Source organism: Amycolatopsis sp. NPDC005961 (assembly GCF_040629235.1).
GTDB lineage: Bacteria > Actinomycetota > Actinomycetes > Mycobacteriales > Pseudonocardiaceae > Amycolatopsis > Amycolatopsis camponoti.
Map to the genome: position 1 here is coordinate 1 of NZ_JBEXVF010000034.1, position 96,451 is coordinate 96,451.

92 protein-coding genes, 4 tRNA genes and 2 pseudogenes are annotated in these 96,451 nt (G+C 69.5%); 52 read left to right on the top strand and 46 right to left on the bottom strand.

All coding sequences use genetic code 11. From position 1 onward, the window contains the following. The 14 genes and pseudogenes from ABZ342_RS27210 to ABZ342_RS27275 all read left to right on the top strand — a co-directional run. Positions 1-84: pseudogene (locus ABZ342_RS27210) on the top strand (flavodoxin-dependent (E)-4-hydroxy-3-methylbut-2-enyl-diphosphate synthase); the annotation flags it as partial. 62 nt (positions 85-146) lie between these two features. Further along, positions 147-476, top strand: a complete 330-nt coding sequence (locus ABZ342_RS27215) for a hypothetical protein (RefSeq protein ID WP_360478506.1) — start codon at positions 147-149, stop codon at positions 474-476. A gap of 132 nt (positions 477-608) precedes the next feature. Next, positions 609-1,793: a hypothetical protein gene (locus ABZ342_RS27220; RefSeq protein WP_360478509.1), complete on the top strand. Its 1,185-nt coding sequence runs from the start codon at positions 609-611 to the stop codon at positions 1,791-1,793. A gap of 140 nt (positions 1,794-1,933) precedes the next feature. Beyond that, complete coding sequence (locus tag ABZ342_RS27225) at positions 1,934-4,324, top strand: FtsK/SpoIIIE domain-containing protein (protein WP_360478512.1); 2,391 nt, start codon at positions 1,934-1,936, stop codon at positions 4,322-4,324. A 659-nt stretch (positions 4,325-4,983) separates the two neighbouring features. Then, a complete protein-coding gene (locus ABZ342_RS27230) occupies positions 4,984-5,625 on the top strand; it encodes an HNH endonuclease family protein (RefSeq protein ID WP_360478515.1) in 642 nt (213 codons plus the stop codon). A 23-nt stretch (positions 5,626-5,648) separates the two neighbouring features. Beyond that, positions 5,649-5,951: a hypothetical protein gene (locus ABZ342_RS27235; protein WP_360478518.1), complete on the top strand. Its 303-nt coding sequence runs from the start codon at positions 5,649-5,651 to the stop codon at positions 5,949-5,951. Then, positions 5,948-6,901 carry a bifunctional DNA primase/polymerase gene (locus tag ABZ342_RS27240; RefSeq protein WP_360478521.1) on the top strand — a complete coding sequence of 318 codons (954 nt, stop codon included), beginning with the start codon at positions 5,948-5,950 and terminating at the stop codon, positions 6,899-6,901. Before ABZ342_RS27235 ends, ABZ342_RS27240 begins: the two co-directional genes overlap by 4 nt. 22 nt (positions 6,902-6,923) lie before the next feature. Further along, the gene (locus ABZ342_RS27245; RefSeq protein WP_360478524.1) at positions 6,924-7,721 is read left to right on the top strand and encodes a hypothetical protein; all 798 of its coding nucleotides are present in this window, start codon (positions 6,924-6,926) and stop codon (positions 7,719-7,721) included. Positions 7,722-7,801: 80 nt separating this feature from the next. Next, positions 7,802-8,290 (top strand): RRQRL motif-containing zinc-binding protein, encoded by a 489-nt coding sequence (locus tag ABZ342_RS27250; RefSeq protein WP_360478527.1) that lies wholly within the window; start codon positions 7,802-7,804, stop codon positions 8,288-8,290. An 18-nt stretch (positions 8,291-8,308) separates the two neighbouring features. After that, positions 8,309-9,022, top strand: a complete 714-nt coding sequence (locus tag ABZ342_RS27255) for a DUF4417 domain-containing protein (RefSeq protein ID WP_360478530.1) — start codon at positions 8,309-8,311, stop codon at positions 9,020-9,022. After that, positions 9,022-10,107 (top strand): hypothetical protein, encoded by a 1,086-nt coding sequence (locus tag ABZ342_RS27260; protein ID WP_360478533.1) that lies wholly within the window; start codon positions 9,022-9,024, stop codon positions 10,105-10,107. Before ABZ342_RS27255 ends, ABZ342_RS27260 begins: the two co-directional genes overlap by 1 nt. Positions 10,108-10,308: 201 nt before the next feature. Continuing rightward, positions 10,309-11,898, top strand: a complete 1,590-nt coding sequence (locus ABZ342_RS27265; RefSeq protein WP_360478536.1) for a hypothetical protein — start codon at positions 10,309-10,311, stop codon at positions 11,896-11,898. Between the two features lie 346 nt (positions 11,899-12,244). Continuing rightward, complete coding sequence (locus ABZ342_RS27270) at positions 12,245-12,547, top strand: helix-turn-helix domain-containing protein (RefSeq protein WP_360478539.1); 303 nt, start codon at positions 12,245-12,247, stop codon at positions 12,545-12,547. A 12-nt stretch (positions 12,548-12,559) separates the two neighbouring features. Next, positions 12,560-13,882, top strand: coding sequence for a tyrosine-type recombinase/integrase (locus tag ABZ342_RS27275; RefSeq protein WP_360478542.1), 1,323 nt, complete (start codon positions 12,560-12,562; stop codon positions 13,880-13,882). 89 nt (positions 13,883-13,971) lie between these two features. On the opposite strand, the gene ABZ342_RS27280 is transcribed toward ABZ342_RS27275, so the two are convergent. The 5 genes from ABZ342_RS27280 to ABZ342_RS27300 all read right to left on the bottom strand — a co-directional run bounded on the left by ABZ342_RS27280 (position 13,972) and on the right by ABZ342_RS27300 (position 15,541). Further along, positions 13,972-14,045, bottom strand: a tRNA-Phe gene (locus ABZ342_RS27280). A gap of 31 nt (positions 14,046-14,076) precedes the next feature. Further along, positions 14,077-14,150, bottom strand: a tRNA-Asp gene (locus tag ABZ342_RS27285). 28 nt (positions 14,151-14,178) lie between these two features. Further along, positions 14,179-14,251 (bottom strand) — tRNA-Glu (locus tag ABZ342_RS27290). A gap of 99 nt (positions 14,252-14,350) precedes the next feature. Continuing rightward, entirely contained in the window at positions 14,351-15,130 is a 780-nt protein-coding gene (locus ABZ342_RS27295) for a hypothetical protein (protein ID WP_360478544.1), read from the bottom strand. A gap of 156 nt (positions 15,131-15,286) precedes the next feature. Then, positions 15,287-15,541 carry a hypothetical protein gene (locus tag ABZ342_RS27300; RefSeq protein WP_360478547.1) on the bottom strand — a complete coding sequence of 85 codons (255 nt, stop codon included), beginning with the start codon at positions 15,539-15,541 and terminating at the stop codon, positions 15,287-15,289. Positions 15,542-16,173: 632 nt separating this feature from the next. Between ABZ342_RS27300 and ABZ342_RS27305 the strand changes: the two genes are divergently transcribed. Further along, a complete protein-coding gene (locus ABZ342_RS27305) occupies positions 16,174-16,626 on the top strand; it encodes a hypothetical protein (protein WP_196425849.1) in 453 nt (150 codons plus the stop codon). Positions 16,627-16,807: 181 nt separating this feature from the next. Here the strand turns inward: ABZ342_RS27305 and ABZ342_RS27310 are convergent, their stop codons facing one another. Beyond that, the gene (locus ABZ342_RS27310; RefSeq protein WP_003097368.1) at positions 16,808-17,011 is read right to left on the bottom strand and encodes a cold-shock protein; all 204 of its coding nucleotides are present in this window, start codon (positions 17,009-17,011) and stop codon (positions 16,808-16,810) included. A 427-nt stretch (positions 17,012-17,438) separates the two neighbouring features. Here ABZ342_RS27310 and ABZ342_RS27315 point away from each other — a divergent pair, with 427 nt between their 5' ends. From ABZ342_RS27315 to ABZ342_RS27335, 5 genes are all read left to right on the top strand, one after another. Beyond that, entirely contained in the window at positions 17,439-18,680 is a 1,242-nt protein-coding gene (locus ABZ342_RS27315; RefSeq protein WP_196425848.1) for an Ig-like domain-containing protein, read from the top strand. Between the two features lie 156 nt (positions 18,681-18,836). Beyond that, a complete protein-coding gene (locus tag ABZ342_RS27320; RefSeq protein ID WP_360478551.1) occupies positions 18,837-19,133 on the top strand; it encodes a hypothetical protein in 297 nt (98 codons plus the stop codon). Positions 19,134-19,137: 4 nt separating this feature from the next. Next, positions 19,138-19,689, top strand: a complete 552-nt coding sequence (locus ABZ342_RS27325; RefSeq protein ID WP_155548643.1) for a SigE family RNA polymerase sigma factor — start codon at positions 19,138-19,140, stop codon at positions 19,687-19,689. A 5-nt stretch (positions 19,690-19,694) separates the two neighbouring features. Then, the gene (locus ABZ342_RS27330; protein ID WP_360478555.1) at positions 19,695-20,156 is read left to right on the top strand and encodes a hypothetical protein; all 462 of its coding nucleotides are present in this window, start codon (positions 19,695-19,697) and stop codon (positions 20,154-20,156) included. A gap of 21 nt (positions 20,157-20,177) precedes the next feature. Further along, a complete protein-coding gene (locus ABZ342_RS27335; RefSeq protein ID WP_360478558.1) occupies positions 20,178-20,432 on the top strand; it encodes a hypothetical protein in 255 nt (84 codons plus the stop codon). A gap of 67 nt (positions 20,433-20,499) precedes the next feature. On the opposite strand, the gene ABZ342_RS27340 is transcribed toward ABZ342_RS27335, so the two are convergent. Further along, positions 20,500-21,870, bottom strand: a complete 1,371-nt coding sequence (locus ABZ342_RS27340; RefSeq protein ID WP_360478715.1) for an MFS transporter — start codon at positions 21,868-21,870, stop codon at positions 20,500-20,502. A 201-nt stretch (positions 21,871-22,071) separates the two neighbouring features. Between ABZ342_RS27340 and ABZ342_RS27345 the strand changes: the two genes are divergently transcribed. Next, complete coding sequence (locus ABZ342_RS27345; protein WP_196425846.1) at positions 22,072-22,668, top strand: PaaI family thioesterase; 597 nt, start codon at positions 22,072-22,074, stop codon at positions 22,666-22,668. Between the two features lie 10 nt (positions 22,669-22,678). Here ABZ342_RS27345 and ABZ342_RS27350 read toward each other — a convergent pair whose 3' ends face one another. The 14 genes from ABZ342_RS27350 to ABZ342_RS27415 all read right to left on the bottom strand — a co-directional run bounded on the left by ABZ342_RS27350 (position 22,679) and on the right by ABZ342_RS27415 (position 36,705). Then, on the bottom strand, positions 22,679-25,330 hold the full coding sequence (locus tag ABZ342_RS27350) for a tetratricopeptide repeat protein (RefSeq protein WP_360478561.1): 2,652 nt from the start codon (positions 25,328-25,330) through the stop codon (positions 22,679-22,681). A gap of 55 nt (positions 25,331-25,385) precedes the next feature. Further along, positions 25,386-26,357 carry a glutamate ABC transporter substrate-binding protein gene (locus tag ABZ342_RS27355; protein WP_196425845.1) on the bottom strand — a complete coding sequence of 324 codons (972 nt, stop codon included), beginning with the start codon at positions 26,355-26,357 and terminating at the stop codon, positions 25,386-25,388. Beyond that, positions 26,354-27,772, bottom strand: coding sequence for a hypothetical protein (locus ABZ342_RS27360; RefSeq protein WP_155548639.1), 1,419 nt, complete (start codon positions 27,770-27,772; stop codon positions 26,354-26,356). Before ABZ342_RS27360 ends, ABZ342_RS27355 begins: the two co-directional genes overlap by 4 nt. 170 nt (positions 27,773-27,942) lie before the next feature. Continuing rightward, positions 27,943-28,128: a hypothetical protein gene (locus ABZ342_RS27365; protein ID WP_360478566.1), complete on the bottom strand. Its 186-nt coding sequence runs from the start codon at positions 28,126-28,128 to the stop codon at positions 27,943-27,945. Positions 28,129-28,153: 25 nt separating this feature from the next. Further along, the gene (locus ABZ342_RS27370; protein WP_360478718.1) at positions 28,154-28,483 is read right to left on the bottom strand and encodes a histidine kinase; all 330 of its coding nucleotides are present in this window, start codon (positions 28,481-28,483) and stop codon (positions 28,154-28,156) included. Between the two features lie 333 nt (positions 28,484-28,816). Further along, entirely contained in the window at positions 28,817-30,079 is a 1,263-nt protein-coding gene (locus ABZ342_RS27375; RefSeq protein ID WP_155548637.1) for a helix-turn-helix domain-containing protein, read from the bottom strand. 159 nt (positions 30,080-30,238) lie between these two features. After that, positions 30,239-30,388 carry a hypothetical protein gene (locus ABZ342_RS27380; protein ID WP_360478569.1) on the bottom strand — a complete coding sequence of 50 codons (150 nt, stop codon included), beginning with the start codon at positions 30,386-30,388 and terminating at the stop codon, positions 30,239-30,241. Then, positions 30,385-31,371, bottom strand: coding sequence for an alpha-ketoacid dehydrogenase subunit beta (locus ABZ342_RS27385; protein WP_360478572.1), 987 nt, complete (start codon positions 31,369-31,371; stop codon positions 30,385-30,387). The genes ABZ342_RS27380 and ABZ342_RS27385 overlap by 4 nt, the downstream gene beginning before the upstream one ends. A 12-nt stretch (positions 31,372-31,383) precedes the next feature. Further along, positions 31,384-32,340, bottom strand: coding sequence for a thiamine pyrophosphate-dependent dehydrogenase E1 component subunit alpha (locus ABZ342_RS27390; protein WP_360478575.1), 957 nt, complete (start codon positions 32,338-32,340; stop codon positions 31,384-31,386). Beyond that, positions 32,337-33,371, bottom strand: a complete 1,035-nt coding sequence (locus ABZ342_RS27395; RefSeq protein WP_155548633.1) for an NAD(+)/NADH kinase — start codon at positions 33,369-33,371, stop codon at positions 32,337-32,339. The genes ABZ342_RS27390 and ABZ342_RS27395 overlap by 4 nt, the downstream gene beginning before the upstream one ends. Positions 33,372-33,961: 590 nt before the next feature. Further along, complete coding sequence (locus tag ABZ342_RS27400) at positions 33,962-34,186, bottom strand: heavy-metal-associated domain-containing protein (RefSeq protein ID WP_360478580.1); 225 nt, start codon at positions 34,184-34,186, stop codon at positions 33,962-33,964. 64 nt (positions 34,187-34,250) lie between these two features. Continuing rightward, complete coding sequence (locus ABZ342_RS27405; RefSeq protein ID WP_013222289.1) at positions 34,251-34,454, bottom strand: cold-shock protein; 204 nt, start codon at positions 34,452-34,454, stop codon at positions 34,251-34,253. 206 nt (positions 34,455-34,660) lie between these two features. Further along, positions 34,661-34,834 carry a hypothetical protein gene (locus ABZ342_RS27410; protein ID WP_196425844.1) on the bottom strand — a complete coding sequence of 58 codons (174 nt, stop codon included), beginning with the start codon at positions 34,832-34,834 and terminating at the stop codon, positions 34,661-34,663. Positions 34,835-35,046: 212 nt separating this feature from the next. Then, positions 35,047-36,705 carry a thiamine pyrophosphate-dependent enzyme gene (locus ABZ342_RS27415; protein ID WP_155548631.1) on the bottom strand — a complete coding sequence of 553 codons (1,659 nt, stop codon included), beginning with the start codon at positions 36,703-36,705 and terminating at the stop codon, positions 35,047-35,049. Positions 36,706-36,840: 135 nt separating this feature from the next. Between ABZ342_RS27415 and ABZ342_RS27420 the strand changes: the two genes are divergently transcribed. After that, on the top strand, positions 36,841-38,121 hold the full coding sequence (locus ABZ342_RS27420) for a hydroxyacid-oxoacid transhydrogenase (protein ID WP_360478583.1): 1,281 nt from the start codon (positions 36,841-36,843) through the stop codon (positions 38,119-38,121). After that, on the top strand, positions 38,115-38,528 hold the full coding sequence (locus ABZ342_RS27425; RefSeq protein WP_360478586.1) for a thioesterase family protein: 414 nt from the start codon (positions 38,115-38,117) through the stop codon (positions 38,526-38,528). Before ABZ342_RS27420 ends, ABZ342_RS27425 begins: the two co-directional genes overlap by 7 nt. A gap of 233 nt (positions 38,529-38,761) precedes the next feature. On the opposite strand, the gene ABZ342_RS27430 is transcribed toward ABZ342_RS27425, so the two are convergent. The 4 genes from ABZ342_RS27430 to lanKC form a co-directional block, all read right to left on the bottom strand. Beyond that, a complete protein-coding gene (locus ABZ342_RS27430; protein WP_360478589.1) occupies positions 38,762-40,810 on the bottom strand; it encodes an ATP-binding cassette domain-containing protein in 2,049 nt (682 codons plus the stop codon). Then, positions 40,807-42,474, bottom strand: coding sequence for an ABC transporter ATP-binding protein (locus tag ABZ342_RS27435; RefSeq protein WP_360478592.1), 1,668 nt, complete (start codon positions 42,472-42,474; stop codon positions 40,807-40,809). Before ABZ342_RS27435 ends, ABZ342_RS27430 begins: the two co-directional genes overlap by 4 nt. Before the next feature lie 129 nt (positions 42,475-42,603). Continuing rightward, positions 42,604-42,747 (bottom strand): SapB/AmfS family lanthipeptide, encoded by a 144-nt coding sequence (locus ABZ342_RS27440; RefSeq protein ID WP_155548626.1) that lies wholly within the window; start codon positions 42,745-42,747, stop codon positions 42,604-42,606. Positions 42,748-42,785: 38 nt separating this feature from the next. Next, complete coding sequence (gene lanKC / locus ABZ342_RS27445) at positions 42,786-45,350, bottom strand: class III lanthionine synthetase LanKC (RefSeq protein ID WP_360478596.1); 2,565 nt, start codon at positions 45,348-45,350, stop codon at positions 42,786-42,788. Positions 45,351-45,798: 448 nt separating this feature from the next. Between lanKC and ABZ342_RS27450 the strand changes: the two genes are divergently transcribed. Together ABZ342_RS27450 and ABZ342_RS27455 are read left to right on the top strand one after the other, a co-directional pair. After that, on the top strand, positions 45,799-46,164 hold the full coding sequence (locus ABZ342_RS27450) for a hypothetical protein (protein WP_360478599.1): 366 nt from the start codon (positions 45,799-45,801) through the stop codon (positions 46,162-46,164). Positions 46,165-46,186: 22 nt separating this feature from the next. After that, positions 46,187-46,558, top strand: coding sequence for a hypothetical protein (locus ABZ342_RS27455; protein ID WP_155549437.1), 372 nt, complete (start codon positions 46,187-46,189; stop codon positions 46,556-46,558). Here the strand turns inward: ABZ342_RS27455 and ABZ342_RS27460 are convergent. After that, on the bottom strand, positions 46,548-48,419 hold the full coding sequence (locus ABZ342_RS27460; protein WP_360478602.1) for a glycosyltransferase family 39 protein: 1,872 nt from the start codon (positions 48,417-48,419) through the stop codon (positions 46,548-46,550). The genes ABZ342_RS27455 and ABZ342_RS27460 overlap by 11 nt on opposite strands. A gap of 257 nt (positions 48,420-48,676) precedes the next feature. Between ABZ342_RS27460 and ABZ342_RS27465 the strand changes: the two genes are divergently transcribed. Beyond that, positions 48,677-49,393, top strand: a complete 717-nt coding sequence (locus ABZ342_RS27465; protein WP_360478605.1) for a trypsin-like serine protease — start codon at positions 48,677-48,679, stop codon at positions 49,391-49,393. A 41-nt stretch (positions 49,394-49,434) separates the two neighbouring features. On the opposite strand, the gene ABZ342_RS27470 is transcribed toward ABZ342_RS27465, so the two are convergent. From ABZ342_RS27470 to ABZ342_RS27480, 3 genes are all read right to left on the bottom strand, one after another. Then, the gene (locus ABZ342_RS27470; RefSeq protein WP_360478608.1) at positions 49,435-50,730 is read right to left on the bottom strand and encodes an alginate lyase family protein; all 1,296 of its coding nucleotides are present in this window, start codon (positions 50,728-50,730) and stop codon (positions 49,435-49,437) included. Positions 50,731-50,818: 88 nt separating this feature from the next. Further along, on the bottom strand, positions 50,819-51,319 hold the full coding sequence (locus ABZ342_RS27475) for a histidine phosphatase family protein (protein WP_360478611.1): 501 nt from the start codon (positions 51,317-51,319) through the stop codon (positions 50,819-50,821). A 383-nt stretch (positions 51,320-51,702) separates the two neighbouring features. Continuing rightward, positions 51,703-54,651 carry a tetratricopeptide repeat protein gene (locus ABZ342_RS27480; protein ID WP_360478614.1) on the bottom strand — a complete coding sequence of 983 codons (2,949 nt, stop codon included), beginning with the start codon at positions 54,649-54,651 and terminating at the stop codon, positions 51,703-51,705. A gap of 279 nt (positions 54,652-54,930) precedes the next feature. Between ABZ342_RS27480 and ABZ342_RS27485 the strand changes: the two genes are divergently transcribed. Next, positions 54,931-56,145, top strand: coding sequence for a hypothetical protein (locus ABZ342_RS27485; RefSeq protein WP_360478617.1), 1,215 nt, complete (start codon positions 54,931-54,933; stop codon positions 56,143-56,145). Between the two features lie 194 nt (positions 56,146-56,339). Here the strand turns inward: ABZ342_RS27485 and ABZ342_RS27490 are convergent, their stop codons facing one another. Further along, positions 56,340-58,385, bottom strand: coding sequence for an NB-ARC domain-containing protein (locus ABZ342_RS27490; protein ID WP_360478620.1), 2,046 nt, complete (start codon positions 58,383-58,385; stop codon positions 56,340-56,342). 170 nt (positions 58,386-58,555) lie between these two features. After that, on the bottom strand, positions 58,556-58,918 hold the full coding sequence (locus ABZ342_RS27495) for a helix-turn-helix domain-containing protein (RefSeq protein ID WP_360478623.1): 363 nt from the start codon (positions 58,916-58,918) through the stop codon (positions 58,556-58,558). A 696-nt stretch (positions 58,919-59,614) separates the two neighbouring features. Here ABZ342_RS27495 and ABZ342_RS27500 point away from each other — a divergent pair. Continuing rightward, a pseudogene (locus tag ABZ342_RS27500) lies at positions 59,615-60,374 on the top strand (DUF2637 domain-containing protein). Here the strand turns inward: ABZ342_RS27500 and ABZ342_RS27505 are convergent. Together ABZ342_RS27505 and ABZ342_RS27510 are read right to left on the bottom strand one after the other, a co-directional pair. After that, positions 60,287-60,997: a PaeR7I family type II restriction endonuclease gene (locus ABZ342_RS27505; protein WP_360478626.1), complete on the bottom strand. Its 711-nt coding sequence runs from the start codon at positions 60,995-60,997 to the stop codon at positions 60,287-60,289. The pseudogene ABZ342_RS27500 and the gene ABZ342_RS27505 sit on opposite strands and share 88 nt — an antisense overlap. Continuing rightward, positions 60,994-62,655: an Eco57I restriction-modification methylase domain-containing protein gene (locus ABZ342_RS27510; RefSeq protein ID WP_360478629.1), complete on the bottom strand. Its 1,662-nt coding sequence runs from the start codon at positions 62,653-62,655 to the stop codon at positions 60,994-60,996. Before ABZ342_RS27510 ends, ABZ342_RS27505 begins: the two co-directional genes overlap by 4 nt. Before the next feature lie 1,050 nt (positions 62,656-63,705). On the opposite strand from ABZ342_RS27510, the gene ABZ342_RS27515 reads away from it, so the two are divergent. The 4 genes from ABZ342_RS27515 to ABZ342_RS27530 all read left to right on the top strand — a co-directional run bounded on the left by ABZ342_RS27515 (position 63,706) and on the right by ABZ342_RS27530 (position 67,011). Continuing rightward, complete coding sequence (locus ABZ342_RS27515; RefSeq protein WP_360478632.1) at positions 63,706-64,326, top strand: DUF2625 family protein; 621 nt, start codon at positions 63,706-63,708, stop codon at positions 64,324-64,326. A gap of 519 nt (positions 64,327-64,845) precedes the next feature. Next, complete coding sequence (locus ABZ342_RS27520; RefSeq protein ID WP_360478635.1) at positions 64,846-65,652, top strand: TIGR04255 family protein; 807 nt, start codon at positions 64,846-64,848, stop codon at positions 65,650-65,652. After that, entirely contained in the window at positions 65,633-66,289 is a 657-nt protein-coding gene (locus tag ABZ342_RS27525) for a helix-turn-helix domain-containing protein (protein WP_360478638.1), read from the top strand. Before ABZ342_RS27520 ends, ABZ342_RS27525 begins: the two co-directional genes overlap by 20 nt. A gap of 2 nt (positions 66,290-66,291) precedes the next feature. Continuing rightward, positions 66,292-67,011, top strand: a complete 720-nt coding sequence (locus tag ABZ342_RS27530; RefSeq protein WP_360478641.1) for a hypothetical protein — start codon at positions 66,292-66,294, stop codon at positions 67,009-67,011. A 62-nt stretch (positions 67,012-67,073) separates the two neighbouring features. On the opposite strand, the gene ABZ342_RS27535 is transcribed toward ABZ342_RS27530, so the two are convergent. Next, positions 67,074-67,745: an HAD-IA family hydrolase gene (locus tag ABZ342_RS27535; protein ID WP_360478644.1), complete on the bottom strand. Its 672-nt coding sequence runs from the start codon at positions 67,743-67,745 to the stop codon at positions 67,074-67,076. Beyond that, positions 67,742-68,584 (bottom strand): GntR family transcriptional regulator, encoded by an 843-nt coding sequence (locus ABZ342_RS27540; protein WP_360478647.1) that lies wholly within the window; start codon positions 68,582-68,584, stop codon positions 67,742-67,744. Before ABZ342_RS27540 ends, ABZ342_RS27535 begins: the two co-directional genes overlap by 4 nt. Positions 68,585-68,775: 191 nt before the next feature. Between ABZ342_RS27540 and ABZ342_RS27545 the strand changes: the two genes are divergently transcribed. The 9 genes from ABZ342_RS27545 (at position 68,776) to ABZ342_RS27585 (ending at position 75,577) form a co-directional block, all read left to right on the top strand. Beyond that, positions 68,776-69,249, top strand: coding sequence for a hypothetical protein (locus ABZ342_RS27545; RefSeq protein WP_360478650.1), 474 nt, complete (start codon positions 68,776-68,778; stop codon positions 69,247-69,249). Then, positions 69,249-69,542 (top strand): hypothetical protein, encoded by a 294-nt coding sequence (locus tag ABZ342_RS27550; protein WP_360478652.1) that lies wholly within the window; start codon positions 69,249-69,251, stop codon positions 69,540-69,542. Before ABZ342_RS27545 ends, ABZ342_RS27550 begins: the two co-directional genes overlap by 1 nt. Before the next feature lie 219 nt (positions 69,543-69,761). Continuing rightward, complete coding sequence (locus ABZ342_RS27555) at positions 69,762-70,040, top strand: hypothetical protein (RefSeq protein ID WP_360478655.1); 279 nt, start codon at positions 69,762-69,764, stop codon at positions 70,038-70,040. After that, complete coding sequence (locus ABZ342_RS27560) at positions 70,024-70,272, top strand: AMED_5909 family protein (RefSeq protein WP_360478658.1); 249 nt, start codon at positions 70,024-70,026, stop codon at positions 70,270-70,272. Before ABZ342_RS27555 ends, ABZ342_RS27560 begins: the two co-directional genes overlap by 17 nt. Before the next feature lie 336 nt (positions 70,273-70,608). Then, the gene (locus ABZ342_RS27565) at positions 70,609-72,156 is read left to right on the top strand and encodes an FtsK/SpoIIIE domain-containing protein (protein ID WP_360478661.1); all 1,548 of its coding nucleotides are present in this window, start codon (positions 70,609-70,611) and stop codon (positions 72,154-72,156) included. Further along, positions 72,153-72,539 (top strand): hypothetical protein, encoded by a 387-nt coding sequence (locus ABZ342_RS27570; protein ID WP_360478664.1) that lies wholly within the window; start codon positions 72,153-72,155, stop codon positions 72,537-72,539. The genes ABZ342_RS27565 and ABZ342_RS27570 overlap by 4 nt, the downstream gene beginning before the upstream one ends. After that, positions 72,539-74,164 carry a replication initiator gene (locus ABZ342_RS27575; RefSeq protein ID WP_360478667.1) on the top strand — a complete coding sequence of 542 codons (1,626 nt, stop codon included), beginning with the start codon at positions 72,539-72,541 and terminating at the stop codon, positions 74,162-74,164. The genes ABZ342_RS27570 and ABZ342_RS27575 overlap by 1 nt, the downstream gene beginning before the upstream one ends. 16 nt (positions 74,165-74,180) lie before the next feature. Beyond that, positions 74,181-74,378 carry a helix-turn-helix domain-containing protein gene (locus ABZ342_RS27580; RefSeq protein WP_191312486.1) on the top strand — a complete coding sequence of 66 codons (198 nt, stop codon included), beginning with the start codon at positions 74,181-74,183 and terminating at the stop codon, positions 74,376-74,378. Beyond that, positions 74,378-75,577 (top strand): tyrosine-type recombinase/integrase, encoded by a 1,200-nt coding sequence (locus tag ABZ342_RS27585; RefSeq protein ID WP_360478671.1) that lies wholly within the window; start codon positions 74,378-74,380, stop codon positions 75,575-75,577. Before ABZ342_RS27580 ends, ABZ342_RS27585 begins: the two co-directional genes overlap by 1 nt. A 39-nt stretch (positions 75,578-75,616) precedes the next feature. On the opposite strand, the gene ABZ342_RS27590 is transcribed toward ABZ342_RS27585, so the two are convergent. Together ABZ342_RS27590 and ABZ342_RS27595 are read right to left on the bottom strand one after the other, a co-directional pair. Next, a tRNA-Lys gene (locus ABZ342_RS27590) sits at positions 75,617-75,689 on the bottom strand. A 182-nt stretch (positions 75,690-75,871) separates the two neighbouring features. Beyond that, the gene (locus tag ABZ342_RS27595) at positions 75,872-76,717 is read right to left on the bottom strand and encodes a DUF11 domain-containing protein (protein ID WP_196425839.1); all 846 of its coding nucleotides are present in this window, start codon (positions 76,715-76,717) and stop codon (positions 75,872-75,874) included. Between the two features lie 210 nt (positions 76,718-76,927). On the opposite strand from ABZ342_RS27595, the gene ABZ342_RS27600 reads away from it, so the two are divergent. Beyond that, on the top strand, positions 76,928-77,470 hold the full coding sequence (locus ABZ342_RS27600) for a DinB family protein (RefSeq protein WP_360478675.1): 543 nt from the start codon (positions 76,928-76,930) through the stop codon (positions 77,468-77,470). Positions 77,471-77,474: 4 nt separating this feature from the next. On the opposite strand, the gene ABZ342_RS27605 is transcribed toward ABZ342_RS27600, so the two are convergent. Then, a complete protein-coding gene (locus tag ABZ342_RS27605) occupies positions 77,475-78,110 on the bottom strand; it encodes a TMEM175 family protein (protein WP_360478678.1) in 636 nt (211 codons plus the stop codon). A gap of 69 nt (positions 78,111-78,179) precedes the next feature. Here ABZ342_RS27605 and ABZ342_RS27610 point away from each other — a divergent pair, with 69 nt between their 5' ends. Further along, on the top strand, positions 78,180-79,826 hold the full coding sequence (locus ABZ342_RS27610; RefSeq protein ID WP_360478681.1) for a lyase family protein: 1,647 nt from the start codon (positions 78,180-78,182) through the stop codon (positions 79,824-79,826). A 140-nt stretch (positions 79,827-79,966) separates the two neighbouring features. Next, positions 79,967-80,956, top strand: a complete 990-nt coding sequence (locus tag ABZ342_RS27615; protein WP_155548604.1) for an SCO0930 family lipoprotein — start codon at positions 79,967-79,969, stop codon at positions 80,954-80,956. 14 nt (positions 80,957-80,970) lie between these two features. Here ABZ342_RS27615 and ABZ342_RS27620 read toward each other — a convergent pair whose 3' ends face one another. Beyond that, positions 80,971-81,621 (bottom strand): DUF4383 domain-containing protein, encoded by a 651-nt coding sequence (locus ABZ342_RS27620; RefSeq protein ID WP_360478684.1) that lies wholly within the window; start codon positions 81,619-81,621, stop codon positions 80,971-80,973. 190 nt (positions 81,622-81,811) lie between these two features. On the opposite strand from ABZ342_RS27620, the gene ABZ342_RS27625 reads away from it, so the two are divergent. Then, on the top strand, positions 81,812-82,693 hold the full coding sequence (locus ABZ342_RS27625; protein WP_360478687.1) for a hypothetical protein: 882 nt from the start codon (positions 81,812-81,814) through the stop codon (positions 82,691-82,693). 428 nt (positions 82,694-83,121) lie between these two features. Here the strand turns inward: ABZ342_RS27625 and ABZ342_RS27630 are convergent, their stop codons facing one another. Together ABZ342_RS27630 and ABZ342_RS27635 are read right to left on the bottom strand one after the other, a co-directional pair. Further along, positions 83,122-84,327 (bottom strand): alpha/beta hydrolase-fold protein, encoded by a 1,206-nt coding sequence (locus ABZ342_RS27630; RefSeq protein ID WP_155548601.1) that lies wholly within the window; start codon positions 84,325-84,327, stop codon positions 83,122-83,124. Positions 84,328-84,474: 147 nt separating this feature from the next. Next, positions 84,475-85,437 (bottom strand): alpha/beta hydrolase, encoded by a 963-nt coding sequence (locus ABZ342_RS27635; RefSeq protein ID WP_360478691.1) that lies wholly within the window; start codon positions 85,435-85,437, stop codon positions 84,475-84,477. Between the two features lie 150 nt (positions 85,438-85,587). Between ABZ342_RS27635 and ABZ342_RS27640 the strand changes: the two genes are divergently transcribed. Both ABZ342_RS27640 and ABZ342_RS27645 read left to right on the top strand, forming a co-directional pair. Beyond that, positions 85,588-86,037 carry a MarR family transcriptional regulator gene (locus ABZ342_RS27640; protein ID WP_155548599.1) on the top strand — a complete coding sequence of 150 codons (450 nt, stop codon included), beginning with the start codon at positions 85,588-85,590 and terminating at the stop codon, positions 86,035-86,037. Beyond that, positions 86,034-86,876: an SAM-dependent methyltransferase gene (locus tag ABZ342_RS27645; protein WP_360478695.1), complete on the top strand. Its 843-nt coding sequence runs from the start codon at positions 86,034-86,036 to the stop codon at positions 86,874-86,876. The genes ABZ342_RS27640 and ABZ342_RS27645 overlap by 4 nt, the downstream gene beginning before the upstream one ends. 82 nt (positions 86,877-86,958) lie before the next feature. Here ABZ342_RS27645 and ABZ342_RS27650 read toward each other — a convergent pair whose 3' ends face one another. Continuing rightward, positions 86,959-87,897 (bottom strand): patatin family protein, encoded by a 939-nt coding sequence (locus tag ABZ342_RS27650; protein ID WP_230863055.1) that lies wholly within the window; start codon positions 87,895-87,897, stop codon positions 86,959-86,961. 103 nt (positions 87,898-88,000) lie between these two features. Here ABZ342_RS27650 and ABZ342_RS27655 point away from each other — a divergent pair, with 103 nt between their 5' ends. Genes ABZ342_RS27655 through ABZ342_RS27665 form a run of 3 tightly spaced genes read left to right on the top strand, consistent with a single transcriptional unit; the run spans position 88,001 to position 91,559 of the window. Then, positions 88,001-88,543 carry a PadR family transcriptional regulator gene (locus tag ABZ342_RS27655; protein ID WP_360478698.1) on the top strand — a complete coding sequence of 181 codons (543 nt, stop codon included), beginning with the start codon at positions 88,001-88,003 and terminating at the stop codon, positions 88,541-88,543. Next, a complete protein-coding gene (locus ABZ342_RS27660; RefSeq protein ID WP_360478701.1) occupies positions 88,543-90,555 on the top strand; it encodes an NADPH-dependent 2,4-dienoyl-CoA reductase in 2,013 nt (670 codons plus the stop codon). Before ABZ342_RS27655 ends, ABZ342_RS27660 begins: the two co-directional genes overlap by 1 nt. A 50-nt stretch (positions 90,556-90,605) precedes the next feature. Beyond that, positions 90,606-91,559 carry a prephenate dehydrogenase gene (locus tag ABZ342_RS27665; protein WP_360478722.1) on the top strand — a complete coding sequence of 318 codons (954 nt, stop codon included), beginning with the start codon at positions 90,606-90,608 and terminating at the stop codon, positions 91,557-91,559. Here the strand turns inward: ABZ342_RS27665 and ABZ342_RS27670 are convergent, their stop codons facing one another. Together ABZ342_RS27670 and ABZ342_RS27675 are read right to left on the bottom strand one after the other, a co-directional pair. Further along, positions 91,560-91,769, bottom strand: a complete 210-nt coding sequence (locus ABZ342_RS27670) for an antitoxin (RefSeq protein WP_360478704.1) — start codon at positions 91,767-91,769, stop codon at positions 91,560-91,562. A 23-nt stretch (positions 91,770-91,792) separates the two neighbouring features. Further along, positions 91,793-93,760 carry an FUSC family protein gene (locus ABZ342_RS27675; protein WP_360478707.1) on the bottom strand — a complete coding sequence of 656 codons (1,968 nt, stop codon included), beginning with the start codon at positions 93,758-93,760 and terminating at the stop codon, positions 91,793-91,795. A gap of 68 nt (positions 93,761-93,828) precedes the next feature. Between ABZ342_RS27675 and ABZ342_RS27680 the strand changes: the two genes are divergently transcribed. Both ABZ342_RS27680 and ABZ342_RS27685 read left to right on the top strand, forming a co-directional pair. Further along, positions 93,829-94,266: an SRPBCC family protein gene (locus tag ABZ342_RS27680; protein WP_360478710.1), complete on the top strand. Its 438-nt coding sequence runs from the start codon at positions 93,829-93,831 to the stop codon at positions 94,264-94,266. 121 nt (positions 94,267-94,387) lie between these two features. Further along, positions 94,388-95,143 carry a polysaccharide deacetylase family protein gene (locus tag ABZ342_RS27685; protein ID WP_155549433.1) on the top strand — a complete coding sequence of 252 codons (756 nt, stop codon included), beginning with the start codon at positions 94,388-94,390 and terminating at the stop codon, positions 95,141-95,143. Here ABZ342_RS27685 and ABZ342_RS27690 read toward each other — a convergent pair. Together ABZ342_RS27690 and ABZ342_RS27695 are read right to left on the bottom strand one after the other, a co-directional pair. After that, positions 95,140-95,613 (bottom strand): carboxypeptidase regulatory-like domain-containing protein, encoded by a 474-nt coding sequence (locus ABZ342_RS27690; RefSeq protein ID WP_155548591.1) that lies wholly within the window; start codon positions 95,611-95,613, stop codon positions 95,140-95,142. The two genes, ABZ342_RS27685 and ABZ342_RS27690, sit on opposite strands and share 4 nt — an antisense overlap. After that, positions 95,610-96,215: a sigma-70 family RNA polymerase sigma factor gene (locus ABZ342_RS27695; RefSeq protein ID WP_155548590.1), complete on the bottom strand. Its 606-nt coding sequence runs from the start codon at positions 96,213-96,215 to the stop codon at positions 95,610-95,612. Before ABZ342_RS27695 ends, ABZ342_RS27690 begins: the two co-directional genes overlap by 4 nt. Between the last annotated feature and the right edge of the window lie 236 nt (positions 96,216-96,451).

Genomic DNA, 96,451 nt, shown 5'->3' on the forward strand with positions numbered 1-96,451 from the left:
TACGAGCTGCTCGCCGAGCAGTGCACCTACCCGCTGCACCTCGGCGTCACCGAGGCGGGCCCGGCGTTCCAGGGCACGATCAAGCCCGGCCCGCACCCGCCACCGCGCCGCCGACGACGACCGGCAGCAGCAACCCGGCCGGCTGGTTGCGGGACGCGCTGGCCGACGCGGCGCGCTCCCAGATCCGGGACTGGAACCACCACCACCGGCAGTGGCGCGACGAGATCGCCCGCAACGCCGCCGCGCTCAACCGGGCGGCGGCGCTGCTGTCCGGGCCCGACCGCGCGGCGCTGAACCACATCGCCGGCACCGCCGCGGCCATCACCGACGACCAGATCAGCCGCGCCGCCGAAGCGGACACGCGGGCCAAGCGACCCAGTAGCACCGCCGCCCGCCTCCTGGCCCTCGGTGACCGCCTGACCGCGCTCACCACGAAGTACGAGCGCGCGGGCGTCATCCGCGTGACCCGCTCCTAGCAACGCCGCATCGAACCTGCTCGGTTGGCGGCCCCGCACCGCGGCTTCACTGCCGCCCCCGATGACTGACCACTGTGGATACCCCGCGCCCGGACGTGGCGCGGGGTGTCCCTCTTACCGGAAGAGGTTGACATGAGCTGGCAGGAGGAACGTCGCGCGACCTTGGCGGCGAAGGCCGAACAGGCCCGGCTGGATCAGGCCGCGGCCACCGGCGACGACATCGCGCGGATGAAGGCGGCGAGCGACGTGGCCCGCGCCGACCGCGAGCAGGCCGCCGAACTCGCGCGCCAGGCGAAGGAGGCCGCCGCCGCCAAGCGCAAGTTGCGCCGCGCCGACCGCGCCCAGCGCTGGGCAACGATCGCCGCGTTCGCGCGGGGCCACGTCGTGGACGGGCTGATCTACAGCATCGCGGTGGTGTCGTTCGTGATGGCCGCGTCCGCGATGGCCGGCTACGGCGCCGACGTCTACGCCTCCGGCGTGGGCCGGCTGCTGCCGCTGATCACCGAACTGGGCATGTGGGCCTTCGCCGTCTCGGTCCAGATCGTCCGCCGCAAGGACCGAACCCGGTCGGTGTGGGGCCTCAAGGTCGGGGTGTGGGTGTTCGGGGCGCTCGCGTTCGGCACCAACGCCGTGCACGGCCTGGCCCGCGGCTGGGACGCGATGGTGATCATGGGCGTGGTGTCGGTGGCCGGCGTCATCGCCCACCAGTTGGCGATCGCCGACCCGCCCCGCTCCCGCGCCCAGCGGGCGGCGGACAAGCTCGCCGCTGCCCAGGTGGCCAAGACGAACGCGGCGGCGCGCGCGGCGCTGAAGATGGCCACCGCCCAGATCGACGCGGACGGCAACGCCCGCCTCACCTTCGCTCCCGGCACGTACAAGGTGAAGCGGGGCCGCCTGATCCCGGTGACGCCGGACCCGGACGTCCCCGGCCCGCCGGACGCCCTGGACGCGGCGATCGCGAACCTGCTCGATTCAAGCGGCCCGGCCACCGGCCCGGACCGCCACGGCGACGCGAAGCCCGACACCGAGACCGGGAGTGGGGTCGCCACCGCCGACAAGCCCGGGCACCCGGACGGCACCAACCCGGACCGGTCCGCGTCGCGTCCGGCGCCGCGCACCAGCGGCCGGGTCGACCGGTCCCGCCCGACTGGGGACGCGCACATGGCGATGCTGCGCAAGCGGCTGGACGACGCCGTCGCCGCGGGCGAGCTGGACCCGGCCACGGCCACCCCGTACCGGATCGCGAAGACGATCCGCTGCGGCAAGCCCGCCGCGAAGAAGCTGCGCGCCGAACTCGACAACCCCGCCCAGCCCTGACCGCACCGACCCGGCATCTCGCCGGTCTGGTCCGGCCCGGCCCGAACACCCGCACCCGGGGTGTTCGGGCCGGGTCCGGTCCGCACCGGACCCGCCGCACGAACCCCGGCCGCGGAACCGAAGAAAGGACCACCCCAGCCATGACGCAGGACACCACGACACCCCCCGGGACCGGGGACAACACCACGCCCGACCCGCACACGACCGGCCCGGACCACACCGCCGACACTGGTCCCCGGACCGGTCCGGAGAACAATTCCGACGGCGGTCCCGACGGGTCCGGCACCGTCGTCCCGTTCCGCCGCCCGGACCCCGGAACCGGCCAGCAGACGATCGAGGGAGAGGTACTCGAACCCGGCACCGAGATGACCGTCGGGACGGTCCGCCAGACCTGGGGAACCCGGGTCGTGCGCGGCACCGGCCGGGTGCTCGCCGGGCCCTCGGATGAGACCCGAGCGCGACTGGCGGAGGCCACCGTGGAGTTCTCGCACACCGCCGGGCACCGGATCGGGACCGGCACCCGGACCGGCGCCCGGGCGGCCGGCCGCGGGTGGCGCTTCACCCGCCGCCACGCCTCGATCATCGGCAAGGGCATGGAGGCCGCCCGGCAGCGCAAGCGCGCGGACCGGGACAACACCGACCTCAAGGCCGCCCGCGCCGAAGCCCGCGTGTCCGGTGACCACTCCGCAGTGGAAGCCCTGACCCGGCAGTACAACGAGGGCCGGCACGTCACCGTCGACACGATGCGCAAGTGGGCCGAACTGCTCTGGGGCGTCGCCTGGCGCACCGCCGCCGCGCTCGGGGTGCTGTTCGTCGTCTCGGTCGTCGTCGGCCTGGTCAACGGGCTGGGCCGCTGGCTGGGCGAGTTCAACGCCACCGACGTGCTCGCCGTCTGGCGCGGCGGCCTGGCGTTCGCGTGGGCCGCCGGCGTGTTCGTGGTGACCTGGTGGTGGGCCATCCCCACCGCCGCGGCGCTGGTCAAGCTCTCGCGCTGGTGGCGCGACGGCAACCGGCTCGGAGACCAGGTTCTGCCTGTCCACCTGCGGAAAGAGGCCACCCGCAACCTGCGCGTGGAGCTCTCGGAGTCCGCGGTGGTGGCCGCGCTGGCCAACATCAACAACGGCAAGCTGAATACGTCCATTAAGGACGGGTGGCCCAACCGCGACACCGACAACGCCTGGGTGCAACCGCCGATGATCGACGGAAAGGGCTGGTCAACGAAGATCCGGCTGCCCCAGGGCGCGCCGGTGAAGGCGATCGACAAGGCCAAGGAGATGCTGTCCCACAACCTCGGGTGCCGGCCCATGGAGCTGTTCATCCGCGCCGACGAAGACGACCCGACGGTGCTGGACCTGTTCCGCCTCAACCCGGGCGCCCTGCGGGACCCGGTCGATGCGTATCCGCTGGTCAACGAGGGTGCCACCGACTACTGGACCGGGTTCCCCGTCGGGGCGAACCTGCGCGGCGAACCGATCGTCGCGGACATGCCCGAACGCAACTTCGTGATGGCCGGCGCGCCCGGGTCGGGCAAGTCCACCCTGATGATCACCCTGGCGACCGGAGCGATCCTGGACCCGCTGGTGGACGTGGACGTGTTCGTCTTCGCCGAGAACAACGACTACGAGGCCCTGAAACCGTGCCTGAAGACCTACTCGCCGGGCGCGGGGGAGGACAACGTCAACGCCGCCCTGGACCACCTGCAAGCCCTCTACGACGACCTGACCGAACGGGGCCGGCTGCTGCAGAAGCACAACGTGTCCAGCGTGCTGGAGGCCGGACGGGAGATCGTGGCGAAGGAGCCGGGGTTGCGGCCGCGGATCGTGGTGCTGGAGGAGTGCCAGCGGCTGTTCCGCCAGGACAAGGCCGAAGAGCGCAAGCGGATCGTGAACCTGGTGATCAACCTGTTCATGGCGAGCCGCAAATACGCCGTCCACCTGGCGTTTCTCACCCCCAGCCCGTCGGATCAGAGCCTGCCGCGGGACCTGGTGGCGATGTCGACCAACCGGGCGTGCGGGGCGGTCAACGGCAACAAGGCCCGCAACAACGCCGTGCTGGGCGAGAAGGCGCACGAGGAAGGGATTTCGGCGCTGGACCTGCGGCCCAAGACGAAATCCGCGCTGAACGACTGCGGGACGCTGGTCACCGTCGGGTTCATGGACGAACCCGGCGCGCTGCGCAGCTACTTCCTGTCCGAGCCCCAGAAGGCCGCCATCGTCGCCCGGGCGCTGGAGGCCCGCGGCGGCAACACCGCCACGGCGGAGGTGGAAGTGGTGCGGGACCCGCTCGCCGACATGCTCGCGGTGCTCACCGAGATGACCCCGCGCGAGGGCGAGGCCCACCCCCGCGCGGCGGCCGTCGCCGCGGCGCTGGCGGCCCGCTGGAACCACTACAGCGGGTGGCAGATCAAGCAGGTCACCGACCTGCTCGCCACCTACGGCTACAAAGTCCCGACTACTGACCGTCAGTACCCGGTCGACCCGACCCGGGTCGCGGACGTCCTCTCCGCCCGGGACGCCGTCGGCGCGGAATGAGCCCGCGCGGGTCCGCTCGCACCCACCGAATCCGGGGGTGCGGGCGGCCCCGGCTGGCCCGACTCATCCGGCTCATTCGCCTCATTCCGGCGCATTCGCGCTGATCAAGCCTCTGAACAGGCAACTCATCCGCAAAATGAGCCAGCTCATTTGCTTTTGCGAAACTCATCCGTCGGCTCATTGGCGGCTCATCCGCCGCCCGGCTGCCGCCCCGACCTCGCGACGCCGCACACGCCGCACCCGATTGCTACGCAAGGTAGTCGCCGAGCGGCATGCGTGACGTCCGCCCGGCACCGTCGCCGGGCGCCCTCGCCGGTCACTGATTGTGAAAGGACGGCCCTGATCGTGACGACTTCGCGCGCTCTGCGTCTGCCCGCCCATGCCCACCACGGGGCGCCACCGCCGCGGACGCGGTGGGGCTGCCGCTCCTGCAGCGCCCGCAACCGGATGCGCCAGCGGGTCTGCCACCGCTGCTGCCAGACCCGCCCCCGCCACTAACCCGACTGTCAGGAAAGGACACCCATGGACACCACCAGCCCCCGGGGCCGCAACCGCAACAACCCCGACCTGGCCCGCCCCGGCGGGCTCCACGACGCCATCACCCGGGCCCAGGCACCCGGGCCCGCGCCGGCACCCAACGCCCCACGGAGGCACCGACGATGATCCGCACCCTGACCGCACTCACCCTCACCGCCGCCATGGCCACCGCGGCGACCGGATGCCAGCACACCGGCGACACAGACGCGGCGGCCGCCGCCGACGGCCGCACCGCCGACCGGATCGACCTCGACGCCGCGCGCGCCGATCTCGCGGCGCTGCAGGTGGCCACCGAGGACACCGGCAACCACTACCGCCGCGAGGACTGGCCGCACTGGGACCGCGTGGCCGGCGAGTGCGACGCCCGCGAGAACGCGCTGCGCACCCAAGGCCGCGACGTCACCACCGGCCCACACTGCACCGTCACGGCCGGGACGTGGACCTCGCCCTACGACGGGGTCACCGTCACCAGCCCGGACGCGCTGGACATCGATCACATGGTGCCGCTGGCCGAAGCCGCCCGCTCCGGCACGCGGGCATGGTCGCGCGCGGATCGGGAGCGCTACGCCAACGACCCGGCCGTGCTGGTCGCGGTGACGGCGAAAACCAACCGCGGCAAGGGCGACCAGGACCCGGCGCGCTGGCTGCCCCCGCTCGATCACTGCACCTACGTCGCCCGCTGGATCGCCGTCAAACACGCCTACGGGATGACCGTCGACCGCGCCGAACGGGCCGCCATCACCGGCGTGCTCAACCACTGCTGAACCCCCCGGAGTGGTGAGGCGGCATGGGCAAGAGCGAGACCCGGTACAAGCCGAGCGAGATCACCGCATGGCTGACCGACACCGCCGGGTTCGACCCCGACCCGGCCGACCGGGCCGGACGGGTGATCGCCGCGGCCTGGAACGACTGGGAGTTCTACGCATCGGCCACCGGCCCCGCGCTGATCACGTGCCTGCGCGCGAACCGGCGTCCGGTGACCGAGGTCGACCGGCTCGCCGACGCGCTGGCGCGGGCGTTCGGAGTGCATCTGCACGACGTCGAGGCCTGGGATCCCCGGCCCGACTGGCGAAAGGGGCAAGACCCATGAGTTCGACACACAGCGGATCGGCGGCGCTGGCCGGATTGCGCGCGGCGGCGCTGGACATCGCTGGCAGGGGGTGGAAAGTCTTCCCCTGCCGCCCCGGGACGAAGGCCGCGCACTGGCACAAGCTCGCCGACTGCGCACAGGCCGGCGCCTGCACCGGCGGGCACGTCACCCCGGAACAGCTGGCGTCGGCCGACCTCGACCGGGTCGCGGCGAAGTGGTCGGAAGGTCCGTTGTGGAACATCGCGGTGTTCCCCGGCCCGTCGGGGCTGTTCCTGCTCGACTGCGACCAGCCCAAGCCCGGCCACAAGGGCGAGCACGACCCCGACGGCTGGATCCAGCTCGAGGACCTCGCCGCGGCGCGAGGCGGGCCGCTGCCCGACACCTGGACGGTGGAAACCCCTACCGGGGGCCGGCACCTGCTCTACGCTGCCCCGCCCGGATGTTCGCTGCGCTCGACGGTGAAACACCTCGCCTCGAACGTCGACACCCGCGGCTGGGGCGGCTACGGCCTCGCACCCGGGAGCCTGCTCCCGGAAGGCGGCTACCGGCTGCAGGACGACACCGCGCCCGTCCTGTTGCCGGGGTGGTTGGTCCAGGCCGCCGTCGAACGCGCGCCAGCGGCCATCTCCGGGCGACACGAGAAGCCCGTAGCCGCCCCGGACGCCTACACCGCCGCCGCCGTGCGGGGCGAGACCGACCGCGTGCGTGCGGCGCAACCAGGCACCCGCAACAAGGTCCTGTCCACCGCCGCCTACGCGCTGGGGCAGCTGGTCGGCGCGCGGCTGCTGGACGAGGACTACGCGCGGGCCGAACTGCGGGCCGCCGTCGCCAGCTGGAACACCTCCGACTCCGCCGTCAAGGACGACGGTGTCATCGACACCGCGCTGCGGGCCGGGGCCGACAACAAACGCCGCGTCACCCCGCGATCCGGCCGGCGCCGGGCCGCCTGAACCCGAGGAAGGAAATCCCGCTGTGACGACCACTGCCGAGACCTACACCCGACGCGCTCGCGACATGGCCCGCGTCGCCGCCTACCCGCGCACGATGATCCCACCGGAGAACAACACGTTGCGGGCGACGATGACCGCCCACCCCGATGGGCGCGCGCCCGCCGTCGGAGAAACCACCGCGGTGCCCGGGCTGCTGCTGACCCCGTACACCGGCGGGACCCCGGTGCGCTACACCGGCTTGTGGTGCCTGACCCACGCCGCGTCCGGGGTGAAGGTCACCCGGCCGGCCAGCCACGCCCACACCCGCGAGGCCGTCGTCTGGTTGCAGCGCGAAGGCGTGGACTGGGACCGGCCCGCCGCTGTCTGTCAGGACGACGACCGGATCGAAGCCGCCTACTTCGCGCTGCACCACCTCATGGGGGATGCCTGTCTGGAGGGGCGGCCGCTGCTGTACGCGCGTGCGTCGTGGGTGGCGGCGGCGCCGCGGTGGCGGATCCGCTACCGCGGCCGGATCTCCACCGGCACCTACCCGACGTGGGCGGCCGCCGCCGCGTTCGCGGACTACGCGTGCACGGTCCCGGCTGGTCAGCTGCACCTGCACCCCGATGCAGAGATCGTCCGCGATGTCACATCGCCCGGGTGGACGCTGCGCTGCGCGTCGATCGCCTGCTCGGATGGGAGCTTCCTGGCCGACTGGAGAGACGAGTGTGAGGCCGTGGGCCGCCGCGGTGATCTCGAAGACCTGGCCGACGACGAGGGCTGGCGCGCGCATCCGGATGGCTTCTGGACGTGCTGGGAGTGCACCCACAACTACCACTGACCACATCGGACACGTGAGGGCCGGGCACCGCGTGGTGCCCGGCCCTCACGCTGTCCTGCCCCGTGAACGGAGGAGCCGTCATGGCACGGAAGTATCCGTGGGTGCTGGCCCCGGTGCCGTGGTCCCCGGATCCGGAGTTCACCCGGGGCCGCTGGCACGGCAAACCCCTGCTCTCGCACCACACCGCACCGCGGAACCTGCTCGCCACCCGCCGCCAGCTGCGCGCGCTCGGGAAACGCCCGGGCGGGCAGGATCCGGTAGCGTTCCTGTACTTCCGCTGCCGCAAGGCCGCCAAGATCGTGCACGCCAACCTGTACCTGATCGCCGACGCGAAACCGGTCCGGCCGATGACCCCGGCCCGCGCCGCCGCACTCGAGCGGGCGATGGCCGCCCGCCGCACCTGCCGCGAGTGCGGCGAAACCGGATGGGCGGAACTCCCGCGGGCGCACCGCACCTGCGAAGCCTGCCTCTACCACGCGGGCCTCGATCCCAGCTCCTACTTGCACGACTACCTGATCGGCGAACCCACCTTCGACGCCGCCGGCCACGCCGCGCTGGCCGCGTCCTGACCCCGGGGAGGAAACCCGATGTCCCTCACCACCGACGACACGCCCGCCACCGCCAGACCCGGGCCGCAACTCGGGTTGGGTGGAACCCGCAGCAGCCACCGGTGGGCGAGCGTGCCCGGCAACTTCGACAAGCTCAACTGCCGCGCCCTGTGGCCCACCGACAACGACTGGGGCATCCCGCTGTTACCGCGAGCGGAGTTCGTACCTGCTCGGTTGGTGGCCTACACCGACCGGCACGCCACGGCCACCGCCGGCCCGGGCGCGGCGGTGCATTTCTTCCTCGACGACTATCGGTTCGAGGTCGTCTGGTCCAAACCCGAGCGTGGCTTGTCCCGTTGCCGCACCGTCGGCGCGGCGCTCACCCCGGACTTCAGCCTGTACCGGGACATGCCGCTGGTGATGCAGCAGTGGCAGGTCTACCGCTCGCGCTGGTGCGGCGCCTGGCTGGGCCACCACGGCGTCACCGTCGTCCCCACGATCAGCTGGTCCACGCACGACTCCTACCCCTTCGCCTTCGCCGGCATCCCGACCGGCTCGGTGGTCGCGGTGTCCACGGTCGGGGTGTGGCGCGACCCGGTGGCCCGCGAGCTCTTCGCGGCCGGCTACCGCGAAATGCTGGACCGGCTGAACCCGGCGGTGGTGCTGGTGCACGGCAAGCCGCCAACCGAGCAGGTCCAGGCCGGGACGCCGGTGCGGTGCTTCCCGTCGCGGTGGGACGGCGGTGACCGGTGATGGGCGGGCGAGGATCCTCGCTGGGCAAGGGCCGCGGTGGTGATCTGGGCGGCGGCGGTGGTCGGGGCATGGACGGCATGGGAGGTCCGGCCGCGGACGCCCCCAGCGATGCGGAGGTCGAAGCCACCGTGCGGGAGGCATTCCACGCGGTACTCGCTGCCAAGGGCGACCCCGACATCAAATGGGTCACCATCGCTGACCTGCGTGCCCAGCTCCCCCCGGACGTCGACCGGGCCACCGTCGACCGCGTGCTCGACAAGATGATCGAATCTCCCGACGTGGACATCAACCCGGCGCTCAACCGGAGAATCCTGACCGACCAGGAGCGGGACGACGCCGTGGACATCGGTGGCGAACCACGGCACCTGATGAGGATCAGCGGCCCGGCCGACTCAGGCGGCGAGTCCGGCGAGCCGCTCGCCTCCGAGCAGAACCGGGCCGGGACGGCCGCCGCACCGTCCCGGCTGGTGTCGGGCGAGACGTCGCAGGCTCCGGTGCTGCCGAACGACTGGGGCACCATCAGCAAGGCCGACGGCATCAATTTCCATGATGACGGCCAGATCGGGACGGCGATCAAGAACATGGGCACCGACGCCCGCATGGACGTCGATGGCGAACCGGTCGCCAACGTCCTCGGACGTGTCGCCACCGACGTCGTCACCGGCCGCCGCACCGCCGCGGAAGGTGTCGAGGCGTACAAGGAGATCCGTGACCGCCTGCCCGTGGGCAGCGAAGCTCGCCAGAACCTGGACTTCGCGATCACGCGCATCGACGCCCCCGCCAGCGCGCCGCCCGAGGTCCCCGCCGGGGCACCCGAGCCGCTCAAGAAGCTGATGGACGAGCTGCACTCGATCCCGTTGCTGCGACGCGACCCTCAGGAAACCACGAAGCTGCAGGAGATCCTGCGGGAGAACTTCGATGACGACGCTGACGACGGGCCGATCCACGTGCGCAGCCTCGCCCGGGAGCTGCGCGAGCTCAACGGGGTACGACACGAAAGCGACGGCGACGCGGGCAAGTTCGACGTCAACCGCGCCGTCGACCGAGCCATCGACGCACTCACCGAACGCGAGCAACGGTCCTGACCGGACCTGCTCGGTTCCTGACGACATCACCATCCCGCGTGCCCGGCCCTTTTCGTGCTCATCGTCCGAAAGCGAGCTAGCCCACCGCGCACCCGAGCAAGGCGCGCCGTGGGACGAAGACGGCGCCCCCACCGCTGCCTGACCGACTGACTACCGCCGCGTCACGCGGCGGTGCACCACCTGCACCAGGAGGACACGCCCATGGCCACGACTCCGGAAAGCACACCGAACCGAGCACGTCCCCTGTGGCCGATCGGCGACGGGGGCCGCCCACTGCTGCGCATCGGCGAGGACCCCGAGGCGATCCGGGTTCTGACCGCCGCGCTCAACGACCGCATCGTGCCCGACACCTACGTCTCCGACGGTGCCCCCGTCGTGGTGGAGGAGATCTCCGGAGCGGCGGGCCCGGCCACAGGAGACGACGACGTGGCGTTGCCGATCACCGCGTCGGTGCTCAAGCCACCGCTGCTGGCCGGGCTGCTGGCTGAGCACACCCAGATCATCCAGTCCAAGAACAAGGGAGGCGACGAAGAGGTGACGCCCGGGCGGGACGTGCTCGGGGCGGTGCTGGCGCGGCAGCACTGGCCGGGGCTGCCGGTGTTGCGGCGGATCATCTCCACGCCGGTGATCCGCCCGGACGGCACCTTGTTGCAAAAGCCGGGCTACGACCCGGCGACCGGGTTCTACCTCGCGGCCAACGACGACCTCGCCCCGATCCCGGACCACCCCAGCCCGGAGGAAGTGACGGCGGCGCGGGAGTTTCTGCTGGACCGCTTCCTGCGGGACTTCCCGTGGCGAAGCGACGCTGACCGGGCGAACTACATGGCCCTGTTGGTGACCCCGCTGATCCGGCCCTACACCCGCGCGTTGTCGCCGTTCGGGATGATCGAGGCGTCCATGCCCGGCTCCGGCAAGACGATCCTGACTGGGTGCGTGGGGCTGCTGGTCGGGCAGAAAGTGCTGACCTGGAACGACTCGGAAGACGAGCTGCGCAAGCTCATCACCACCGTCCTCGCCGAAGCCGCCGGCGTGGTGGTGTTCGACAACCTGACCGAGGGATCGGTGGTCAAGTCGGCGACGCTCGCGCGGCTGATGACCGAGCGGACGTGGTCGGATCGCCGGCTGGGCACCAACGCCGCGGCCACCTACCCGAACGACCGGCTGTGGCTGGCCACCGGCAACAACCTGCACACCGGCGCGGACATGGCCTCGCGCACGGTGTGGGTGCGGCTGGACCCGAACTGTCCCCGCCCGGAAGCCCGGACCGGGTTCACGATCCCGAACCTGGACTCCTGGATTCTGGACCCGGTCAACCGGGCGACGGTGTTGCGGCACGTGCTGATCCTGATTCTCGACTGGACCATGCACGGGGCACCGACGGCCACCGCGGTCCCGCAGATGCGGCAGTTCACCGCGTGGGCCCGTCAGCTGGGCGGGTTCCTCGAACACCACGGCATCGGCGGGTTCCTCGCCAACGCCGCGGCCAACCGGGACCTGGACGACGACAACGCCGAATGGCGCTCGTTCCTGCTCACTTGGCGCGACATCAACGGCGACCGGGCGCTGACGGCCAAGGAGCTGACCGTCAGCGGGCAGGACAGCATGGTCGGCACCGACGTGTGGGACGGGACGTTCCCGACCAACGGCGCCGGCCGTCCGCTCACCACCAAGTCGCTCGGTCGTTTGCTGGCAGGGCATGTGGACCGCTGGCACGGCGACGTCGTGCTACGCAGCGTGCTCGAAAGCCACAAGAACGTCCTGACCTACTGGGTTGAGAAGGACGGTTCGTAGTCACAACAGGGGAGAAGAAACCCGCAAACCCGCAAACCCGCAAAAGATCTTGTTCTAGCTCTCTGACCAGCGAAAATAAGGTCATGATCGTTTGCGGGTTTGTCGCGGGCACCGGACCCGCAAACCCGCAAACCCGCCGATACGCGGGCTCAAACCCGCAAACCCGCAGACTAACCCGCCAGCAGATCCGCAGGTCAACGGCCACTTTGCGGGTTTGCGGGTTTGCGGGTTTCTTCCCGCCCCGCCACACAACACCGGCACACCCGCGGCAAGTCCGCCGTCCCGCCACCTGCCAGCACGCCACCCCGACCACCTACGCACCGTCAGCAGAAGGGCTCACCACCCAATGGCTACGACCAACGACATCGCTCAACTCGCCGCCGGCCTCGCCCAACTCGCCGAACGCCTCGCCACGGAGCACGCCGACAAGGCTCGACCGGCGCCCCGGCCGCTGCCGCCGCGGGTTCTCCTGACCGTCGAAGAGGCCGGAGAACGGCTTGGCATTGGCCGGACGACGGCCTACAGCCTGGTCCGCTCCGGCGAACTGGAATCCGTCCGCATCGGCCGACTCCGCCGCATTTCCGTATCCGCCATCAACGAATTTGCCGCCCGCCTGATCGCAGGCGACACCCCGCACCAAGCCGCCTAGGAGGTCATTCCATTGGCACGTAGCAAGCGCCCTGAAGGTACGCGAAACCCGAATGGCGAAGGGAGCTTCTACTACAGCGAATACGACGGATACTGGCACGCCAAAGTCACTGTCGGAGTTCTCGACAACGGCGAGCCGGATCGCCGCCACGTGAAGCGCCGCGACGAAACCGAAGCGCGAGAAGAGTACCGAGCCTTGCTCAACGAGCGCGACAACGGCACCGTCCGGAAGAAGGGCAAGAAGTGGAAGGTAAACGCTTGGCTCACTCACTGGGTTGAGAACATCGCGCCGCTCACGGCGCGATACAAGACAGTCGTGGGCTACAAAACGGCCGTGTACAAGCACCTCGTGCCCGGCGTTGGCGCGCACTGGATGCGCCAGATCGAACCCGACCACTTCGAGAAGCTGTACACGAAGATGCTGGACGCCGGACTCAAGCCGGCCACCGTGCATCAGGTCCACCGGACAGCAAGGACCGCTTTCGCCGAAGCGGAACGGCGCGGCATCGTGTTCCGCAACGTCGTCCGCCTTGCACGTGCTCCCCGAGTGGACGAGGAAGAAATCGAGCCCTTGGAGCTGGAAGACGTCCAGAACGTCATCACGGCAGCGCTGAAAAGGCCGAACGGTGTCCGATACGTCATCGCTTTGGCCCTTGGTGGGCGACAGGGGGAATCGCTCGGGTTCAAGTGGACCGCTCTGGATAAGAAGCGAAAGACGCTGCGCGTCCGGAAGGCGATTCAGCGGCAGAAGTGGAAGCACGGATGCGACGACCTCAATGCGTGCGGAGCGAAATACCACAAGACCAAACCGTGTAAGGACCCCTGCGCGAAGCACACGCGCCCATGCCCACCACCGTGCCCGCCCGATTGCGTGGAACACGCGCGAATGTGTCCCCAACGGCACGGCGGCGGGCTCGTGGAGGTCGACGTGAAGTCGCGGGCCGGCCGCCGAACGTGGACGCTTCCTGATGAGCTGTTCGGCCTGATCGAGCGTCACGAAGAGCAGCAGCAGCACGCCCGGGAGCACGCCGGCAGTGAGTGGCACGAAGGCGGGTGGATGTTCACCCAGCCCAACGGCAAGCCGATCGACCCGAGGGCCGACTACGGCACCTGGTGCGAGCTGCTCGCCGAAGCGGAGGTGCGGCCCGCCCGACTGCATGACGCACGCCACACCGCCGCTACCGTGCTGCTGCTGCTCGGTGTGGACCCTCGCGTCGTCATGCAGATGATGGGCTGGTCCACGGAGAGCATGAAGAAGCGCTACCAGCACGTGACGGAGGCGCTTCGCCAGGACGTCGCCGGGCAGCTCAACGACTACTTCTGGAAGGCCGCGTGAGGCACCCATTGGGCACTTCTTTGGGCACCTGACGCACGAAACAGCCCCCGTCCGAGTGGGGCGGGGGCTGTTTTGGCTGATCAGAACGGTGGCCAGGGCCGGGGTCGAACCGGCGACCTTCCGCTTTTCAGGCGGACGCTCGTACCAACTGAGCTACCTGGCCGGGAACGCCGGCAAGGAGCCGAACGATCTTGCGACCCTGACGGGACTCGAACCCGCGACCTTCGCCGTGACAGGGCGACGCGCTAACCAACTGCGCCACAGGGCCTTGCGTACTACTGTCTTACTGTACTGCGTACTCCCAACGGGATTCGAACCCGCGTTGCCGCCTTGAAAGGGCGGAGTCCTAGGCCGCTGGACGATGGGAGCCCGGTCGGTTTCGGGTGACCGACCGACCGCGCTCTCAGGTCCCCCCGGGAGCGATTACAAGCATAGGGCACGCCGCCACCGCTTTGCACGGGGGTTCCCTTAAGCCTCCGGCGATGCCACGACCTGCGCAAACAGCTCGGCCAGCCGGCTTTCCAGCTCCGTCCGCTCCGCCGACGTCAGCGCCGACTCCAGAACTTCGTCGATCCGGGAGTCCGTCAAGGACTCCGCGTCGTGCCACCGGGCGTGCAGATCCGGCTTCCGCGAAGCCGCCGCCACCAACTCATCCGCCGCCTCCGCCGGCCACGCCGTGCGCAGCAGCCGCTCGCGGCCGCCCTCCGGGTCCGCGATCACCGCCTCCGGCACCGACAGCCCCAGCGCCCGCAGCGCCGCGAAGTGCAGGCCGCCGCGCAGCTCGCGGAAGACCATCAGCGCGAACCCGAGCCGTTCGACCTCCTCGGTGGGACGCTCCGCGTTCTTCCAGCCGGCGAACAGCGCCAGCCCGCTCGCGTCCGCGGCGTCGATGACGCGGAACAGCAGCTCCGCCAGCCGGCCGGGCTCCGATACGGCCGAAAGGTTGACGCGCGACCAGCGAGCCGATGACTCCGCGTAGGCACGGACGGCCGCGGGTGCGGCCAAGGCCGCCGTCGCCGGCGGCAGGACGAAGTCGAACAGCCAGTGCGGGAAGATCCCGAACAGCTCCGCGGCCACCTTCGGCGGGACGTCGCCCAGCACCGCCGAGCGCCCCCGGACGTACAGCGAACGCGGCGGCAACCCCACTTCGGCTTCGACCGCCGCCAGCTCCGGCGACGTCATGAACCGGCCGCCCAGCACCTGCACCACCGGCCGGATCCGGTTCGCCACACTCTCGATCGTCGTCATCGGCACCCTTTCGTCCCGGCAAACGTAACACTGTTACGAAACCCGCGTCAAGAAAGTCCGACAACCTCGCGAATCACTCACCGGAAACGACGTCAACCAGCACGAACATCACCGGACAGGCCCAGCGCTCCCGCCAGGCCCCCGGCCTCCACGACCTCAGCGCTGAACCGGCGCCTGCCCGTCCTCGTCCAGGTTCAGGCCCAGCATCTCCAGCAGCTGCACACAGTCCTCGACCCCCAGCGCACCATTCGCCACCGCCAGCCGAGCCCGCCGGACCTGATCATCCGACACCCGCTGCGCATCGCCGGCCCCGCTCCGCTGCGCGGGCAACCCACCGGCGAACGGAGCACTCCCCCCATCGGCACCTTCGTACCGAAGGAGGAACTGCCGCACTTCAACAGACCCGCTCATAGCCCCTCCATACGGCTCACAACAGCTTGGCCGCGAGGCTAACCAGCGCCGGGCGCCGCACACAGCCCCCCGGAGAGTGAACCTGAGGCCACGCTCCGCTCAACGCAGCGCAATCGGCACGGAGAGAGAAGGGACCACCCGAACGACGGTCACCTGGGCCGGAAGTGACACCGCACGCGGAAATTTCCCGCTCTCCACTCGCCCAGCGCGACAACTCGTGCAACAATCGAAGTGCTGACACACCCCCGGTCAGCGCCTGTGGAGATCCCCTCCGACCCCCGCGTTCCTCCCCCTGGCGCGGGGGTCCTCCATTTTCTGGGTGCTCGGGCTTCGCCCTTCGCTTCACCCATCTTCTTTCGGCGTATTGCCCGGGGGGCCGAGCCCCCCGGACCCCCCACGGTGCCTCTGGCTCGTCTTCCAGCCGGTGCGAGTTTTCGCCTCGGGCGCTGGGCGCCCTGGCGAAATTTGTGGCGGCTGGGTGGTGATCGACTCGGTGGGTTAGGGGGGTGTTGCTTTGGGCGTTTGGGGGGTTGGGCTGTTTGGGTTGCCGTTGGGCTGATGGGGGCGACCGCTTGGCGTGTTGTGGCTCACAGTGGTTTGCGGGGTGAGACCTAACCGTTATCGTGGCTGGCGTGCCTCTTCCTTCACTTGGCCGCTTGAGCAGCCGGACGAACCTCAAAGCCGCGTCCTCCGGACGCCATCGTGGTGCCGCGAAGCCTGCGGACGATGGTGTTGTCGAGGACAAGGAGCTCACCTCCTACCTTGCCGCCCTGGCCCCCGATGCCGACAACGAGAGCACCGGGACCGGTAAGCGCTTCGGTGAGGCCCAGGTCATCCAGCTGCGGATGAGCCTCATCGCCAACCAGCAGCTCAAGGACATCGCCGCCGACCGCGAGATCTCGCCCCAGGCGCTCGCTCAGGAGTGGATCCTCGAGCGGCTCAACTGGGAAGGCCAGGCCTCGTCGCTGCAGGACCAGCGCCAGCAGGCCGGGGACCTCGGCGACTTCGGCGAGCTGACCGACCTCACCGACGAGTTCCGCTTCCCCGCCGACGCCTTCGACGCGCCGGCCGTCGGACGACGCTGAAATCCTCTCCTCTTCATGAGAAAGGGCCCCCGGCGGATCGCCGGGGGCCCTTCACTCAGGCCTCAAGACAACGCTAAAGGGCCTGCGAGGCTTGTTCAGCCGTCGCCCGTCGCAGGACTAGTGCACGAAACCAGCGGTCTGTGTACGGGATGCGGTGAGCTGACCGGAACAAGCCTCGGTCTCAGATCGCGCGGACCTTCTGGGCCTGCGGGCCCTTCTGTCCCTGGCCGACCTCGAACTCCACTCGCTGGTTCTCCTCGAGGGTGCGGAAACCGCGGCCCTCGATCTCCGAGTAGTGAACGAACACGTCGCCTTCGCCGCCGTCCTGCGCGATGAAGCCGAAGCCCTTCTCCGCGTTGAACCACTTCACAGTGCCTTGCGCCACCGCTGTTCTCCTCGTTACACAGATCCGCTTCGAATGCCACCGAAGCGGCACCCCGGCCGTCCCGGGCGGTTCCAACGAGACGAGTCAAGAGCGTGTCGGCTCCATGGCTCGCGTCAGAAGTTCCGCGAGTGTGAAGCCACGAACACGCAAAACGACGGCCTGCAAGCAGACTACCGGGATCTGGCCAAAGTTGAACCCCGTGATCGAGGCGAAAAACGCCGGTCCGGGCCAAGGTCACCGGAACGTCGTAGGGCTCCCACCGCGTTCTGTCGGACCCACCGGTTAGTCTTGCGCAGCACAGCGACACCGTGATCACCGGATACGGCTCGGAGTCACTCGTGCCCCCTCTGTGAAGCAGCGTCGGCAAGCGGTTGTGACCTTCGTCACGCCGATCTTGCTCAACGTCGCCGGTCCACGAGACGTCTCGATGAGGGGTAGCACCAAAGGGGCAAAGGGGAATGGGTTGACGGTGAGGACTTCCACGCGGCGCCGGGGCGCGGCTGTGGCACTGGGCTTGGTCGCGGTACTCACGCTGGGGGCGTGCAGCAGTGAACCGACGGTGTCGGCGAGCGGGACTTCGGGCGGGGGCCCGACTTCCGCGCCGGCGCCCACCGCGCAGCCGGCGAAGCTGACGGTGACGCCTGCAGGCGGCGCGCAGGACGTGCCGCCCGGCGAACCGGTCGAGGTCAAGGTCGACAGCGGCACGATCGTCTCGGTCACGCTGACCAACCCGGACGGCAAGCAGGTCCAGGGGCAGACGTCGGCGGACAAGAAGAGCTGGAACACCACCGAGCAGCTCGGCTACGGCAAGACCTACACCTGGTCCGGCCAGGCGCAGGGCGCCGACGGCAAGAACGTGCCGATCGGCGGCGCGTTCACCACGGTGAAGCCGAAGCGCCAGACGTCGGCCAGCCTGAACGTCGGCGACGGGCAGACGTACGGCATCGCGATGCCGATCGCGCTGTCCTTCCCGAGCCGCGTCACCGACAAGGCTTCGGTCGAGAAGGCGCTGTCGGTCGAGACCACGCCGAAGACCGAGGGCTCGTGGGGCTGGACGAACGGCGACACGTCGGTGCACTGGCGGCCGAAGGAGTACTACAAGCCGGGCACCACGGTGAAGGTCAACGCCAAGATCTACGGCGTCAAGATCGGCGAAGGCACGTACGGCAAGCAGGACGTGTCGGCCAGCTTCACCATCGGCCGCTCGCAGATCGTCAAGGGCAACACCACGCAGCACACGATGCAGGTGATCCGCGACGGCCAGCAGATCGCCGACTACCCGGTCAGCTACGGCCTCGACTCCGACCCGGGCCGCGTCACCCACAGCGGCACGCACGTCGTGATGGGCAAGCAGGCCACGTACGCGATGAGCAACCCGAAGTACCACTACGAGAACGTCGTGGTGCCGTGGGCGGTCCGGATCTCCAACAACGGCGAGTTCATCCACGGCCTGGCGGCGTCGGTCTGGGCGCAGGGCAAGAAGAACGTCTCGCACGGCTGCCTGAACCTGTCGCCGGCGCGCGCCAAGGAGTACTACGACGGCGTGCTCACGGGTGACCCGGTCGAGATCACCGGAAGCACCCAGACGCTGACGGCCAAGGACGGCGACTACAGCGACTGGACGTACGACTGGGCGAGCTGGCAGAAGCTGTCGGCCCTGGCCGGCTGAGTCTCTTCGAGAACACCGGGCGGCCGGGAAGTCCACGCGGACTTCCCGGCCGTTCGCGTTTTCCCGCAACTCGATGCAACCCCGTCGAGCACCGACCGCATGACTAAGGGCAGAGGCGCGCCGATCCCGGCCGCGCCCGCGAGAAGAGGAGCTGTCTTGCGTATCCGTATCGCCCTTTCCCTCGGCGCTCTCGTGCTCGCCGGTGGTGCCCTGACCGGTGGCATCGCGCTGGCTTCGGAGGCGCAGCCGGCGGCACCGACCGCGACGACCCGGCCCACCGCGCCGCCGTCCGCGATGCCGACCACCAGCCGCAAGCCGGCCCAGGCGCCGTCCGCCGTGCCCGCGCCGCCGCGCGAGGCGACGAGGGCCCCGTCCGCGGTGCGCGTCCCGCGTGCCGTGCCCGCCGGCCCGACCGGTGACCTGCACCTGCCCGCCATCGGGGTGACCCGGTAGCTCGGTGATCTCCCGCTCCCGTCCGTCGACCGGGCCGGGCTCGCCGTGGGACGGCGAGTTCGCCCGGTACTTCGGCGAGCGCGCGCACAGCCTGCGGTCCACGGCCTTCCTGCTCTGCGGTGACTGGCACCAGGCCGAGGACCTCACGCAGGCCGCGCTGCTCAAGCTCTACCTCGCCTGGCCGAGGCTGTCGCGCCACGACGCCTTGGACGCCTACGCCCGCAAGGTCGTGCTGCGCACGTTCCTCGCCGAGCACCGGCGCAGCAGGTGGAAACGGGAGCGGCTCACCGACACCCCGCCGGAGCTCCCGGCGGAGGCCACCGGGAGCGACCAGGACATGCTGGTCCGGCAGGCCCTGGCCGTACTGGCCCCCAAGCAGCGCGCCGTGCTGGTGCTGCGGTACTTCGAGGACCTGAGCGTCGAGGAGACGGCGCAGGCGCTCGGCTGCAGCGCCGGCACGGTGAAGAGCCAGGCCTCCCGGGGCCTGGCGACGCTGCGCAACCGGCTCGGCCCGCACTACGCGCTGACCTTCAGCGCGACCACGGAGGGGAGGTGACGAACATGGACCCCGAAGACGACGTCCGCGCGTTCCTGACCGGCGCGGCCGGTGGCGCGCAGCCGCCGATGCGCCTCGAAGCCACCGACGTGATCGAGCGCGGCGGCCGGGTCCGGCGCCGACGCAAGCGCTGGGCGGTCGCCGGCACCTCGGCGGCGACGGCGGTGATCCTCGCGGTGGCGGGTTTCCTCACCGGTCACCGCGTCGGGCCGCCCGACCCCGTGCAGCCCGCCGACCCGGGCCTGTCCACGATCGGCACCACCGCTCCCAGCTCACCGCCGCCCGCCGAGGTCCCGGCGACCTCGATCGCGCCGCCGGCCGCCCAGCCGGGCCGGGTCCCGTCGCGCGCGTCGAGGACACAGGTACCGACCCCCTCGACGGCCCGGCGGACCGAGCGGCCGACGGCACCGCCGTCGGCGAATCCGACCAGTACGGTTCCGGACGTTCCGCAGGCGACGACCCGCTAGACGTTTCCGCAGGTCAGCGACGTGGTGCAGATCACCGTCGCGAGGTGGGTTCTTGACGAAATACCCGAGCCGGTCGTGGCGATATGCCCGATGGTGTTCCGTTCGGACGCCGGACAACTGCTCAGCCGGGCGCTCCGCCGCCGGCCCGAGAACCCGAGGAGGAAGCACATGGTGCTCGCCGCATTGGTCGTCGAAACCGGAATCGCTGTTGTGGTCGCGGGCGCGCTCGCCGCTTGGTCTCGCAAGCGCTTCACTCCTCGGAGCGACGCCAACTGACCCTGGTCGAACACACGAGTGCCCCGCCCGGTGATCCGGACGGGGCACTCCTGTTTCCGGTGACCGCTCAGCGCTGAGCGGCCGCGGAGGTCAGTTTGCCGCCGCTGTCGGCGGTTTCGATCTGGTCCATCGGGACCTGCGACGTCTCCGGGATCTTGATGATGGGGATGATCGCGATCAGGGCCGCGGCCATCAGGTAGTACGCCGGCCAGTCCTCGTTGCCGGTGCTCTTGATCAACGCCGTCACGATGACACCGCAGGTACCACCGAACAGCGACGTCGAGATGTTGTAGCCGATCGCGAACGAGCCGTAGCGCACCCGCGTCGGGAACATCGCCGGGAACGTCGAGCCGATCACCGCGAGCATGAGCACCAGCAGCAGCGCCACGATCAGGAAGCCGACGAAGAGCCAGAAGATGCTCCCGGACTGCATCAGCTTCAGCGACGGCCAGCTCAGCACCAGGAACCCGATGGCCGCGGTGAGCAGCAGCGGTTTCCGGCCGATCCGGTCGGACAGCGCGCCGAGCGGGATGATGATCGCCATCTGGATGACTTCGACGGCGATGATGATCAGGGTCGACGTGTTGTCGTTGATCTTCAGCGTGTCCGTGAAGTACGTCGGCATCGTCGTCAGCAGCAGGTAGTCCGCGACGTTCAGCAGCAGCACGATGCCGATCAGGTTGAGGATCATCCGCCAGTTGCGGACGAAGATCTCCTTGAGCGGCGCCTTGTGCGGCTTCTCGCCCGCGGCTTCCAGCCGGCGGAACTCGGGGGTGTCTTCGAGCTTGTTCCGCAGGTAGAGCCCGATCAGGCCGAGCGGCAGCGCGACGAAGAACGGGATCCGCCAGCCCCAGGCGTCGACCTGGTCGGCCGACAGCGAGAGCGTCACCGACAGCACCACGAGGTTGCCTAGCACGTAGCCGCCCAGCGTCCCGAGCTCCAGGAAACTGCCGAAGAAGCCACGGCGCTTGGTCGGTGAGTACTCGGCGATGAACGTCGCCGCTCCGCCGTATTCACCACCGGTCGAGAAGCCCTGGATGATCCGGAGCAGCAGGATCGCGATCGGCGCCGCGATGCCCATGCTGTAGCTGCCGGAGTACGTCGGCAGGACGCCGACCAGGAACGTGCACCCGGACATCAGCAGGATCGTGACCGCGAGGACCCTCTTGCGGCCGATCTTGTCGCCGAGCGGGCCGAAGAACGCCCCGCCGAACGGCCGCACGATGAACCCGACGGCGAGCAGCGCCAGCGACTTCAGCACGGCGTTCCCCTCACCGGGGAAGAACTCCGAGCCGATGCTCACCGCGATCGCGCCCGAGGTGAAGACGCCGTAGTCGTACCACTCGGTGGCGTTGCCCATCGCGGACGCCCACACCGCTCGCTTTACGGTTCTCTCGTCCGGTGTCGGTTTGCCCGTCGTAGCTGCTTCTTCGCTCATGCCGGCGACGACCTCCTCCGTGCAGTGCCCACTGGGCCGTTCGAGCTCATCCATCCAGTCTTGCCCGGTCAGCGGGGGTCGGCAGTCTGAGCCGTGAATCTTCTACGGTGGGGAACTTTCCGGCTACCGAGAGGTAAAGGTTGCCCGCTTACGCCGTGGGTCGCGCGCGACGGGCGGCTACCGGCGAGTTAACGTCAGCGCATGAGTCGTGTTTCTCAACCCTGGCCGCCGGTGCCGGTGGAGCCGGCCGTCCCGCACCCGAAGGCCCCGGAGCCGGGCACCGAGCTCGGTGTGCACTTCAGCGAGTGCTTCGGCTGCGGCGACGAGGCCGACGCCGGGCTGCACCTGCGCTCGACGGTCGGCGAGGGCCAGGTGATCCACTCGCGGTTCACCGTGACGGCGGCGCACCAGGGCGCCCCCGGGCTCGCCCACGGCGGCCTGCTGGCCTGCGCGTTCGACGAGGCCCTCGGTTCGACGGTCGGCAACCTGATGCGCCGTCCGGCGGTGACGGGCAAGCTCGAGACGGACTTCCGCCGCCCGGTCCCGGTCGGCTCGACACTGTTCATCGAGGCCCGGCTGGACGGCATCGCGGGCCGCAAGATCTACGTCAGCGCGGACGGCCGCCTCGACGCCGAGGACGGCCCGATCGCGGTGAGCGCGCGGGCGCTGTTCATCGTCGTCGGCTTCGAGCACTTCAGCACCCACGGCGACGCCCAGGCGCTGGAGAAGCTGGCGGCCCAGCACGAGAAGAACCAGCAGCGGCAACGCGAAGAGCGCGACTGGGACATCAACCCCTGACCGTGAACGCTCAGGTCAGGGTGCGGGGGCGGATGGCGTTCGCCCGGTCTACCAGCTTCACGCGCTCGTCGACCGTGCCCGCCAGCCGCGCCAGCGCGCGGTAGCAGCGCTCGAGCCCGAGCCGCAGCTCCCGCTCGTCCAGGGAACACCCCAGCACCCGCGCGCCCGGCGTGGGTTTGCCCTGCTTGAGCCAGTCGTGCGCGGCTTCGAGCACCCCGGCGGACAGCCGCGTCCGGCGCTCGAGGTCCAGCCGCAGCCGCTCCAGCCGGGCCGACGCGTCCAGCAGGTCGTGCTCGGTCACCGGCGTCTCGCGGCCGTTCGCCTTGGTCGCCGTGGTCTTGATCCTGATCGCCGCGACCTGCGCGTCGACGTAGTGCGTCGAGGACGGCGGGACCGTCTCCAGCACCTCCACCGCGCTGTTGCGCGCACCCTGCGCGAGGTACACCCGCGCGAGGCCGAAGGCCGCGCTGACGTAGGAGCGGTCGGTCCGCCAGACCAGCTCGTAGAACCGCGCCGCGGCGAAGTAGTCGCCGACGCCTTCGGCGCTGATCCCCAGCGCGAGCTTCGGCGCGATCTCGCCCGGCAGGTCGTCGTACACGGACTCGAACGCGACCTGCGCGACGCGCGACCGCCCGCCGGCCAGCTCGATCAGGCCGCGGTACCAGTCGATCCGCCAGTCGTGCGGGAAGCCGTTCTTGATCGCCAGGTACTGCCCGGCCTGCAGCTGCCGCTGCGCCTCGGCCAGCTCGCCCAGCTCGATCCGGGCGCGCACGATCCGCAGCCGCACCTCGATCGACTCGCGCGGCGCGCCGGCCAGCGCCTCGATGGCGCCACGCGGCTCGAGCGCGGTCGTCGTGGCGAGCACGCCCGCCGCCGGGTCGTCCGTGTCGACCTGCGGGATCGGCAGGCCGGCGACGACCTCGTCCGCGCCGGGCAGCGGCACGTTCCGGCCGGCCTCCGGCACCACCAGCTGCACGCCGAACGTGCGGCTCTCGGGGCCGAACACCGTCGACGCGCCGGGCCGCGGCTTGCCGGTGCCGAGCGCCATGATCTCGCGCAGCACGCCGGTCAGCTGGTCGCCCATCTCCTCGGCGGAGAGGAACCGCCGGTCCGGGTCGGCGTGCGTCGCCCGTCGCAGGAACCGGTAGTACGAACCGAAGAGCGCGAACAGCGGGACCGCGTCCGGGCCGGGCAGGGTCGTCTTGAACTTGGTGGTGTAGCCGGTGAACTCGAAGCTCAGCACGGCGAGCGTGCGCCCGACGGTGAACAGGTCCGACGCCACCGACGCGCCCTGCTTCGCCAGCTCCGGCGCGCTGTAGCCGGTGGTGAAGAACAACGGGCTTTCGTAGTCGTCCATCCGCCGGACCGCGCCCAGGTCGATCAGCTTCAGCTGCTCGTTGGTCTGGATCACGTTGTCCGGCTTGAGGTCGCAGTAGAGCAGGTTCTGGCTGTGCAGGTACCCGAGCGCGGGCAGGATCTCCAGCCCGTACGCGATGACCTGGCCGATCGGCAGCGGTTCCGGACGCCGGCTCTCGCGGTGGTGCGCGAGCGCGAGCTGCCGCAGCGACTGGCCGCCGACGTACTCCATGACGATGTAGCCGACGGTCGTCCCGCTGTGGGCGTCCGGGTGCTGGACGAAGTTGTGGATCTTGACGATGTTCGGGTGCTCGACCTCGGCGAGGAACCGCTGCTCGTTGGCCGCGGCCGCCATCGCCGTCTGGTCACCGGTGTCGATCAGTCCTTTGAGGACGACCCAGCGGTCGCTGACGTTGTGGTCCTGCGCCAGGTAGATCCAGCCCAGGCCGCCGTAGGCGATCGCGCCGAGGACTTCGTACTGGCCGCCGACGACCTCGTGCGGCTCCAGCTTCGGGACGAACGAGAACGGCGCACCGCAGTTTTCGCACTTTCCTTCCGGCGAACCGGGTTTTCCGTCCTTGCCCCGGCCGACCTTGGCGCTGCAGCTGCCGCAGAACCGTTTTTCCTCCGACACCATCGGGTTCGTCAGCACCGCCGACGCCGGGTCGCGCGCGGGGACCGCCGGGACCTCGACGAGCCCGGCGCCGAGCCGGCCGCGACGCGAGCGTGACGTCCGCGACGACGTCCGCCGGCCCGTACCCGGGAACGCGCCGGAGCCGGAGCCCGAGCCGCTGCCGGTTCCCGTGCCGGTCCCGGTGTGCCGGCCTTCGCTGGTGCGTTCGGGTAGCACGCTTTCGGTGCCCGGGTCCGGCAGCGGGGCGTCCGGCCCGGTGTCCGGCCGCGGCGCCGGCGGCATGATGCTCTGGGTCTCCGGCGCCGGCGCGGCGAGCACGCTCGTCGGCTGCGGCGCGTTCGGGTCCTGGCGGATCGCCTGCGTCGCGGGCTGCACCACCTGAGTCGCCTGGACCGGCGGTAGGACGGGGTTCATGCTGCCCGGCGGGCGCGTGGGGTCGTCCGCACCCGGGATCGTCCCGCGCACGACCGTCGGCTGGCCGCGCGGCGGCGTCGGCGGGCGGCGGACGGGGGGCTGGTCGCGGCGGGGCGGCTCACCGTCGTCTAGGCGGCCCGAGATCGACGGCTCCGGTGTCTCCCACCGCACCGGTGGCGGTGGCTGCCAGCTCGGCGTCGCCACCTGCTGCTCCTCGTCCGGTGCGGCGTGCCGAGGACGGCGCGGCTCCTCCGACACTGCTACCTCCCAGATCCCCACCGGCGTGCGGAGATCGATCCTAGCCGCGACCGGCTCACTTGTACTTCGGTGACGGCGGCGACGCCGGGCCGAGCGAAGGCTCCACCCAGCGGCGGTAGCTGTTCTGCCACGCGTCGCTGCCGCGGATCTTGTCCAGCACGGCGTTGACGTACTTGACCATGTCCTCGTTGTCCTTCGGCACGCCGATGCCGTAGTTCTCCTGGGTGAACTGGTCGCCGACGACCTTCAGCGTCGGGTCCTGCGCGGCCATCCCGGCGAGGATCGTGTCGTCGGTCGAGACGGCGTCGACCTGGCCCTGCTGGAGCATCACCAGGCAGTCCGACCAGTTGTCCACCGAGACCGGCACCGGCTTCGACGGGTCCGTCGCGATCTTCGCCAGCGACGTCGACTTCTTCGCCGCGCAGATCCGCTTGCCGCTCAGGTCGGCCAGCTTGGTCACCTTCGACTCCTTCGTGACCAGGATCCGTTGCCCGGACACGTAGTACACCGAAGAGAACTGCACCGACTCCCGGCGCTTGCAGGTGATGCTGTAGGTCCGGACCACGATGTCGACCTGGTGCTGCGTCAGGACGTCTTCACGCTGCGACGACGGGATCGCGCGGAACTGCACGCGGCCCTCCGGCGAGCCGAAGATCGACCGGGCGATCTCGTTGACCATGTCGATGTCGAAGCCCTCGAGGTTGCCCGTCGTGGGGTTGCGGAAGCCGAACAGGTAGGTCGTCTGGTCGACGCCGGCGATCAGCTTGCCGCGTTCCTTGATCTTCGCCATCGTCGAGCCGTCGGGGATGCCGGTGCCGTTCGGCGCGAGGCTGACCAGGGGGTCGCAGCTCGTGTCGGTGGCGCCGCCGGCGGTCGAGTCGGGGCCGCCGACGTGGGCGGGCTGCGGCCAGGCCGCGTTGCTCACCGGGGCCGGGTCGACCGGCTTCCCCGGGCTGCCGCAGGCCGCCAGCAGCAGCGCGGCGACCGCCAGCGCACCCGCCCGGACCGTGTTCCCCCGCCTGCTCACCGGTACTCCCTCAGTCGCTCCCGGATCCCCATGGTGACACCCGCCGCGGCGACGACGGCGAGCACGGCCAGGCCGGGCGCGAGCAGCGTCAGCGCGGCCTCGCCACCGTGGGTGTCGTCGAGGAACTCCTGCCTGCCGACGTCGATCGCCGCCTGGAGGCTGTCGTCGAGGCGGCGGAAAGCCGGCGCCGAGCCGTCGGTCTTGTCCTCGAGGACCGCGGCGTCGACGGCTTCCTGGTACGCGCCGGCGTTGTCCTGGTCGCGCACCTGCTTGTGCGCCTTCATCCAGTCGTTCGCGGCCTTCGTCGCGTCGGCGACCTTCGCGGCGCCATCGCCGCCGGTGATCAGGCCGCGGGCTTCGCCGAGCAGGCCGCCCTGGCCGTCCGGGCCGACCAGCTGGGCCGCGTTGGCGCCGAAGTCCTTTTCGTACGCCGCGCCGTCGCCGCGGGCGACCAGCGTCAGCGTCTCGTCGGCGCGGGCCTGCAGCGCGGCGATCCGCGCGCGGACGAGGACGTCGACGCGGTGCGAACCGTCGTCCTGGCCGCTGCCGACCAGGCTGCCCTGCACGACGAGGGCGACCGCGCCCCACAGCAGCGACACCACGACGGCGGCCGTCGCGACGACCAGCCCGACGTTGAGCAGCCGGTTCGTCCGCCGGGTCAGGTAGACCTGGGCCGCGATCAGCGCGGCGAGCAACGCGACCACGAGGATCGTGGCGAGCCACGGGAACCCGGTGGCGCTGTTCTGCTCCTCGACCAGCCGCGCGGTGTCGACGCGGTAGAGGTCCTGCGCGGCGGGCAGGATCTTCGCGCGCATCAGCTCGGACGCCTCGCGCAGGTAGGAGGCACCGACCGGGTAGCCGAGGCGGTTGTTCGCGCGGGCGGTTTCGACGAGCCCGGAGTAGACCGGCAGCGACTGGTTGAGGACGTCGACCGGGCCGGCCGCGCCGGCGACGTCGGAGGAGTCGGAAGCGGCCTTCGCGAGCGCGGCGCCGGCTTCGGCGATGTCACGCTCGTAGCGCGACCGCAGCTCGGGCGGCTCGGTGCCGATGGAGAGGAACGCGCTCGCCGCGGTCGCGTCGGCGTCCGAGAGCGACTTGTAGACCTGCTGCGCGGCGGCGGCGAGGGGCTCGCGGTGGTCGATGACGCCGCTGATCGTGTCGTCCCGGTCCTGCACCGACAGCGTCGCGACCAGCCCGGCGACCAGGGCCAGCAGCACCAGCCCGACGGCGATCACGGTGAGCCGGCCCGGCGTGGTCGCGGCCGACCGGATGATCGCGCGCACCCCCTGGCCCGGCAGGTCCAGCAGGCCGAGGAGGCCACTGCGGCCCCCGGGGCGGTCGCGGCCGTCCGGTGGCGACGGTGGGGGTCCCGGCGCGGGCGCCGTGGGACCCGGGGCCGTCGCAGTGGTGGTCATCCCCGATTCCTCCCCGTGCCTTCCGGGGCTCCGCCCCAGCCGGGGGCTTCGCCACCCGGAACCCCCGAAAAGCTGCTGTTTAGCCGTACCCGGAGAAAGGTAGCCGAGTCGCCGCACGTGCGGGCACAGGCACCACCCGCCGTCACCAGCACGTGATCTCGTGCGGCCGGTCAGCTTCGGATTTCGGCGCGTACGCACCAGTAGCCGTCGTCCTCGCCCGATTCCAGCGTGCCATCGGCGAGAGCGAGCCGCTCGCGCATGCCGGCCAGCCCGAAACCTTCACTCGTCCGAGTGAATTCGCCGAGCTTGGTGCGGACGTCGAGCCGGACTTCCGCCGTCGTGTACTCCAGCCGCATCCGGACGTGTGCTTGCCCGCGTTGATCAGGGCTTCCCGCGCGACGCCCACCAGCGCGACGACAGCGGCCGGACCTCGCCGCCAGTGGCGAAGCCGACGTCGACGCCGTGGTCGGCGGCGTGCTCGGCGGCCACCGCGGCGAGCGCTTCGGCCAGCGGCGGGACGTCCCGCCGAAGCGCGGCAACGGCGTTGCGCGCCCCGGCCAGCCCGTCGGCGGCCAGCCGCCGCGACCGCCGGACCGAGCGCAGCGCACCGTCCACATCGGACCGTTCGGCGAGCAGCGCTTCGGCGAGTTCGAGCTGAACCCCCAGCGCGCCAAGGGAAAGCGCCAGGACGTCGTGGATCCCGCGGGCGATGCGTGCGTTCGCCGAGCACGGCGGCGCGCGCGTGTTCGGCCTGCGCGAGCCGGGTCTGCTCCAGCAGCGCCTCCGCCTGGTTGGCCTGGACTTCGTACTGGCGCCGGTTGAGCCCGACGAGCACGAGCAGCAGCATCACGGCGGCGTCCGCGAGCGCCGCACCGAAGGAGGGCCCGGCGACCAGGTGCGCGGTCACCGCCAGCGCGATGTCGAGCAGGCCGGTCCCGAGGATCACGCCGACGCTGACGGTGGTGAGCGCCGCGAGCCAGCTGGGCGCGATGGTGTCCGGCAGCAGGGGACGTTTCGGCACGTCCCCCCTCTTCCCGGGCGTGATCAGCCGCGGATGGCGGGGGCGAGCGAGTGCGGCAGCACCTCTTCGGGGCTCGGCGGGCGCCGGACCAGCACTTCGACGTCGTCGGCGAAGCGGTACGGCTTCGCGCCGAGGATCCCGCCGAAGTGGCGGCGCAGCCGGGACATCTCGGCCCGGACGGTGACCGTGCGGCCCGCGTCGCCGAACAGGTCCGACGACAGCTCGGACGCCGAGCGGCCGCCGCGGTGGCTGGCCAGCACGTACAGCATCTCGGCGTGGCGCGGGCTGAGCCGGTGGGTCCAGGTCCCGGACGCACCGGCCACGGTCAGCTCGGGTTCGCGCGGCGACCGGACGTCGAGGACGACGCGCGTCGGCGGCGCGACATCGCTCTCGGTGGGGCGGATCAGCCAGCCGCCGGGCACGGGCTCGACCGCGCAGTGGCCGTACGCCGGCAGCCAGACCCCGCCGGGCGCGAGGTTCGCGGGCAGCGAGATCCGGTCGACCGGCGCGAGGCCGGCCGCCGCGGCGACCCAGCCGTGCTCGTCGGCGACGACGGCCTGCCCGCCGACCTTCGAGAGCACCGGGACGGCGAAGCCCCGGAGCCGTTCCAGCTCGGTGAGGTGGGTGGTCCGCAGCTGGGACTCCGCGAGCCGCGTCACGGCGTCGACCAGCGCCAACGTCGTCGCGTGGACGGTCGAAGCCGAGCCGGAGAGGTCGACGACGCCGAGCAGCCTGCCGTCGCGCGGGTCGTGCAGCGGCGCGGCGGCGCACGTCCAGGAGTGGTGCGCGCGGACGTAGTGCTCGGCGGCGTACATCTGGACCGGGCGGCGCGTGACCAGCGCGGTGCCGATCGCGTTGGTGCCGACGGCTTCTTCCTGCCAGTCGACGCCTTCGACGAACCCGAGCCCGTCGGCGCGGCGGCGGACCGCGGCACTGCCGTCGCGCCACAGCACCTTGCCGCCCGCGTCGACGATCACCATGATGTGCGCGGCCTGCTCGGCCAGGCTGATCAGACCGCCGCGCAGCGTCGGCAGCGCCTCGGCCAGCCCGCTCGTGCGGCGGCGCGCTTCCAGCTCTTCGACGGTCAGGACGGGCGCGGCGGACCGGCTGTCGGGATCCATGCCGAGGCGGCGCATGCGTTGCCAGGACGCGTCGATCACCGGCCGCGGCCGGCTGGGCCCGTCTTGGCCGGTCAGGGCCGCCTCGTGCACCTGGGCGAGGACGCGGGCGTACCGCCGGGGGTCCGCCCCGGCAGGCAACGCTGCCTCGAGGTTTCGCTGCCCCAACCGCCGCTCCTTGCGCTCTGCCTCCTCAGTCTGCCTTTTCGGTCCGCTGATCGGAAGGTGGCGACAATCTCGCCGAGGGCTCTTCGCCGGCCGGGGAGGTGCCGGCGAAGAGCCCTTCGCGGCCTCCGGCGGGGCCAAGAGCCACCGGAGGCGGGCGGGTCAGCCGGTGATCGCGCTGCCCTGAGCTTCGAGGTGGACGTCCGCGTGGTAGGGCGACAGGAAGTCCACTGTGGACATCAGCCGAGCTGCGTCGATGGCCTGCGCGTCGGCGAACCGCGCGCTCAGGTGCTTCCGCTCGCGCCGGATCATCGCCGGTACTCCACGACCGCCTTCGCCGCGTTGAAGACCTTCTGCGCGTCCGGGAGGTAGAGGTCCTCGAGCGCGTCGGAGAACGGGACGGGCGTGTGCGGCGGCGTCACCATCTCGATCGGGGCCCGCAGGGCGCCGAACGCCTCCTTCGCGACGAGCGCGGAGATGTCCGTGGCGAGGTTGCAGCGCGGCGAGGCCTCGTCGACGACGACCAGGCGTCCGGTCTTCCCGACGCTTTCGAGGATCGTGCCGGTGTCGAGCGGGCTGGTGGTGCGCGGGTCGATGATCTCGGCTTCGATGGTGCCGGCGGCCAGCTCTTTCGCGGCTTCTTCCGCGACGGCGACCATCCGCCCGAAGGCGACGATCGTGACGTCGCCGCCGTCGCGCACGACGTTGGCCTCGCCGAACGGGATCGTGTAGCTGTCCTCGGGAACGTCGCCGCTGGTGTCGTAGAGGGCCTTGTGCTCGCAGAAGATCACCGGGTCGTCGTCGCGGATGGCCTGGATGAGCAGGCCTTTCGCCTCGTACGGGCTCGACGGCACGACGACCTTCAGGCCCGGGATGTGCGTGAAGATCGGGTACAGGCACTGCGAATGCTGCGCGGCGGCCCGCAGCCCGGCGCCGTACATCGTCCGGATCACCACGGGCGTCCGGGCCTTGCCGCCGAACATGTACCGGAACTTGGCCGCCTGGTTGAAGATCTGGTCGAAGCCGACGCCCATGAAGTCGATGAACATCAGTTCCGCGACGGGCCGCTGCCCGCGCGTCGCGGCCCCGATCGCCGCGCCGACGAAAGCGGACTCGGAGATCGGCGTGTCGAGGACGCGGCCGGGGAACTTGGGGAAGAGCCCCTTCGTGACGCCGAGGACGCCGCCCGGGCCGCCGGCGTTCTCCTCCCCCATGACGATGACCGACTCGTCGCGCTCCATCTCCTGGCTGAGCGCCTCGGTGATCGCCTCGCGGTAGCTGATCGTCCTGGCCATGCCGTGCGCTCCTCAGTAGGACACGTAGACGTCGGTCTCGAGGTCTTCTTTCGTGGGTTTCGGCGCGGCCTTCGCCTCGGCGACGGCGTCTTCGATGAGCTTCGCGACTTCGGCGTCGATGTCGTCGAGGACCTGTCCGGGCAGCTCACCGCTGTCGGTGACGCGTTCCCGGAACCGCTTGAGGCAGTCGAGGTTCTCGCGCGCGTCCGCGGCTTCGCCAGCCCGATAGGCCGGCTGGTCGCCCTCGAAGGGCCCGAAGCAGCGGCTGAACTTGACCTCGATGAGCGTCGGGCCACCGCCGCCGCGGGCGCGTTCGATGGCCTCCCCCGCGGCTTCGTGGACGGCGAAGAAGTCGAACCCGTCGATGATCACGCCCGGCACGCCGAACCCGGCGGCGCGGTCGGCGATGTTGTCCGAAGCGACGGACCAGGTGCTCGACGTCGCTTCGGCGTAGCCGTTGTTCTCGGCGATGAAGAGGGCGGGGAGGTCCCAGACCGACGCGAGGTTCAGCGCCTCGAGCGTCGTCCCCTGGTTGCCGGCGCCGTCGCCGAAGAAGGCGACGCCGACGCCGCCGGTGTGCTGCTGCTTGGCGGCGAGGGCGGTGCCGCAGATGAGCGGCGGGCCGCCGCCGACGATGCCGCTGGCGCCGAGCATGCCTTTCGAGAGGTCGGCGATGTGCATCGAGCCACCCTTGCCGTGACAGGATCCTGTCTTGCGGCCGAAGATCTCGGCCATCATGGCTTTGACGTCGACACCCTTGGCGATGCCGTGACCGTGGCCGCGGTGGGTGCTGGCGATGGCATCACGGTCGTCGAGGTGGGCGCAGACCCCTGCGGCGGACGCTTCCTCACCGGCGTAGAGGTGCACGAACCCGGGGATTTCGCCCGTCGCGAACTCGTCGTGCACCCGCTCTTCGAACGCTCGGATGGTGCGCATCACGCGATACGCCTCCCGCAGGGTGTCCGTCATCTTCGACGCTCCTTCCCCAGTTCGGTTTCCGTGCGCAACAGCCCTTTCCGCGCCGCTTCCGCCATCACCGCCCGGACGTCCACGACCCACGGCCCGTCCGGCTTGAGCTCGACGAACGCGCTTTCGCCGGTCTTGAGCTCGAGTTCGCGCTCGCCGTCCAGAGCGATGACCCCACCGGACGCGGCCAGCTCGACGCGCATCCCGGGTTTGAGCACGCCCCACCCCCGCACCCCGACAGGCCGCACGAGCCCGGGCGCGATGGGCGCGTGCACGACGTAGGGCGTCTCGTCGACGGGCCCGAGCTGCAGCGCGACGCCGTCCGGGCTGGAGCGCGGGCTCGGACAGAGCTGCCCCGGGACGCTGGAGAGGCCGATGCCATCGGGTTCGGCGAAGGTGCAGTAGAGCTCGGTGAGCGAGGCGGGATCCCACAGCGCCCGAGCCCCGATGTGCCGGCTCGACGAGACGCAGACATCGACGAGCGCGATCTCCCGGCGAGCCTTGGTGACGACTTCGAGCACGCTGACGCGGTGCGTGACGAGATCGGGATCGACCTGCCCGGAGGCGATCAGCCCGGCCGCCAACCCGGCGACGGTCGCCTCCCGCATCTGCGGGAAGGCGTTGTTGGTCCCGGTGGAGAGGGCGAGGATCGGAACGTCTTCGCAGGCGGCGGCGGCAACGCGAGCGGTGCCATCCCCACCGAGCACGACGATGACCCCAGCCCCGGCCTCGACCATCCGGCGCACGGCATTGGTCGTATCGGCGGCGGTCCCGGTGATGGGATCATCGGCACAGAAGTCGACGGTCGGCCAGGTCCCCCCGCGCCCGAGAGCTTTGAGCACAGCAGCGGAAATGCCCCCGAGATCAGTGGAGACCAGGGCCCGATCAAGGCCGGTAACCGCGAAGGCGGCCAGCAGCCGCTGGACCATGTTCGCCTTTTCCGCGGTGGGGAACACGGAAGCCTGCGCAACCAGCCGGCGGATGTCCCGCCCCGAAGCCGGATTCGCGACGATCCCCGCCACCGTCTCGCCCAACCTGACCTCCTGTCACCGCACCGGAGAACAGAAGACTCCGTAGCGGCCCGAAAGGGAAGGGTTGCAGGGCGTTGCAGTGTTCACAGGAGCTTGCCGGTCCGCTCGGCTTTGGTCGCTCGACCTTGGTCGCTTGGCCGCTCGGTGGCTGGCCGCTCGGTGGCTCGGCGGCTCGACCTTGGTCGCTCGGTGGCTCGGCCACTCGGTAGTGCCGGCCGGATCGAGGTGGGCGCCCCATGCGCTGCGCCGACCGGAGTGAGCAGGTGAGCCGACTGCGCCCGAGTACTGCGCGAGCCGAATCGAGCAGGCGTGCCCTCCGCGTCGCGTGCCGTACTAGCCGCATCAAGCCGGCGACCACTTGCCTCCGAGCGCTGTGCCGACGGATCGCGCAGCCGTTACTCCACTGCCCAGCCAGGCTCACCGCCTGGTCATTCCGCCGCGCAGCCGCGGCCGGTCCGCGGCGCGCGTGTCACGTCGGCGGCCGCTGGCGTTCTGAGCCGAAGATCACACCGGCTCCGATCTCCAGTGGACTGTCCAACCTGGATGTCACCCCGGCGGAGAAGAACGAACCGAGGTCAACCCTCGGCGAAGAACTACGAGACGAGGCTCGCCGCGCCCTCGTAGGAGAAGCCGGCTTCCTCGACCGCGGCCCGCACGTCGTCCTCCACCAGCGGACCTTCGGCGCGAACGACCACGCGGCCGGTCGCGACGTCGACGTCCACTTCGGTCACTCCCGGCAGACCGGTGAGTTCTTCGGTGACCGACTGGGCGCAGTGCCCGCAGCTCATCCCGGAGACGGCGTAACCGTGCTCGATCATGGTGCGCAGCATACGAAAAGGGCCGCCACCCCGAACGGGTGACGGCCCTTTCCCAAGATCAAAGTCAGATCACGGTGACCGACGTGGCCTGCGGGCCCTTCTGGCCCTGGCCGATCTCGAACTCGACGCGAGCGTTCTCCTCGAGGCTCTTGAAGCCGTTACCCTGGATCTCGCTGTAGTGAACGAAGACGTCGCCGCCACCGTTGTCGGGGGTGATGAAGCCGAACCCCTTCTCGGAGTTGAACCACTTCACAGTGCCCTGAGTCATCAAAATCTCCATATGCAACCACAAAAACGGGAAGCCACTTCGGCGCCCCGGGTCAACACGGGGACGGTTTGCTTCCTCGGCGAGGAGACACTACGCCCGCTGATATCTGCGAGCGTGACTCAACACGAACACAAAAATCGAGACCATGGGCAGTAAAGCACACCTTGAGCAGGGCGGACAACCCGTCGTCACCCGGACAGGGTGAGCTATTCGCCACTCGCCGGGCGCAACCCCTCCGAGCTGAACGGCGACCGCCAGGTCGTGTCGCGCTCGGCGGCGACGACGGCGTCGTCGTGGGCCTCCGCGCTGGCGCTGAACAGCACCGGTACGACGCCCGAGGACTTACGCGCTGCTTCGGATGTGCGCTGGTGATCGGTCACGTCGAAACTCCCCTCGTTCCCTGCCCGCTTCGGCGCGGGTCATGACCGTGATGGTGCCATGCGGCACCGACAGAAACCGGTTGTTTCCCGCCGGGCCCGGCCGGGAAGGTTCAGCGGCGAACCACCACCGGAACAAGGCCAGATTACCCGAGCCGCCGCCTTGCTACCACAGAACTTACCCGGCGTTTTCCGAAGCGAAACCGAGCAAACCCTTACTGGGCGGGCGGTTGCGGACGCGCTTGCCCGAGCAGGGCCGAAAGCCGCACGTCCGGGGTCACCACGTCCGGGTCTGTGCGCACATCGATGACGCACGGGCGCTGCCGCACCAGTGCGCTGGCGATGATCGGTTCGAGCTCCTCACGATCGTCCACCGTGTACCCGGCCGCGCCGAGCCCACGCGCCCAGGACGCGAAGTCCGTCAGCGGGATGGAGACACCGGACAGCCTGCCGTGTGTGCGGGCTTGGTGCATGGCGAGCGCGCCGTGAACGCCATTTTGGAAGACGACGACCATCACCGGCGCCCGGTACCGCACGGCCGTTTCGATCTCCTGGCCGGTCATCAGCGTCCCGGCATCCCCCACCATGGCTACCACGGTCCGCCTCGGCTCGGCCAGTTTCGCCGCCACCGCGGCCGGAACGGCGTAGCCCATCGCGGCGTTGCTCGGACCGAGCTGGCTGCGCGGCGCGGTGAAGCACCAGTACCGGTGCATGAACTGCGCGAAGTTGCCGGCGTCGCTGGTCACGATGGTGTCCTCGGGCGCCAGCTTCCGCAGCGCGCGGACGACGTCCACCGGGTGCACCCGGGTGTTGCCGCTCGTGTCGGGCGGGGTCATGAAGGTGTGGACGGCCGCGTTCGCCGCCGAAGCCCGCCGCGTCCGCGGCGACGCCACCTCGCGCAGCTCCCGCAGGAACGGCTCGACCTCGGAGTCGACGCGGAAGGTCAGCCCACGCCGCCGCGAGCTGACGTCGATGCCGGTGCCGACCAAGATCAGTGTCTGTTGAGCCGTCGGGTAGCGGTAGGCCTGGGTGGTGACCTCGTCGAGCTGAGTGCCGAGAGCGAGGACCAGATCGGCCCGCTCCAGAGCGTCCAGCTGCCGCGCCGGGATGCCGAGCCCGAGGTGGCCGGCGTACCGAGCGTGGTTCTCCGGGAAGGCGTCCTGCCGCCGGAAGGCGTTGTAGACGGGCAGCGCGAGCTCGTCGGCGACCGCGATCAGCTCGTCACGCGCGGACCGGGCCCGCCCGCCGACGATGACCACGGGGTACTTCGCCTCGTCCACCAGTTGCGCCACGGCGTCAGCCGAACGGCCCAGCGTGCCGGAAGCCGGCGGCCGGACCCGCGCCATCGGCTTCGCCGCGTCGTAGGGCATGCCCCAGATGTCGCAGGGCACCCCGAGCACGACCGGCCCCGGACGTCCTTCCTGCGACGTCGTCAGCGCGTGCGCGAGCAAGCTGGGCAGGCTGTCCGGGTCGGTCACCCGCAGCGTCGACTTGGCGATCGACTCGAACATCGCCGTCAGGTCCGACGTCGGCAGCTCCCCGGACGACGACGGCACCGGCTCCGTCGCCGGCGTCTCCAGCAACACGACCATCGGCGTCTCGTCCTGGTACGCCGTCTGGACGCCGATCGCCAGGCTCGCCGCACTCGGGCCCCGGCTGGCGAGCAGCACGGCGGGCCGCTCGGTGAGCTTGCCCTCCGCCTCCGCCATGAAAGCCGCGCCCGCGTCGTGGCGCGCCGAGACCAGCGTGATCTCCCGCTCGCGTTGCAGGGCGTCGAGCAGTTCCAGGAAGGACTCGCCGACCACCGCGTACACGCGGCGGACCCGTGCCTCGGTCAGGATCCGCACGGCCGTCTGGGCGACGGTCGCTCCCAGTTGGTATCTAATGAGGAGAGCTTAGGCGGGCACCGTTCAGTGCAGTCAAGTGATCTTCGCCGAAACCCGGTAAGGATGGGCTGAATGTCCGCTTTGACCGACTGCTAGCCGATCAAGGGAGCGAGGACCGCAGTCTTGGCCGCGACCGAACATGAAACCGTTTTTACTTATGGCGCACCGGCGTTGAAGTACGGCACCGGCTCGAGCGACGAGATCGGCTACGACCTGACCCAGTACGGCGTGCACCGCGTGCTCGTCGTGACGGATCCACAGGTCGCCGCGACCGGCTGGCCGCGCCGCATCGCCGACGGGATCGCGGGCTACGGCATCGAAGTCGAGGTCTTCGACGGCGTACACGTCGAACCCACCGATGTCAGCATGCAGAAGGCGGTTGACTTCGCCCGCGGAACCGGTCCGTACGACGCCTTCGTCGCCGTGGGCGGCGGGTCGGCCATCGACACCGCCAAGGCGGCGAACCTGCTCACCAGCAACGACGGCGAACTGATGGACTACGTCAACGCCCCGGTCGGCGGCGGCCGCGCGCCGGACCGCCCGCTGAAGCCGCTGGTCGCCGTTCCCACGACCACCGGCACCGGCTCGGAGAGCACCACGGTCTGCGTGCTCGACGTGCTGTCCCTGCGCGTCAAGAGCGGGATCAGCCACCTGCGGCTGCGCCCGACCCTCGCCGTCGTCGACCCCCGGCTCACCATCAGCCAGCCCGCCGGCGTGACCGCGGCCAGCGGCATGGACATCCTCTGCCACGCCGCCGAGAGCTACACCGCGAAGCCGTACACTGAGTTCGAGCGCAAGCGCCCGGAGCAGCGTGTGCCGTATTGCGGCGCGAACCCGCTGGCCGACATGTTCGCCGAGCAGTCACTGCGGCTGCTGTCGTGGGCCCTCCCCGCCGCCGTCCGCGACGGCGACGACCTCAAGGCACGCGAAGCCATGGCCCTGGCCGCGACGTTCGCCGGGCTCGGGTTCGGCAACGCCGGCGTGCACATCCCGCACGCCAACGCGTACCCGATCGCCGGCCAGGTCAGGGATTTCCACCCGGATGGCTACCCGGGCGAAGAACCCATGGTTCCGCACGGCATGGCCGTGTCGCTGACCGCACCCGCCGCGTTCCGCTTCACCTTCGACGCCGCGCCGGACCGCCACCTGCGCGTCGCACGCCTGCTGGCGCCCGACTTCGAGTGGCCGGGTGACTTCGCCGACCACCTGCCCGCGGTGCTGATCGACCTGATGCGGCAGATCGGCATCCCGGACGGCATCGGTGCCGTCGGCTACACGGAGTCCGATGTGGACTCCTTGGTCGAGGGAACGCTGAAGCAGCAGCGGCTACTGGCGACCGCACCCCGCGAGGCGTCCGCGGATGATCTTTCCGGCATCCTGCGCGAGTCGGTGTCACTGTGGTGAACGGGTACCCGCACTGGCAGACGGTTCCGTTGCGCTGGAAGGACAACGACGTCTACGGGCACGTCAACAACGTGGTGCACTACTCCCTGATGGACACCGTGATCAACACCTGGCTGATCGAGCAGGGCGGCCTCGACATCGAAGCCGGGGAGGTGATCGGGCTGTGCGTCGAGTCGCACTGCGGTTATCACTCATCGGTTTCCTTTCCTGGGACGTTGCGGGTCGGTTTGCGCGTGGCGCACCTCGGGAAGTCCAGCGTGCGTTACGAGATCGGCATGTACGCCGCCGACGAGTCCCTGGTCGCGGAAGGGCACTTCGTGCACGTCTTCGTGGACCGCGAGTCCCGCCGGCCGACACCGCTCGCCGGCAAGCTGCGTGAGGCATTGGAAGCACTGCAACCCGGATGACGTCGACCGCCGGCGGTTCACCTCCTCTCTGACGGTGCCGGTTCCGGGCCGGGTTCTTCCCGTGTTTCCGATCATGCACGACGGCCCCGACAGAACCGGTCGGACGGCCCGAGTTGTCCACAGGCGGGGAAAAGATCGGCGAGTTGTCCACAGATTCACGACGAGGGGTTCCCCGGCCGTTCGGCCGCGATAATCTGGAAGTCCCCAGAGATACGTCCACAGTGGACGGGAAGTCAGCTCACTCGAGCGGCTCGCGACACGGATGGCGGCCTAGGCGTCGATCCGGTGGCACCGTTGTGAGAAGGCGGCCCGCTCGTGGCTCCGTTGCCGGCAGGCGTGCCCGCGGCGGACCCCACATCCGAAGTTGGACCAGCAGTAGCTGCGGCTTCGTCGCCGGCAGGCGCCCCGGCGGCGACCGCAGACCCTGTGCCCACTGGCGGATTCGCAGTGGTCGCGCGGCCGTTGCCGGCAGGCGCCCCGCCAACGGCCGCGCCACTGCCCGCAGGCGGCGAGCCCCCGGTACCGGCCGGTTGGCTGCCTGCACCCGCGGTCGGCTCGGCACCGGTGGCTGCTTCCCCAGCCACCGGTGTCGCCCAGGCCTGCATGAGTTCGGCGTACCGCGCCGACCCGGCCAACAGGTCGGTGTGGCGGCCCAGAGCGGTCTCGCGGCCGTCCATGACGAGGACGCGATCCGCGCGCAACGCCGACGAAAGCCGGTGCGCGATCACCACCAGAACACCACCCCGCGCGGCGAAGGCCCGCTCCGCACGGGCTTCCGACACAGGGTCAAGATGGGAGGTGGCTTCATCGAGGATCACGAATTCCGCCGAACTGGCGTAGACCCTGGCCAGTGCGAGCAACTGCGCTTCGCCCGCGGAGATGCCTTCGCCGCCGTGACCGATCTCGGCGTCGAGACCGCCCAGGCGCCGAAGCAACGCGCCCGCGCCTACGGCGTCCATGGCGGCCAGCAGCGTGTCGTCCGAGGCTGACGACGCGAACAGGCCGACGTTATCCCGCACGGTTCCCGCGAAGACATACGCCTCTTGCGGGATCAGCGCCACCAGCTTGTGGCGGAGCGCCGTGGGCACGTCCCTGACCGGGACGCCGCCCAGCAGGACCCGGCCTTCTTGTGGCGTCAGCATCCCGGTCAGCAAGCCGGCCAATGTCGACTTGCCGATGCCACTCGGCCCGACGACGGCGAGGTGCTCCCCCGGCCGCAAGTCCAGGTCCAGTCCACGGACCACAGGTTCGGCCGTCGCGCCCCAGCCGAACGTCAGCGCACGAACCTGGATGTCGGTGCCGCGCGGAGTCGCGGTGCCGTCGGGTATGGCGGGCAGCTCGGCCGTCTCCGCCAGCCTGCGGAGTGCGACCAGCAGGCGCAGGACGACGGTGCCTGCCGTGGCGGCGAGACCGCGGAGGGCCGGCTGCATCGTCGTGGCCAGGTAGACGAGCGCGCCGAGTGCCGCGCCCGCGGTCAGGTCGCCGCGGGCCACCAGGCCCGGAGCCATCGCCAGCGCGAGCAACAACGGGATGAACTCGCCGAGCGAGATCACCAGGGCTCGGAGGGCACTCGACCGCGCCACGCGGATCGCGGCCGTCGCCTGCTCGTCGACCGCGTCGTACATCGCCAGCGCGGCGATCGGCTCGGCACCGCAGGCCACGATGTCGCGCATGCCGGCCAGGGACGCGCCGGCCGTCGCAGCCGTGTGCTCGTCCGCCAGCGCAAGCGCGCGCTGGCGGCGGGCCAGAGAGGGAAGGAGACAGGCGAAGACGACCAACGAGACGACCACCGGCACCGCGACCGGAACCACCAGCGCGCCGGCGACCGTCACGAGGCCGGCGAGCGCGGACGCCGTCGTCACCAGCATGCCGCGGGCCTGCACCAACAGGCCGGCGGTCGCGTCGCGGACCACTTCGACGTGCTGGGTGATCCGGGCGACGCCGCTGGAGTCCGGCTGGTTGCGCGGCGGGGACTCGTCGTGCAGCACACCACGGACGACCGCGGTCACCAGGGCGTCGCGCAGCGGCTCGACCACCTTGCCGAGCTGGTGCCACACCATCCGCGAGCCGAACGCGCCGAGCACGGCAGCGAGCCCGAACAACGTCAGCCAGCCGAGGCCGGCCGCCGGGTCGCCGACCGAAAACCCACGGTCCACGGACAGCTCGACGAGCCGTCCCGAGAAGAAAGCAGGTACGCCTTCGAGCAGTGAACACACGAGCAGCACCGCACCGCCACGCCACTGCCCGGCGAGCGCGGACCAGTACAACCGGTGCAGGCTCACTCGTCGTCCTCCGTGAAGACACCGCGGTAGCCGGACTCCTGCCAGAGGGCGGCGTGCGGGGCCACCGCGCGGATCCGGCCCTCTTCGAGCCAGACCACCAGGTCAGCGCGGGCAGCGGTGCCCGCGCGATGGGTCACGACGACGCGGGTGCGGCCCGGCAGCGCGTCGGCCAAGGCGCGCTCGACCGCGGCCTCGGTGACCGTGTCGAGGCTGGCCGTGGCGTCGTCGAAGATCAGGATGCGCGGGTTGTGCACGATCGCACGGGCCAAGCCGAGGCGCTGGGCTTCGCCACCCGAAAGCGGGGTCTCGGCCAACGGCGTGCGGTAGCCGTCGGGCAGGCGGACGACGACCTCGTCGACCTGCGCGGTCCGGCACGCGGTGCGGACGGCGGACTCGCCGGCCCAGGTGCCGTAGCCAACCGCGTCGGCGACCGTCGCGCCGAGCAGTGCGGGCCGTTCGAAGGCGTAGCCGACGACCGCGCGCAGCTCCTCGCGGCGGAGGCGCTCGATCGGGCGGCCGTCGAGGAGGACCTGGCCTTCGTCGGGCGTGATCAGTCCGCCGAGCACGCCGGCCAGCGCGGACTTGCCCGCGCCCGACCGGCCGACGACCGCGAGGAAGGTGCCGCCGTCGATGCGCAGGTCGATCTCCGCCAGTGCGCCCGTCACGCCGATGTGGCGAAGTTCGACGGTGCCGTCGCCGGGCAGCAGCGGGAGCTTTCCGGGCACGAGTTCGGGCTCGTCGAGAACCTCGACGAGCCGTTCGGCGCAGCCGCGCGCCCGGGACAGCATGGTGAGCAGCGGGATCTGGGTGACCAGGCCGAGGCCGAGCGCGACGTAGCCGAGCGTGCCCACTACGTCGCCGACGCTGAGCCGGCCCGCGAGGACGCCGAAGCCGGCCGCGGCCAGCACGGAGATCTCGACCGCCGGCGTCAGCAGGCCGGCGCGCCAGACCATCCGGGCCTGGGTGCGCCAGATGCCGAGCCCCGCCAGGCCCAGCTTCGGCAGGGGGCGCAGCACGCGCTCGGCTTCGCGGTCGGCTGTGCCGGACGCCGCGATCGTGCGGAGGCCGGCGACCGCGTCGACCATCCGGGCGGCGAGCTCGCCGGAAACCTGCTGGTAGGCGAGGACGTCGTCGGCGGTGTGCTTGAGGTGGCTGCGGGCGAGCAGCAGCGCGAACGGGATGCTGCCGAGGAAGACGAGCGCCAGCCGCCAGTCCTGCACGGCGAGCAGCACCACGGCGCCGGTCGAGATGACCAGCATCGAGCCGCACTGGACGACGATCGTCACGATGCCGCCGGCGCCGACGCAGTCGCCGGTGAGGCGGCTGATCGCGTCGCCCTCGGCGAAACGCGACCGGGCGCCGAGCGTGAAGAGCTTGTCGGAAAGGGTGCGGCGCAACCACGCGGACGCCGTCGCCGTCACGCGGGTGGTCAGGATCCCGCCGACGACGTCGGCCGCGATTTCCGCGCCGCCCACGAACAACAGCCACGAGACTTCAGGCCAGCTCGGGCGGCCCGCGACCACGGCGTCGACCGCGGCCGCGAGCGCGCCCGGAAGGAGCAGCCCGGCCGCGGTGGCGACCAGGGCGGTGACGACGATGGCGGCGAGTCGCGGACGGTCGAGGCCGGCTACCCGGACCAGGAGCCGATCGGCGGAGCCGCGCATCTCACTCCTTCGGACGAGGTACCACCGGGGCGGTACCGGGGCCACAATGAACGTGCGGGAGCGGCGCACTTGGCCTGTGCCGCTCCCGCACCGTTCACCTAGGCACTACTTGCCGACGGACTTGCCAGGTCAGTGGCAGGTCAGCAGCGAGAGGGTGCTGTTGGTGCAGGAGGCCAGCAGGCTCAGGTTCGACGGCGCGCCGCCCCCGCCACCGTGACCACCGTTGAGCACCTCGGGGGTCTCCAGGGCCTGCAGCTCCAGAACGAGTTCCATGGTGTTCCTTTCATCGGTTTCTTCGTTTCCGCCGGTCTTCAGCGACCGGAGGTGTGGGGGGACGGCGTGCTGCCCAGGAAGGGCAGCACCTCCTTGCCGTCCAGGAGGGCGGCGAGCGCGAGGAGGATTCCCGCGCTGCCGGTGGTGACGTCCATCGACAGCCGCAGCAACTGGTTGCCGGGGAAGGCGAGGCCGCCGCGGAACGGCACGGCGTACCAGGCCAGCCGGGCCAGGTGCAGGTCGATCGCTTCGCGGACGCGCTGCTCGGGTTCGGCACCCATGCCGAGGGCGACCGCGAGCCCGAGCCGGCCGTAGAGCAGGCCGGGGTGGATCACGAACTCGCCGCGGCACGACTGACGCAGCTCGGGCAGGCTCTCGCAGGCGACCGCGTCCGGGCGGTGCCGAGCCAGCTGCTCGGCGACCATGAGGATTCCCGCGCTGCCGATGGCGGCGTACGGAAGGGTGCGGGTGGCACCGTCGCGGACCTGCAAGGACGCGTCGTCGGCGAGCACGCATTCTTCGAGGTCACGGCGCAGCGCCTGGTCGGCGAACGCCAGCCACGCGGGTTCGCCGGTGCCTTCGAAGAGCCGGATGAACAGGAGCGCCGGACCGGACCAGCCGGACAGCAGGCCCGCGCGGGCGAACTTCCCGGGCGGCGCGGCGGTCTCGAGCGCCTCGGCCAGCCGGACGGCGGTGGAGAGCGCCTGCCGGCCGAACTCGTTGTCCTGCCGGGCGGCGGCGAAGTGCAGCTGCGTCAGCCCGATCCCGGCCAGTCCGCCTTCGAGCGCGTGGTCGGTGGTCTGCTCGACGAGTCGCGCCGACGACGCGAGCAGCCGGCCCGCCTCGTCGTGGTGACCGAGGTTCTCCAGCACGTACGCGATGCCGTAACTGCCGTCGTAGAACCCGGGCCGGGTCGGCGGCTCACGGCGGACCGCATCGATCAGCCAGCGCTCGTGCTCGGGGAACCGGCCGACGCCGGCGACGTCGAGAGCGTGCAGCACGCCCGCGGCACCGACACCCAAACAGGCGCCGCCGACCCGGAACTGCTCGATGTCGCCGGGGAACAGCCGGTCCTGGCGCTCGGGAGTCGCGCTGGCCAGGATCGCCTCGGCGATCTGCTTGCGGACCAGCGGCCAGTCCGGTTTCTCCTGGCCGAGCTCCGTGTGAACCGGTGCCGGCTCCGCGGTGTCGTCACGCGAAGCCAGCACCGCGACCGCGGCGTCGGCGTAACCCTCGGGGAGGCCGAACCGGCGCTCGACGAAGTCGGCGATGCCGCGCAGCTTCGCCGGCGCGAGCTCCAGCAACGCCGACAGCGGCAGGAAGATCCACAGCCGCAACGCCGCGAGGGCGTGCTCGTCGATCTCGAAGCCGGTCCGGTCAGCCGGTGCGCGGAAACCCGGTGCGCCGAGCGCGGGCCGGGAACCGGACTCGAGGGTCGCCGCCATCTCGAAGTCGATCAGCGAGACCCGGCTCTCGTCGTCCTCGTCGATCAGGATGTTCAACGCGTGCAGGTCTCCGAAGACGAAACCGCGAGCGTGGATCTCCTCGATCGTCTCCTCGACCTTCGCGAGCACGGCCAGGGCGCGGGCGGCGTAGGCGGTGAGGTCGGCTTCGGTCGTGTCACGCCTGGTCAGCGGGTAGTTGCGGGCCAGCCAGTTGCCGAGCGACGTGCCGGGCATGTACTCCATGGCGAGGTAGTGGTGTTCCCAGACGGTGAAGTGCTCGAAGGCACGGGGCACGCCGGGGACGCCGGCCAGCGCGTCGAGCACCTCGTGCTCGCGGCGCAGCCGTGCGACGGCGTCGATCTGCGCACGGTCCAGGCCGGCGTGCGGACGGGCTTCCTTGAGGACGACCTCGTCGCCGCCCGCCTTGGGGTCGGCGAGGTAGACGCCGCCGCCGTTCGAGAAGTGCAAGGAGCGCGTCACCCGGTAGGGGAACTGGTCCGGGTCGCCGCTTCTACGCGCAGCGATACTGCTCTGCAGACAGGCCGGAATCTTCACCCAGTCGGGGACGGAGAACGTCGGTTCGCGCTTGTCGGGCACGAGCCGCCCGTCCGGCTTGCGGATCGCCAGGACGCGGTTGCCCTCGTGTTCGACCCACTGTTCGGCGAATCCGCCGTAACGGACGTAGAGTGGGCCGTCGCCGTATCTGAGGTCGCTCAGGATATAAGCACCGTGCTCACCTTCGAGCCGGACCGCCAGATCTTCGAGAACACGCCCCAGCTCGTCTTCGTCAGCCGGGTAAATGGTGATGAGCTTGCCACTGCCGTCACGAGGGGCGTATTTCGAATTCCGGGCGAGCAGGATCATCAGCGAGCGGAGGTGCTTGTAGGCGATCCGGTGCTCGACACAGTACTCATGCACCTGCACGAGCACGCGCCGCGCATTGTCCAGACCAGCGGAAACGTGGATTTTCCAGCCTTGGCCGGGAAGTTGGCGACCCTCGGGGCTCAGCGACCGCCAGATGCCGCGGTCGGCGGCGACCCAGCCGGTGGCCGGCGTCGGCAGCGCCTGGGAAAAGTCGTCGACCGGCGCACCGATTTCCAGTTGTTCGTCGTAGAACAACGGGTCGGCGAAGCAAAATGCTTCGTAGCGCAGGTCCATCGAAGATTCCCCTCCGGGTTCCCCCCGGGCAACTCGGCTCCGGGGACGAGGAATATTCCCCCATGCCGGACGGCCTCTCGCCTATCCGCCAACCCGGGGGTTCAACTGGGCTATCCGAGGTAGGCAAAAAGGGCACTTACCTGTCGGTAGTCGAACCCAGCGTGATTCTTGACCGATGGCCAACCACCCTGTCGGGGTGTAACACGAAGCTTTCTCCAACATTCCCCCAGGTCCACACGAGGATAACACGGAATAAACCGCCGAATTGGCACAATGCCATCAAGGTCTTGTCGTGATCAATTAACCTGGTGTACGTATATCTCGTTGAGCGGGATTGTCCACTGTGGAGCGGACCGGGTGGCCCAGGCCACGCCCGCGGTACCTCGGCGGACGGGCCCACCGGTACCACGGAGTAAGTTGGCGGCCGGCGGACCGGAAGGAGGAACGGGTGATCTTCGGATTCGCCGTGACAGTCGCCGTGGCGGCCACGCTCGTCGCGCTGTGGAGCTTCGTCCAGTCGGCCCGCAACCGGCTGCCGGACAAACCGCTCCTGATCGGGATCGCGGTCGTCGAGGTCCTGCTGGTCGTCCAGCTGGTGATCGGGATCGTGCTGCTCGTCGGCGGCGATCGCCCGGGCAGCCTGGCGACCTACCTGGCCTACCTGATCGGCAGCCTGGTCGTGCTGCCGGTCGGCGCCGCCTGGGCCCTGGCCGAGCGGAGCCGGTCGAGCACGGCGGTGCTCGGCATCGCCTGCATCGCCATCCCGGTGATGGTGCTGCGACTGAACGAGGTGTGGAGTGGAGCAACAGCGTAGGACGGCCACCGGCCCCGGGCGGGTGCTCGTCGCCGTGTACGCGATCTTCGCGCTGGCCGCGACGTCGCGGGCCGGCGTCCAGATCAGCACGAAGTTCCACGAGGCACCGCTCGCGTACCTGCTCTCGGCGTTCGCCGCGGTCGTGTACATCGTCGCGACCATCGCGCTGGCCCGGCGCGGCGACGGCTGGTGGCGCGTGGCACTCACCGCGTGCTCGATCGAGCTGCTGGGCGTGCTGACCATCGGCACGCTGAGCCTGGTCGACGCGGCCGCGTTCCGGCACCCGACCGTCTGGTCGGTCTACGGCGAGGGCTACCTGTTCATCCCGCTGGTCCTGCCGGTCATCGGCCTGTACTGGCTGCGCCGCAGCGCGCCGGCGAAGGTCACGGCCTGACGCCGCAGTCGAACAGCACCCCGGCGGACGCGGCGTCCGGGCCGATCCGCGCGGGCGGCACCGGACGGCAGTGCGTCGCCTCCCACCCGATGCGCCGGGTCAGCTCGTCCGCGTCCGCCACCACGGGTTTCGCGGCGCCGCGGCCGATCTCGAGGAACACGTGCGGCAGCAGCACGAACCGGAGCTTCCCGGCCGACACCCAGCGCGGCAGGTCGGCGGCGGACGGCGCCGGATCGAAGCCGATGTACCCGCCCAGCGGCGCCACGCGCGCGTCCGTGTTCAGCAGGAACGGGTCCGCGCCGTACGTCCCGCCCTCGACGGCGAGAACGCTCCCCGGCGCCTGGGCTTCCGCATACGCGAGCACCGCACGCTGACCAGGGCTGAGCCGGTACGCGTCGTTGATGAACCGGACGTACCCGGCCTCGGCACCGGCACCGGTGTTGATGCCGACCACGGTGCGCACCGCGTCCGTCGACGGCGGCCCGGCACCGGGGTCGGCCGTCTCCAGCACGCTGACCGGCCGCACTGCGGTGTCGACGACGAAGGCCGCGGGACCGGCGACGACGGCGGCCAGCCCGGTGGCGGCCACGACGCGCGGGGCCCGCAGGAGCGCCACGACGACGGTGAGCACCGCCAGCGCGAGCACGGTGTACCGCAGCCACGGCAGCCAGTCCGGCGTCCGGCCGAGGAGGAGGAACGCGAGCAGCGCCGTCCCCGCGACCGCGGCCGGCAGCACGAACCGGACCGGCCCCGGCGAACGTTGCCACCGCCAAGCCGTGACGAGCCCGGCGGCCGCGAGCGACGCGATCGCCGGCGCGAGCTCGGCGGTGTAGTACGCGTGGAAGATGCCGCCGGTGAACGAGAAGACCGCGGCGCCGGCGACGAGCCAGCCGCCCCACAGCACCCAGCCCGCCTTCGTGCCCGGTGCGGCGCCGCGGGCGCGGCAAGCCGCGACGACCAGGGACACCAGCGCGAGCGGCAGCAGCCAGGCGATCTGCCCGCCGACCTCGGCGTCGAACAGCCGCAGTGGACCCGCGCCGCCGCCGAGTGCCGCGCCGACCGTGGCGCCGTAGCCGCCGCCGATCCCGGTCGAACCGCCGACCAGCCGCGTCACGCCGTTGTAGCCGAAGGCCAGCTGCCAGACCGAGCCGTCCGTGGTGCTGCCGACGAACGGCTTCGCGCCCGGCCATAACGTGACGACGACGGGCCAGGCCAGCGACACGACGAGCGTCACGCCGCCGGCGACGCCGATCCAGGCGAGACGCCGGCCGCGCGAGCCGGGCGCCGCGACGAAGTACGCCATGGCCAAGCCCGGCAGCACGATCCACGCGGCGAGCATCTTCGTCAGGAAACCCAGTCCGACGAACACGCCGGCCCACACCAGCCACCGCGCGTCGTCCTCGATCGCGCGGGTGACGCAGTAGGCGGCGAGCAGCAGCAGGAGCACCAGCAAGGTGTCCGGCAAGTTGTCGCGGTTGATCGCCGCGGTGATCGGCGTCAGCGCGAAGAGCGCCGAGGCGAGCAGGGCGGTGCGGGGGCCGGCCCAGCGGCGCACCACCAGGTGCAGCACGAACACGGCGGCCACGCCTTCGACGACCTGGACCAGCGCGATCGCCCAGGTGTGGAAGCCGAACACGGCCACGCCGAGCGTCTGGGTCCAGAACGCGAGGGGCGGTTTGTCGACCGTGACGACCCCCGCCGGGTCGAAGCCCGCGAAGAAGAACGCCGCGACATCGTGGGACATCGAGTGCACCGCGGCGGCGTAGTACGGCTGCAACGGCCTGTTCAGCGCCCATCCCCACAACGCCACCGCGACGACCAGCATCGTCCCCACCGCGATCCGCTCGGCCTTCGCCGTCATGGCTCCCCCTCCGGTTCCCGCCGGGAACGCTAGGGCGGCGCGACGCCGGAGTCCTCAAGCTCCGGATTAAAATGGCCCTCAACCCGTGGGTTGAGCGCGGAACAGTACGGGAACTGCACGTAGTCCACTCGGCGAAATAAATACGGACACCACCGGACTTTCGTCGGTTCCGGACATTCCCCGAAAACTCGGACACTCTTCTCGTTCGGTCCCCACCGGCTTTCCCGTGCGGGTTCTCCGCACGAAAAGGAGTGAGCGTGAAATTCGGCAAGTTCGTGCTGCTGGCCGCGAGTACCGCGCTGGCCGTCGTCGGCCTCGGCGGCCCGGCGACCGCCCAGACCACCCCGCAGGCCCAGCCGTCGATCATCGGTGGCAGCACCGCCTCGAGCGGCCCCTGGGCGGCCCGCCTGTTCGTGAACGGCCAGCAGAACTGCACCGCGACGATCATCGCGCCGCAGTACATCCTGACCGCGAAGCACTGCGTCAGCAGCTCCGGGACGTACACGTTCCGGATCGGCAGCCTCGACCAGTCCAGCGGCGGGACGATGGCCACCGGCTCCACCATCACGCGGTACCCGGGCAGCGCCGACCTGGCGATCGTCCGGCTCACGACCTCGGTGAACGCCACCTACTCGCCGCTCGGCAACGTCGGTGACGTCTCGGTCGGCCAGAACGTCTCGGTCTACGGCTGGGGCGCGACCAGCCAGTGCGGCTCCGAGATCAACTGCCAGTCGCGGTACCTGAAGGTCGCGACGGTGCGCGTGAATTCGATCGGCTGCAGCGACTACACCGGCGGCGTCGCGGTGTGCGCGAACCGCGTCAACGGCATCACGGCCGGCGGCGACTCGGGCGGCCCGATGTTCGCGTCCGGGCGTCAGGTCGGCGTCGCGTCGACCAGCGACCGGTCGAACAACACGGCGTACACGAACATCACGCGTTATCGCAGCTGGATTTCCCAGGTGGCCGGGGTCTGATTCCCGGAAAGGGCCCGGCCTGTCCAGGCCGGGCCCTTTCTTCAGGACGTAGAAATGTCGTCGAGCTGTTCCGCGGCGGGCCGGACCGGGTAGAGGTCGCCGCCGGGCTGGACGGGCACGCGCGGCAAAGCGGCCCGCGCGGTTTTGTCACCGGCGTCGGCTGCCGCGTGCAGCACGTCCAGCGCGGCGTACGGCCGGAAGTCCAGTTCGGGGTACGGCCACTGTCCCGTCGTCGCACCCGGCACCAGGAAGTCGACGGCCTTGAACAGGGTCGCGCCGCTGGGTGCGGTGTAGTGCCACAGGTCGACGCCGACGTGCTTGCCGATCTGCGCGAGCCGCGTCAGCGCGACGAGGTTGAAGTTGGAGTAGTGCCAGCTGCGCGTCCGGCTCGCTTCCGCCGGCTGGTAGCCGTCGGCGGCGACCTGCGGCGCGATGCGGTTCGGTCCGGCGTCCTGGGCGATCGTCTTCGCCAGGTCACGCTGTCCGGTACCGAGGGCGAGCGAGGCGGCGAGCATGTCGTAGAAGCTGCCGTGGTTGTTCTGCGCCTTGGCTTCGTCGGTGCCGTTCTTGCTGGTGCGCAACCAGTTCAGGAACTGTGCGTACCAGCCGGTCATGCCGGCCTGGTCGGTCTTGCTCCAGCCGGGCGCGCCGGTCGCGAGGATCGCGGTGGCGTCGACGACCTGGGTCAGTGTGTAGGAGAACTCGATGATGCCGATGCCACGGCCGTCGACCTTGCACGGGATGCCCTGCGCGTAGTTCATGTTCGGGTTCATCTTCGTGGCCGCGTCGAGGAACCACGTGCGCAGGTCGAGGGCCGCGCGCTGGGCGTAGCGCGTGTCCCCGGTGTAGTACCAGGCCAGCGCGAGGCGGTAGATCGCGGCGAAGGCGTCGCCGCGGTAGGCGTGGTCGGTGATCTCGTCGACGATCGGGTTGCGCTGCCCGTCCTTCTGGACGAAGGGGCAGCCCCACGGGTTTTCGGCGGTCGGCGCGGTGGTCGGCCACCAGTAGGGCGCGAGGCTGAGATAGTCGTGCTTGTCCCCGCTGGGCGGGACCTGTTTCTTGGTGGTGACGCTCCAGGGCCCGGTCGTGAGGTCGGTCTTCGCGGCGGTGAGCAGGTGGTCCAAGGCGGTCTTGGCCGTCCGTTCGCCGACGAGCGCGGCGAACTTGGTCCGCAGCAGCCGGCCGCCGTCGAGGACGGTGGTGTTCGGAGCGCAGATCGGCCCGATGACCGGGACGCTGCAGCCGTTCGCCGCGGGAGCGGCCTCGGCGGGCGCGGCCGCGGAAGTGACGAGCCCGGCCACGGCGAGCGCAGCCACGACGGTGTGGCGGAAGATCATGTCCGCTCCATTCACGAATATGAACGTCAACCCTGTGAGTGAATGGAGAGTACGCATGTGAACTCTGCGGGGCAATGCCCTGGCGGGTTCAGTCGCGGGGACGGAAGAAGGCTTCGAGCCGCGCGGTGGCGAGGTCCGCCCAGGTGTCGGCGGTGGCGAGCACGGCCGCGGCGCCGGTCGGGAACTTGGCCTGGACCAGCCGGGTGTCCTCCCCGTAACCGGCGAGGTGCAGGGTCAGTTCGCTGACCCCGGGCTCGTGCCCGACGAGGGCCAGGGTGGTGACGTCGCCGGGAATCCGTCGCGCGGCTTCCAGGAATTCCTCGGGACCGGCGCCGTAGAGGTCTTCGTCGTACTCGACGGGAGGTTCCCCCGGCAGCGCGCCACTGACGTGCTCCCAGGTTTCCCTGGTGCGGCGGGCGGTGGAGCAGACGACGCGATCGGGGACGTAGCCGTGGTCGCCGAGCCAGCGGCCCAGGTTGGGCGCGTCGCGGAGCCCGCGGGGAGCGAGTGGGCGTTCGTGGTCGGGAAGGTTGTCGGACCAGTCCGACTTGGCGTGCCGGAGGACGATGAGCCGCCTGGTCGCGTCCATGTTCACCACCTGTGGCCTGAAGTCGATGCTTCGGTCACCGTAACCGAGAGCTGGAGGCGCCCGACTTGGCCGGGCGCCTCCAGCGCACTAACACCAAAACCAGAACAGGGAGAACATCTACTTCCTTCCGAATTGCAAGCAACAGAAATAATTCGGCGCGGCCCCACAAAGAGAATCCCGAGTGTCGCGCTGCGTTGGCGCGAAGATTAGGGCAAGCGGACGCCTCGCCGCAAGCCTTTTGTTGACGTAGAGTTACCTACAGCCGTGTCCGTAAAAGGCATTCGCTGCGATGAACCAGCCGCTGGTGGCCGGCACCTGCACGTTTGCCCAGAGAGACGCATGGTGAGAGTGTACGAACGTTCGGTGATTCACTCTCTAGTGGGCTATGAAGAGTGATAGCGGGGCGGCGAGGGCAGGGAAACCGTGTCCTCGTCACTCATCCGGACGTCCGGGACGTCGGGTGCGGCACCGAGCTCGGCCAGGAGCCGTTCGACCTGCTCGGCGCGGCGGTGGCGTTCCCGGTCACGGTACAGCCCGGCGGCCCGCTCCCAGGCGATTCGCGCCGGCTCCAGGTCACCGCGTCGGGCCAGGACGGTTCCGAGAGCGGTCAGCGCGCGGGCTTCTCCCGTCGCCGCATGTGACCGCTCGGCGAAGACCACCGCTTCCCTCGCGAACCGCAAGGCGTCGTCGAATCGGCCTTCGGCCAGCGCGAGGTCGGCCCGTGCGGTGTGCAGTCGCATGACCGCCGACAGATCGCGCACCGTTTCCAGCAGCGGAATCGCCGCCCGGCAGTGCGCGTGCGCCGAATCGAACTCGCCGAGGTCGGTGTGGACGCCGACGAGTTCGGTGTGCGTTTCGGCCAGCGCCGACGCATCGCCCATTCCCCTTCGCAGCCGCAGCGCCTGCCGCAGGTGCTCGAGCGCGCGATATGGCTGGTCGAGCTCGGCCAGGGTCTTGGCCAGATTGTGCGCGGCTTTCGCCTGCCGCTCCTCGTCCCCGATTTCGTGGGCGGCGGCGGCGCATTCTTCGTACAGCGCCGCCGCTTGGTCGAGCCGCCCCGCGTGCCGGTGCCGGTGCCCCATGTTGAGCTTCGCCGTGAGCACGGCGAGCGGGACGTCCCGCGCCGTGGCGAGGTCGAGGGCCTGCCGCAGGTGGGTCTCCGCGACCGCGTCGTGCCCGGCGAGCAGGTGGAGGTAGCCGAGGTCGTTGAGGCAGGCCATGCGGGCGAGGTCGTCCCCCGCCGCGGCGGCGGACCGGACGGCGACGGTCAGACCGGCGATGATGTCGTCGAAGTACCCGAAGCGGTTCAGGATGCCGCCGGTGACGTGCGGGAACCGCCACGCGAACTCGTGGAGGCCGTGGTCGGCGGCGTAGCGGACCATCGCGGTGAGGTTCACCCGCTCGCGCAGGCACCAGCGCATCGCGGCGAGCGGATCGGTGAACCGGTCCGGCCGGCACCCCGGCTCGACCGGCGGCATCTTCGGTCCCAGCCCGTGCGGGTGGACGATCCGGTGCGCGTTGTGGGCGGTGTGCAGGTAGTAGGAGACCAGCCGCCGGCGCGGCCCGTCCACCGGCGTACCCGGCGTGTTCAGCGCCCGGGCGAAGTGGTGGAACAGGTCGTGGATGCGGTACCGGTCGCCGTCGCCCGGTTGCTGGACGAGGTGGGCCGCGACGAGCAGGTCCAGTGCCCGCCGGCCCTCCGCCACCGGGACACCGGCCGCCGACGCCAGCACCTCGACGCCGGCCTCGGGGCCCGGATGCAGGCCGAACACCCGGAAAGCCTGCTGCGCGGCCGGCTCGAGGCACTGGTACGACCAGGAGAACGCCAAGTACAGGTTCGTCTCTTCGCCGTCGCCGTCGTCACTGATCGTCAGCAGCGTGGCCGGGTCCCGGACCTGCTCGACGATGGTCTGCAGCCGGCTGCCCGCCCGGCTGGCCGCCCGTTCGGCGACGATGGTCAAGGCCAGGGGCAGCCCGTTGCACAGCGACGCGAGACTCGCGACCGCGTCCGGTTCCCGCAGCGAACGGTCACCCAGCCGCCGGCGGAGCAACTCGGCCGACAGTTCGCCGGAAAGCGGGTCGAGGGTGAGCGTCGGGCACTGGTGCCGCCGGACGAGCGCCTTGAGCCGCCGGCGCGCGGTGACGATCACCGCGCAGTCGGACAGGACGCCGACCAGGGGCTCGATGTGCGCGGTGTCTTCGGCGTTGTCGAGCACGACCAGCATCGGCCGCTCGCTCAGGAGACTGCGCAACCGCGCGGCCCGCCCGGCCGCGCCGACGATCTGGTCGACGGGGTAGTTCAAGGCCGACAGCAGCACGCCGACCGCGTCGGCGGGCTCGACCCGCGGCACGGAACCGACCCCGTGCAAGTCGATCAGCATCGCACCGCCGGGGAACCGCGATGCCGCTTTCCTGGCCCAATGCACGACGGTGCTGGTCTTGCCGACACCCGGCGGGCCCGTCACCGCCACGACGGTCGGGACGAAGGCCTCGCCGGGCGGCGTCACCGCGGCGTCGAGGTCCGAGAGGACGTCGGCGCGGCCGGTGAAGCCGGCCACGTCGCGCGGCAGCTCGCGCAACGGCGTCGGCGGCGCGTACGGCCGGTCCGCCGGGCCCGGGTCCGGCTCCGCGGGAAGGGGTTCCGGCGCACGCAGGTGGTCCTGCAGCGCACGGAGGTCCTCGGCGGCCTGGTCGTCCCCGGCCTTGTGGAAGTACCGGTACATGTCGAGGTAGTACTCGTTGCGCGCCGCGTAACGGCCGACGGCGGTCAACGCCTGCAAACGCAGCTTCGCGAACCAGAGTTCATTGGCGCACTCACGGCTCAGTTCGTCGAGCAGAATCAGTGCTTCGTCCGGCCGTCCGGCGATGAGCAGTTCCGAGAGCAGGAACGTGTTGGCGGGAATCCAGTGATTCGCGGTGACGGAAGTCCGCCAATTCCTCGCCGGTTCCGACGTAATTCCGGCGAGCGGTTCGTCACGCCACAACGTCAGCGCGGCTCGTGCCGCTTCGCACGCTTCCCGGTGCTCGTCCTGGTCGCTCAGTTCGTGGGCCCGTCGCATCGCCGAGCGGAATGCGTGGAAATCGATCAGCTCGGGAGCGATCTCGAGCTGGTAGCCGCCGCTGATCGCGACGATCTTCGCGGGCGCCCCGGCTTGGTCGAGCGCCTGGCGGAGCCGGGCGACACACTTGTAGAGCGCACCTCGCGGGGCGCGCGGCCGTACTTCGTCGTCGTTCCAGGCCCAGTTCACCAGGGTTTCGATCGACATCCGCCGCCCCGGCTGGGTCAGCAACGCGGCAACGACGTTGCGTTCGCGCCGGTGGGTCCACCGCACGCTCAGATTCCCGTGCACACGCATCGTTGTTTGCCCGAGAATTCCGAACGTGATCTCCATTCTGCGTCCCCTCCCCGCAGAGGTGGCACGGTCGCCCGCTCCTCCTGACGAGTTTTGCACCCACCGGACGGAAACGCTATGACAACCGGATAACGACGAGCACCGGAAACGACCTGTCGATCGGTTGTCAGTTTTTTGTCCAACGTGCGCAAGCGCCTTGTCGAACGGCCGCTGCACGCTGGCCGCATGGTCGCGACGAATACGGGAGGGTGCGCGAACATGGACAAGTGGATTCGTGGGCCGATCGGCCTGGACGCCGATCGCCGGGTCACCAGATCGGGATGCCGGAACGCGGTGGTGGTCGTGCCCACCATGACGGCGGGTACCCGGCTGCTCGACGCGCTGCCGCTGCTGGAGGCGGATCACCGCGTGCAGACGGTGTTCACCGTGCCGCACACCGGCGACGGCTGGCACGGCGTCGAGGAGTTCGTCCGAGCCCAGCACGGGCTGGTCCTGCCCTGGCACCAGGCCCTGCAGCACCGTTTCGACCTGGTGCTCGCGGCCAGCCACCGGCACCTCGACGAACTGCACGGCCCGATCCTCCTGCTCGCGCACGGCGCGGGGACGGTCAAGTCACGGCGGTTCAGCCGCAAGGCCGGCGCGGCGACGCTCCCGGCGACCGGGCTAGACCGGGAGCTGCTCACCCATCGCGGGCGGATCCTGCCGGCCGTCCTGGGGCTGGCGACCGACGCGGAGGTCGCGGCGCTGCGCCGGTCGTGTCCCGAGGCGCTGCCGCGCGCACTGGTGGTCGGGGACATCTGCCTGGACGAGATGCTGGAAAGCGTGGCGTTGCGGGAGATCTACCGGCACCGGCTGGGCATCGATCCCGGGCGCCGGCTGGTGACGGTCAGCTCGACCTGGTCGGCCGACTCGGTGTTCGGCCGGCTTCCCCGGCTCTGCCACGCGTTGCGGGACGCGTTGCCGCCCAGCCGCTACGCCGTCGCGGCCGTGCTGCACCCGAACGTCTGGACCGTGCACGGACGGCGCCAGGTCACCGCGTGGTTCGCGGACTGCCTCCGCGACGGCCTGCTGCTCATCCCGCCCGACCAGGGCTGGCAGGCGACCATGGTGGCCTCCGACTGGGTGATCGGCGACTACGGCTCGACCACCGCCTACGCGGCAGCGCTCGGCCGTCCGGTGACCCTGGCGGTGGACGGCGGCTCGGCCATCCGCCCCGGCAGCATCGCGGACCTGGTCCGTCGCCACGCTCCCGGACTGCGGTACGACGTTGCCTTGGCGCCGCAGGAGGAAGTCGCTTCGCGAGCGAGTGATCGTCTCGCCAGGGTGGTCCGGGCCGCGATCACCTCCCGCCCTGGACAGGCCGCGGCCGTCCTGCGGCGCGCGATGTACGAACTCCTCGAGCTGCCCGAGCCGGACGGTGCGGCGAGCACCCGCTTCGTGCGGTCGCCGAACCCGCTTCGGGACATCGCGTGACGAGCGGGGGTGCGCTCGTGGTCGTGCGGCAACCCGGTGTCTGGCACCTGCGGCTGTCCGGGCCGGGCCGCGGCGCCGACGTGCTGGTCGTCGCGGAGGAGGCGCCGCGCGCCTGGTGGGAAGCCGGCGACCTGCTGGTGTGCCGGCAATCCGGTGATGGCGCCGCGGCGGTCCTGGCGGCGTCACGGGCGTTGTCATCGGCTGTCGGCGCCGGCGCCGCGCTCGCCGCGTTCCCCGGCGGCTGTGCCTGCGTGGTCCGTGGCCGGTTCGCCGGCCTGTGGGTCTCCGAGCCGGACCCGGAGTTCGCGTGCCTCGGCGCGGTGACGGCGGCCGTCCTCGCTGTGTCCGGCGTCCGACTCGACGTCAGCGAGGATCTCCAGCACCTCGGCCGTGTAATAAGGCGAGTCGAGGTCGCGTATGACCCGTAGGGCGTCCAGGAGGACCAGCCGGGCTTCGTCGCGCCTGCCTTGCCTCGAACGCAGCCTCGCGACGGCCGTGGTGGCCCGCACGTGCTGGATCGGATCCCCCAGCTCGGCCATGGTCTTCGCCGCCGCGGTCAGCTCGACGATCGCCTCGTCGTCGCGGCCGAGCTTCGCCAGGACCTCACCGCACCGGCGCCGGCACAGCGCGACTCCGCGGGGGATTCCGAGGTCCTCCTGAAGCCGCGCGGCCCGCCGGTAGTACCCGAGCGCGGCGAAGAGGTCACCCTGGCCGCGCACGGCCCGCCCGAGCTGGGAGAGCGCGGTCGCCTGGGTGGGGCCGTGCGCGTGCTGCTCGCCGAGGCGCAACGCGATCGAATTCTGGGTGACGGCTTCGTCGAACCGGCGGAGCTTGGCGTACGCGAAGCCGAGCTGCGAACGCAGTCTCGCCTCCACCAGCGGGACGTCGCACCGCTCGGCCGCGGCCACCCCCGCGGTGTGCATCGCCACCCAGGGCTCGTAGTCGCGGTGGTGCAGGAAGAACCCCCACGACGCTTCGCAGAACTGCCAAAGCTCTTCGTCCCAGTTCCGCCGGTCGGCCTCGGTGACCACCGCGCGGATCGACCGGAGATCACGCCGCCACCACGCCACCGCGGCGGCCCGGTCCGAGAACGCTGTTCGGTGCCTGCCGGGCGGGGTGACACCGAGTCGAGGGCGCTGCGGGTGGATCAGGTCGTCCGCCGCTTGGGCCCGGTTGAGGTACCACCGGGTGAACCCGCGAACCACGGCGGCCTGGTCGGCGGGTTCGAGTTCCCGCTCCGCGCGCAGGCGGGCATCGCGGCGCAGCAGGTCGTGCTGGGCGACCCGGTCATCGGCGGCGTCGGCGAGGAGGTTCTCCGACACGAGCGTGTCGACGGCGTCTTCGACGTGCGCGAAGGACTCGCCGAGAACGTCGGTGAGTGCGTCGAGCGAGACGTCCGGGCCGGGGTGCAGACCGCATGTGCGGTACAGCCGGGCGGCGCCATCGGGCAGTGCGGCGTACGACGTGTCGAAGACCGCCTGCACCTCGCGGACGTCGTCGGGTGCGCCGGAGCCCGCGCCGAGATGACGCGCGTAAGCGCTCGCTTCCCTGGCCATGCTCCGCAGCGGGCGGGCCCGCAACCGGGCGCCGATGATGCCGAGTGCGAGCGGCAGTCCGCCGCAGATCTCGATGATCGTTCCGGTCGCGTCCGGTTCCGCGTCGATCCGCTCGGGCCCGACCACCTCGCCGAGCAACCGGCGCGCGTCGTCCGGGGTCAGTGGCGGCAGGTCGAGCAGTTCCGCACCGTCCATCGCGAGTCCGCTGAGCTGCCGCCGGCTGGTCACCACGACCATCGCCGACGCGGTCGCGGGCAGCAGCGCGCGCACCTGCCCGGCGGAGACGGCGTCATCGAGCAGGATGCCGACGAACCGGCCCGCGATGGCGGCCCGGAACACGGCCGAACGCTCTGCGGAACGCGGCGGGATCGTGTCAGCGGGGACGCCGATCGCGACGAGAAAGCCGAACAGGATTTCGCTGACGGGCACCGGATCCCCGCCGGCTTCGGTCAGGCGGGTGTAGAGAAGGCCACCGGGAAACCGATCGCGGCGATCGCTGAGCCACCGGACGGCGACGGTCGTCTTGCCGACCCCACCGATGCCGGTCAGCACCACGACGGGCGGCCGGTCCACCCGGCGCCGCCACGTCCGATCCATGAGGTCGAAGGCCGCTTCCCGGCTGACGAAGCCCCCCACCGGAGCCGGAATCTGAACCGGCGGCGGCCGCTCCTGTGTGTCGTCCATCCGAGATCTCCCCGTAGGTCTCGAACTTTCCGTTCTACCGCCGGTCCCCGTACACCGCGGCGGTTCAGCCGCTTTTCCACTCGAACGCGCGTGCACGTGCACGTCGACTTTGCGCACAGTGGTCAAAGGGCGAAATTCAATACGGTCCGCTTTGTGACCCGCCGCACATTTCAGCGGTCATCCGGCTTGGCGCGGGTCGACGGTCGCAGCTCAACCCCTTCACGCAGCAAAAGTTCCCGCACCCGTTTGTAGTAAAGCCCGTGTTTCTCGGCGATGGCGAGGATGCTCACCCCGGCCCGGTACTCGTCGGCGAGGATTCCCGGAGCAACCGGAGATTCCCGCGGCGCCGCCCGCGAGCGCAGCTCAACACCGGCTTTGAGCAGCCGACGCCGCAGCCAGGAGTAGCTGAGCCCGCTCATCCGAGCCAGCTCGGCAAGCGAAGCCCCCCGCGCGTAGAGCTCGGCGAGCAGGTTGTCCTGTTGATCGTGAGTGAGATCGGCGAACGTCCGGTAGTGCGGTGTCCTTTCGTCCATGATGCCCCCGTCGCATCCTGGTTGGTGGAGCGGATAGCAACAGTCTCTGTGTCCCATCGCGGTGACAGCTGCTTGGGTTACTGCGCGTTCTGGTGAATTCATGAAAATCTTGCGAACCGGAAACCGAATGAGATCATCGCGAATTGCGCGGCGAATCCTACGAACCGGGAAGGCTGGGGTTGGGATTCCCGGATGCGCCCAGCGACGGCGGGCTCGGCGCGAGTGAGCGTCCTGCGCTGCGGGGGTCACTCGACGGAGGGCTGCGTTCAGGTGCGCTCGGCCGTCCCGGTCCGACTGGAAGGTCTCCCGGGTGATGCTGGAGCAGATGGTGACCACCAGGCCGTTGACCTGGGAGTTTGAGTGGACCGACCTAACGTGTCAGCATACGAACCGCGAGGTGCTGGCCGGAGGGCCTCAGATCACGATCCGCCCGGTGGGCACCCATCGTCTCGTGCCGGGTGGTTCCCGATGAGCCACGACACAATCATCACCAGGCTGACCGCCCGGCAAGCCTGCGCGTCATGCGGAGCTGACTACCCGGCGTCCACGTCCCACATGTTCCGGTCGGCCGGTCGGTGACCGGCTCGCAGGTGTTCGCCTGCTTCGGCTGCTGCCCGGACGAGGGTCGGCGTGCGGCGGGAGGTGCGCTGCAGTGAACGCCCGGCATCCCTCGCTCGGCGGGACCGCTCGCTGTAGGTGCAATGCGCCTGCACCGCCCTGGTCGCGTCCGGCGCCGCCTACGCCTCCTACCGGCACGGCCGCGAGTTCGCAACGCACTTCGGCGCCGACGAGGCCACAGCCGCCATCTGGCCACTGATCGTGGACGGCTTGTTGACCACGGCCACGGTCGAACTGTGGAAGACTGGCCGCGGTCCCCGTGCTGCCGGTGGCCGGTAGGCCGCCTGGTTGGCGTTCGTCTTCGGAAATTGCCTCTCGCTCTGCGCGAACGTGGCAGCGGCGCCGGACCTGAGCGCGGTCGCCGTGGCCGTGGCAGCATGCCCGCCGTTCGCGCTGCTGCTGGCCGTCGAACTGCTCAGCCGCGCGCTCAAGCGCCACCGTGCCGAGACTGCGAACGAGACCGGCGAGACAGCCGAGATCGGGCACGAGACGGGGCAGGTGGTGAGTCTCGCGGTGGTCCCGGAGCAGTCTCAACCGCCGGCCGAGCCGACCGCCGAACAACGGATGTGGGCGCAACAACTACGGCCGGAAGGTGCTACGACGGTGGCGGCAATCCAGGTACCTTTCAGCCACTGGGGCCACACCCCACTACCACGCTGCCGGACCAGCCCGGCTAGAACGGGCCTACGCCTCGTCAGACGGAGTGGTGTACGTGCGGCCGGCAGCCGGTCGCCGACGGAGTGGCTACGCCTATGCGAGCCCTTCGATGTACGCGACCCGGCCCGCGATCGCGGCTGTCAGGTTGCGTGTGGACACCTCCGGCATCGGTTCGTCATAAATGCCCTCGCCCCCGACCGAACTGATGAAGCACGCAGCGTCGTAGAGGCGTTCACGGACGAGACGCTGGAACAGCAGCTGATAACGTTTTGTGTACGACGAATTGTCGAAGGCTGGGTCAGTTCGGTATAGAGGCCTGCCATGGTCACCGACCGGCTTCGTTGAACCGGTAGTATGTTCGAACAGGAAGACGAAGCCGATCCATGGCTTGATCGTCCCAAGGAGTCCGGCTTCGTAGGCACGCCATAGGTCAACAGCGTTACCAATTGCTTCCTCGGCTCGGTTGTTGAAGTTGTTGCTGACTGAGCCGACCATGGATTTGCACTCGATGGCTGCGACCAAAATGTCTTTGTAGGTCACCACGATGTCCCAGTTCTTCGCGCGCCTGTAGTAACCAGGAAGCGGGAGAATGCCGGTTTGTCGCACGGTGGCGCCGAGGTCAGCGAGCGGGGCGAACTCGAGCGCGATCAACTCTTGCAGGGGGTTGAGGTGCTGCCCACCGGTCACCGACCCGCGGGTGCCAGCGTCGCGCTTCCCTGACTCGATCTGCTTCTGAGTCTGAAGATCACGGCCTGCCCAGAATGCCTTAACCGCTGCATTATAGTCCTCGTAGCTCGCCGTCACGTTGCGCTCTCCCCCAGCAAGTCGTATTCCGTCAGACCTATGCCGTAGGCGGCAGCTGCCGCCTGCGTTGCCGCCTTGGCGTCACGGGTCCGGAACGCGACCCGTAGGGCATCCTCGATGTCCGCATCAATCTCGTCGGGCTTGGGAACTCGGATGCGCTTGAGGTATTGGGCTTGGAACCGGAGAGTGCCGCCACGCATCCGCACGCAGTACGCCTCGATGAACGCCTGCGCGATCTGGGACAGCAGGATGCCACCGAGGACCTCCATGTCCCAGGAGTCAGAGATGACGTAGTACAGATTGTGGTGCGGGTAGTGGCCCCCCGTCTCCAACACGGGGTGGATAGTCGTCTTCATGTCTTGGAGGAGCAGCTTCGACTTGCTGATGAGGCTGGCCTGCACCTTGTCGATCGTGCGGTACCAGGACCCCGGATCCCTCTTCGCCACGAACCGCTCACGCAGAGCCGGATGGTTCGACAAGTACGCCGCCATCCGGGGGTAGTCGGCGAGCGATACAAGCGACCCGTCGTCAGCCCACGGATTGATCAGGTAGTTGCCCTGCCACTCGAACGTGCCGGACATGAGATCGCGGCGCATTGCGAGAGGGAGAACACGGTCTGATTCCACAACGGTGGGGTCCTGGACGACGTACACCTTGTCCGCGCCGGTCGCGACCCCGATGGACACCTTCGTCCCGGTGTTCGGGTCATGCAGAGGATGGAAATGGTCGTTGAGGTATTCGATCAGTGCCAGCCGTGCGGGAGAGCCGGTAGGCCACAGTTCGCCGCCGTCGAACCAGTGCGGAAGCCGATGAGCTTTCACCCCTTTGCCGGCGAACTCCTCGAAACCCCCGTCCTGGGCCGCCTTCACCAGCGCGTACGCGCTGGTAGCCCCGAACTCACTGGTCGTGTCAGCTACTACGACTGAGGCCTGAGTGTGGTTGCCGAGCACCGTAATCGCTGGGTACGCCGAGACCGACCGCTCGAACGCGTCCACGTCGTGCATCGTCCAGATGTGCTCAACCGCGTAGTCGCGCGCCACCAATTCTCGCAGGTCAGCCCCGTACTGGTTCCGCATCCACCGGTCAGCGCAGATGAAACCGACCTTGCCATCGGGCTTCAGCAGCCGAAGTGACCGTTCGATGAATCCGACGAAGATGTCACCCCGGCCGCGCATCGTCGGCCAGGTACGCCGGTACCTCGCTGCGAGGTCATCCGAGAGGTCGTCATAACGGATGTACGGCGGGTTGCCGATCACCACGTCGGCGGCACTCTCGTCCACCTCAGGCAGCAGGAAGTCGGCGGGGCTAATCCACTCCGCAGCCAGCTCCGCGGCGACGGTCACAGGAGCACCGGCTGTGATCAGGAGATCACGGCAGAGCGCACGAGAGATCTCCACGTGTTCGGCTTGGAGGTCGTACGCTCGGACTGCATCACCCAGCGAAGCAAGGTCCCGTTCGTAGGTCCGAGCGCTTGCAATGAGGCGCTCGACGACCGGGCCGAGGAACGCCCCCGAGCCGCACGACGGCTCCACGAGGTGCAGTGAACCAAGATCACGATCGGCGGTGTAGCCGGTCAGATCAAGCAGTACCTCGACCACCCACCGGCGGGTAAACACCTCGCCGTAGTTCTGGATGGCTGGGGTAGCTACAAGTGTCACGGGTACAGCTTAGGGACAAGCGCTGACCGGTCTCCGCGTGGACACGCCCGAGCCTCCAGGATCGCAGTAATCCGTGTGCTATCAGTCGTCGACGAGGACACCTTGTCGCTCGGGGATGATGGCTGTTTGCTACCGCACATTTGGCTGTGACGTGATTGCGGGGCGCCGCAGAGCATGGCGGCTCTTCGTGCGGGTGGCGTCGGTGTCACAGCGCGAGCGTCACCAGGTTGACCGGCCGGGCGTCCTTCCTCTTCTGGAGTTGAGGTCCTGGTGGCGCGCAGCGTCCCGGCCGTGTCCAGTGCACGTGGCATCCCTGGCTGGGCCTCTTGGTGGTAGAGGGTTCATGTACCGGCCCTCTAGAGCCGGGCCCTTGAGGATCCGCGACAGTGCCGAGACCGAAGGCTTCCGCGCTGCTAATTCCGCGCCCGCTGGGTGCGCGCCTGACCGTCGTACGCCGAGCCTGGCCAGCTTTCATCCCTCGTAGTGCATGTCACAGTCGCCGCTGTGTCTCCAAACGGAGCCCAAGCCTGTCTTGCCTCGCGTGACGGGTTGTTGGGTTGTTCGAGCGAATTTGGCTGCCGGTGTCGAAAACGGTGTCATTTTGGCCTCTTGGGGTGAGGCCGGGGCTTCGTCCGTCCCGCAGCCCTGATCGAAGCCCCCATCGCGCGGGTCACAATCTCCGGACCCACCACGCTCGAGCCCGTGTTCCGCATCCCCCAACCCTGCAACGCAAACGAGGCCACAACCGCCCTACCAGCGGAAACGGCCTCGAAAGGAGTGGTTCGCACATGACTACATCGGTGGGCCGCCTGGGGCTCGAACCCAGAACCTACGGAGAATAAGCCCAGGTCAGCGGCTAGTTCTCGTCATCTGTCGATACCAGTCTTCACCTGCACGGACGTCCGCGCCAAACGATCATGGTCGGTCGCTGGTTCTCGTCGTTCTGCGTCGTTTCCCGGGGGAAAACCGGGGAGATGATCATGGCTTCTCGGCGGTCGAGCCACCTACTCGCGCACAACCATTCTACCGTCGTCTGCCAGGCTCTCCGACGTGACGACATCGGCATGGGACGAAGTATCCGCAGCAGTCGCGGCAGCACCGTACCCGGTGGTCGTGCTCGACTCGGACAGCGAGCGTGCTGCCCGCTGCCTGCGCGAGCTGCGCATCACGACTACCTCGTGGTTGGGTGCCGTCGTCGGCCACACGGGCGGACTGCTGGTGGACCACGGCTGGCTGCGGGTGCTCGGTAGCGGCACAGAGGCATTGCCCGACATCCTGGATCGCGCCGAGCCTGCCTCAGGAATCTTGCCGGTCGCCTACGACGTATTGGGCGGCATGTACGTCTGGGCTACCAACCCTGCAGGCCGGCCGACCATCCACTACTTCGGGCCGGACCTTCTCGAATGGCAAGACCTTGAGCAGGGCTACGCCGACTGGCTGCATGCGGTGCTCGCCGGTTCGCTCGACAGGTTTTACGAGAACCTGCGCTGGCCCGGCTGGGAGAACGAGGTCGGTGCAGTCGCGGCCAACCAGGGCATTCACACCTTCCCGCCGCCGTGGAGCAAAGAGGGCCATGACCTCTCGACGGTGTCGCGTGCAGTCGTCGCGTTGCCCGAGTTGGTGTCGTTCCACCAGGACGCCGCGCGGCAACTGGCCGGCCAGGCGCCCTGACCTCACCGCCCACACCTCCCCTGCCATCCCGATACGAAGCCAGCACGCGGTCGGTGGCGTCGGGTCAAGGCACGCTTTCCAGCCTTGACGCGGCGCTACCGGCCGTTGTCACGATCAAGCTTCGGGATGGTGCTTACCGCCGAATGGGCGTAACGCGGTGGCGTCTGACGGCGACCCGGGTTGTACGACTCATCGGCGAGGGAGGCTCGACGTTGGCTGAATGGTTCAGACGTGCCGTCGGCGGGCGGCGCTGCGCAGCTGCACCGAAGGCGGCCACGCCGCCCGGCCGGTCGGCAGAGCGGAGCGGAGCCGGCCGTGCCGGGCACGGGCGTGGTCGCCAACGAGAGCAGCTACGCCAGGCGACCGGCGCGGCGCCCGTGGGCGGCGCGCTTGATCCAATAGAGGCGAATTCGGCAAGAGGAGAGACGCGCGACCTGCCAGGGTCATCGTCGACCGAAGTTAGCAGTCTGGTACCTTCTCCAGTTGCTGTTCTGGTTGCAGCCTCGGTAACCTGACATCATGCCTGCCCGAGAGGTCTACCCAAACGCGTCCGTAGCGCTGGCGGCACTAGAGGTACGCCACCCCAGCGCACGTGCACTGAGCCAAGCTGCCCTAGCGAAACTGAAGCGACGGCTATCCGAACACTTTCCGGTATTCAGAAGTGTCCAAGTCACCCAGATAACGGCCAGCCCACAAAGCTCGCCCGACGTTCGAAATCTTATAATCCCAAAATACTTCAGCCGCGACAGCACGATGTCAGTTTCGATCTTCGAAGAACGTTTCGTGATTGAAACAACGCGATACGTTCGATGGGAAAGCTTCCGCGAGCTAGCTCGACTTGCCTTTTCCGCAAGGCAAGATGTCGGCGAAATCGACGGCATTGAGCGAATTGGACTACGCTACGTAGACGAGATTCGGGTGCCCGAAGCAATCGACTCCATGACTGAATGGAGCGAGTGGGTTGACAGCTCGTTGCTTGGCCCAAGCTCTATCTCATCAGACTTGAAGCTGAAGCCCGTGGAATGGCAGGGCGTTTCGGTATTTGAGCAATTCCCCGGTAATAATATCGTGGTTCGATACGGCCCAAGAACCGGATATGCCGTAGACGTCACCGGAGATTTGAAGCGGCCAATCCCTCCACCCGGTCCGTACTTCCTAATCGATATTGATAGCTTTTGGGCTCCAGATGTGATTCCTGAGTTCAACACAGATCAGATGATTAGCATCTGCGACGAAATCCATGAGCCGGTCAATCAGATTTTCGAGTCGCTCATAACAGAGAAGCTACGGAAAGAGGTGTTGCGGAATGGCCCGTCAGGTGATTAGTCTTCAGGAAAGCGAGTTGGTTGATGACGGCACTGTTGGCTTCACCATGTCACCACCTCCAACCATCTCCGAGACCCAGACCGCCGTCATGCTGCTAACCGAACACATCGGTTACGAACGAAAAAGAACGCGTTACACACAAGAAGAGATCGACGATCTTCACCACAAGATTCACACTGTTGAGTGGGCAACCCGAATCCGTGAAATCGGCAAAGGCAGCCCGACAGAAATGCTGACAGAGATCGCAAACCTGGGCTTCTCCTGGCGCGATATTGCGCGAGTGGTCGGCGTGAGCGTTCCCGCAGTGCAAAAATGGCGAAAGGGCGAACGTATCTCCGGCCCGAACCGCTTGGCATTGGCCGGCTTCCTTGCCGGATGCGACTTGATCATCGATCACTACGCAGTCCGCGACATAGCATCGTGGTTCGAGATGCCCATCATGCCAAACGTACCGATCTCACCCCTGGACCTGTGGCAGGACCAGAGAATCGACCTCGTCTTCGACTACGCAAGTGGCGACGCCGAGCCAGACCAAGTCCTAACACTCCATAACCCCGATTGGCGCGCAAAATACGAATCCGAATTCGAAGTCGTCACTGAGAGTGACGGCACGCCTTCAATCCGTCCCAAAGGATAAGGATGGCAAAAACACTCGAAATTCCTGGATCAGAGGCTCATCCAGACTGGGAGAGCCTCTATCGATCGCGCGCGGATGAAGTAGCCAGCACTCGACCCATCTTTACAGGAGACATCTTTCGCGATGTACTCGTGTCCGGAGTTGATGAGCCGGCGCGGAAGAATATAATTATCCTTCAACATCCATGCGCAATGCGCACAGACGGTATATCCCTTGTAGATCGCGTACTTGTCGCCGAAATTCGAACGGATCGCGCATTTTCCGCCAGGGAATGGTTGCGAAACTTCAAGAAGATGCCACTCCCCCTGCTCCTTGGTCATAATGAAGCAGATGCCGGCTATGTTGCCTTACTAAATTCTCTCTACTTTGCGAAGCCCAAGGATCTCGAACTCGACCATAGGATCGCTTGTCTTTCTCAGGTCGGCGTCAATCTGTTACTGCAAAGATGGGTTCATCACAACAGCAGAGTAATCGTCGAAACATTCCAATACCAGGAAGTGTCCAGCTCGGCATTCGAGGAAGTCGAGCTGATTGAAGAGTGGTGCGACGAGCGACTCGAAGACGGCGATGAGCTTGAGCGCCATGCGCGCGAAGCATTGGCCTGGCTCCGCGAGGACTCCGGCAATGGAAAGACCTGGCAAGAGCTACTCGCGGACCCTCAGACACGGAGCACCGTGCGCCGCCAGATGAGATCAAAGCTCCGCGAATTAGGTAATTCGTAGCACACTTGGCAAGTCTACTAACAAGCTTGGACAGAACGAGCAAAGTTCAGCAGGGCGCTTCTTCATGCGGTGATCATAAGGCCAGTAAGTGCGTGGATTATTGCGTCGGCCCCAACTGAGCCGAAACTGGACCTCTTACCCGGCTTGTTCGCATAGCCGATCGAGCGAATGCCCGCGGCTTGGGCGGCTTCAATGTCGCTCGTCGAGTCGCCAATGAACACCGATCTACCTGGAGTGATGTCGAGCGCAGCAACGGCCTGATCGAGCAAGTGGGGGCTCGGCTTGAGTTGCGCCACGTTCGTTCTGGTCCGCGCGGATACGAAGTTGATCGAGGTGCGAAGATTGTGCAGGTCGAGGTAGGCACTGATAGCTGGTTCACCGTTGTTGCTGACGATAGCGAGCGGCCGGTTGGATTCGTGCCAAGCCTCGATAAGCTCGTGCGCGCCAGTCGTCGGGGTGGCGCTGGCGATTGCCTCGACTTCATGGGCGGCGAAGGCGGCTTCGACATAGCGACTCTCGTCTTCGCCGAGTGAGGCGGCGTATTTGAGCACGTCGAACGGGTCAGCGCTGTCCGCGACTGCTTTGGGCAGGTCAGTGTATCCGCCGTCGGCAAGAACTCCGCGGAGCTGGTCAGCGACCGTCGAGGCGGGAATACCCGCGAAGACAGAGCAGACGGGACCGTCGAAGTCGAGAAGCAAGGCGCTGGCCTCGTTAAGGATCTCCTCGACTGTCACCGCTGATAGTCCTTGGCGACGCTGTTCCACAAGCTGTCGAACCACGTCTTTGCCTGGTCGACGTACTGCGAACCGGTCGATGTGTCGTCGTCGTTGATCGAGTGATGGAAGAGGATTGCGTCCTTGCCCATGAGGTCATACATCGCCTGGGTCTCGCCGCCGAAGTTGATGACGTGCTCGCGGACCGGGTAGAAGCCGAAGAACGTCTCTTCGTTGTTGATCAGGTAGAGCTTGAACATCGGCGGTGCCGGGTGCACGCGGACCTGGGCGGTGGCCTTGTTGACCAGGCCCATCTCGGCGAGTTCTGTCACCGAGTCGACGATGGCCAGGGTGTGACGGCGCATGATCTCTTCGGCGCGCTTCCGAAAGAGAGGGCTGTCGGCGTGCTCGTCCACGGTGACGGGGAGAGACCATGGCTGCGACGGGTCCGGGACGAGCAAGCGAACGGTGATCGACTCCGGTCGTAGCCGGCCAATCCGAATTTTGTCCAGGGGCTCGGTGATGACGCCGTGGAGGGTTTCGCCGGAGAACCCGGCGAAGTCGATTGTGACGTCCTCAGCCTCGAAGGCGCGTTCGATGTACGGTCGGAGCCCGACGGGGCGTTCGGTGCGCTCGCGAACGAAGACGCCGCTGCCCTGGCGGGACACGATCAGACCCTCGTCGCGAAGTTCGCGGATGGCGTTTTGCACGGTCATCGGCGCGACGTTGTACGTCTTCGCAAGCTCGTTTCGCGACGGCAGCTTGTCGCCCGGCGTGAACTTCCTCGTCAAAATCGCCGCGCGCAATGCGTTCGCCACCTGCACGTACGGCGGCCTCGGGTCGTCCGGGTCGAGCGCCATCGGTGGCTCCTTCCTTGACTGGTACCCCAGGTACGCGTCAAGTTTCCCCGACCAGCGCCCTGCCTGTCTAGGCGACCTAGCGGTCTAGGCCGATTCTCGCTTGCTTGACTTGGCTAGCCAACCTGTCTAACCTGATCAAGTCAGCCAAGTTAGGCAGCGCCCAATGAGGCGCCTGACCAGGAGGTACCGACATGGCCGTAGCGCGCGGGACACGCTTCGAGATCGAGCACGACGTCGTGTTCCCGGCCGGAGCCGCGATCGTCGGTCCGGTCACACCGGACATGGAGTACGTCTCCAACGAGGACAAGGCCCGGGGCAAGCAGCCCAAGCAGAAGATCGACGAGCAGACCGGCTTGCCGCAGTGGAAGGTCACCGTCACCGACCCTTCGGCCGAGAAGGACCGCGACAAGTCGGCGACCGTGACCCTGCTCGACCGGGTCCAGCCCGTTCCGCCTCCGGCAGCGATGCAGGGGTTCGACTTCCGGCCGGTCGTATTCGAGGGTCTGATGGTCGAGGCCCGGGTGATGGGCGAGAAGTTCAAGTACCAGGGCTGGGTGCTGCGGGCGACAGGCATGCGTGAGCCGGGCCGTAGTGCTGGTTCTAAGCAGGCTGCCGCGAAGACGCCGGCCGGTGAGGGCTCGGGCAGTCAGCAGAAGGCCGCGTGATGGCGGGGCGGCTGTCGCGCGAGGCGGTCGCTCGGTGGAACGAGGCGTACGCGGAGCAGACGGCCGCGCTGTTCGCCGCGATGAGGTCAGCTTCAGATGACCTGGCGGCAGTGCGGCGTCTTGCTCTCGCCTACCACGCTGTGGCGGTTGCCTGGCGTGCCTTGTCCGCCGATCTGGCCGTGCCGCTGTGGGCGCGTCACGCGTCGGCGGTCGCGGCGGAGGAGTTCATGCGGCGCTCGCAACTGGAGTTCAGCCGCGCCGATTCGGGTCGTCGACCAGGGGAGCTGACGTGAGCCGGTGGGAGTTGGTACGAGCTTGGGAGCTGGCTTACGCCCGGTACCCGGCTGCGTCGGACGCTGAGCTGTCGTCGGTGTCGCGTGCGGTCGCGGTCGCCTGGCGTCACCTTGCCGCCGAGTTCGAGCTTCCCGGGTGGGCGCACGCGGCGGTCATTTCCGCGGCTGAGGCGTTCGAGATTCAGGCCGACAAGTACAGAGTTCGAGGTGAGGAAGGGCATGTCGACCACCGGATGGGACGGGTTCGGCGTGACGTGGGTCGTCGGCCCGCAAGCGGAACTGACGGTCGAGGAGACTGGTTCGGACCCGACGCATCCGCCGATGCTGGTGCTTGCGGGGGCGCCGTGCGTGGTGACGGTCCGGCCGCCGGACGACCCGGCGATGTGGCCGGCGTGCGTGAGGTTCCTTCGCCAGCTCCGCGACGGCGCGGAGGACCTGGCGGCGCTCCTCGAATCCCGCGCGACAGCTCGGCCGGTGCGTGATGAAGACGCCGGATAAGCCGCGCACCCTGCGGGACGCGCACGAGATCGCGATGAATCGTCGGCCCGCGCCGGACGCGAACCCGTCTGTCTGGCTGGCCTACCGTCAGGCGAACGCTCGGATGTACGAGGCGATCGCCGACGTCGACCGAGGCCACCACCACGAATCCCTGTACTGGGCGGACTACGAACGACGCCAAGCCGGGGAGGTGTCAGCCAAGATCCAGGGCACGAAAGCAAAGCCCGAGTAGTCGCGTGTAGACGTTCCAGAAGCCAAACACTGCAACGAAAACGCACACTAGACCGTGCGGCGATGAAACGCGTCCTCTTCCGGGGACGCGGAACCGTAAGGCGCAGAAGCGGAAACTCGGCTACCAACCATGCCGCTCCTGCGCTGTCCACAACCGCGAGGTGTGAACAATGCAGACGCTAGACGATGACAAGCAACCATCGCCAGTGGGGGTCACCCGCTCGCGGTGCGCGGAATGCAAGCGGTTCGCTCGGCTGCTGCCGGGTGAGACCAAGTGCGCCCCCTGCTTGGGTGCGTTGCCGCTGGATCTCTCGGCGGTGCTGGACGGTGGTCGGCGATGATCTCCCCCGGAACGCTCGTGATCGCCCTGGCCGGTCTTGGCCTCTTCGTGTGGATCCTGGCCAAGATCGGGCGCGCGCTGGCGTCCATGGCTGAGCTGCTGACCGCCATGGTTGTGGTGTTCGTGGCCCTGTGGTGGGCCTGCAAGGCCGTGTTTTGGCTTCTCTCCCAAGTCGTCATCCACTGGCGCACCTCCTTGACCGTGATCGCGGTCTACCTGTGGTGCATCTGGGTCGGCTGGATCTGGCTCGTGCTCAACCTCGGCGGCCTGGCCCTGATCCTCGGCGTGTGGCGGCTGCTCGACGTCACCTCGTTCGACCAGTGGTGCGGCCGGCCCCTGCGGTCGTGGTGGCTGCGCTGGGCCGTCTACCACCTCAAGCTGCCGGGTTGGCTGCATGCCTGCGGCCTCAGCGTCCGCGATGCCGCGCTGCCGGTTGAGGTCACCGTGAACCTCGTCGGTCGCCGGAAAGCCTCTCGGGCGACGGCCCGGCAGTCCGGCGTGCAGGTCCCCAAGGTTCTCGGCGTCCGCTCGGGCCCGTCGTGGGATGAGGTGCGAGTGCAGCTCGTGCCCGGCCAGAAGCCGGAAGACTTCGACGACGCGGCCCGTGCACTGGCCTCGGCGCGGAAGGTCGCGCGGTGTCAGGTGCGAGAGCTGGAGCCGAACGTGGTGTCCGTCGACTTCCAGCGTCGTGACCAGCTGGCCGCGCTGGTGCACTCCCCCGCACTGCCGGAGGGGCAATCCGCGGTGGATCTGCGCAAGGTGTGGGCCGGTCGCACCGAGTACGGGCATGACTGGCGGGTGCCGCTGCTCGGCTCCGGCGCGCACTGCCTGACTGCTGGTGCCTCGGGTGCGGGCAAGAACAGCGTGATGTGGTGCCCGCTCGTCGCGGCGGCACCCGCGATCCGCTCAGGCCTGGTGCGCATGTCCGGGATCGACCCCAAGGGGATGGAGCTCGCCTACGGGCGCGGCATCTTCGCCCGCTACGCGGTGTCCGGAAAGGACGCGCTCGAGGTGCTCGACGGCCTGGTCGAGGAGATGGAAACCCGCAAGCGTGAGTTCGCCGGCCACGTCCGCACCATCCCCCTGTCCACCGACTATCCGCTTGAGCTGCTGGAGTTCGACGAGATCGGAGCCCTGACCAAGTACACCGACCGCAAGACCCGCGAACAGATCGTCGAGCGCGTGGCGCTGCTGAACACCCAAGGGCGGGCGCTCAACATCTCCGTACGCGGGTACGTGCAGGAACCGACCAAGGACACCGTCCCCGTCCGCGAGTTGTTCACGCGCCGCGTCTGCCTGCGAGTGACCTCGAAGACGCACGTCGGCATGGTCCTCGGCGACGGCGCCTATGAACGCGGCGCGTGGGCCAACCGCATCGGCGACAGCGAAGCCGGGGTCGGGTTCGTGTGGGGCGAGGGCATCCGCGAACCCCTGCGTATCCGCGCCGGGTGGGTCTCCGACGAGACGGTCAAAGCGCTGGAGCAGTACGTCACCAACGGCGGCACGGCTCGTCCCGCCCTCGGCGGCGAGGGGGTGGCCGCGTGAACCGGCTGATGGTCTTCCTCGACACCATCCGGGACCACCTCGACCTGCACCAACTGCCCTCGGTGGCAGCGTTGACCGTGCGGACGTGGTCGGACCCGCTGACAGTCCAGCTCGACGCCCACCGGCTGCCCGACGTCGCTGGGGCCTTGCTGACCTGGGCAGACACGCTCGATGACGTGTCAGCCTCGCTCTGGCGGGTCCACGACGGCGGCTCGGTGCACCTGTCGGTCAACGGCCGGACGCCGTGTGGCATCCCGGTGCACGTCTACAGCGGCGTCGCCTACGACCCGGCGACGTTCCCGGACCTGCCCGCCGGCCAGCGGCAGGACATGCCCGTGTTCCAGCTTCGCCAATGGTCCCGCCCCGGGGAGGTGGCTGCCTGATGACGGAAGAACAGACCTCACCGGCCAGGACGCGGGCTGAACGGATGCGGACACCGCTCGCCGCCGACGTGATCCGGGCGACGGCGGAGAAGCACGGCGTCTGCGTCCGGCCCTTCACGATGGAGGTCGGCGACACCGAGACCGGCGAACTCCGCTACGTCCCCGTCCCCTGCGGCTCCACCGTGGAATCCGTTTGCCTGCCATGTGCGCGGAAGGCGAAGGCTCTCCGGCAGGCACAGTGCCGCGAGGGCTGGCACATGACCGAAGAACCCATCCTCGCTGCCGAGCCGCCGTCGGAGGACCACAAGGAGTTGCTGACCTACCGCGCCGACCTCGTCGCGGCGTACCGGGAGGTTGTCGACCACGACCAGGCCGAAGCTGAGGAACTGCGGGAGGAGGTCGCCGGGGTTGATGCGGAACTTCGGCAACTCGGGATGCGCGGTCGGCTGCCCGCCCTCGACGTCCCGACCAAACGGGCCGTCAAGCGGTCGACCCGTCGTCGGCAGGACGCGCCGAACCTGCCCCGGCGCAAGGTCGCGAAGACCACCATCGGGCGGGAGTACGCAGGCAAGTTCCGCCCCTCGATGTTCGTCACGCTCACCTGTGACACCTACGGCCCCGTCCGGGATGGGGCCCCGGTCGACCCGTCGCGCTATGACTATCGGCGGGCGGCCCGGGATGCGGTGCACTTCTCGGCGTTGGTGGATCGGTGGTGGCAGAACCTCCGGCGGGTCGTCGGCTGGGACGCGCAGTACTTCGCCACTGTCGAACCCCAGAAGCGCACGGCTCCGCACCTGCACGCTGCGATCCGCGGGGCGATCCCGCATGACGTCATCCGGCAGGTCACCGAAGCGACGTATCACCAGGTCTGGTGGCCTAACCACGACCAGGTGCTCTACGTCGACCGGCTGCCGGTCTGGGACGGCGACACCCGGATGTTTCTCGACCCGGACACCCGCGAGCCGCTGACCAGCTGGGATGACGCGGTGGAAGCGGTCGAGGACCCGGCGCACGTTGCCACCTTCGGAGAGCAGGTGCACTCGAAGGGCATCCTCGGCGGGACCGAAGAAGCCGGCCGCCACATCGGCTACCTGACCAAGTACCTCACCAAATCCACCGGCGAAGTGGTCGAGGCGGACACCGCGCGGCTGCGGGATCACCACGACCGGCTGCACGCCGAACTGTCGGTCACGCCGTGCTCTCCTCGGTGCGCGGTCTGGCTGCTCTATGGAGTCCAGCCCAAGGGCGCTGGCAGCAAGACCACCCCTGGGCACTGCAAGGGGCGGGCGCACCGGCGGACCACGCTCGGGCTGCCGGGCCGTCGAGTGTTGGTGTCGCGGAAGTGGTCCGGGAAGACCCTCGAAGACCACAAAGCCGACCGGAAAGCGTTCGTTCAGCAGGCGTTGGCCGCGATCGGGATCGAGAAGCCACAACCGGACCCGGCCCGGCTGGTCTGGCGCAAGGTCGAACCGGGAGACCCGCAGGTACCGCCTCGGCCGCACCTGGTCATGCGCGCGATCGCGGAACGGATCACGTGGAAGGCGGAGTACGACCGGGCGCTACTCGCTGCCGCCGGACCGCCAGGGGACGGTCCGGAAACTTCGGCAACTCAGCTCGCGGCTTGATCTGGAAGGGGGAGGCATGAACAACTATGCGGGGTTCAGTCGGTTGTGGACGGTCGAGGACGTCTCGAACTATCTCGGTGTCCCGGTTTCGACGCTGTATCAGTGGCGGACCAAGGGCTACGGTCCGGCCGGCCGTCGGATCGGCAAGTACGTCCGGTACCGCCAGGAGGACGTCCGTTCGTGGGTGGATCAGCTGTCGGATGAGGTGGCGTGATGCCTCGCCCTCAGCTGGAGATCGGGACGTACGGAGAGATCCGCTATTCGGCAACTGCGAAGGGCTGGCGGGCTCGCGCGCTCTTCCGCGACTTCGACGGCCAGACGCGAGAGGTCGAGCGCTCGGGGAAGACTAAAACCCAAGCTGCGAACCGGCTTCGAGCTGCCTTCCTCAACTGGCAAGGCTCGACGGCTGGGGAGATCACGCGGGAGACCCGGCTCAAGGACCTCGCCGCCGTGTGGATCGAACAGGTGCAGCAGGATGTCCGGGAGGGCATCAAGTCGCCGACGACCATCAACACGTACGAGTCCATCCTCAAGCGGCACGTAGTCCCGGGAATGGGTGAGCTGCGGGTGCGTGAGGCGACCGTGATGCGGCTGGACCGGTTTCTCGGCGCTCTTCAACGGACTGTGGGGGCGTCGACGGCCAAGACCGCGAGGACGGCGCTGTCAGGGATGCTCGGCCTCGCCGCGCGGTACGACGCGATCGACAGCAACCCGACGCGGGACACTCGGCGCATCCCGAAGAGCAAGAAGAAGCCTCGGGCTCTGGACGCGGAAGAGCGTACGAAGTGGCTGGCGAGGGTCGAGGCGAACGAGAAGGCGCGGCGCTGGGACCTGCCGGACCTCTCGCGCTTCATGATGGCGGCAGGCGTCCGGGTCGGCGAGGCACTGGCGACGTTCTGGGAGGACGTCGACTTCGTCGCGGGCACGGTGGACATCACGCACACGGTCGTCCGGGTCAAGGGTGAGGGCCTGCTCCGCAAGCCTCGACCGAAGACGGAGTCGAGCATGCGCGCGCTCCCCCTGCCTTCGTGGGCGCTGGCCCTGCTAGAGCGGCGGTGGGCTGAGGCGAAGGCAGATGGCCGGCCACTGGCGAGCCCGATCTTCGCCAGCACGACCGGCACGCTGCGGGACCCGAACAACGTCCTGCGGGTGCTCCGTGAAATCCGGGGATCGGACGACTTCCTGTGGCTGACGTCGCACAACTTCCGGAAGACCACGGCGACCGCTCTCGACGACGCGGGCGTCCCGACGCGGCTGATCGCTGATCACCTCGGCCACTCGCGGGTGTCGATGACGCAGGACACCTACCTGGGCCGGAAGACGGTCGACCCGATCACGGCAAAGGCCCTGGAAGGGCTCTTGGATAAACCGTCCGACCCCAATTCCGGGGATAACCCGGGGAGCCGATCTTGACCGGTGGCGACCGACAGGCCGCTGACCAGGGAGTTTGAGTGGGCCGCCTGGGGCTCGAACCCAGAACCTACGGATTAAAAGTCCGCAGCTCTACCAATTGAGCTAACGGCCCGCGCCCCAAGTTTAGCCAGGGGGCTGTCACCCGCCTGCACACCGGGTCCGGCTGCGTGTCGCCGGCTGCTGTGCGCCTTCGCACCGGCTGCTTCTACGTCTGGATCTGATGCCGATCGCGGACGTTACCTGCGGTGGCTCCGACGCGCGGGGCCAGGCTGGACCCCGCGCGTCGTCAGCTCGTCAGCACTGCACGAACAGCCCGGTGTAAGCCGTGCACTTCTTCGACGCCGTGTCGTTCGCCGCGACCGGGTCGGCCGGGGCGCTCGCCGCTCGCTGGGCCGTCGCCGTGAACGCGCCCCATGCGAAGACGCCGCCCTCCGAGGTGAACTTCGCCGTGGCCGACGCGCCCGGGGCCAGGGTGCCGATCGCACAGTTCACGTTCGCGCCCGAGCGGGTGCAGCCGGTCGCCGATGTCACCGAGCGGCCCGAGCCGGCGGTGGCCGTCACACGGACGCCCGTCGCGGTGGCGGGGCCGCTGTTCGACACCGTGATCACGTAGTCGACGCGGGCGACCAGGCCGACTCGCGGGGTGGCGGTCAGCGCGACCTTCACGTCGGCCTTGGGGGCGGCGGTGATCGTGATGGCGGGGCCGTCTTCGACGCCGAACGCGTAGTTGTCGCCGGCGAACTGGTGCTGCAGCGTGAACTGGCCGCCGGTGACGTCTTCCTTCACGCGGAGGGTGAACGTCACGGTGCGGCTCTCGCCCGCCCCGAGGTCGCCGACGCCGCCGCGGTAGCTGCTGAGGTACTGGTCGCAGCCGATCGTGCCGGCGCAGGAAACCAGGTCCACCAGGTCGGTGATCGACTTTTCCTTGGTGTAGACCGCCGCTTTCGCGCCGGTGACGGTGAAGTCCGTCGGGTTGTACAGCTGCTCGGTGACCGTGAACGTGTCGCCGGCGCGGACCGACGTGTCGCTGACGTCGATCGAGCTGGGGGCGGGCGCCGCGGACGCGACGGCGGGGGCCGCGAAGAGGGCCGCTGCGGTCAGCGCGGCCAGCACGGCGGTTCTTCGACCGGTTCGCTCCATGGTCGTGATCTCCTGATTCCGGACGAGAGGGTGCCGCTCCAACCAGGTGGGGACGGTGATCGCAGCAGCTGACGAAGATCAGATCGCCGCACCCCGCCATTCGTTACCGGGTTCGCGGAACCGTGGCTGAACTGGGGTTTCCCACCGTTGCCCGGTGACCGGCCACCCACGCGAACCGAAATTGTCAGACCCCTGTGGCACGCTCCGCACATGACCGAACACACGGCCCCAGTGGCCGCCCCGAGCCGGCTGACCGGCGACCGGATCGACCCGACGCCGGTCGCCGACGAGCGCCAGGCGCTGACCGAAAGCCTCGACTACTACCGGCGCACCTTCGAGCTGAAGTGCGAAGGTCTGGACCCCGGCCGATTATCCGAACGCTCGGTGCCACCGTCGACGTTGACGCTGCACGGCCTGCTGCGGCACCTCACCGGTGTCGAACGCTGGTGGTTCCGGATCCAGTTCGCGGGTGAGGACGTTCCGAACCTGTACTACTCCGACGACGACCCGGAGCAGGACTTCACGGCGCTGGACGGTGATGTCGGCGAGGCTTTTTCCTTGTGGCACGCCGAATGTGCGCGTTCCCGGGAGATCGTCGCGACGAGTTCGCTGGAGCAGACGGGGACGCGGATCAGCACCGGCGAACCGTTCACGTTGCGGTGGCTGATGCTGCGGATGATCGGCGAGTACGCGCGCCACATCGGGCAGGCCGACCTGGTCCGCGAGCGGATCGACGGCGCCACCGGCGAATGACGGCTCAGGCTAGCGCCGCCGGGCGGCGAAGCCGGAAGAGGGGGTTGCCCACGAACGGAATGACGACCCAGCACGCGTAGGCCCAGTGCGTGAAGAAAGCGACCGGGATCGAGACGGCGAAGGCGGCGATCATCGCGCCGAGGCCGCGGTAGAACTCGCCGAAGAGCTCCGGCGGGGTGTCCGCGCGGTGGAGGTGGTGCCGCTGGATCTGCCTGGTCATCACGAGGAGCAAGGCCAGCGCGACGACCTGCACGAGTGCGTACAGGACGAAGCGGAACTCGAACCCGCCGTCCTCGGCGATCACCTTCGTGGTGAACGGCATGAGCGCCATCGTCAGCAGCCAGCCGAAGGTGAGCTGCAGGAGCCCGCCGCGCACGGTGGTGACGAAGGGGAACAGACGGTGGTGGGCGCGCCAGTGCACGGCGACGACGATGAAGCTGATCAGGACGTATTCGGATTGATGATGCCCGAGTGAACGCAGCAGTTCGGCGTTGGTGGCGCCCTCCGGCAGCGGTAGCTCGAGCGCGAGCAGGGTGATCGCGATGGCGACGACGGCGTCCGAGAAGAAGGTGAGGCGCTCGGCGGCGATAGCCCGGGCTTCGGAGCCGACAGTGTCCTCATCGGACGTGGCGCTACTCATGGCGGGTGAGCCTGCCAGATCGCGGCTGTGGGAAGGCAGCCGCAGTCGAAGGCGTGCGATGCTGGCGCGATGACCGTCGACCCCGATTCCGGACTCCTGTCCCCGGTCCGGGCCGGTACGCCGGCCGAAGCTTCGACCGGTGACGAGGCCTGGTTGTGCGCGATGCTCGACGCCGAGGCGGCGCTCGCGAGAGCGCAGGCGCGGCTCGGGACGGTGCCGCCCGGAGCCGCGGACGCGATCACGGAGGCCGCAGACACGGCGCGGATCGACGTCGTCGAGCTGGCGCGCGGGTCACGGGCGACGGCGAACCCGGTCGTCGGGCTGGTCAAGGCGCTGACGTCGGCCGTCGGCGCGATCGCGCCCGAGGCGGCCGAGTACGTACACCGCGGGTCGACCAGCCAGGACATCCTCGACACGGCGATGATGCTGGTCGCGGAACGGACGCTGCGACCGTTGGCCGCCGACCTGGACGCCACGGCCGAGGCGCTGGCCGAGCTGGCGCGCGAGCATCGGGACACGACGATGGCCGGCCGCACGCTGACGGCGCACGCGGTGCCGACGACGTTCGGGCTCAAGGCCGCGGGCTGGCGGCAGCTGGTGCTGGACGCGGCCGTCCGGGTCCGGCGCGTGCTGGACGGCGGGCTGCCGGTGTCACTGGGTGGCGCGGCCGGGACGCTGGCGGCGTACCTCGAGTACGCCCGTCTGGCGGACGCGGCTTCGCTGGAGCAGACGGGGCACCCCGGGCAAGAGGGCGCGCAGGAGCGGGAGAGGGCCGGAGAGCGGGAGGGCGGGGGCGGGGGCGGGGGCGGGGGCGGGGGCGGGGGCCAGGATCTCGCCGACGCTGCCGCCGAGGCCGGGGACCTCGGCACTACCGCTGAGCCCGGACACCCCGACACTGCCGTCTTGTCCGGACGGCCCGGCAACCGCCCCGACGGCGACCGCAGTGAGGTGTCCAGCCACGGCGCCGACTACGCGGAACGCCTGACCGCCGCGTTCGCCGAGGAGACGGGGCTGGCCGCTCCCTTGCTTCCGTGGCACTCGCTGCGGACACCCGTCGTCGATCTCGCGGGCGCGCTCGCGTTCACCGCGGGCGCGCTGGGGAAGCTGGCCGTCGATGTCGCGACGCTCAGCCGGACCGAGCTCGGCGAGGTCGTCGAGCCGGCCGCCGAGGGGCGGGGCGGCTCCACCGCGATGCCGCACAAGCGGAACCCGGTGCTCGCGACGCTGATCCGTTCGGCCGCGCTGCAGGTGCCGGTGCTGGCCGCGGGCGTCACGCAGTCGATGCTGACCGAGGACGAGCGGTCGGCCGGGGTGTGGCATGCCGAGTGGCAGCTGATCCGTGAATGCCTCCGGCTGACCGGCGGTGCCGCGCGCACGGCTGTCGAGCTGGCGCGTGGGCTCACCGCGCGGCCTGGGCGGATGCAGGCGAACGTCGCGTCAACGCACGGGCTGATCGTGTCCGAACGGCTCTCCGCCGTGCTCGCGCCGCTGCTCGGCAAAGCCAAGGCCAAGGAGCTGCTCGGCGAGGCGTCTCAGCGGGCGGTGCGCGATGACCGGCCGTTGCGGGAGGTGCTGGACGAGCTACCCGCGATCACCGACGTCCTCACCCCGGCGGCGCTGGACGCTCTTCTCGACCCGTCCGCGTACGCCGGCGCCGCGGCGACGCTGGTCGATCGCGCCCTCGGCGAGCCGCGGCCGGGCAGTGTTTCGGAGTAACGCCTGGCCGGGCCACCCTCTGACCAGGCGTGGGACTCCGGCGAAAATTCTTTGAACCGCCTTCGCCGAGTGTCCGTGTAGTGGGTATCAGGCAGCCGCACCGAGCGGCGGGAAACCCAACGGACACAAGGAGAACTTCCATGCTTCGCACGCGCATCGCCGTCTCCGTCGCCGCGGCGGCAGCCGGGCTGGCAGTGCTCACCGCTTGCTCGGGTGCCGAAACTGCTCAGCCGGTCATCGCCCCCGCAGCGGCGGGGGGCACCGGCGGCGGTCAGATCGCCAACGGGCAGGTCGGCAACGCCGCCCCCGCGTCGAACGAGTCGAAACTGGTCGTCGCGGACGTCGCCAGTGTCGGACAGGTGATCACCGACCAGAACGGCATGACCCTCTATCGCTTCGACAAGGACACGGCCAAGCCGCCGAAGTCCAATTGCGACGGTGATTGCGCCAAGGCCTGGCCGCCGGTGCTGTCTACCGGCGACGTGCAGGTGCAGGGCATCGACAAGAGCCTCGTCGGGAAGGTGACGCGCTCCGACGGCACCGAGCAGATCACCGTCGGCGGGTGGGCGCTCTACCGCTACGCCAAGGACACCAAGGCCGGCGACGCGACCGGCCAGGGCGTCGGCGGCGCCTGGTACGCCGCCAACGCCAAGGGCGGGAAGGCCGGACAGGCCGCCAGTGAGGCCGGCGTCGTCAAGCTGAGCGCCAGCAACATCGACGGCCTCGGTGAGGCGATCGTCGACCAGAACGGCATGACCCTCTACCTGTTCCAGAAGGACACCAAGAAGGCCAAGACCTCCGCCTGCAACGGCGACTGCGCCAAGACCTGGCCGCCGGTTCTCTCCAACGGCAAGGTCGAGCTGCAGGGCATCGACTCGAAGCTCCTCGGCAGCATCAAGCGCTCCGACGGCACCGAGCAGGTCACCATCGGCGGCTGGCCGGTCTACACCTTCGCGAAGGACCTGAAGCCGGGCGACGCGAACGGCATGGGCGTCAACGGCACCTGGTTCGTCATCGAGCCCAACGGGTGCAAGGTCGGCACCACCCCCAGCTCCACCGCCAACCAGGCTCCGGCTGACAGTGGAACCGGGAGCAGCAGCAACTCCGGCTCGGGTGGCACCACCTACTGAGTCATCACGAACTTCTAGTGGGCGAGGCCCGGCGGACGCTCTTCACGAGCGACCTCCGGGCCTCGCTCGTCGTGGTGGCGGCGCAGGAACGAACGGCGCCGCGGCTGCTCGGCGTCCGAAGCCGAAGCCGGGATCGTCTCCGTGCGGGCGGTGTCCGTGACGCGGTCGGTGCGCTGCTCGACGACGGTCGGCTCGTCGGCCACCTCCTCCTCGGGGACGAGGATGGTGCGGCGGGCGGGCAGCACGGCGATCAGCAGACCGAGCGCGGCGACGCCGAGGTGCAGCCAGGTGTCGGCGCGGCCCATGTCCAGCGGGTTGCCGGCGTTGGCGAACGGGTTGGTCGAGATGAGGCCGTCGATCATCAGGCCCCACACGAAGAGGGCGCCGTAGAAGATGAAGAGCAGCCAGCCGAACGTCCGGGCGCGGCCCGAGCCGAACGCCAGCAGCAGCCCGACGACGCCGGTGACGACGCGGACCAGGCTCATGAGCGGGTTCCCGGAGAACCGCCAGAATCCGGCGTCGTGGTGGCCGGCGAAGTTCCCGACGCCCGTCCTCGTGAACCCGATGATGCCGACGATGAGGAACGCGATCCCGGCCAGTCCGGCCAGCACCTGCGCCGGCTGCAGGCCGCGAACCCGGATGCGTGCGCCTTTCGCGTGATTCATGACTCCAGTCCTTCCCAGAGTGTGGTGACGATCGTCACCGCACACAGGTACCCCGCGAACACAGTGCGCGAAACGACGGCGCTTGCCCGCAGCGCCCCGGAGCGTTCCCGGATCCGGGTCGATCCGAGAGCTATCCCACAAACTCACCCGATCCAGGGAACGCCGGGGTGCGTTCCCGGCAATCCGGATCATGCGCAAGCTGAGCGGCATCTTCCTGGTGGGACTGTGCGTGGGGGCGATCGGCGCGGTGGCTGTCACGATCAGTCATGGTGCGGTTCAGCCGCCCAGGGCGATCGCCGTCACAGAAGTGGTGACAACGATGTCGGAATCGCCGTCCGTGCCCGGTTCGACGCCCACGCCGACGCCGTCGCCCAAGCTGACGCCGAAGCCCGCGGCCAAGCCCGAGTCCAAGGTGGACGCCGGCGAGCTGGACCGGATGGTGGCCGGGGGCGAAGTCAGCGCCGTCGTGGTCGACCGGCAGGCCGGGAAGACGCTCGTTTCGGTGCACGCGGACCGCGCTTACACGTCGGCGTCGCTCGTGAAACTGCTGATCGCCTTGGCCGTGCTCGAACGGGGCGGTCCCGCTCCGCAGGTGCAGAAGATGCTGTCGCGCAGCGACGACGACCTCGCGAGCCAGTTCTGGTCGGCCTACGGCGGGCCGTCGATCGTGACGGGGTGGGCCAAGAAGATCGGCCTCACCGGCACCCGCGCGCCCGCGGACCCGGGGCGGTGGGGCGACACGCTGATCACGGCGAAGGACGTCGCGCGGATCTACCAGTACGTCGCGGCGCACGCGCCCGGCACGATCCTCGCCGCGCTGCGGGCCGCGACCGAGCGGGGTTCGGACGGTTTCCGCCAGTACTTCGGCATCCCGGATGCCGCGGGCGACCGGCCGTGGGCGGTGAAGCAGGGCTGGTCCTGCTGCCGGCCGACGCGGATGCTGCACACCTCGGGCCTGGTCGGCGAGGACGGCCGCTACATCGTGGTGGTGCTGAGCGAGCACCCGGCTTCGGTCGACTACGCGACCGCCTCGAAGCGGGTGACGCAGGTGGTCTCGGCCCTGCTGGGGTGAGCAACCCCGCGGCGGACGGTGGGACGGGGTCGCGGGCGGGCTCGGCCTGCGGCACCGCAGACGGACCGCGGCGGGCTCAGCCCGGGGACCGGGGACGGACCGCAGCAGGCTCAGCCCGCAGCACCGAGGACAGGGTCGCGGCAGGCTCAGCCCGCAGCACCACGGACAGACCGCGGCAGGCTCAGCCCGCAGCACCACGGACAGACCGCGGCAGGCTCAGCCCGCAGCACCGCCGACAGACCACGGCGGGCTCGGCCCGAGGCACCGCCGACAGACCACGGCGGGCTCGCCCCGGGGCACCGAGGACAGGGTCGCGTCGGCTACGCCCGGGGCACCAAGAAGAGAGTCGCGGCGGCTAAGCCCGACTCACCGCAAGTACACCTCGACAGGTCCGACCCGGGCCACCGCGGGTCAGGAATCCTTGGGGGCTACTGATCCGTGTCCGCCAGCGCGCCGTGTGCGCCGGAGTGCGGCAGGGGCCATGGCAGCACCCCTCCGGTGGTCTCGACCTGTCGCCCCGCCGGGGCCGGGGCCAGGGTGTGTGCGCCGATCCAATTCAGGATGTCCGGGATCTGGGACTTGAACGTGTTCATGTTGTGGCCCGCGTCCGGGATGCGCCACGACGAAAACTGCAGCGGGGGCCGGGCCGCAGCGCGGATCTGGTCGATCGCGAAGCTCTCGTACTTCTCCTTGTCGCCCGAGATCGCCAGGATTTCGACCGGGGACGGGTGGAGCCGGACGTTCACGCGGACGTTGTTCGCGTCGTTGATGTCCTGACGGCCGTGGAACAGGTCCTCGGTCTCCGCGTCGACCTGGGCCTTGTCGTAGCCGCTGACGCTGACCGCCTGGCCGTACCACTGCGGGTGGCGCGTCACCAGGTTCATCGCGCAGTAGCCGCCGGACGACCAGCCCGCCATCGTCCACGCGCGGCGGTCCGGCGAGACGCCGAGCTTCTGCTGGGCCCAGTCGCGCAGGTCAGCCGTGAGGTACGTGTCGTTCGCCGTTCCGTTGACCTCGTCGACGCATTCCGTGTCGTGGCCGACCTTCGGGACGCCCGTCGGGTCGGGGACGATCACCACCGTCGGCGGGAGCGCTTTCCGCGCGATCGCCGCGTCGAGCTGCTGGGGCATGCCGTAGACGGGGAAGACCTCGGGGCCGGACGGGTAGTTCGGGATCCACTCGATCGCCGGGAACCGCAGTTCCTTGTACGCCGCGTCGAAGTACTGCGGGGGCAGGTAGACCGTGACGTCGCGGGTCAGCTTGGTGCGCCGGCCCGTCACCTTCATGTGGACGACCGTTCCCTTGCCTTCGTGGGCGTGCGCAACGCCGGTGTCGCGTAGCTTCTCGAGGTCCTCGCCGTTCTGCGACGCTTCCGCGTCTGTGCCCTGGCCGGCGTACACACCGGTGCCGAGCAGCGATCCGACGGTCGGGAAGAACCCGCCGATCATGTTGCCCGCCATGCCGGTCGTGAGCACGAGCAGCACGACCGCGAGCAGCACCGTGGCGCTGCGCCACAGCCGCTTGCGCTTCCAGCGGTCCCAGAACCACGGGACCGCGATGATCGCGAGCAGCGTCAGCACGACCACCACGATCATGTTGACCGGCGAATCCAGCCGGATGCTGCTCAGGTTCATGGGATCGGTCCTTCCGGGCGGGCAGTGAATGCGCACCCGGAACCCCCCGGACTCGCGTATATATCACGTTTGAGCAGGCATGCACGTTGCGACCTTGTGAGTTGCGTCATAGGGCCGCAACGTGCTGCGTACTCAGCGTTTTCTCAGTTATTTCTCCAAAGCGCGGGTCAGGACGGTGATGGCCTGCGTGATCGCGGCCTCAGCCGCGTGCGTCTCGCGGAGCGCGTTGACCATCACGAAGTCGTGGATGATCCCCTGGTACCGCACGGCCGTGACGGGCACTCCGGCCTGACGCAGCTTCGCCGCGTACGCCTCGCCTTCGTCGCGGAGCACGTCCGCCTCGCCGGTGATCACGAGTGCCGGCGGGAGCCCGGCCAGCTCGTCGAGCGACGCGCGCAGCGGGGACGCGGTGATCTCCGCTCGCTGCGCGGGATCCGTCGTGTACTGGTCCCAGAACCACTTCATGCCTTCGCGGCCGAGGAAATAGCCCTCGGCGAACTTCGTGTACGACTCGGTGTCGAAGTTCGCGTCGGTGACCGGGTAGAAGAGCACCTGCTGGCGGAAGGTGACGTCGCCGCGCTGCTTCGCGAGCAGCGTCAGGGCCGCCGTCATGTTCCCGCCGACGGAGTCGCCCGCGATCGCGATGCGCGAGGTGTCCAGCCCCTGCGAAGCGCCGTTCGAAGCGACCCACTTCGCCACGGCGTAGCTCTGCTCGATGGCGACGGGGTAGCGCGCCTCCGGCGAGCGGTCGTACTCGGGGAACACGACGGCCGCGCCGACGCCGGCGGCCAGCTCGCGCACCAGGCGCTGGTGGGTGTGGAAGTCGCCGAAGACCCAGCCGGCGCCGTGGATGTAGAGGATCACCGGAAGCGGGCCGGAAACGCCGGCCGGGCGGACGATCCGGGTCTCGACCTCGCCGGTCGGGCCGCCGGGGACCTTGAGCACCTCGACCGACGCGTCGGCCATGGCGACCTCGCCGTCCTGGACGCCGTCGACGGCCTTGCGTCCTTCCTCCGGCGGCAGCTGGAACAGGTACGGCGGCTGGTCGGTGGCCTCGGCGAACGCCTGCGCGGCCGGCTCCAGGGCGAGGTTGTGCGGGTTGGCGGTCATGTCGTCCTCCTCGGTTCGAGCTGATGTCATCAAAGTAGCTCCCAATTGAGTTGTGCACAACTTAATGTTGCCCAATGAGATGCAGGGCACTTAAGTTGCCGCGCAGCGCACTCTCGGGGACCATGGAGAGTTACGAGAGAGGAGGACGCCATGGCATCTCTGCGGCTGGACGACCAGCTCTGCTTCGGGCTGTACTCGGCGTCGCGCGCGGTGACGTCGCTGTACCGGGTCGTCCTGGAAGACCTCGACCTGACCTATCCCCAGTACCTCGTCATGCTGGCGCTCTGGGAGAAGGACCACCGCCTGGTGAAGGAGCTCGGCGCCGAGCTGAACCTCGATTCGGGCACGCTTTCGCCGCTCCTCAAGCGGTTGCAGACCGCGGGCCTGGTGATCCGGAACCGGCAGGCCGACGACGAACGGTCGGTCCGCGTCAGCCTGAGCGAGACCGGACAGGCGCTGCGCGAGAAGGCGGCGGGCATCCCCGATGTGATCGGCGCGGCGATGAGCCTGGACGAAGCCGGGGTGGCCCGGATGCGGGCCGAGCTGGACCGGCTGACAGAGTCGGTGAACGCCTACCGGGAGGCCATGGCACCGGCATGATCAACCACGACGACGCGCTCAAGGCCGTCGAGAGCAGTCTCGACCGGCCGTCCGCCGCGCGGATCTACGACTACTTCATCGGCGGGAACACGAACTACGCGATCGACCGCGCGTTCGCCGAGAAGGTGCGCGCCCGGCTGCCACTCATGGGCGAGTACTGCCTGACGAGCCGCCAGTTCCTCGGCCGCGCGGTCCGCGAATGCGTGCGCGCCGGCATCCGGCAGTTCGTCGACATCGGCTCGGGGCTGCCGACCGCGGGCAACGTCCACGAGGTAGCCGACGAAGAGTGCGAAGAGCTCGACACGCGCGTGCTCTACATCGACAACGAACCGATCGCCCTCGCGCATTCGACGCTGCTGCTCGCCGACACCGCCGACCCGGAGCGCCACCACGCCATCGCCGCGGACTTCCTGCGGCCCGAGGACCTCTGGGACCGGGTGACGGCTTCGGACGTCATCGACGTGCGCGAGCCGGTCGCCCTGGTGATCAACGCCGTCATGCACTTCATCAAGGACGAGCAGCGCCCCGACGAGCTGCTCGCGTACTACCGCGACCGGCTGCCCGCCGGCTCCCTGCTGGTGCTCTCGCAGATGACCAACGAGAACCCGGTCAACGACGACGAGCGGCAGGCGCTGGTCGACCTGCTCGAGTACTACGAAACCACGACGAACCCGGGTTTCCTGCGCCCCATGGCGGAGTTCGAACGCTTCTTCGGCGGCTGGCCGATGCTCGAGCCGGGCCTGGTCTACGCGCCGGCGTGGCACCCGGACGAGCGGACGGTGTTCGCCGGCTCGCCGTCGGAGTCGCGGGTGATCGGCGGCGTCGCGCGCAAGCCTTGACCCACCTGGCTTCAACCCCCGGGTTGACGTCCTGTGTCGCTCGGCGCGCAGCGGCTCGTCGTCCAGTCCCGGGCCACCCCGGCTACGAAGCCTCGCGTAGGCCTTCGAGCACGTCGAGGACCGCGTCCTTGCCGAGCTCCACGGCCTTGCGCAGCACCTCGGGGTCGCGCTCCAGCACCGCCACGTCCGGCGATCCCACCGGCGGCCGGATGCTCAGGATCCGCGGGTCGGATGCCAGGACGTCCTCGTCCTCGACGTCGCGCCGGAAGGTGTCGCGCCACGCGGGAATCGCGCCCGGGGCCTGGCGGCGCAGGAAACGCGGCACCACGACGTCGTACGCCCGCGGCGGGGGCAGCGGCAGCTCGTCCGCGCGGCGCGTCCGCAGCACCAGGACGTCCGTGGCGCCCTGGTCCAACGCCGTCCGGTACGGGATCGGCTCGGCGACGCCGGCGTCGACGAACCGGCGGCCGGCCATCGGGATCGGCGGGCCGGCCAGCACCGGCATGCAGGACGACGCCGCGAGGGCGACCTTGACCGCGTCGACGTCGTCGAGAAAGGGGTGCAGGTCGGTCGACTCCCCCGTGTCGGCGTCGGTGGCCAGCGGGTGGAACGTCACCGGGTTGGCCAGGATCGCCGGGAAGTCCATCGGCTCCAGCACCGAATAGACCTGGTGGACGAGGTATTCGAGGTCGATCACCGCACGGCCGCGCAGGGTGTGCAGCGGGTTGATGATCCGGCGCATGACGACCGGGTTCCACCAGGTCCGCACGCCCGTCGACGAGCACCCGCTGAGCAGCCAGGCGCCGTTCAGCGCGCCGGCCGACGAGCCGTAGACGGCGTCGAACACGGGGACGGCGCCCAGTTCGTCCAGCGCCAGGGCCATGCCGCTCGAGTAGGTGCCGCGGCTGCTGCCGCCTTCGATGGCGAGCGCGAGGCGCCTGCCGTCGGTGCGTTCGCCCGGGACACTGCCCGTCGCCAGTCGTTCGGAGATCAGTTCGAGTACCGGGTGCACTCTCTCCATCCTCGTCGTTTCGCGCGAGTAGTCGACCCGATTTATCCCCCTCAAGGGGTGAAGTGATGCGCGCCTCGTTGCACTGCAACTCGTTGCATAGGACCCTCGGACGATGGCACTGGAGCACGCGATCCTCGTCTCGCTGTCCGAGCGCGCCGGCTCGGGCTACGAGCTCACGCGCCGGTTCGAGAAGTCGATCGGGCTGTTCTGGAGCGCCACCCACCAGCAGATCTACCGCGTGCTGAAGCGGATGGAAGAGGCAGGCTGGGTCGCGGTCGACGTCGTCGCGCAGTCGGGACGGCCGGACAAGAAGGTCTACACGGTCAGCGACAGCGGACGCGCCGAGCTGGTCCGCTGGCTGGCCGAGCCCGACCCGTCGGCCGGGCCCGTGGAACTCGCCGTGAAGATCCGCGGCGCGACTTTCGGCGATCCCGCGAAAGTCGCCGAAGAGATCGTCCGGCACCGCGCGAGACACGCCGAGCGCCTCGACGTCTACCGCCAGATCGAGAAGCGCGACTTCCCCGCGCCGGCCGCGCTGACCGGCCGGCACCTGCACCAGTACCTGGTCCTGCGCGGCGGCATCCGCGTCGAAGAGGGCCAGGTCGAGTGGTTCGACGAAGTGCTCGCCGCCCTCCACCACGAGAAGGACTCCTGATGAGCCCGTACCCGAACCTGCTCTCGCCCCTGGACCTCGGTTTCACGACGCTGCGCAACCGCGTCCTGATGGGGTCGATGCACACCGGTCTCGAGGACAAGGCCGCGCACTTCCCCGAGCTGGCCGAGTACTACGCCGAACGCGCCCGCGGCGGGGTCGGCCTGATCGTCACCGGCGGTTTCGCGCCGAACAAGACCGGCTGGCTGCTGCCGCTCGCCTCCAAGCTGACGACGTCCGCCGAAGCGCGGCAACACCGGCAGCTCACCGCGCCGGTGCACGAGGCAGGCGGGAAGATCGCGCTGCAGGTCCTGCACGCGGGCCGGTACGCCTACCACCCGCTGAGCGTGTCCGCGTCGAGCATCAAGGCGCCGATCAACCCGTTCCGGCCGCGCGCGCTGACCGGCTACGGCGTGCGTCAGCAGATCAACGCCTTCGCGAACTGCGCCGCTCTCGCGCGCGAAGCGGGCTACGACGGCGTCGAGATCATGGGCTCCGAGGGTTACCTGATCAACCAGTTCCTGGCCGAGCGCACCAACAAGCGCACGGACGCCTGGGGCGGCACGCCGGAGAAGCGCCGCCGGTTCGCCGTCGAGATCGTCAAGCGCACCAGGGAAAAGGCCGGCGACGACTTCATCATCATCTACCGGCTCTCCATGCTCGACCTCGTCGAAGGCGGCCAGCGCTGGGAGGACGTCGTCGCGCTCGCTCAAGAAGTCGAGGCCGCCGGCGCGACGATCATCAACACCGGCATCGGCTGGCACGAAGCCCGCGTGCCGACGATCGTGACGTCGGTGCCCCGCGCCGCCTTCACCTGGGTGACCGGGAAGCTCAAGCCGCACGTGACCATCCCGGTCGTCACGTCGAACCGGATCAACATGCCGCAGGTGGCCGAGGAGGCGCTGAGCAACGGCGACGCCGACCTCGTGTCGATGGCGCGGCCGTTCCTCGCCGACCCCGAGTGGATCCGGAAGGCCGAGACGGGCCGCGAGGACGAGATCAACACGTGCATCGCCTGCAACCAGGCCTGTCTGGACCACGCCTTCAAGCGCAAGCTCGTGTCCTGCATGGTCAACCCGCGCGCCGGTCACGAAACCACGCTGACGCTCGCCCCGACGCGACGCTCGAAGCACGTCGCCGTCGTCGGCGCCGGGCCCGCCGGCCTGTCGACGGCGACCGCGCTGGCCGAACGCGGCCACAGCGTCGAGCTGTTCGAGGCCGGCGACGAGATCGGCGGCCAGTTCGGCATCGCGCGGAAGATCCCCGGCAAGGAGGAGTTCGCCGAGACGATCCGCTACTACCGGCGCCGCGTCGAGGTGACCGGCGTGAAGCTGCACCTCGGCACCCGCGTGACCGCCGGCGACCTCACCGGCTTCGACGAGGTCGTGCTGGCCACCGGCGTCGCGCCGCGGGTGCCGTCGCTGCCCGGGATCGACCACCCGAAGGTGCTCTCCTACGTCGACGTCGTCCGCCACGGGAAGCCGGTCGGCGAGCGGGTCGCCGTGATCGGGGCCGGCGGGATCGGCGTCGACGTCAGCGAGTTCCTCACGCACACCGCTTCGCCCGCGCTCGACCTCGACGCGTGGATGGCCGAGTGGGGTGTCACCGACCCGGAACAGGCGGCGGGCGGGCTCACCGAACGCAGGCCCGAACCGTCGCCACGGCAGGTGTTCCTGCTGCAGCGCAAGAAGTCCGGGATCGGTTCCGGGCTCGGCAAGACCTCGGGCTGGGTGCACCGGGCCGCACTCAAGGCGAAGCGCGTCGAGCAGATCACCGGCGTGACGTACGAGCGGATCGACGACGACGGGCTGCACATCACCGTCGACGGCAAGCCGCGGCTGCTGGGAGTCGACACGGTCGTCGTCTGCGCCGGTCAGGAACCCGTGCGGGATCTCGCGGACGCACTGCGTGCCGCCGGGCTCCCGGTGCACCTCGTCGGAGGTGCCGACGTCGCCGCGGAACTCGACGCGAAACGGGCGATCGACCAGGGAACGAGGCTCGCCGCCGCGCTGTAGCACCAGATGCGTCCGGCACTGGCAGGATGGGGCCCGTGCGAGACGTATGCGTGATCGGGCTCGGGCTGATCGGCGGTTCGCTGCTGCGCGCGGTGGCCGCCAGCGGCCGCACGGCGTTCGGCGCCGCGGTTTCCGAAGTGGACGCCGACGCGGCCAGCAGAGCGGGTTACGACGTCACGACGGACGTCGAAGCCGCCCTGCACCGCGCCGACGCCGAAGACGCGATGGTGGTGCTCGCCGCGCCGCTCACCGCGGTCGAGGACCTGCTGCGCCTGGTTTCCCAGCACGCGTCGCACTGCCTGCTCACCGACGTGACCAGCGTGAAAGCGCCGGTGCTGGACGCCGTCCGCCGTCGCGTGCCGTACACGCGGTTCGTCGGCGGGCACCCGATGGCGGGGACGTCGAACTCGGGTTGGCTGGCCGGCGACGCCGCGCTGTTCCAGGGGGCGGCGTGGGTGGTCGGCGTCGAGGACGACACCGACCTCGACGCCTGGTCCGAGGTCACCCGGCTCGTGCTGGACATCGGCGCGCACGTCGTCCCGCTGCCCGCCGAGTCGCACGACGAAGCCGTCGCCCGGATCTCGCACCTGCCGCACCTGCTGGCGGCCATTCTCGCCACGATCGGCGCCGAGGGCGGGCCGCTGGCCATGTCGCTGGCCGCCGGGTCGTACCGCGACGGGACGCGTGTCGCGGGGTCGAATCCTCAGCTCGTGCGCGCGATGACCGAAGGCAACCGGGACGCGCTGCTGCCGATCGTCGACGAAGCCCTCGGCCGGCTCGGCGCCGCGCGCGGCTCGCTGGCCTCGACCGGCGGCCTGGCGGCGACGATCAACGCGGGGTACGAAGGCGCGCAAGCGCTTGCGGCCAGCCTGGACGCCGAACGCGCGGGCGTCCGGATCAGCCTTTCGGCGCCGGACGCCCGGCAGGGCCTCATCGCACTCGGCGAACGCGGCGGCCGGATCACCGGCCTCGCGGACGGGATCGCGACCGGCGAAGTCCAGTAACTACTGGGCCGGCGGGGTGTCCGGCTTGTCGTCGAACTTGTCGAGGAAGCTCTTCGCCTTCTCGATGCCGCTGTCGATCTGCTCGTCGTGCCCGGAGAACTTCGACTTCGCGAAGTCACCCGCCTTGTCGAGGCCGTCCTCGATCTTGTCGCCGTGCTCCCGCAGGGCCTCTTCGGCCTTGCCCTTCAACGCATCGAAGTCGATTCCCATGACGGTATTGAACAGCACTCCCGTCACGTACGCCTGTGGTAGGGCAGGAACCGCCGGACGAGCCGCAACGGCGTGCGTTCCACCAGGTCAGGACCGCGGACGGCGTCGAACGCCGACTCCAGCTGGTCGACCACCCCGCCCAGCTGCGGGCGGTCGGGCAGCGGCATCGAGCGCGGTTCGCGCTGCTCGCGGATCGCCGACGCCAGCTCACCCAGTGCGGCGGTGAGCAGCTCGATGTCGCCGGGTTCCGGCGGCGCCACTCCGCGGCCGATCGTCACGCCGACCTCGGTGACGGCGTCCGCGACGCGTTCCTGCGCGGCGATGACCGGCCACCACGCCACCGCCTGGCGGCCGTTCGCGGACGGCTCGACGACGACCTGCTGGAACGCCGTCCGCAGGTCGGCGAGCGCCCGGTAGGCCCCGCGCCGAGCCCGGGACCGCGCCAGCCGCGCCTCCCCTTCCGACGCCTCGACCAGGGCATGGGACACGTACTTCGCGACGGCGTCGAGCCCGTCGGCCAGCCGGCCGCCGACCTGCGGACGACGGCTGCCCGGCCAGAGCAGGTAGCCGAAGACGAGCACGATCACGCAGCCCAGGACGGTGTCGACCAGCCGGGCCACCACGACGTCCCAGCTGCCGGTGTTCGCCAGGTCCATCTGCAGGATGATCAACGGCGTCACGAACGCGCTGAGGATGCCGTAGTTGCGCACCTTCCCGACCGCGACGCCGCCGGCGAAGATCGCGATCAGCGCGACCAGGAGCCAGCCCTGCCCGCCGACGCCGAGGACGATGGCGCCGACCCCGACGCCGACGACGGTGCCGATCCCGCGCAGCACCGCGCGGCCGAAGACCGACCCGAAGTCGGGCTTGAGCACGATCCCGACGGTCAGGGTGATCCAGTAGGACCGCTCGAACGGCACCAGCAGCCCGACGACCTCGGCGATCGCGACGCACAAAGTCAGCCGCAGCGCGGCGATCCACGTCAGCGGGCCGGACGCGAGCGAACCCGCCCACGTCCGCAACCGCCGGTACCAGGGTGTCGGCTCACGGCGCTTGCGGTCGTCGCCCTTGCCGATCCGGACCAGGCCGGCGTACAGCGCGGCGAGCACCGGGTCGGTCTCGTCGTCCGGCATCGGGGGCGGTTCCGGCAGCGGCTGGCTGGCCAGGACCGTCGCCGACAGCGCGACGAAGTGGTCGATGACCTCCCGCGGCGTGCGGCGGCCGGCGTTGACCATCGCCACCGACGCCTCGACCGCGGGCGTCGTCGCCGAGAGCAGGTTGAGCAGGTGCCGGTAGGCGGCGTCGCGGCCGGACAGCCACGAGCGCGCGGTGAGCAGCTGGTCGTACGCGGTGTTCATGGCCGTGGTCAGCCGGTGGCGGGCCACGCGCGAGACGGCTTCGTCGGTCGCCGAGAGCATCGCGGCCAGCTCGACGTAGACGTGCGCGACGGCGGAGCGTTCGGGGCTGGTCGCCCGGAACGTCCAGCTGGCGAGCGCCACCGAGAGGCTCCACACCGCGCCGAGGCAGAAGAAGCCGAAGAGGACCTCGACGCGCACGCCGGTCGCGTGCTGACCGGTGCCGAGCACGCAGAACACGAACATCTGCAGCCCGGCGACCGAGGCGTTGCTCCCGGCCGCGCTGATCAGCGCGGACACCGCCGCGACCAGGATCACCGCGGGCACCGACAGCGCGGGCGTGCCGCCGGTCAGCAGCCCGACGGCGTAGCCGGCCGTCGCCGCCAGCGTCGCGCCGCCGAGCCGGCGGGCGCGGTAGCGGTACGGGCCGGCCGACTCGGACAGCACGGCGGGCAGCGCGCCGGTCGAGATCAGCGCGCCGACGGCGATGTCCCCGGCCGCGTAGGCGACCGCGAGCGGCACGGCCAGCGCGATGACGGCGCGGGCGACCATGTTCCACGGCACCGGGACCGGCTTGCTGCGCAGGAGCTGGGTCAGCCAGTGCGGCGCGGCGATGTCGGGACGCGGCGTGCTCACGCCCCCATCTTGACCTACGCTGCGCGGAACGCTTAATTATCAGTCTGTCAACAACGTGGGAGGTTCCGGTGGGCCGCAAGTTCTCCTTCGAGGTCAACCGCACGAGCACCGCGCCACCGGAGGCGTTGTTCGAGCGCGAAGCCGACGGTCCGCGCTGGGCGGAGTGGGGAAAGCCACTCATCGTGCAGGCCCGCTGGAAGCGTCCGGGCCCCGGCGTCGGTGCCGTCCGCGAGGTCGGTCTCTGGCCGGTGCTGATCCGCGAAGAGACGGTCGAGTACGAGCCGGGCCGCAAGCACGTCTACACGTTCTTCGGCGCGAACCCGATCAAGGACTACCGCGCCGAGGTGGTCTGCACGCCCACCGCCGACGGCGGGACGCACCTGCGCTGGACGGGCTCGTTCACCGAGCCGGTCAAGGGCAGCGGCCCGATCGTGGCGGCCGGACTCGAACGGGTGATCCGGCTGTTCTCCGGCAAGCTGGTCAAGGCGGCCGAAAAAGGACGCTGAGCTGGGTGGCTCCGGCCACACAAGATCAGCCGACGCAACTTAATACCCCACCCCAACGTCACCCGTTCGTGTAGTTCTTCGCTACGCGGAAGGGGGATGCGGGATGAAGCGCGTCGCAGCCGTGGCCGTCGCCGCGGCACTGGCATGGACGACACTGACGGCCTGCTCGGCGCACGAGCCGGCCGAACCGGAGGCCGGCGCGAGCCAGCCGAACCCGGCACCTGGCGGCGGGCCGGGGGCGACGACGTCGGCGCCGTACCCGTTCGGCACGGTCCAGCAGAAGGCGCCGGCGATCGCGGACGGCCAGGTCCCGGTCGTCCGCCGGATCACCACCGACAAGCCGTACGTCTTCCTCACGATGGACGACGGCGCGGTCAAGGACCCCGACGCGCTGAAGCTGATGCAGCAGAACGGCACCCACCCGGTGCTGTTCCTGAACGAGAAGTACGTGAAGGGCCACGAGGCCTACTTCAAGCAGATCCTCGACGCCACCGGCGCGACGCTCGGCGACCACACGGTCGACCACCCGAACCTCAAGGGCAAGCCGTTCGAGTTCCAGCGCAAGGAGATCTGCGACGACGCGGACGACTTCCAGAAGAGCCTCGGCGTGCGGCCGTCGCTGTTCCGGCCGCCGTTCGGCAACTACGACCAGACCACGCTGCGCGCGGCGGCCGCGTGCGGCATGCGCGTCGCGGTGCTGTGGACGGCCGCGGTCAACGACGGGCACGTCCAGTTCCAGGCCGGCGACAAGCTCAAGCCCGGCGACATCGTGCTCATGCACTTCCGGAAGACCTTCAAAGAGGACTACACGGCGTTCGTCGAGCAGGCGAAGAAGGACGGACTCACGCCCGTCCCCCTCGCCGACTTCCTGGGTTAGAGCACCACGGTCGGCGTCACGACCGTCCGGCGGCACGTGACGTCACCGAGGTGCACGAGGATCTGCGTGGTCCCGCGCGGCACGTTGTCGAGCACGAACCGGCCGCCTTCGTCGGCGGTCGTGGACGACGTCCCGTGCTCGGCGACCCGCACCTCGACGCCGTACTGGCCGGCCGGCACCAGCCAGCCGTCGATGCGGTGCAGCTTGCCCATCTTGGTCAGGTTGATCATCACCGTCAGGTCGCTGACGGTGAAGGTGATCGTCCCGGTGCCGCCGCCGCGGACGCCGGCCAGGTCGTCCATCCGCTCCCACCTCGCGACCTCGACGTCGAGGTCTTCGAGCGCGAGCGCGAACTGGACCCGCTGCACCAGGTCACCCGGTGGCGGGTCCAGCTCGTCGAGGAAGCGGCCGATGCCGGCCAGGATCAGGTCATCGGAAAAGGCCTCGCCCGGCGTTCCGAGGTCGTTCATCGGCTTCCCCCTTCACTGGCGAGGAGATCGCGCATCTGGTCGAGGCAGCGCCCTCTGGTCGGTCCGACACTGCCGCGTGGCATCCGCAGTGCCTCGGCGACGAGCTGGTACTCCGCGCGACCCGCGAGCACGGTCAACCGGAGCAGGTCCTGACAGCGGTGGGGCAGCCGGACGAAGGCGCGCCAGACCCGGCGGTCGCGGTCGGCGCGGACGGCTTCGTCTTCGGGTGCCGGTTGGGTGCTCGGCATGGCTTCGGCGACTTCGTCGCTCAGCGGCACGGGCTGCATGCGGCGGCCGAAGGGGTGCGTGGCCTCGCGCCGGGTGGTCGTGATCAGCCACGCGGCGAGGGCTTTGGGGTCCCTGAGCTTCCCGAGCTGGCTGAAGAGGGCGAGCCACACGGTCTGGACGACGTCCTCGGCGATCGAGCGGTCGAGGCCGTTGGCCCGGGCGACGTGCCAGACGAGCGGTGTCAGCTCGGCGACGAGGCGGTCCATCGCGCGGCGGTCACCGTCCCGGGCGGCCTGCATGCACGCAGCGTGCAGCTCGGCGCCGGTCAAGCCCTCCCAAGGCGGGTCTACCTCTGTGGTTTGCACGTCGGTCACGGTATCTGCCCCTCTTCGGAAAAGTCTTCGAGTCGGCTTCGGCAGTATCGCGGGTCCTTCGGGGGGAAGGAGCGTGCAGGTGGATCTCGGATACATCAAGGTCACTTACTTCGTCGGTCGCGCTTCCGGTCAATGACGACTGGGGGAGGCACCGGCCGGCGCGTGCCTTGGGGTCGGCGAGGTAGACGCCGCCGCCGTTCGAGAAGTGCAAGGAGCGCGTCACCCGGTAGGGGAAC

What these genes read in the sequence shown, in the direction of transcription:
- ABZ342_RS27485 (WP_360478617.1), top strand. Translation starts at nt 54,931, where the DNA reads ATGGACAAGTGGATTCGTGGGCCGATCGGCCTGGACGCCGATCGCCGG.
- ABZ342_RS27295 (WP_360478544.1), bottom strand. Translation starts at nt 15,130, where the DNA reads ATGACGACGATCGAGAGTGTGGCGAACCGGATCCGGCCGGTGGTGCAG.
- ABZ342_RS27345 (WP_196425846.1), top strand. Translation starts at nt 22,072, where the DNA reads ATGAGTCGTGTTTCTCAACCCTGGCCGCCGGTGCCGGTGGAGCCGGCC.
- ABZ342_RS27585 (WP_360478671.1), top strand. Translation starts at nt 74,378, where the DNA reads ATGCCTCGCCCTCAGCTGGAGATCGGGACGTACGGAGAGATCCGCTAT.
- ABZ342_RS27235 (WP_360478518.1), top strand. Translation starts at nt 5,649, where the DNA reads ATGGGCAAGAGCGAGACCCGGTACAAGCCGAGCGAGATCACCGCATGG.
- ABZ342_RS27560 (WP_360478658.1), top strand. Translation starts at nt 70,024, where the DNA reads ATGAAGACGCCGGATAAGCCGCGCACCCTGCGGGACGCGCACGAGATC.
- ABZ342_RS27595 (WP_196425839.1), bottom strand. Translation starts at nt 76,717, where the DNA reads ATGGAGCGAACCGGTCGAAGAACCGCCGTGCTGGCCGCGCTGACCGCA.
- ABZ342_RS27385 (WP_360478572.1), bottom strand. Translation starts at nt 31,371, where the DNA reads ATGGCCAGGACGATCAGCTACCGCGAGGCGATCACCGAGGCGCTCAGC.
- ABZ342_RS27670 (WP_360478704.1), bottom strand. Translation starts at nt 91,769, where the DNA reads ATGGGAATCGACTTCGATGCGTTGAAGGGCAAGGCCGAAGAGGCCCTG.
- ABZ342_RS27655 (WP_360478698.1), top strand. Translation starts at nt 88,001, where the DNA reads ATGGCACTGGAGCACGCGATCCTCGTCTCGCTGTCCGAGCGCGCCGGC.
- ABZ342_RS27490 (WP_360478620.1), bottom strand. Translation starts at nt 58,385, where the DNA reads ATGGACGACACACAGGAGCGGCCGCCGCCGGTTCAGATTCCGGCTCCG.
- ABZ342_RS27260 (WP_360478533.1), top strand. Translation starts at nt 9,022, where the DNA reads ATGGGCGGGCGAGGATCCTCGCTGGGCAAGGGCCGCGGTGGTGATCTG.
- ABZ342_RS27550 (WP_360478652.1), top strand. Translation starts at nt 69,249, where the DNA reads ATGGCGGGGCGGCTGTCGCGCGAGGCGGTCGCTCGGTGGAACGAGGCG.
- ABZ342_RS27380 (WP_360478569.1), bottom strand. Translation starts at nt 30,388, where the DNA reads ATGATCCGGCGCGAGCGGAAGCACCTGAGCGCGCGGTTCGCCGACGCG.
- ABZ342_RS27365 (WP_360478566.1), bottom strand. Translation starts at nt 28,128, where the DNA reads ATGCGGCTGGAGTACACGACGGCGGAAGTCCGGCTCGACGTCCGCACC.
- ABZ342_RS27520 (WP_360478635.1), top strand. Translation starts at nt 64,846, where the DNA reads ATGCCTGCCCGAGAGGTCTACCCAAACGCGTCCGTAGCGCTGGCGGCA.
- ABZ342_RS27660 (WP_360478701.1), top strand. Translation starts at nt 88,543, where the DNA reads ATGAGCCCGTACCCGAACCTGCTCTCGCCCCTGGACCTCGGTTTCACG.
- ABZ342_RS27525 (WP_360478638.1), top strand. Translation starts at nt 65,633, where the DNA reads ATGGCCCGTCAGGTGATTAGTCTTCAGGAAAGCGAGTTGGTTGATGAC.
- ABZ342_RS27605 (WP_360478678.1), bottom strand. Translation starts at nt 78,110, where the DNA reads ATGAGTAGCGCCACGTCCGATGAGGACACTGTCGGCTCCGAAGCCCGG.
- ABZ342_RS27225 (WP_360478512.1), top strand. Translation starts at nt 1,934, where the DNA reads ATGACGCAGGACACCACGACACCCCCCGGGACCGGGGACAACACCACG.
- ABZ342_RS27330 (WP_360478555.1), top strand. Translation starts at nt 19,695, where the DNA reads ATGGACCCCGAAGACGACGTCCGCGCGTTCCTGACCGGCGCGGCCGGT.
- ABZ342_RS27240 (WP_360478521.1), top strand. Translation starts at nt 5,948, where the DNA reads ATGAGTTCGACACACAGCGGATCGGCGGCGCTGGCCGGATTGCGCGCG.
- ABZ342_RS27615 (WP_155548604.1), top strand. Translation starts at nt 79,967, where the DNA reads ATGCTTCGCACGCGCATCGCCGTCTCCGTCGCCGCGGCGGCAGCCGGG.
- ABZ342_RS27230 (WP_360478515.1), top strand. Translation starts at nt 4,984, where the DNA reads ATGATCCGCACCCTGACCGCACTCACCCTCACCGCCGCCATGGCCACC.
- ABZ342_RS27645 (WP_360478695.1), top strand. Translation starts at nt 86,034, where the DNA reads ATGATCAACCACGACGACGCGCTCAAGGCCGTCGAGAGCAGTCTCGAC.
- ABZ342_RS27630 (WP_155548601.1), bottom strand. Translation starts at nt 84,327, where the DNA reads ATGAACCTGAGCAGCATCCGGCTGGATTCGCCGGTCAACATGATCGTG.
- ABZ342_RS27545 (WP_360478650.1), top strand. Translation starts at nt 68,776, where the DNA reads ATGGCCGTAGCGCGCGGGACACGCTTCGAGATCGAGCACGACGTCGTG.
- ABZ342_RS27255 (WP_360478530.1), top strand. Translation starts at nt 8,309, where the DNA reads ATGTCCCTCACCACCGACGACACGCCCGCCACCGCCAGACCCGGGCCG.
- ABZ342_RS27405 (WP_013222289.1), bottom strand. Translation starts at nt 34,454, where the DNA reads ATGACTCAGGGCACTGTGAAGTGGTTCAACTCCGAGAAGGGGTTCGGC.
- ABZ342_RS27440 (WP_155548626.1), bottom strand. Translation starts at nt 42,747, where the DNA reads ATGGAACTCGTTCTGGAGCTGCAGGCCCTGGAGACCCCCGAGGTGCTC.
- ABZ342_RS27690 (WP_155548591.1), bottom strand. Translation starts at nt 95,613, where the DNA reads ATGAACGACCTCGGAACGCCGGGCGAGGCCTTTTCCGATGACCTGATC.
- ABZ342_RS27250 (WP_360478527.1), top strand. Translation starts at nt 7,802, where the DNA reads ATGGCACGGAAGTATCCGTGGGTGCTGGCCCCGGTGCCGTGGTCCCCG.
- ABZ342_RS27400 (WP_360478580.1), bottom strand. Translation starts at nt 34,186, where the DNA reads ATGATCGAGCACGGTTACGCCGTCTCCGGGATGAGCTGCGGGCACTGC.
- ABZ342_RS27530 (WP_360478641.1), top strand. Translation starts at nt 66,292, where the DNA reads ATGGCAAAAACACTCGAAATTCCTGGATCAGAGGCTCATCCAGACTGG.
- ABZ342_RS27495 (WP_360478623.1), bottom strand. Translation starts at nt 58,918, where the DNA reads ATGGACGAAAGGACACCGCACTACCGGACGTTCGCCGATCTCACTCAC.
- ABZ342_RS27575 (WP_360478667.1), top strand. Translation starts at nt 72,539, where the DNA reads ATGACGGAAGAACAGACCTCACCGGCCAGGACGCGGGCTGAACGGATG.
- ABZ342_RS27340 (WP_360478715.1), bottom strand. Translation starts at nt 21,870, where the DNA reads ATGAGCGAAGAAGCAGCTACGACGGGCAAACCGACACCGGACGAGAGA.
- ABZ342_RS27470 (WP_360478608.1), bottom strand. Translation starts at nt 50,730, where the DNA reads ATGATCTTCCGCCACACCGTCGTGGCTGCGCTCGCCGTGGCCGGGCTC.
- ABZ342_RS27610 (WP_360478681.1), top strand. Translation starts at nt 78,180, where the DNA reads ATGACCGTCGACCCCGATTCCGGACTCCTGTCCCCGGTCCGGGCCGGT.
- ABZ342_RS27540 (WP_360478647.1), bottom strand. Translation starts at nt 68,584, where the DNA reads ATGGCGCTCGACCCGGACGACCCGAGGCCGCCGTACGTGCAGGTGGCG.
- ABZ342_RS27460 (WP_360478602.1), bottom strand. Translation starts at nt 48,419, where the DNA reads ATGACGGCGAAGGCCGAGCGGATCGCGGTGGGGACGATGCTGGTCGTC.
- ABZ342_RS27625 (WP_360478687.1), top strand. Translation starts at nt 81,812, where the DNA reads ATGCGCAAGCTGAGCGGCATCTTCCTGGTGGGACTGTGCGTGGGGGCG.
- ABZ342_RS27300 (WP_360478547.1), bottom strand. Translation starts at nt 15,541, where the DNA reads ATGAGCGGGTCTGTTGAAGTGCGGCAGTTCCTCCTTCGGTACGAAGGT.
- ABZ342_RS27640 (WP_155548599.1), top strand. Translation starts at nt 85,588, where the DNA reads ATGGCATCTCTGCGGCTGGACGACCAGCTCTGCTTCGGGCTGTACTCG.
- ABZ342_RS27265 (WP_360478536.1), top strand. Translation starts at nt 10,309, where the DNA reads ATGGCCACGACTCCGGAAAGCACACCGAACCGAGCACGTCCCCTGTGG.
- ABZ342_RS27565 (WP_360478661.1), top strand. Translation starts at nt 70,609, where the DNA reads ATGATCTCCCCCGGAACGCTCGTGATCGCCCTGGCCGGTCTTGGCCTC.
- lanKC (WP_360478596.1), bottom strand. Translation starts at nt 45,350, where the DNA reads ATGGACCTGCGCTACGAAGCATTTTGCTTCGCCGACCCGTTGTTCTAC.
- ABZ342_RS27620 (WP_360478684.1), bottom strand. Translation starts at nt 81,621, where the DNA reads ATGAATCACGCGAAAGGCGCACGCATCCGGGTTCGCGGCCTGCAGCCG.
- ABZ342_RS27435 (WP_360478592.1), bottom strand. Translation starts at nt 42,474, where the DNA reads ATGCGCGGCTCCGCCGATCGGCTCCTGGTCCGGGTAGCCGGCCTCGAC.
- ABZ342_RS27580 (WP_191312486.1), top strand. Translation starts at nt 74,181, where the DNA reads ATGAACAACTATGCGGGGTTCAGTCGGTTGTGGACGGTCGAGGACGTC.
- ABZ342_RS27475 (WP_360478611.1), bottom strand. Translation starts at nt 51,319, where the DNA reads ATGGACGCGACCAGGCGGCTCATCGTCCTCCGGCACGCCAAGTCGGAC.
- ABZ342_RS27315 (WP_196425848.1), top strand. Translation starts at nt 17,439, where the DNA reads ATGAGGGGTAGCACCAAAGGGGCAAAGGGGAATGGGTTGACGGTGAGG.
- ABZ342_RS27390 (WP_360478575.1), bottom strand. Translation starts at nt 32,340, where the DNA reads ATGACGGACACCCTGCGGGAGGCGTATCGCGTGATGCGCACCATCCGA.
- ABZ342_RS27360 (WP_155548639.1), bottom strand. Translation starts at nt 27,772, where the DNA reads ATGACCACCACTGCGACGGCCCCGGGTCCCACGGCGCCCGCGCCGGGA.
- ABZ342_RS27555 (WP_360478655.1), top strand. Translation starts at nt 69,762, where the DNA reads ATGTCGACCACCGGATGGGACGGGTTCGGCGTGACGTGGGTCGTCGGC.
- ABZ342_RS27600 (WP_360478675.1), top strand. Translation starts at nt 76,928, where the DNA reads ATGACCGAACACACGGCCCCAGTGGCCGCCCCGAGCCGGCTGACCGGC.
- ABZ342_RS27220 (WP_360478509.1), top strand. Translation starts at nt 609, where the DNA reads ATGAGCTGGCAGGAGGAACGTCGCGCGACCTTGGCGGCGAAGGCCGAA.
- ABZ342_RS27270 (WP_360478539.1), top strand. Translation starts at nt 12,245, where the DNA reads ATGGCTACGACCAACGACATCGCTCAACTCGCCGCCGGCCTCGCCCAA.
- ABZ342_RS27635 (WP_360478691.1), bottom strand. Translation starts at nt 85,437, where the DNA reads ATGACCGCCAACCCGCACAACCTCGCCCTGGAGCCGGCCGCGCAGGCG.
- ABZ342_RS27650 (WP_230863055.1), bottom strand. Translation starts at nt 87,897, where the DNA reads ATGGAGAGAGTGCACCCGGTACTCGAACTGATCTCCGAACGACTGGCG.